Raw genomic sequence first — 115343 nt, 5'->3', positions numbered from 1 at the left:
TAACGAAGGAGTCGCAGGCGTATCTTGGTACAACAAGATTATGCCGGTGAAGGTGCTTGACGGCAGCGGTGCGGGCTCTGCATATTCCGTCGCGCAAGGCATTATATGGGCAGTCGATCACGGCGCCAAGGTGATCAATATGAGCCTTGGCAATTATGCGCAAGCGGACTTCCTTCACGACGCCGTCAAATACGCGTACGAGCACGACGTTGTGCTGATCGCGGCCAGCGGCAACGACAATACGGAGCGGCCCGGCTATCCTGCTGCTTATCCCGAAGTATTCGCCGTAGCAGCGACAACTTCCAGCAAGCAGAAGGCTTCCTTCTCCAACTTCGGCGATTATATCGATGTGGCGGCGCCCGGCGACCAGATTGCCAGCACGTATCCAGGCAAGCAATATGCCGCCCTGTCAGGCACGTCGATGGCCAGCCCTCACGTCGCTGCGCTCGCCGGCTTGATCCGTTCGCTTAATCCGCAGTTGACCAATACGGAGGTTATGGAGATTATGCGAGCTTCCACGATCGATCTCGGCAACACAGGCAAGGACAAATATTTCGGTTATGGCGAGATCGATGTGAACAATGCGCTTCATGCCGCCACAAGCTATACAAGCGCGCTTCAAACTTATCCTCAGCAGGTCAAGCGTCGCCTGGAGCGCATCAAGGCACATACCCCGTAAGTAGTGCCGACAAGCGAATGTCGCAAAAAAGCCTTGTGTTCTGCTCGCAGCAATGCGAAGAGATCACAAGGCTTATTGTTCGTTGCCGTTGCGGAAAGTTTGCCGTAAGCCGGGTTCTGTACTTCTGGTGGTATAACGGGAACGACCCTCCCACTAATGAAGCGACAATCATCTATCTAGGCCGGCTATTGCTAACCGGCTCAAGCAACCAACCCGGACGCGCCTCGGGCTAAGGCTGCAGCCTTGCGGCTGCCGCATCCTCTCGGTCTTGCTCCAGATGGGGTTTACCAGGAACATAGTCACCTATGCTCCTCGTGGTCTCTTACACCACGGTTCCACCCTTGCCTGTGCCGGCGTAGCCGGCCATCGGCGGTCCATTTCTGTGGCACTATCCTTCAGCTCGCGCTGACTGGACGTTATCCAGCATCCTGCCCTGTGGAGCCCGGACTTTCCTCTCGCAGCGACTAGGCTGCCAGCGATTGTCTGTCAAACTTTCCGGTGCAGAATTCAGTATACTAGGATTTCTACAAAAGCTCAAGACTGAATCCGTTCCATTCATTCAAAACATTGCTAACTCATGATTTAGAGGAAGACGAACGGCTCCGTTGATAATTCAGAAGCGACAACTTCCGTCTTATAGTTGTCGTCAGACAGCTTGCCTCGCAAATATTCTGCAACCTTGCGCTTCATAATCTTCTCGATATTGTGTCCCGCATCGATAATGGTCATGCCTGCAGCAAGTGCGTCATGGGCCGTATGGTAATCGATATCGCCCGTAATGAGCACATCGGCGCCCGCGAACATGGCCTGCCGCACATATCGGCTTCCCGAGCCTCCCAGCACGGCAGCCTTGCGAATCGGCTTGTCCAGCGGACCGACCACCCGCAGACTCGGCACATCATAGGCTTGCTTAAGCCGCTGTGCCAGCTCGCTGAGCGTTGCCGGCTGCTCCAATTTGCCTGAACGGCCCAATCCGAAGGATCTCCCCTTCAGGTCGACAGGATACAGATCGTAAGCGACCTCTTCGTACGGATGCGCCTTCAGCATGGCGGCAACCGCCCCCCGATGTACGCTGTACGGCACAATCGTCTCCACACGAACCTCTTCTACCTGCTCCAGCTTCCCTTCTGAGCCGATGTACGGCTGGCTCCCGTCCCCAGGACGGAATGTGCCGGTTCCTCTTATATTGAAGCTGCAGCTGCCGTAATTGCCAATCTCCCCGGCACCTGCGCGCCATAACGCTTCGAGGACGGCTTCATGATGGCTCTCCGGGACGAATACGACTAGCTTGTACAGCTTGTCGGTATGCACCTCGTCCAGCGGGATGCGGCCTTCCTGCGCGATGCCTGCCGCATCGGCCAACCAATCGTTTATGCCCCCGTCGGCGGTGTCCAGATTTGTGTGGGATATATATACGGCGATATCGTGCTTGATCAGCCGTTCGTACAGCCTGCCTGCCGGAGTGCTCGTATCCAGCTTGACCAACGGACGGTATATGATCGCATGATGCGCCACGATCAGATTCGCGCCTGCTGCAATCGCCTCATCCACCACTTCGTCCGTTACATCGAGAGCGACCATGACTTTGGCCACTTCTTTGTTCAAGGTGCCCAGTTGAAGCCCTATTTTGTCGTTCTCCACCGCATAATGCTTTGGCGCCAGCTGCTCCATATACTGCATTAATCGTTGGCCGTTTGCAAACACTGTAGCACCTCTCCAATCATTTTGATCTCTTCTTGCAATTGCCTCCACTTCGCTGTCGCTTGAGGAAGCTCGGACTCCGCCAGTTGACCGCATATCCGATTCAGCTTCTGCAGCTCGGATTGCCATTTCATGATAAGGATCGGCCCTCCCGACCTTAACAGATGGGGACCCATATGCACCAAGAGAGACGTTGTTATCTCCTTCTGCCAGGCCAAGCCCAGGAACGAACCGTCATAGAGCTCCTTGTTCAGCCGCTCCGCATCAGAGCTTCTTTGCGCATGCAACACTTCATATATTTTGCCGTCTTCCTCCAGAATGCTCTCCGCCTTCAAATACCAGCCTTTCTCCAGCAGCCAGCTTCGCACGATATCTTCTCCCACATTCGGCTGCAGCACAAGCTCTTGCACTTGCGCAAGCATGCCGCGCTCATGCCCTTCCTCCAATATTTCCTTCATTAGACCGCCACCCATGCCGGCGATCGTTACGGTATCCGCTTCATCCCCTTGCAAGACAGCCAGCCCGTTGCCCTGACGGACCTGCAGCTTGCCGGTAAGCCCCGCATCGGCCGCTTGCTTCTTCGCCGCAGCCAGCGGCCCGGCATTCAGTTCACCTGCTATCGCGGATGCCGCGATACCGTTCTGAAGCAGATAGACCGGCAGCAGCGCATGATCCGAGCCAATGTCGGCAACACGGCTGCCTGGCGTTATGTATTCCGCAATTTTCAGAAGTCTGTTTGATAATTTGATCATTAAGCCACCCACACCATCCATTGTTTGCGCAAGAAGTAGAGCAGTGTCCCTCCCAGCGCGAATTTCATTAGCAATTGCAGTTGAATCCACTCCGTCTCCTTCAGAAAAGCCAGACTGTACACTTCCGGCATAAACCAGGTTAAGGCGCAGACTGCGAATAAAATCAATGGAACCGCCTTCGTCCATCGATGAAGGAACCAACTGCTCCAGCCGAACAAAACGGACAGCGGAAGCCAATACAGCTGCACTTCGAACCACTTGGGCTCCGGCGCGAATCGGGACAGCAGCCAGCTGTAAGTAAGCAGCATCGCCAGCCAGCCGCATAGATGAAGCACTTGCATCCGCATCCTTATGCCATAGACAATCCAGAACAGCGCACAGACGCTAATGAACGCCGCCTGCCAGCCCCAAGCATTCAGCTCATGTTGATTAAGCAAGTACAGTCCGCCGCCGAGCAGAAGCAGCATCCCTGTGCTGGACAATGACAAGCCAGCCGCTTCGCTGCGCATTCTCCATCGCTTGCCGCCCCAGAGCAGGACAAGCGTGCCTCCCAAAATAATTGCGATTTGCAATAGCGGATGAAAAAAGCTAAAATAAAGCACAACGAAGGAAATTAAGGTAAAAGTTCCAAATGTAAGGAACCATTGCTTTCCCGTTGCCCGTCTCATAGCCATGACCGCTTTCCCGATAGTATGGCCAGGCGCATCCTGATCGGAGTTCGATCCCGGGTCCGCATCGGGGTCACGATACAGATTAAGAAGGAAATCGCAATACTGGTCAGGCAGCACTTTGCTCCTGCGCCAATGCCGAATTTCCTTCACGATAATATCACGGTTATGCTCCATAGCAGCAGATATCCTCTCTGTTGAAATAGGAGAAAAAAGACCTTGCTGCTCATGCAGAAGGTCATTATATCCGGGTTATTCAAGGAAATCTTTAAGCCTCTTGCTGCGGCTTGGATGACGCAATTTGCGAAGCGCCTTCGCTTCGATCTGTCTGATCCGCTCTCTCGTTACGCCGAATACCTTGCCGACTTCCTCCAGCGTACGGGTACGGCCATCGTCCAATCCGAAGCGGAGCCTGAGCACGTTCTCTTCCCGTTCGGTCAAGGTGTCCAGCACATCCTCCAGCTGTTCCTTGAGAAGCTCATATGCAGCAGCATCGGCAGGAGCGAGCGCTTCTTGATCTTCGATAAAGTCACCCAGATGCGAGTCGTCTTCCTCGCCAATCGGCGTTTCCAAGGAGACGGGCTCTTGGGCAATCTTCATAATCTCACGTACCTTCTCCGTGCTAAGCTCCATTTCCTCCGCAATCTCCTCAGGAGTCGGTTCACGCCCCAGCTCTTGCAGCAGCTGTCTGGATACGCGGACGAGCTTGTTTATCGTTTCCACCATGTGCACAGGAATACGTATCGTCCGAGCCTGGTCGGCTATTGCGCGAGTAATAGCTTGACGAATCCACCAAGTGGCATAGGTACTGAATTTGAATCCCTTCTGGTGATCGAACTTCTCGACCGCCTTAATAAGACCCATATTTCCTTCCTGAATCAAGTCAAGGAACAACATCCCACGCCCCACATAGCGCTTGGCAATGCTGACGACGAGACGGAGATTCGCTTCCGCCAGCCTGCGCTTCGCTTCCTCGTCTCCATTCTCGATCCGAATGGCAAGATCGATTTCGTCATCGGCAGAGAGTAGCGGAACACGTCCGATCTCCTTCAAATACATTCTGACAGGATCGTTAATTTTTATGCCAGGCGGCAAGGCAAGATCATCGTCGAAATTGAAATCGTCCGAATCCCTCTCCTGATCGTCTCCTGTCTGCACAAGCGGATCTTCATCGCTTTCGTTCAAGACCTCAATTCCCAAATCGTCAAGCTGCTCGAAAAACTCATCAATTTGCTCAGGATCTTGATCGAACGGAGACAATTTCTCCATGATTTCCTTGTAGGTTAAGGAGGAGCGCTTCTTGCCATGCTCAATGAGTTGATCCTTAACTTGATCAAGTTTCTGTTCAGTATCTAGTTCTGTATGTTGATCATTCGCCATATTCCGACTCCCTCCTCCCTAGAAACGTCATCTGGTCAATTCTTCAGCTGTCTCTCTAGGGCGATAATCTCAAGACCTAACTGCGCTGCCGTTATAGCATCGCCGGCACGCTCGGCACGTACCATTTCTTCCCGTTTCCTTTCGATCTCCCTCTGCTTGGGAACTTTCTTAATATCATGGATAAATGCTTCCATTACAGCCTCGTCGAAAGGAAATCCGCCATCCATCATTAATATTGCCGTAGCCGTTTGTTCCAATCGTTCATCATGTAAAGTTTCAATGAATCGGGCGGGGTCCGGTTCATGGCCTCCGGCATAATAAGCGTATAAATAAGCAGCAAGCGCTGCATGATCCTCTACATGAAAGGATTCCCCGAGCCTTGCGTGCACATCCTCCGCCACCTCACGATTTTGCATCATCACATGAAGCAATCTGCGTTCCGCGGTGGCATAAGCAGGCAGAAGAGTCGAAGCCCGTGATACACGGCGCTTTTCATTCCTACCATTATTCCACGAATTGTCGTTATTATCCCTTTGCGGTTTCTTTTTTTGCAGCTCCATGCGATATTCATGACAGTCCTGCTTCAGCGCATCCAAGGATACATCGAATTCGCGCGACAGCTCCTTCAAGTGCAGCTCGCGTTCAGTAGAGGAGTCCAGTTCGGCTACAATTCCGACCGCTTCCATCAGATAATTTTTTCGCCCTTCTTCTTTTAGCAGTATATGGTTTTTCCGAGAATATATAAGTCTGAATTTCGTAGTTGACACAGGATCATCCAGAAGCCTGGAGAATGCTTCCGGTCCGTATTCCTCAATATATTCGTCGGGGTCCTTGCCCTTCGGAAGAATGGCGATAAGCACCTTCAGGCCGGCAGCCTGAAGCAGTGGAATCGATTTGTGCGCAGCTGCTTGTCCCGCATCGTCGCCGTCATAGCATAATACGACTTCCTCCGCTTGTCGTCTGAGCGAGACGCAATGTTCCTCTGTCAAGGCCGTTCCCATCGTTGCAACACCGTTCTTGACACCGGCGTTCCATGCTTTAATCACGTCCATGAACCCTTCGAACAGTACCGCAGACTTGCTCTTGCGAACGAATGGCTTCGCATGATGCATGTTATACAGCATTCTGCTCTTCGTGAACACCATGCTTTCGGGGGAATTCAAATACTTGGGCTGACCCTCGTCGATAATCCGCCCGGCGAATGCGACAGCCTGTCCTTCACGGTCCCATAGCGGAAACATGATGCGTCCGCGGAACCGGTCCACATAGCCGCTTCCGTCCGATTTCGGCGACAGCAGGCCTCCGCTTTCCATTAGCTCCAGCGAATATCCCCTGCCGCTCAGGAAGCGGGACAGCACATCCCACTCGTCAGGAGCATAACCGATCATGAACTGATCGATTAACCGGTCGGTCATTCCTCGTTCGCGCAAATAATGTTTGGCCCGTTCCCCTTGCTTCGTGTTGCTTAGCAAGTAATGATAAAATTTGGCGGCCAGTTCATGCGCTTCGATAACTTTCAACCGATTGGGATCTTGTCCGGCGGAATTCCCTTGGCCGGAAGATGTCCATGTTACCGGAATACCCGCACTCTCCGCAAGCACTCGCACGGCCTCCGGGAAGGAATAGCCCTCCATCTCCTGGACAAACCTGATGACATTCCCGCCTTTGCCGCAGCCATAGCAGTGATAAATCTGCATCTCAGGCGTCACGGTAAACGAAGGTGTCTTCTCGGAATGGAAAGGACAAAGTCCTACCATGTATTTGCCGCGCTTCGTCAGATGAACGTATTTCCCGACAGTCTCCGCAATATCATGCCGCTTGCGTACCGCATCAATGACATCATCAGGAATTTTTCCACTTGTCATCATGTATCACCTGCATTCAGATGAGAAAAGTCACAGACAAATCCAGATTGTAAACTATATTCGCTATACGTCATAGTTCTCCTGCACGTTCTGCAAAACTTTTGTCAACTTTTGTTGAAAGCAATCAGCATCCTCGCCGCTCATCGCCTTCGGCCCCTTCGTTCGCATGCCGGCACGGCGGCGTCTGGCGCCTTCATGTCTCCGCTCCATTAAATAGTCGATGTTCCCTTCCGTATACATCTCCCCCCGCGGCGACAGAGCGATTGCCCTTTTGCCCATCACCATGCAAGCCAGACCAAAGTCGGCCGTTACGACGATATCGCCGGCAGCCGCATGGTTCGCGATGTAAAGATCCACGGACTGACTGCTCCGGTCCACCTGCACAATTTCCACGCCTTCGGCTGGCTGCAGCCGGTGATCGTAAGAAGCGATCATGCGAACGGGCACTTGGAATCGGCTGGCGGTCTGGACAATTTCCGACTTGACCGGACAGGCATCGGCATCTACATAGATAATCGGCTTGTAACTGTTAATCTTGCATCACCGCTCATTCTACAATCTATACCGTACTATTATATACGGCGCCGGATCAAAAAATCCTGCTAGATCCCATCAAATGAACGCATATTAAATATTTGCAAAGAGGGAAGCTTCATTTGCACCGCATATATTCCATAATCAGGCTGGCAGTCTCTTCGACAGCTTTATGGGATACGTCTATGACAACGCAGCCCAGCCGCTTCATAATGGCATCCGCATACAGCAGCTCTTGTTCGATCCGTCCCGTTGTCGCATAAGAAGCCGTATCCGGCAACCCCAACGCTTTGAGCCGTTCTTTTCGAATGACATTCAAATAACCGACATCAATCGTCAAGCCGACAATTTTCCCTTTGTCGAGCTTGAACAACTCATCGGGAGGCTTCAGCTCCGGCACGAGCGGAACGTTGGCTACTTTGAATTTCTGATGTGCCAAGTACATCGACAACGGAGTTTTGGATGTGCGGGATACGCCGACCAGCACGATATCCGCCTTCTGAATACCGGACGTATCGCGCGCGTCATCATACTTCACAGCGAATTCCACCGCTTCCACCTTTCGGAAGTAATCCGCGTCGAGCACATGATTCAGTCCCGGCTCCTTGCGCGAAGATCGTCCCGTTGCCGCCTCCAGCGTCTCGATGAACGGACCAAGCAAGTCAATGGCCGATACGCTGTATTGCCCGGCCAGTCTTCGCATAGCATCTCTAAGGCCAGGGATGACAAGCGTGTACAGCACAATGGCTCCTTGCTCGCTCGCCAGCTCCGCAATGCGCTGCAACGACGCCTCGTCCGTTACGAAAGGAGCTCTGCGAATATCTGCATGAATGGGATGAAACTGTGCAATTGCCGCGCGAACGACCAGTTCTCCCGTATCCCCTGCCGCATCCGACACGACATATACGACGACTTCCGTTTTATGATCTGACAAGTGTATTCTCACTCCTTTCGTATCGTTATGAGTTACCAGACTACTTTGGAGAAGTCGGCGACAAGGCTTATATCATCGGCAATATTCGCCAAGGTAGCCAGCCGGTTGTTCCGGATGTGGTCATCTTCGGCCATCACCATGACAGACTCGAAGTACTGATGAATAGGCGGCTTCAATGCAGACAAGGATTGCAGAGCTGCAGCAGCATTCTTATCTGCCAATGCCGTCCGGAACGTCTCCTCTTGCGCCAGCCATGCATCGTACAGCTCCTGCTCGACATTTTCCTGGAACAATTGCCGATCCACTGATCTCGTCGTCGCTTTACCAGCCAGATTGCTTACCCGGTTGAACGCTTCGACCGTCAGTTTGAACGCCGCCTTGTCTTTCCCGTTCACACCTGCCGCCACGGCTGCGGCACGGCTGGCCGTCAGCTGCAGATCGGAGATGCCGGAAGCCATTACCGCATCGATGACATCGTAACGGTATCCTTGCTCAGACAGCCAGTTCTTCACTCGGAGCGAGAAGAATTCATTCAAGTCCTTCTCAATCTCGTCCGCCGGACGCTTCAGCCCTCGTGAAGCATGAACGGATAGCGCCGTACGGTAGAGATCGGTCAGCTCCAGCTTGAAGCCGAAGGCCAGCATAATCTGCACGATGCCTGCAGCGCTTCTGCGCAGCGCGTAAGGATCTTGCGAGCCGGTAGGAACGATGCCGATCGAGAAGCAGCCTACTATCGTATCGATCTTGTCCGCCAGACTGACGATCGCTCCCGTCACACCAGAAGGCACTTGGTCACCTGCGAATCTTGGCTGGTAATGCTCATTAATCGCTTTCGCCACATCTTCGGATTCGCCAGCGCGCTTGGCGTAATCTTCGCCCATGATGCCTTGAAGCTCAGGGAACTCGTACACCATCTGAGAGACAAGATCGAATTTGCAGATGGATGCGGCGCGCTGAATATTGGCAGATGCCTGGGCGTCCAGCTTAAGCTGCTCCGCCAGTCCTTTGGCTACGGCTGCTATCCGGTCCACTTTGTCCGAGACCGTACCCAGCTCCTCGTGATAGACGACATTGCGCAGCTTCGACATCGCATAATCGATCGTCAGCTTGTGGTCTTCCTCGTAGAAGAACTTCGCATCGGACAATCTGGCGCGCAGCACCTTCTCATTGCCTCTGGCCACAAGCTCGATGGAACGGCTGTCCCCATTGCGCACCGTTACGAAGTGCGGCAGCAGCTTGCCCGCTTCATCCATAACCGGGAAGTAGCGCTGATGCTCCCGCATCGAGGTAATGAGCACTTCCTGCGGAATTTGCAGAAATTGCGGATCGAATGAGCCGTGCAACGCCGTAGGATACTCCACAAGGAACAATACTTCTTCCAGCAAGTCTTCCTTCATGGCCACATGCCAGCCCTTGTCCGCCATCAACGCCTGAATGCCGCTCACAATCATCGCTTGACGTTCTTCCACGTCCACGATGACATGCTGCTCGCGCAGCTTCTCGACATATTCGGCCGGCTCGCCGATCGCGGCATCCGCCCCCAGCGTACGATGGCCTCTCGATATGCGCCCCGCTGTCACGCCCGCAATCTCAAGCTCGATAACATCTTGTCCCAGCAGTGCTATTAGCCAGCGAATCGGTCGAACGAAGCGAAATTCCTGGCTTCCCCAGCGCATATTTTTCGGGAAGGACATCGATGAGACGAGACCGTTCAAGCCTTGCGGCAGAAGGCTGCTTGACTCTACACCGATGCTGCTCTTGGTAGCGTAGACGTATTCCACGCCGGACAATTCCTTGAAGTACAATTGATCCGGTTCCACGCCTTGACTTCTGGCGAAGCCAAGCGCAGCCTTGCTCCAGTTGCCTTCCGCGTCTTGAGCAATTTTGCGGGACGGCCCTTTCGCTTCTTCTTGCATGTCCGTCTGCTTCTCCGCCATATCCTTCACAATGACGGCAATTCGCCTTGGCGTCGCATACGCTTGTACGACTCCATGATGAATCCGGGCTTCTGCCAGCCACTTCTCCAGCTTTTCCTTAAGCTGTTCCATTGCTCCGCGCACGAATCTGGCGGGCACTTCCTCAAGCCCTATCTCCAACAGCAGGTCTCTAGTCATGTTCAGCCGCCTCCTTCTTCAACAATGGGAATCCCAGCTTCTCGCGCTCTTCCAGGAATGCCGCTGCTACTCCGCGCGCCAGGTTCCGGACTCGGGTAATATAACCGGTTCGCTCCGTCACGCTAATCGCACCCCTTGCATCCAGCAAGTTGAACGTGTGCGAGCATTTGAGCACGTAGTCGTACGCCGGGAAGACAAGTGCATTGTCCATCGTTTTCTTCGCTTCTTCCTCGTACATGGAGAAGAGAGAGAACAGCATGGCCGTATCCGAAGTCTCGAAGGTATACTTGGAATGCTCATACTCGGGCTGCAGGAATACGTCTCCATACGTTACGCCGTCCACCCATTCCAGTTCGAATACATTCTCCTTATCCTGAATATAGGAAGCAAGGCGCTCCAGACCGTACGTGATTTCAACTGCGACGGGATTCGCATCTATCCCGCCTACTTGCTGGAAGTATGTGAATTGAGTAATTTCCATGCCGTCCAGCCATACTTCCCAGCCCAGCCCCCATGCTCCGAGCGTTGGCGCTTCCCAGTTGTCTTCAACGAAGCGAATATCATGGTCCTTCGCATCTATGCCAAGTCGCTTCAGACTTTCCAGATAGAGCTCCTGAATATTGTCCGGCGATGGCTTCAGAATGACCTGGAATTGATGATGCTGATACAGCCGGTTCGGATTCTCGCCATATCTGCCGTCAGCCGGGCGGCGGGAAGGCTCCACATAAGCGACATTCCATGGCTCGGGACCGATTGAGCGCAGGAACGTCATCGGATTCATCGTACCGGCCCCCTTCTCTACATCGTACGGCTGCACGAGTATGCAATTCTGCTCGGCCCAGAACTGCTGCAGCGTCAATATCATCGTTTGAAAATTCAATGACCCCACTCCTTCATTTCTTCAAAATGAGAATACTTCTATCGAAGACATTCATAGAGCAGCGGCCGCACTACGGCAAAAAACTCCCGTCGCTATGCCTGCCGCCAGACATAGGGACGAGAGTTGTTATTCCCGCGGTTCCACCCTACTTGGCCATCCTTGTCGGCGCTTGCCGCCTCTTTAGATGACCCGCTTTCGCTTTCATCGCTCCGGAGTGCCCTTCATTGCAGTGTCCTCCCGGGCTTTCACCGTCCCCGGTTCGCTATTATCGGCTCAGTCCGCAACTAATTTCTCCATCACAGCTCTATATTCATAATTTACTATTGTAGGCGTTCCGCTTATAAAAGTCAATTTAATTTGCCCAGTTGATCCAGGAAATTTTTCGACTTCAGCCTTAGTCCCAGCTGGGCATCCATCAAGCCGGACATGCATGCATGTATTTCCGCTTTCGTATGATCGGATACGTTAATATTGCCAAGCCTTCGCATATCGAGCTTGCTGAACAGTCTGAGCAGCTTCAGAGCCTTTTCGCTTACGGGTACAGCATGCGCCGCACCGCTGGTACAGCGGGAGCAGATCACCCCCCCCGCATGCGGCAGCAATTTGAACGGCCCGACCCGATTGCCGCAATGCACGCACTCCTCCAGCACGGGAGCATAACCCGACATGTCCAGAATACGCATTTCATAGACATGCAAGACGATGCCGGGGTCCTTCCCCTCCTGCAGCGCTGTCAGACATGCTTTCAGCTGCTCGAAATGATAGGTTCCCGCTTCGTCGTCCTGCAGCGACCGGTCTGTCAGTTCAGCTGCATATGACGCATAAGCTGCGAGATCCAAATCCATACGCAAATCATGGTGAGATTGGATAATCTCACCATGATTCAATGTGCCTAATCCGCTATTGCCTCGGAAAAACAGGAATTCGCCGTACGTAAACGGCTGGGACAGCGAAGCATGCTTGCTCCTGACCTTCTTCGCTCCTCGAATGAGCACGCCCGCCTTGCCGTTATCATTCGTCAACAGCGTAACGATTTTGTGATTCTCGCCATAATCCATGCTGCGAATGACTATACCTTCCACACGAACCAGCATACCGCTTTCTCCCCCATGACAACCGACTCTAATCCAGATATGGCATTAGTGCTTAATTCCCCAAGCCGGAGTGATCTCCCGCGATCATCTCCTCGTCATCGCTATCCCACGCTGCATCCGGATGCGTCTCGACCCCCACCTGATCCATTTCCTTGTACAGCATGTATGATTCGACATCCCCGGTCAACGTAAAATACTTCCACGAAAAGTCTCGCATTCGTATTCATCCCTTTCCGCCTCGGAAATGCTGCTCCAGACAGTTATTAGGATGCGTCGAAAAGACCCGTGGTATCCTTAGCAAAAAATATCAGCTATCTTGGCGGAATCCCATATCTCTAAGCACTCTCTCCTGATTGCGCCAGTCCTTCTTCACCTTCACCCACAGCTCCAGGAATACCCGCGAGCCCAGCAGCGCTTCGATGTCCTTCCGGGCGCCTTTCCCTACTTCCTTCAGCAGCTCGCCGCGCTTGCCGATAATAATTCCCTTCTGGGAGTCGCGCTCCACGAATATAACTGCGCCGATATAGACGACGCCGTTGTCCTGCACCCGCATATCTTCAATCGTAACCGCAATGGAATGGGGAATCTCCTCCCGGGTCAGATGCAGTATTTTCTCCCTCACAAGCTCGGCGCATACGAACTGCTCAGGATGGTCCGTCACTTGATCCGCAGGATAATACTGCGGCCCCTCCGGCAAATAACGAGACAGCTGCTCCAGCAGCGTATTCACGTTATTGCCTTGCAGAGCGGATATCGGCACGATCTCGGCAAAGGGATACAGGTCCTTATATTGCGTAATGAGCGGAAGCAGCTCTTCCGGCTGAATTTTATCTATCTTGTTCATGACGAGAAAGACGGGCGTGTGAACACTCTTCAGTTGCTCCATAATGTAGCGATCGCCTCCGCCGAGCCCTTCGGATGCATCGATCAGGAACATGACCGCATCCACTTCCTTAAGCGCGCTCTCCGCCGATTGATTCATATAATTGCCCAGCTTGGATTGCGGCTTGTGGATGCCCGGCGTGTCCAGAAAGACGATTTGCAGCTCATCGGTCGTGTAGACGCCATGAATTTTGTTCCGTGTCGTCTGCGGCTTATCCGACATAATGGCGATCTTCTGCCCGATCACATGATTCATCAGCGTAGACTTGCCCACATTCGGTCGTCCCACGATGGCAACGAATCCGGATCGGAAACCGTCGTTGTTGTTCATAGATGTGTTCATATCGATTATTGCTCCTCCTTATGCAGAGACAGCGGCGTGAACGCTCCAGGCAGCAGTTCCGCAACTGTCTTCACTTCCCATTCTCCATGCAAATTGCCCATAATGACCGGCATGTCCGGCGGACACAGCTCCACCAGCACTTGCCGGCATACGCCGCACGGCGTAATCGGCTCATCCGTATCGCCCACGACGGCGATAGCCTTGAATTGTCCCGCCAGCCTTCCGTCTGCGATCGCCCGGAATAACGCTGTACGCTCCGCGCAGTTGGTCGGTCCGTAGGCGGCATTCTCGACGTTGCAGCCCCGGTGTACGTTATTGTCGCAATCCAGCAGCGCAGCCCCTACCTGGAATTGCGAATAGGGAGTGTACGCTCTCTCTCTGGCTTCCGCCGCTTCCTCAAGCAACGCTTGGTAATCGTCGCTCAACCCTATATAATTGTTCTTCATCTTACAGTCACTCTCCTTCAACTGCCAGTCAGTAATTGCCATAGCGGGGGGCCCATCACCAATAATCCGATGATGACGGCCGCTATTGCACAGATGAGCACCGCCCCGGCCGCACAGTCCTTGGCGATCTTCGCCAGAGGGTGACGCTCGGGACAAGCAAGATCGACCGCATTCTCAACTGCCGTGTTCATCACTTCTGCAGAGATGACCATCCCTACCGCCATGGCAATCAGCGCCCATTCCAATGCATTCAGAGACAGCATCATTCCCGCTATAAAGACAAGGAAAGCGGCTATGCAATGAATTTGCATATGCCGCTGAGTCGCAATGGAATGGCGGATGCCCGACAATGCCAGTCCCACACTGCGTATTAACGCCTTCATTATCTTGTCAAGCCGGCTTGCCGCAGCACTTCTTCTTGCTTGGCGGTCATGACGGCTTCCGCTTGCTCGTCCTCATGATCGTAGCCCAACAAATGCAGGAATCCGTGAACGAACAGGAAGCCAAGCTCCCGCTCCAGGGAATGTCCGTATTCCTCACTCTGGGCAACGGCGCGCTCCACCGATATGATAATGTCCCCGAGCATGCCGCTGATGGGGTCCGCTTCGTCTTCGCTCTCCACTTCGAACACGATGTCCAGCTCTTCCACGCCATCGTCCTGCATAGCGAAGGACAACACATCGGTAGGCCTGTCAATGCCGCGATATTCACGATTAAGCGAATGAATGCCATCGTCATCCGTGAAGGTCAACGCCACATCGCCGTCCGTGAGACCTTCCGCAGCACCTGCAAGCGTCAGCAGCTGCTCAAGCTTGTCCACCATATTTTCCGGTATTTCAATTTTATCCTGTTCGTTGCTCCAATCCAGTCTCAAGCTCAATTCATTCACTCCTTCGTCTTCACATCTTCCGGATATTCGATGCGGGAATGGAAGATACCAATTATGCTTTCCTTGAGCGACTGGGCGATCTTGTCCAGTTCCTTCAGCGTAAGGTCGCATTCGTTGTATTGATTGTCATCCAGCCTGCTCTTGATAATTTTGTTGATCATCGCTTCCACCTGATCCACAGTCGGGCTGCGCAAGGAACGTACGGCAGCTTCCACACAGTCCGCGATGCCGACCACTGCCGCCTCCTTGGATTGCGCCTTGGGACCCGGATATCTGAAGTCGTCCTCTGTAAAGTCCGGCTCTACGCCCGCTTCCTCGGCTTGCTTAAGCGCCTTGTGGTAGAAGAATTTCAGCGATGTCGTACCATGATGCTGCTCCGCAATATCGCGAATCGGCTTAGGGATATTATACCCCTTCAGCATGTCTACTCCATCCCGCGCATGGGCAACGATAATCGACTTGCTCAGCTTGGGGTCGATCGTGTCATGCGGATTCTCGATATTGGACTGATTCTCGATGAAGTAATTCGGACGCTTCGTCTTGCCGATATCGTGGTAGAAGGAGCCTACCCGGCACAGAAGCCCGTCCGCTCCGATCGACTCCGCAGCAGCTTCCGACAGGTTGCCTACCATGACGCTGTGATGATACGTTCCAGGCGTCTCGGTAAGCAGCTTGCGCAGCAGCGGGTGATTGGGATTGGACAGCTCCACCAGCTTCAGAGCCGACAGAATGCCGAATGTGATCTCGAAGAATGGCATCAGTCCGATGACCAGCACCGCTGTCAGCAAGCCTCCTGCGAAGGCGAACGTAATGGAATAGATGAACGGAATCCGGTCCATCTGCTCCGACATCATGAGCGTGACCATAACCGCCAGCGAACCGAACAGACTCACCATAATGCCAGCCTTCAATATGGCCGATCGCTGGCTCGCCCGATGAATAGAGAATACGGCTGCAAGCGATATGACGATAATGAAGAAGCCGTATTTGAAATCGAAAATGTGGCCTTGGCCGGTATTCAAAATCATGCTCCCCATCACGGCAAAAATAAAGGAGCCGATAACGGCCAAATGCATATCCAACAGCAGCGTAATCAGCATCGCTCCCAATGCCGCAGGTGCCAGATAACCGGCATAATGGGCGGAATCCGTCTGCGTAAGTGCAATGATCTGAATCGTAATGATATTGATCAGGAATATGAGCCATAGCATCAGCAGCTGGGCGTTGCTGTACTTCGGCTTCAAGCCGCTGATGCCGCCGGATTGATGCAAGTAAGCGTACAGCACCAGCACGAACATCAGCGACAGAATAAGCAATCCTGCTTGCGGCCAGTAATGGCGCTTGTCCTGAAGCAGATTGGCGTCGGACAGCAGCTTGTACAGCTCCGGGGTAATCGTCTCTCCGTGCTTGACGATGATATCTCCTTCTTTAATGACGACCGGAGGCGTATTCTGCTTCGCTTGCACCCTGGCTTCGTCCGTCGCTTCCTTATCCAGGAATTTATTCGGCATAATGGAGAAACGCGCCAGTTCCTGCACGATTTCCCTGGCGGTGCGTTGCGAGATCGAGCTGCCGTTGACCAGCTCGGCCACTTGCATTCTGGCCGTCTCCGCATCCCTCAACGGCTCGATTGTCAGCTTGCGCACGATCTCTTTCGCGACATCCCGCATCTCGCCTAGCTGCTCCGAAGTAAGCTGAGGCATCTTGTAGAATGTCTCTTCCGGGATCGTGTACTGCTGCTCCTTGGTCACATACGACATTTCCTCCAGCAAGGAATCGCTGTATGTACCTTTGCCGCGGTTATTCTTCACGAACAAATCGATATGATCGCCGTACTTTCTCGGTATTTCGGAACGGTAAATATCAATTTTGTTCTCGGTCGTCACTTGATCGTCGGCGTTCAGCTGTTCGATCCGGTACAATATTTGCTCCACCAACTGCTCGTTCCGAAGCGAGACGTTGGAATAACTGTCTTCAATTCTCCCCGCCGCTTCCTCTTCCGCTTGCCTGGTCGCTTTCTCGTCTTTAATCTGGAATGGCGCCTTGATGTCCTTCTCGCTAACGGAGCCTTCCGAGATGTCATAGGTTTCCGGAATGACGTGAGGCGACAGGCTGAAATAAAACAGTAGCACAAACAGCCCCATAAGCAGCCATCTGACAGCCGGACTTTGTCTCCAGCCGGAAGTTTTGGCAGGCCGGACATTCCCGGACTTTGTTGTCCCTTTCTCGTTCATGCCGCTTCCAACCCTCCTCTAGGCTTTCATCTCTGCATCCCGGTCGTAAGCTGTTATAATCTTCTGCACGAGGGAATGACGGACGACATCCTGCTCCGAGAAGTAGATCAAGCCTATTTCGTCTATGGACTTCAGTATGCGCTGCGCCTCCACCAAGCCGGAGTTTTTGCCGCGCGGCAAGTCAATTTGGGTTACATCGCCGGTAATGACCATTTTGGAGCCGAATCCAAGGCGCGTCAGGAACATTTTCATCTGCTCGGGCGTCGTATTCTGAGCTTCGTCCAATATAATAAAAGAGTCATCCAGCGTCCGTCCCCGCATATAAGCGAGCGGCGCGACTTCAATCATGCCTCGCTCCATCGCTTTCACCGTCTGATCGGGTCCAAGCACATCATGCAGCGCATCGTACAAAGGCCGCAAGTAGGGGTCTACCTTCTCCTGCAGATCGCCCGGCAGGAAGCCCAGATTCTCCCCTGCTTCTACCGCAGGACGCGTCAGGACAATTCGCTTGACGGCTCCCTCCTTCAAGGCGACCACGGCCAGCACGACAGCCAGATAAGTCTTGCCCGTGCCGGCCGGTCCGATTCCGAATACGATATCCCGCTTGCGTATCGTCTTCACATAATGACGCTGACCGATCGTCTTGGCAAGAATCTTCTTGCCGCGGAACGTCGTGGCCACTTCCTTCTTGAACAGATCCAGCAGTTCTTCCGCCTGCATATTGCGAGCCAGGTCAAGCGCATATACAATATCCCGCTCCGAAGGCGTGTAGCCGTTGCGCACAAGCTGAAGCAATACGGTGAACAGCTGCTCCAGCGAGTCGACTTCCGGTTCCGGACCGGAGATGGCGATTTCCGCTTCGCGCGAGGCGATGGATGAGGCTTGCATACTTTCTTCAATCAATCTGAGATGCTTGTCTTGCGGACCGAATACGGCCAAGCCTTCTGCTGCGTTGCCTAGTGGAATTTTTACGGTTTTAATCGTTTCAATTTGCAACAATTCTCAATCTCCCTGCATGTGAACTAAAGGCATCTCCTGCACAATGGATTGCTCCACTTCAAAAAGAACTTTCATATAAACTTTACCATTGTCCGACTCTTCATGCAAAACAATTTCATCGCGGATGACAGCATCCGTCCCCGCCTTCTCGATAACTTCCGCTCTCGCTCGCATCAAACCGACATTCTTCGCCTCGTCCGCCGACAATTCCCGCTCCAGCAGCTCCGATTCCATCACCGTTTCCTTCATTCTTCCGATAGGCAGAGACCAGTTGCGCCATGACACACGCTCCTGATGAGTAATTACTTCGGACTGCGCGAAGCTGTCGTCGCCGAATCCGCTCAGCTGAAGCGCTCTCGATCCAAGGACGGCGTACCACTTCGTCTTTTTCTCGCCCGTATAGACCTTCATCTGCTGCACAAGAGGGGACTCCACCGTGAACTCGTACCAGACCAAGCCTTTTACCGTTCCCTTGGCCACAACAATTTGCGAATGGGATTCTGAGCCGATCGCTCCCGATATTAAGGTTTGTCCTTTTCTCACCCGTGTATTCTTCTTCACGACCGGCCGGCCGGCTTCAGCGATAATCTCGGTTACCACTGCATCGGCAGACGACACGAGATGTCTGGGATTGTGCAGCGGAAACTGCTCGGGAAGCGTCATCTCCACCACTTGTATCCGCACCTTCGTTCCCTTCTTCTCCACACCGATCCAGGTTGTGCCCGGCAGATCGCTGACAAGCCGTTTCGACAGCACATCCATATCCTTCAGACGGAATGACCATTGAAAATGATACAATCCTTCGTGCTTGGCAGCCTGAAGAATTTCGTCCTCCGTCAGCTTGACGTTGCCCTCCACTTCTATGCTCCATACGAGCGATGATAAAACAAAGATCATGGCGAAGAACAGTACAAGCCCGCCGGAGAACCAGATGCGGCGTTCAGCCTTTACAAGCCAGAACGGCAAGCCGCGGCGCTCCACGACATGGATGCGGCAGCCTGTCTCCTTTAAATACGGCCGCAGCCGGAAAAAGTCGCTAACCGATGTTTGAAAATGCAGCTTCTTATCATCGCCGCGGCTTGTCCATCGTATCTCGGACAGCGACAACCCTCCTGCAAGAGCCTTGTTCAGCAGCTTCTCCGCCTCGCCGCCCCTTGCTTGTACAACGACAACTCCTCTTAACCACTCCAGTCCGTCTCTTCTCACTGCAATCCCCTCCCGTTCTCGTTAAGGCAGCAATTGAATGCTTGTAATGACCCCTTCGATGAATACTTCCTCCGTCCAGATCGTACGTATGACGAGATCGCTGCCCGATACTTCAAGCTGTCCTTTGCTCAGTGCAAGCATGAGCTTCTCGCTTGAAAAATGAACAACGCCCCGATGATTTTCGATATATAATTGTCGGTCGCCTATTAAAGTTAGCCTTGGCAAGTCATACACGACATCTTGCGGCATATCCAGCATCTCGGCCGTCAGCTTGTGAAACTTCTTCTTCAAATGTCGCATGTATGCTTATTGCCCCCCTTATTTCGCAGATGCGTACTATAACAAAATATGCTGCTCATTTCTTAATTATGAGGAACGCCGAGCGCTCATTTTTCACACAACCAAACAACCCCCTTAACGACCGGCTGCCGGCGGTTAAGGGGGTTGTTGCTGCGTTTCTGCTGTATTAAGTTCTTCTGTTCACGTTCCTCGTGCTGGATCTGGGCGGACCGAGCACTTCGGACCAAATGACGGCACGTCTCAGCTCTTGCCTGCTCAGCTTCGGCATTCCAGTCTCCTGTTCGCCGGTTACGCTCCGAACGGCGGAGGAGAATGGGGAAGCACCGCGAGAAGACGCTGCTCCTGTCAAGGATCGGCCGGATAGTGTTCGACGGGACGGGGCGCCCTTCCGTTCTGTCAAGACTTCCGGCTCTTCTTGCCGCAACAAGTCTCCGAGCTCCGGACGCTCCGTTCGCTTCATAGTCTCCAGTGTTGATCGGTATACCGTATCGTCACCGCCAGTCTCGGAAGCGGGCTCGTTACGAGTACGCTCTTCATGGCGAGGACTTGACGAAGTGCGCTGTGGCGGTCTGCCTGCTTCCGTTGCGGATTGCCCGCTTCGCTGAGCTTGCTTCCACAACCGGTAGACGATGAACAGAAGCGGCACGACTACATAGATGTTGTCAAGCAGCATATCCAATAAAGACAACTTCGCTCACCTCCCTTTCGAATAGCGAAAGCCGTCGTCTCCCCGCAGATTATTTCTCCTCTTCATCCTGCAGGGGATTCGTCTCTCCGATCGCGCTTCGCATCTTCGTGTCCGACTCGATATTTTTCATATTGAGATAATCCATGACGCCAAGCTTGCCGCTGCGCAGCGCCTCCGCCATGGCGAGCGGCACCTGGGATTCCGATTCCACGACTCGCGCTTCCATCTCGACCACCTTCGCTTTGTTCTCCTGCTCTTGCGCTACAGCCATCGCCCGCCGCTCTTCCGCTTTCGCCTGAGCGATCTTCTTGTCCGCTTCAGCCTGCTCCGTCTGCAAGTAGGCGCCGATGTTCTTGCCTACATCCACATCCGCGATATCGATGGATAATATCTCGAATGCCGTACCGGCATCGAGACCCTTGCCCAACACCGTCCGGGAGATCAAGTCCGGATTCTCCAGTACATCCTTATGCGATCTCGACGAGCCTACAGTTGTAACAATACCTTCTCCGACGCGAGCAATGATCGTCTCCTCGCCTGCGCCGCCTACTAACCGGTCGATATTGGCCCGAACCGTCACCCGCGCCTTTACTTTCACTTCGATGCCGTCGCTGGCGACCGCGGCGACGACCGGAGTCTCGATGACGCGAGGGTTGACGCTCATCTGAACGGCTTGCAGCACGTCGCGGCCCGCCAGATCGATAGCAGCAGCCCGCTCGAACAACAGCGGGATGTTCGCTCTCTGCGCCGCGATGAGCGAGTTGACGACTCTGTCGACATTGCCTCCCGCCAGGAAGTGGCTCTCCAGCTGATTGATTGTCAAGCCGAGTCCCGCTTTCGTCGCCTTGATCATAGGATTGACGATCCGGCTTGGCACTACGCGGCGCAGCCTCATAGCCACGAGCGTGATAATGCCGATCCGCACGCCTGACGCAAGTGCAGATATCCATAGCATAATGGGGAAGAAGCTTAGAAACACAGAAAGCAATATAACGATCAATATACCGACGACTACAATCATGATAATGGGATCCAAATCCATTTCAAGAGCCTCCATTTCTGTTCCATTCTTTTCGGCAGGACATATCGGACAACATTAGTCCGTTCTTGCCTCTACCGCTTTTACTACAACCCAGGTACCTTCCACCTTCACGACCTGCACCGGCGTATTGGCTTCAATGAATTGTCCGGAAGTGATCACATCGACCCGTTGATCGGCCAGCAAGGCGGTACCTGCCGGCCTCAGCGGCGTTACGGCTATCCCTTCTTGACCGACCAAGAGCTCTTTCGAAGCCGCAGACAGGTAGCCTTCTTCCGTCGTAAGCTTGTCGCGCAATATGAATTTGTTCCATACGCCGCGCCCGCGATGGGTTCTGGCGAACAGGACGACAATCACGAGTGCCGCCACGAAGGCAATGGCCAACGACAGGATGCCCGATCGCGGATCGGGGGCGGCAATGACAACGCCGGCAACGAGCGACGCGCTTCCGAGCAGACCTAATATGCCAAAGCTCGGTACGAATATTTCAATAAACAGCAGCACAACGCCCAATACGAACAGGACGACCGACTCCATGCCGGCAAATCCGGACAGGTAGGAGCCGAAGAAGAACAGTCCCATCGCCAGCATCCCCATAATGCCGGGAACTCCAAACCCTGGCACGAGCAGTTCAATCGCAATGCCTGCTATGCCGATGATCAGAAGCACAGTAGACACGGCGGGATGGATGAGGAATCGGGCCACTTCCTCAGCGATGGAAGGCTGGACTTCGATAAGTGTTCGCTGGCCCAGCCCTAGCCACTCCGCTACTTCTTGCACGCTCGAAGCCGTATAATCGGAGTAGCCGACCTTGTTCGCTTCGGAATGCGACAGCGATAATATTTCACCCGCTTGCTTGTCGCGTCCGATTTTGTCCTTGAGTGCCACAGTTGCCTGTACGTCTACCATCGCCGCAGCGATGGCGGGATCTCGGCCATTCAGCTTGGCGGCTTCCGTCATCTGGGACACCCAGAACGATACGACCTTAGGGTTCTGAATCATCTCTCCCGTGCTGCCGTTAACAACGGCAGCTGAGCCTATTGTGCTTCCCGGCTGCATGGCGATATGATCCGCATTCAAGGCGATGTATGTACCCGCCGATACCGCTTTCCCTTCTACATAAGCTGTAGTGGGAATACTGCTGCTCCGGATTAATTCGCCGATATCGCTGGCGCTGACCACTTCGCCGCCCAATGTATTGACGACCAATATGACATGCGCAGCGCGGCCCTCCTCTGCTTCCTTGAAGGCCCTCTTGAGAAAGGCGTAGAGCCCTTGCTCTACCGTATGCTTCACCGGGATGACGAATACAGCCGAACCGGCCTCCTCACTTCCTTGCCCCGTCTTTGCAAGGGCAGGTACAGCTCCCAGCAAGCTCCCTGCCGTCCATAATGCGCCAGCGGCAAGCCAGAGGACCAGCATAACGGAAATGGCACGCTTCCACTTTATCCAATGCACACCACCACTCCTTTGCACCGTTTGACATTCCGCTACTTAGAGTTTAACCCTATTCCGATTCGGCATTCCTCCCCGTTCCAATCGTCATTACTCCTATTTATTCAATCGTTCGGACATATTATTACTTTAACACAAAACACCGTGACATAATGCACAATACCCCCAAAGTGGAGCAACAAAAAAACACCCCGAATAGGGGTGTTTTGCGAGTCCGCACGTTGATGCTATTGCAGAAATTGCTGTACAGCTTGATTTACTAGTTTGCCGTCCGCGCGTCCCTTTACTTTGGGCATAAGCGCACTCATCACTTTCCCCATATCGGCTTTGGAAGAAGCACCGAGTTCATGGATGGTCTGCCTAACTATCTCTTGTATATCTTCTTCAGTCAGCTGTTCGGGAAGGTATCCACTAATAATTTCAATTTCTGACTCAAGATCTGCAATCAGATCATCGCGACCAGCTTTTTTAAATTCTTGGAGGGAATCTTTACGCTGTTTGATCTCACGACTCAGAATGTCAAGCACTTCATTATCGTCCAGAGGACGCTTGAGATCAATTTCCAAGTTCTTCATCGACGCGCGAACCATGCGGATCGTAGTCAGTCTGAACTTGTCCTTGCTCTTCATCGCTTGCTTCATATCATCGCTCAATCGTTCGCTCAGGTTCATTATGGAAGGATCCTCCTAAAACTTTCTCTTACGCGCAGCCTCGGACTTTTTCTTGCGCTTTACACTTGGTTTTTCGTAATGCTTGCGTTTCTTCACCTCAGCCAGAACGCCATCTTTAGCGATTGTACGTTTAAAACGGCGAAGCGCAGCATCGATAGTTTCGTTTTTGCGAACTTTAGTTTCAGACACCAGTTTTCCCTCCCTCCGAAACAGACCGTCCAGAGCTATAACACGGTTTATCAAACTTCATTATAAAGTAAAATGAAAGCCAGTGTCAACTTCACGATTATGCTAATAGTGAACCGAGCTTCTTGCCGCCCAGCAAGTGGACATGCAGATGATAGACAACCTGTCCGCCATCGCTGTTCACATTGTTAATGAGCCTGTAGCCGTCCTCCGCAATGCCCAGCTCCTTGGCGATATGGCGTGCGGCGGCAAAAATGTCGCCGATCAGCTCATTATCCTCCGGAGCCGCGTCATTCATGGTTGGAATATGTTTTTTCGGAATAATGAGTATATGTACCGGAGCTGCGGGCTGAATGTCGTGAAATGCCACTACGCTGTCGTTTTCATACACCTTGTTGGATGGGATGCTGCCCTCGACAATTTTACAGAATATGCAATCCATCGTGCTTGTCCTCCATTTCCATTGATTCGAATCATGCTTCTATCTATCATAACGAAAACAAAATAAAAAATCCAATAACGCTGCAGGCTGACGCTGTTCATTCACAGCATGCGTCAGCCGGCCGTTATCGGTTGCAAAGTTAGAAAAAGGGCAGCAAGGATAATGCCAGCAAGGCGCCTAGTGGAAATCTTCGGCGGAAAAATCTGCGCCGCGGATAGTATGGATAAGGATATATAGGCCCTCCATAGGGGTAAAGCACGCGTTCGTCCATCCCGTCCGAACCGCAAGGCACTGCCAGATAGACCATATCGTCATCTACATGCTCCACAAATCCGTCGCACCATCCCTCCGCCGTCTGCACCAACACATAGCGGTGCATATGCTGCTGGCATATTTTCTTCTTGTCCGCGTTGCTCATGATCGTATTCACATTCGTCATTCCCTCAGCCTCCTGTCACCATCATTGTATGCGGAGATGGGCAGTTGGCTACAAGAGATTGCCTTGCCGTTCAAGCGATCAATCCATGATCGTTCGAAGCATATTGGCGCATGACGGCCTGGACCGAACCAGCCACTTCGTGCCATCCGTGTCCGGCAGACAAGCGGATCATAAAGGACTTGTTGCCTTCGCCCGCAAAGCTGAACGCCGATAAGGCTCCCGCAAGTTCTGAGAAAGATTGCTGCAATTGCTCGATCGTCTTCCGCTCGCTGTCATCCAGCGCCCCGGCTCCGTTGCCGATGCCGGTTAACCGCTCATAGGCGAAACTGTCGACATACGCTTCTGCTGCAGCGCCTGCGCCTTCCAGCGCGCCTGCGGCTTGAAGTTCTGCGGTTGCCATCAGCTCCTTCAAGCTGCTGCCGCCGCGCTGCAGGCTGGAAGCGGCATAACGGGCGGCCAGACGCTCGGCCGTTCCGTCGGAAGTGGATAGCTCCCTTACCTCCATCATCTGTCCTTCCATGTACTGTGCAAGCTCAAGACTCCTCTTCGCGCGGTCGAGTATGACCCCGCCTTCTTCTACTGCATTCGTCTGGTTAATGTTAATGTTTTTGGTCAGCAGCAGAACGTTTCCCATCAAGCTCATGACCAACAAGATTAGCGTGACAGGCAGGGCGATGGAACGCTTGCCTTTCTCTTGCTGCTTCACTGTGATCCCTCCCCGTCGTATCCGCCCGCGGACTGTTCATCGTTCAGCCTTACCGTGCGGGAACCGTCAAAGAAATAAACATAGATCTCGTCCACCTTCCGCTTCATCACGGACTGAATTGCTTCCGCATACAGCTCCAGCTGGAAACGATGGCGCTGAGCGGCGCGGTCCCATTGCTTCATGTAGATGCTGTCCGTCTTGTAATCCAGCAGCACCAATCCGCGATCATCCTGGAACAGACAGTCGATAACCCCCTGTATGAGTATCGGCTCTCCCGTCGCGCGATCCGCTTCAGCTGCAGGATATACTCGCCCGGAAGGGAATACGCAGCTGAACGGCACTTCTCTCTTCACCCAATCCGCCGCAAGCAGCCGCTTCCCGATGTCTTCGCGGAAGAAATCGGCAACGGCGCCACCATCGATGCTTCGAGCTTGCTGCCCGCTCAGCAATCGCTTCTCCGCCATAAGCTCAAGCGTACTCTCAACTACTTGCCTGTCCACGTCTGCATGAAGCGGCAGATGCTGCATGAGCAGATGGCTGGCGGAGCCCCTCTCGGCAGCCGTCAAGGACTGCTCTTCCATGAAGGAAGGCCGTCTCAGCCGGAAGGAATAGCTGCCGGAAGAGGAACTGGCCGCCCGGCCCGCTCCTTCCTCCCAGCTGAATACATCCTCTGCGGCTTGTTCATGCATGCGCTTCATCTCCGTCACGGACGTCTTGGCGGCAATGCGTTCCGCCATCCGGTGAGGATAATGCCACTGGAGCCTGCGATCCAGTTCCTCGTCCGCCTCTTCGCCTTCAATCAAGGCAAGCGATACGAGTGCTTGCAGCCGTTCCGCCGCGGCTTCCGCATGCTCTGCATCTGCCTCATGGGAAGCCGCCGCTTCCGCGCCAAGCCATTCCGCCGGCACTGTATGCGCCGTCCATTGCGACAGGCCGCTCCCACCGGACTCGTCTGCATCCTCTTGCGTGAATTGATCGGACGCGAGAGGTCCCAGCCAATCCAGATAGGTGCGGGCTCCCGCTATGGCGTAGTCGGGCATTGTCCCTTCCGCATCGCGCAGCGCCTGCCAGCGATCGCGTGCCTTCTCCATGCTGGCAACCGTGCCCAGCAAGAACAGCTTTTCCTTCGGACGGGTCAAGGCGACATACAGGATGCGCATCTCCTCCGCCAGCATCTCCATGCGCATCCGCTTGCGAATGGCCAGATAAGGCAGAGTAGGATAGCTCATCCGCTGCTCCGAATCCACGTATCTGGGGCCGAAGCCAAGCTCCCTATGCATCAGGAAGCTGCTGCGAAGATCTTGCTGATTGAACAGCTTGCCCAGACCCGCTGCGAATACGACCGGGAACTCCAGACCCTTGCTTTTATGAATCGACATGATTCGCACTACATCTTCGCCCTCGCCAAGCGCCCTTGCCGCTCCAAGGTCCCCGCCGCTGTCCCGCATTCGTTCGATGAATCGCAGGAAGCGGAACAGCCCGCGGAAGGAAGTGGATTCATATTGCCGGGCCCGGTCATGCAAGGCGCGCAAGTTGGCTTGCCTCTGGACGCCTCCGGGCAATCCGCCTGCGAAATCATAGTAGCCCGTCTCCCGATAGATGCCCCACAACAGGTCCGCAAGCGCTCCGCCCCGCGCTTCCTCCCGCCAGCGGTCGAGGGAATTCAGGAAGCGCGACAGCTTATGGCGCAGCTCCTCTTCAAGCTCGTCAGCCCCTGCCGCATGGCAGACAGCTTCGTAATATGACGTTCCCCGCGACAAGATGCGGATTCGCGCAAGCTCTTCTCCCGTCAGCGAGAACAATGGCGAGCGCAAGGTGCCCGCCAGCGGGATATCCTGATAAGGATTGTCGATGACACGCAACAGCGACAGCATCGTCTCCACTTCCACCGCTTCGAAGTATCCGCTGCTAAGCTCCGCATAGGCGGGAATGCCGAAGCTCTGCAGCTCTTCGATCAGTACGGGCGCCCATGATTGCGTAGCGCGCAGCAGGATGACGACGTCGCGCCACTGCAGCGCCCTATATGCCTTCAGCTTGACGTCATAGACTTGGAAGCCTTGCTTCATCAGATCTTGCAGCTGACGCGCGATCCAGCGCGCCTCCAGCTCGGCAACCGTCGCTTCTTCCGACGGGTCCGCATCGCTCCCGTATTCTTCGTCATGCCCCTGGCTATCGTCGCCCGGTTCCTGTGCCTGCGCCATGCCGCCGCGATCCAGCACCGTCAGCTGGATCGTGCAGCTGTCCGGCGGAGACGGCGGCGGATACCCGGCGCCGCATACAAGCTCGGCCCGGCTGTCGTAGTCCATCTCTGCCACGCTTTCTCTCATGATGGAACGGAACACAGCATTCACGCCGTCGACTACCTCGCTTCTGCTGCGGAAGTTACGGGCCAGATCGATTCTTACCCCCGGAGCCGTTTCCTCATCCTCATGCTTAAGCATTCCGGAATCGCTGCTGCTTCTGTACGATTTGTATTTTTGCAGGAACAGATTGGGCTCTGCCAGTCGGAAGCGGTAGATGCTCTGCTTGACATCGCCAACCATGAACAGGTTGCCGCTGCTCTGACGGGCAATAAGCGTTACGATGGATTCCTGCACCAGATTCGTATCTTGATATTCGTCCAGCAATACCTCATCGAACTGTTCCCTGTAAGACAGGGCAGCCTCAGAGGGAACAAGTCGATCCGGCTGGGATGACGGGTCCCGCAATATACGCAGACAGTAATGCTCCAGATCGCCGAAGTCCAGCAGCCCTTTGCTCCGCTTCGCTTCCTCGTACCGCTCGCCGAATGCGATGACCAGCTCCGATAACGCTCCCATTAATGTGCCGAGCTCCTGCAGCTCATGCAGGAACTCCTCCGCGCCGCGGCCGAACAGCTCCGACAAAGTGGAGGAAAGCAAGTCCTTCGCCTTGTCGCGCAGCTCCTTCGCCGCTTCTTGCAGTGACTTGTCATATTGCTCACCCCGCATCGGCTTCAACCTGCCGAACGCGGCGCTGTTGAAATAAGGCTCCCACTTGCTCCACGGCTCACGTGCGACGACCTCCTGCAGATGCAACACCACCTGCAGATCCTCTACCAGTGTCGCTGCATACGGATCAGGCCCACCAGGACGCGCCGCAATGGCGAGCGCCTGACGCAGCAGCGATTCCGCCCCCTCAAGTGTCAATCGGACATCCCGTTTTACACTCAGGGTCCATTCGCTCGCTTCCAACTGCTCCAGACTGTCAAGCTTATAAGCGGCCGCTGTCTCCCGCAGCCAATGCTCCGGCCACGGATGGCTCTGGGCGAAGTCGTACAGGCTTTGCACCAGCTCGTACAGCGGCTCGTCGCCTCGCTCACCGCCATAGCAGTCCGCCAGACGAAGGAACGCTCCGCCGTCGCCGGCTTGCTCGTACTTCTGCTCGAACAGCTCATCCAGCACTTCCAGCCGAATCAACTCGCTCTCTGTCTCATTGGCGATTCGAAAACCGGGATCAAGTCCGATAATCGGATAATAGCGGCGGATGACATCCAGGCAGAAGGAATGAAGCGTCGTGACGGAAGCCCGTCCCATCAGCGCAAGCTGACGACGCAAATGCTCATTGTCCGGCTGCTGCTCCAGTCCCTTCTCCAGCGCTACCGTAATACGCTCCTTCATCTCCGCAGCGGCAGCCTTCGTGAAGGTAGCTACGAGCAGTCTGTCTACGTCGGTATGGGACGATATTTTTCGAATGATACGTTCGACAAGAACGGCTGTCTTGCCGGAACCCGCCGCAGCGGCAACCAGCACATTGGCCCCTTCCGTCACAATCGCTTTCCACTGGTCATCCGTCCATATGCTGTTCGCCGGCTTCCGCACGGTCATGACGCTCCACCTCCTCTTGGCAGTCTCTCGCCAACTGCTCCCATATGTCCGCCCGCTTGCCGAGCACGTTGTATGCATTGCCCTGGAATAGCGGATCGAATTGGCATAACGGCTTGTAATCGCAGAACTGACACGGAGACTTGCCGCCCATCCGATAAGGCGTAATCGCTATCTCGCCCTGCTGGATGGTCTGTCCGATGCGTCTGATTCTGCTTCTGACCGAACCGCGCAATATATCCCATTGCTCGGCGGTCACGACGGAGGAGCTGCTGTAGAAGCTGCCGTCCCGCTTCAGTGCAACCGGGAGAAGCTCGGAATACCCCGTATCCAGACCTCCATCCATCATACGCGCAATATCCGGCTCGGCGGTCAGCAGCCCACGCATTTTGTAACGCTTCAGCAGTTGATTGTCCGCCTCGTCGGCAGGCAGCCGATTATTCATCGTCATCATAGGATTGTGTACATGGAAATACAGTACGCCCGCCGGCTTCGCTTCCCGGCCAAGCCAGCTTCCCGCATGGGTAACGAGCACATCCAGATAAGCCAGCATCTGCAGGGAGAGGCCGTGTACGACCTCCTCCAGCTTCAGCCCCATTGCGCTGGACTTGTAATCAAGCACACGAAGCAGCAGGCTTCCATCCGACTCAGCTGCATCCACACGGTCAATTCGGCCAATCACTTCCAACTCCTTGCCTTCGGACAGAGGAATAACAAGCGACGGCAGTGTCCCGTTCGGACCGAAGTCCACCTCGGTGCCTACCGTATGGAATTCCGCTCGGCGCGCATGCTCGCCAAGCACAACGGCCGCCTGTGCGACGATATCCTTCAATTTCCGTGCGACGAACTGGAATCTGCTGCTGCTGAGCAGTATTTCCGATTGCAGCTTGGGTACCAGCTCGCCGACCGTTCTGTCGGCCTCCGCCTTGATTTCTTGACGGCTCAGCTTGCCCCAGCGCGGCCCGAGCTCCTTCGCCAGTCCGCTTAGCGCAGCATGGAACAGCTGGCCCATATCCGGCGCTCCCAGCCGATACAGCCTGCGCTCCTTCAGCTTCAGTCCGTGGATGGCGAAGTGCTGGAACGAACACGAGACGAAGCGCTCCATCCGCGAGACACTCACCTGCATGCGCTCGCCGAACAACTGGCTTGCTGTCGCGATCGACAAATTGTTCTCCCTGTTGTGATGCACAAGCGAAGATACCAGCACGCCAAGCTTCTGCTGCCATTGGGGTCTGACGGCGTACCAATTGTACAGTCCCCACCATAGAGGAGCGATATCCCCGCCTTGATGCCACTCCCGCAGCTTGACGATGAGATGGGATATAGAGCGCTCGGGATGCTGCAGGAATGCCGTCTGCTCTTCAGGCGGCATATCCGCTTCGGGAGCAAGCACTTCCGTATGAATGGGAATGCCGGGGAACATCGCTTTCATCTGCCGCACGATCTCAGAGGGGAGCAATCCCTTCCCCTCCTCATCCGCGCCTGCCCAGCTCAGCCAGAGATGCTTGCTTGGCGTCGTCAATGCATTGTAGATCATAAATCGTTCATCCAGAAGCCTTCTGCGCGCTCCCGGCGCCATCTGCAGCCCGGTCTCCGCCAGTTGCTCCCGCTCAGGCTCTGTCAATATGCCGTCTTCCTTCACGCGCATAGGCAATGTGCCGTCATTGGCGCCCAGCAGATAGCATACCTGCACTCCGGCGGAGCGGGTGCGGTCCATGCTGCCCACCAGCACCTGATCCAGTGCGGGAGGGACCGACGCCAGCTTCAGGCTGTCCAGCCCGGCCTCGATCATCCCAGCGAATAACTCAGGCGCTACGCGCTCCTCGCCAGCCAGTTCAACCAGCTGGTCCAGCAGTGCCATGACGCCGTCCCACAGCTGGCGATGACTTCGCGCGGATTGCGCGTCGCCCCTCTCCATGTCTTGCCGGCTCCATCGCTCCAGGCGGTCAGCCGCATCGGAATGATCCAGCAGCCTGTAGAGCGCTTCGCACATCTCTTGTACCGTTGTCGCCTTCCGAAGCCCTTGCTCGAACCTGCGAAGCAAGGGAACGACAGCTTCGCGGGCAGCCAGCGCAATATCCAGCTCGCGCTTGGCAGCGGCAGATATGCCGTCAACGCCTTCATCCTCCAGGGAATGGGACATCATCGGCCTCCAGCGGCTGGCATCCAGCCACTTCCAACCATCGATCCCTGCAGCCAGCACATAATTCTCCAGAAGATCGAACCATTCACGAGGGAGGCTGTTGTCCAGCGGGAGGACCATCTCCGTCTTGATGCAGCGGAACATCGCATCGTACCTCCAGCCGTACAGCACTGTCTCCAGAGCGGATCGTATATATTCCACCAGCGGGTGGTGCAGCGCCTTCTTCTTCTGGTCCAGGAAGAAGGGAATCTCGTAATCTTTGAAAATGAGCGAGATATAATCGGCATATTCCTCCGCATTACGTGTCATGACCGCCATGTCGCGCCATCGGTAGCCGTCCTCCCGCACTCTGCGGACCAGATCACGGGCGACTGCCTCCACCTCCGCCCGCTTGCTTGCGGCCGCATGCAACGATACGCCGCATGCGGGATGATGACAATGGTAGCTTTCCGCACTACTCTGAAGCATAGCCACCTTGCTGCCGTAGTGCCGCTCCAGATGGGCCAGCATTCTATTGTCCCGGAATCTTCCTTGCTCAGGGGCAGGCATGCTTATCGGAGGGAGCACCTCTATACCGGCGCTCTCAGCCAACTCCATCAGCTTCAGGCAAGTTTCCGCTGTAGGATGGAAGAGCTCCAGTTCATGCGGTGAGACTCCGTCGAGATAAGGACGGTTAAGGGTGAGCGTAACGGTCATATGCGCCGCTCCCGCCATCAATGCGCCAAGCGCTTCAAATTCCGTAGGAGTAAAGCCATGGAACCCGTCCACCCATATGCGTGCGCCTTGCATGGAAGGCGACTCGGCGAAGCCTTCCCGCAAGTAATGCAAGTAGTCTTCCGAGTCAATGTACTTGCCGCCGAGCTCCCGCTCCATCTCACGATAGATGAGCATCAGATCGTGAAGCTTGCGACGAAGCAGATTGGAGGACGAGCCATCTATCAATTCCCGGCTGTCCAACAGTTGCTCTTCCTGCAGGCCGTATCGCTTCCACTCCGTCAGAAGTTCCGTCAGCCGCTCGATGAAGCCGGGCTGCTCCGCCCCGCCGGCGAACAGTTGCAACTCGGGCGCCATTCGGTGCACCAACTTGTACAGCAGCATGTGCTTGCCGGTATCGTTGATCGGGACGAGTGAGGTGCCGCCTGTCTCCTGCATGACTCGGAACGCAAGCCTGCGGAAGCTGAGCGCCTGGGCACGAATCGTCCCGCTCAACCCTCCGAGGCGAAGCATGGCATATTCGCTTTGGAACGTCGCCTGCTCCGGCACGAGCAGAATAAGCGGCGGTCCTTCCGGTGCGATGCGAAGCTCTTCTCTAATTTCCTCCAGACACCGCTCCGTCTTGCCGGCTCCGGAACGGCCGATGACCAATTGCAGCGGCATATCCAGCACTCCTCTCTTAGTAGCCTATATAACGTCCTTGCTTCTCACCTCGAATATGGCGAATTTCAGGTAATGTCCCTCCGGAACGCCCAGCAGCTGCGGATGATCCTTGCCCGCTGCACGCCACTCTACGAGTCTCAGCAGCTTGCCTGCATCACGGGCCGCTTCTTGTATCGTCTCGAGGAACAGCTCCGGCTTCATATGATAGGAGCAGCTCGCTGTGACCAGATATCCCCCTTCATTAACCAGCTTCAGCCCTTGCAGGTTTATATCTTTATAGCCTCGGCATGCTCCGGTGACAGCGTTCTTGGTCTTGGCGAATGCGGGCGGGTCCAATATGACCACGTCCCAGCTTCTCGCTTCCTGCTCCAGCTTCTTCGACGTATCCGTCTCACCGCTGGCCCTTAGCTTCCGCTCTTCATGTCCCTTCGCCTGGGATCGCAAGTAGTCGAACGCATCGGCGACAACGAATTCGACGCGGTCCGTGAAGCCGTTACGCTCCACATTTCGTCTCGCTGTCTCAATCGCGTGCTGAGATACGTCCAGACAGGTGACCCGTTTGGCGCCGTATTGGCAAGCATGCAGCGTGAAGCTGCCAGTATGGGCGAAGCACTCCAGCACCGTTGCACCGTCCCAATACGGGAAGGTGACGACTTTACCGTTTCTGTTCACCGGAACAAAGCTGCCGCCTTCCTCACCCGGCTGTGCTTGGAGCGTAATGCCGCTTCGCTCCCCCCAGCCTGTCATCAATGGTGCAATTGCCGCACGGTTTTCTCGCTGATCGAAGAAGTAGCCCGTTTTCTGCCCGTTCACAATATCCACTTCCATCTTCAGCCCGTTCTCTTCAATCTCGACAATGGCCGGGCAATCGCCGTACAGCACGCCTGTGCGCTCCTCCAGTCCCTCTAGCTTCCTGACGCCGACATCGCTGCGTTCATATATTCCTTGCGGTCTGAATACTTCCACCAATGCACTGACAATGTCGTCTCTTCGCACGTCCATGCCGAGCGTGAGCAGTTGAACGACGAGCACCTCTCCGAAGCGATCAACCGTCAGTCCCGGCAGGAAGTCGGCTTCCCCGTATACAAGACGGCAATCTGCACTCTTCACGAACCGATTGCGGTAAGCGAGACAATGCCAGAATCGATTCATGAAGAATGCGCGCCCCATCTCCTCCAGCGGTTCGTAGGAAACGATGCGCACAGCGATTTGAGAGGCCGGATTCCAATATCCGGTTGCCATATAGCGTCCCTGATGCGACACCACCTGCACCAGATCTCCCGGAGCGAGATTTCCTTCAACGGCTCCGATTTCGGATGCGAATACCCAAGGATGGCCGTTCTCTATTCTTTTTTTGCGAGATTTGTTCAATAAGACCCTGTTATCCATTCTGCTCAATGGCTCTTCTCCCTCTCTGTTGCATATAATTAAGCCTTGGCTTGTCATGCGTGTCCCGGCAGCGGCATACAAATAGCATAGCTGCAGGTCTAATCCTTCCACTCATTCGTTAAAGCAGGTGATTGCGATCATGATCCATGCCATTATTATTCCGATTCTGATGGGTTTTTCCATATTCCTGTGCGGCATGAAGCTAATGGAGCTTGCGTTGCACCGACTTACCGGCCCGCGCTTGCTGGATGCGCTGCACAGTTCGACGGCCACTCCGCTGCATGGTCTTGCGATGGGTACCGTCTCTACTGCGCTTCTGCAAAGCAGCACGGCCGTCACAGTCATTACAATCGGTCTCGTGAATGCGCGCTTGCTATCGTTCCCACGGACGCTCGGCATCGTGCTTGGAACGAATATCGGCACTTGTCTGACGACCGAGCTGATTGGCTTGAATATACACGCCCTTGCCGTCCCGCTGCTGATCGGCTCTTTCGGAACATGGCTATTGACGGCATTGTTCAAGGAGATGCGCTTGCTGCCGCGAATTGGCCAATCAGCGTGGCTGGAGACGTCCCGTTCGGCCTCCGTCGCCGTATGCGGCTTCGGCATGCTGCTGGCAGGACTCACCATTATGCAATCGATCGGCCCTGCCGTCGAGCAGAGCGCCTTGTTCGACTGGTTCATGGCACGTTCCGCGAACAGTCTGCTGTGGGGAGTAGCCGCCGGCACCGCGCTTACGGCCGCCGTGCATAGCAGCTCGGCAGTGATTGGCCTTGTCATGGGCTTCGCCACAATTGGCGCCATGCCGCTGGATGTTGGCATATCGATTATTCTCGGCGCCAATATCGGCACTTGCGTGACGGCAATGCTGGCTTCCATCGGCGGCAGCAGGGGCGGCAAGCTAGTCGCACTGACCCACTTCGTATTGAACGTTGGCGGTGCGATCCTGTTCCTTCCGTTTGCCGGAGAGCTCGCTGCAGCAGCAGAATGGCTGTCCCATTCTCCCGCCTCCTCCATCGCGCATGCTCAGACGATCTACAATGTCGCCTGTTCTCTGCTGGCGCTGCCCGTCTGCTACCTCCCGTTCTGGCGGAAGTTGCAGAATACCGTCTAATCCATAGCTATGTCGATTCCATAGCTATGTCAAGCAGCTTTAACGCTCCGGACAATATGCGATCGTTGTTCTCATAGCCGGACTGCTTCTGCCTGCGCCATGCGTCTAGAGGCTCGAACCAGTCGACGCCCCTGATTTCCTCCACTTGAGCCTGATGCTTGCCGCCGATCGCCTTCACTAAATAATAATGAACCTCTTTGTTGACCGTTCCCAACGCAGAATGATCATACTGATATTTGATTTGATCAATAGGAGCAACGATTTCACCTTGCAGTCCGGTCTCTTCTGCAATTTCACGCAGCGCTGTCTCCTCCACAGTCTCCCCCGGCTCCATCTTCCCTTTCGGCAGCGAAACCTTGCCGTAGCGATCCTGTATAAGCTGGATTTGCAGTTGTCCCTGATCGTTGTGGCGAAACACGACACCGCCGGCTGAGATTTCCTTCATGCTCCTTCCCCCTTGCAGTCTTTACCTTATACTACCCATTATCAATATTCGCTTACAAGCAGAAACGGCTATCGCCATCCGATGGTGGCAATAGCTCGTTCCTTGCACTGCTCTTATTTCCGTTCCAGCCCGAACGCTAAGCTTCCAGCGCTTCTCGGCGCAGCAGAGCGAAGTCTTCCCCATCCGCAAATACAGCGTCCTTCGCCGGGATTGCTGCATCAAGCACGCGAAGCAGCTTGCCGCGGCATTCATTCACGCCGGCTTCCGTCACCTTCACGCGGCACAGCTGGCCAATCATATCCGGAGAACCTTCGAATACGATGTTCAAGTAATTGTCGGAATAGCCCATCATAAGCCCTCTGCCTTCCGCTCCCTTATATTCACGCTCTGGGATCACATCCAGCACTTCACCCACATAACGCTTCGCATACTGGAGCTGCATGCGTTCCGACAGATCGATAAGCTGGTGAACACGCTCGTTTTTCAATTCTTCATCGATCTGATCGTCCATTCTCGCGGCTGGCGTTCCTGTTCGCTTGGAGTACGGGAATACATGCATCTCCGCAAAACCAAGCTCCTCCATAAACTTGTAGCCGTTCTCGAACATCTCTTCCGTCTCGCCTGGAAAACCGACGATGACATCCGTCGTAATCGCTACGCCGGGCATCGCAGCCTGAAGAAGCTTGATCTTGGCGGCAAATTCCTCTGTTGTATATTTGCGTCGCATCCGCTTCAGCACACGATTGTCGCCGGCCTGCAGCGGAATGTGCAGATGGCGACACATCTTGCTGGATCGATTGAGCACTTCGATCATTGCTTCGTCGATTTGGCTCGCTTCAATGGAACTGATGCGAATGCGCTCCAGCCCTTCCACCTTGTCCAGATCCCATAGCAAGCTGGTCAGATTGTAATTTTCCATTTCGTCTCCATAACCGCCGGTATGAATCCCGGTAAGGACAATTTCCTTATAGCCCGATGCGACGAGCTCCTTCGCCTGCTGGATGACACTCTTCGGATCGCGACTGCGAGACAGGCCCCGTGACCATGGAATGATGCAGAACGTACAGAAGTTGTTGCAGCCTTCTTGAATTTTCAGGAAGGCACGGGTCCGTTCGGAGAAGTCAGGCACATCCAATTCCTCGAAGCTGCGCGTCTTCATAATATTGCGCACAGCATTGACCGGTTGACGATCACGTTGTATTTGTCCGATGAAGCCCATAATCTTATCCCGGTCTTGCGTTCCGATCACTAGATCGACGCCTTCTATCGCCATGATCTCAGCCGGAGATGTCTGGGCATAACAGCCCGTCACAGCAATGATGGCATCCGGATTGCGGCGTATGGCCCGCCGAATAATTTGGCGACTCTTCTTGTCACCCGTATTGGTTACCGTGCAAGTATTGATCAGATAGACGTCGGCTGTCGACTCGAAGTCGACCTGCTCATAGCCTTCATTTTTGAACAGCTGCCAGATGGCCTCAGTATCATAAAAGTTAACCTTGCATCCCAGTGTATAAAATGCGACCGTTGGCATAGCAGTCACACTCCTCCCATTTCTCCAGATTCGTACATTAAACAGGTCAATCCGACAATGCCCGCCGTCTCTGCGCGCAGAATTCGTCTTCCAAGTCCGACCAGTCTGGCGCCGGCCTGCTCTGCTTCAGCGGCTTCCCGCCCCGTGAAGCCGCCTTCGGGACCTGCAATAAGCAATATGGACGGCTTGTCCCCTTGCCGCACACCGGCTGTCAACCAATGCTGCACTGCTGCACGCAAGCCGAGCCCTTCGTGCTCTTTTCCTTCCTCCTCATAACAAAACAAAGCCAGATCGAAGCTGCCGATCAACTGGAGCAGCTCCTTCCAGCTTCGCACCCCTTCAATGGCGGGTATGCGGTCGCGATGACATTGCTCAGCGGCTTCCTTCGCGATTTTCCCCCATCGCTCCAGCCGCTTCGCTTCCTTGCGGGCGTCGTATTGCACGATCATCCGCTCCGATTGGAACGGAGCGAAAGCGCAGGCTCCGATCTCCGTCCCCTTCTGTATGACCAGCTCCATCTTGTCGCCTTTGGGCAGACTCTGCGCGATCGTAACCGACCAAGCCGGCTCGCTGCTGCTTTCCAGCAGCTTCTCCAGCTCGACCAGCACAGTATCAGCAGTTATCTCTCTAATTACGGCTATGCCAGAATTCGACTGCCCGTCGCTTACGTATATTTTATCGTCAGGCTTCATCCTCATCACTTTAACGATATGCCGGGCATCGTCGCCCGTTATGGCGAATGTGCCCCCCTGAAGCTGCGGCGGTGTTACAAAATATCTCTGCACCGATAGTCAACCACCCTTGCGTCTCAATTCCATTGTTCATCATAGCATGGTTCATGCATAGAAATCCATGATAAAGTCCCGCCAATTCAGCGGTCCGAAAACGCCGTTAAACAAATCAATCAAAGCAAAGAAGATGTCCGTACTGAGTCCCAGTATCGGCGTTAACGTATATTGACGAAGCGGAGGGATAAAGACCATTAGCAAAAAGATGATCATGCCCCAATGAATGTGCTGCTCCATCTTGTAACGTATCCGCAACGGAAGCAAATCCGATATAATCCGATAGCCGTCCAATGGCGGCAGGGGAATAAGATTGAAAATGAACAGCAGCAAATTAATGGTTATTAAATAGTAAAAGAAATGAACAAGAGCCATATACACGCCTTGCGAGCCTGCATGGAGCAAGCCTGTCGCATCCAGCAAATAGAGAATAAACATTCCGACTACAGCGATCAACAGATTGCTCAAAGGTCCGACCGCCGAGACGATTACGCCCATCAGCTTCCGGTTCTTGAACCGGGATGGATTGACGGGAACCGGCTTCGCCCAGCCAAATCCGGCAATAAGCAGCAACGCGGTTCCCAGCACATCCAGATGCACGGCTGGATTCAGCGTTACTCGGCCTTCCTTATAAGCCGTATCGTCTCCGAATTTATACGCACTGTAGGCATGCGCGAATTCATGCACGGTGAACGCGATAATCAAAACCAGCACAATAAAGGGCAAATCCTCCAGCGGGTACCACAAAAATCTTTCCAACGCTTCCATACATTCACCTACGGCTTTCTCGCGACGATTGCAAGCCAATCTTCATCGCGTTGTTTCTCCACGATATGGAAGCCGGCTTTCTTAAGGCCCTTCTCCACATCCTCTTCCTTATTCTTATAAATGCCGGAAGCGATATATGTACCTCCCGACTTCAACGCTTCATACACATCCTCCACGAACAACAAAATAATCTCGGCCAAAATGTTCGCCACAACCAGATCGACCGGCGGTTGTATCTTCGCAGCAGAGGCCGCGCCTTCCTGATCTCCTTCACGCAATACACCCAGCAGATCGCTAAGCCGTACCTCGACTTGATCGGACAACCCGTTCAGGCTCACATTCTCAGTAGCACTGGATACGGCTACAGGATCAAGATCCAGTGCAAGCACCTTGCCTGCGCCTAGCTTGCATGCACCAATGGCCAATATACCCGAGCCTGTTCCTACGTCGATCATTACTTCTCCGCCCTTTACAACGGACTCCAGTGTACGAAGACAGAGGGAGGTAGTGGGATGAGTGCCTGTGCCGAATGCCATTCCGGGATCAAGCTCGATAATACGCTCATGATCAGCCGCCTCATAATCCTCCCAGGTCGGTTTAATCGTAAGCCTATCCGTAATTTTTACCGGCTTGAAATATTGCTTCCACGCATTCGCCCAATCTTCATCGTCGACAAGAAGGGTCTCATAAGTAACGTTCCCCGTATCGATATCGAACTCGCGCAGTTGATCAACCCGCGGCTTTAGCCGGAGCAGCAGATCATCCATATCCGTTCCTTCGGCGAAATACCCTTTAATAACCGCATGTCCTTCCGGAATATCGTTAAGCGGGAGCTCGTACCATTGTCCAAGAGAAGTATCCCTCGGTTTGTTGAGCGTCCCGGATTCCTCTATTGCAACGCCACCGGCGCCAACCTCATGCAAGAAATTCGAAATCATTTCCACTGCTTCTTCAGTCGTCGCGATTGTAAGTTCATGCCATTTCATCCATCGTGCCCCCCATAATCATTGAAACCTAACCTCTATTGTACACCAGAGACACCTCAAATTACAAAATAAGGAGCATGCCCGGTCTTCCGAGCACGCTCCTTGCATTAATACACTTCATTTGTTCCTATCCTGAGCCTGCTATTCCATCGATTGAATATTGCCGCCGATTTGCTGAATCAAATGCATGGCCCGTTCGGCAACCGAATCGTCCACCATTGCGGTCAACATGCCGTCCTTCTGAAGCTCGCCAACTTCAAGCGCCCTTAATGCCTGCAGCTTTCTGGCTGCTTCATGTGCTGTGGAATCGTTGACGAACGCTGCTGTGATTTGAATACCGCTCACCTACTGTTCCCCCTGTGCTCTCCGATCTGCCGCTTCCGCACGCTGCTGAGCGATACGGTCCGCGTTGTCAGCCGCCTCTTCGGAAAACTCCACATCTTCATTTTTTGCAATCGGCAGTTGCGCGAAGTTGATATTCTCCATGTCGGTTGCATTCGCCTTAATGTTGTTTTTGCCTTCCACCATTTTGACTACCCGCTTTCTTTGATTTTCTTTCTGTAACCTGGAGCTAAATAAAAGCTTTTGCGATGCTTTTTGTCGATTTATATTTTTTTAAATAAAGCACTTGCGTCAACTGCATCAACTGCATCAACTGCATCAACTGCATCAACTGCATCAACTGCATCAACTGCATCAACTGCATCAACTGCATCAATCGTATTGTGCACAAATTCACTAGCTGCGATTCATTTTTAGCTCCTTTTTTATTCAAAAAGATGGCCAAATCACGCATAATCTTCCCGTCTCGAGCGGCCTCACTATCCCCCTACTATAAGGAACCTCACGTTCCTCTCGAACAGGCTTCACTATCCCCTCTTATCAGGAACCTCGCATTCTTCTCGAGCGGGCCTCACTATATTCTCTTTTTATCAGAAAAGTTATGTGGTAAATGCTAATCGGTTTTCACTTACTGAAATTATCTCTCGATCTCCAATTATTAATGCAACTATTCAGGTTTACATTCATATTCACATCATTTTTGGTGTAAGCACTATTACTTCGTTTATGATTGTTCCTGAGCAAAGGGGAGAGTGAGCACTAATCCTAAATCAACATTTACATCCCTTGCAAGTCAGATAGAGCAACTGCATTAGAATGGATGGGATTAGTTTGGACTTCCATGCTATTATGACATGGAACTGGTAAAAATAACTAGTGCTAATACAAAAATACGATAAGAGAAGTGTCAAACACGGGATCGCGAACAGTTTCAAAGATGATCGGCCTCATAATTCGACCTCATATTATAGCATTGTTAATAGCTCTGCATTTTCAGGATACAGTTTGAGGATATAGTTATAATACAGCTATCCTGATACTGATACACATGCGGATAGATGCAACAGATACATTGTTACTGATACTTGTGCACAAGCTTATACTTATACCGTTCCGTTGCATATTCTGGTTTACATAACTTATACGTATATCATTACAGATTCAGCGTCAGTACCATCTAACTTTTACTCAAAAAAAGAAAGCGCTCCGGGTTATTCACCGCGGAACGCTTTCTTCATACGATCAAATATAGATTCATGATGTTCATCTTGCGGGCTGGTCGATTCACCGGTCAAGCCGCCGAACTGGCGAAGCAAATCCTTCTGGTCATCAGTCAGCTTCGTTGGAGTTACGACTGTCACTTTCACATGCTGGTCGCCCGTTCCGTAACCGCGAAGCTTTGGTACGCCTTTGCCCTTCAACCTGAAATAAGTGCCTGTCTGTGTGCCCGAAGGAATCTTCAGCTTCACCTTCTCCGTCAAGGTCGGTATCTCGATCTCATCGCCAAGCGCCGCCTGAACGAACGATAACGGAACCTCACAATAAATATCGTCGCCTTCACGGTCGAAGAAATCATGCGATTTCACGCGCAGCACGATATAAAGGTCTCCCGCAGGTCCGCCGCGCAATCCGCCCTCGCCTTCGCCAGACATTCTGATTTGCGCGCCGTCGTCTACTCCGGCCGGGATGTTGATCTTGATTTTGCGCTGCTTCTTCACTTTGCCCGCTCCATGGCACGTACCGCACTTGTCGGCTATTACGCGACCACTTCCACCGCACGTAGAACACGATCTGCGATTCACCATGCGGCCGAACGGTGTATTCTGAACGACCTCTTGCTGACCAGAGCCGTTACAAGTACCGCATGTTTTCGGCTTCGTGCCCGGCTTCGCGCCTGAACCGTGACAAGTGTCGCAGGACTCTGTGCGCGGAATTGTAATCTCCGTCTCCTTGCCGAATACCGCTTCCTTGAACTCAATCGTCATCGTATACTGCAGGTCGTTGCCCCGCTGCGGCGCATTAGGATCGCGACGCCCGCCTCCGCCGCCGAAGAACATATCGAAAATATCTCCGAAACCGCCAAAGTCAGCTCCATCAGCTCCGCCCATCCCCTGATTGGGATCTACATGACCGAAGCGGTCATATGTTGAGCGCTTGCTGTCATCGCTGAGCACGTCGTAGGCTTCCTTCACTTCCTTGAATTTCTCTTCCGCGTCTGTCGCCTTGTTCACATCTGGATGATATTGCCGGGCCAGCTTTCGGTAAGCTTTCTTTATCTCATCGTCGGAAGCTTCCTTGCCTACACCCAACACTTCATAATAATCGCGTTTGTTCGCCATCTAGTCTGTCTCACCTCGCCATAAGCTATAATTGCATATCATGCCGGCATGAAAGGAGGTCAAAGCCAGGAAACGCCTGTCTTTGACCTCTCGCCGGTAACAGCATCTATTACTTGTCGTCAACGACCTCGTAGTCAGCGTCTACGACGTTATCTTTTCCTTTTTTCCCATCGGAGCCGTCTTGTGCACCTTCACCGGCAGCCCCTGCATCTGCAGCCGCGCCTTCATACAGCTTCACAGACAGCTGCTGTACGATTGCTGTCAGCTCTTCTGTAGCTGTCTTAATTTGCTCCAGATCATCGGTCGCAATAGCAGCTGTCACTTTCTCTTTCGCTGCGTTTGCTTTTTCGATTTCAGATGCATCTACTTTATCGCCCAGGTCCTTCAACGTCTTTTCGGTGGTGTAGACCAGTTGGTCAGCCGTATTCTTCGCTTCGACCAAATCGCGACGATTGCTGTCTTCATCAGCATGCAGCTCGGCATCCTTCATCATTTTTTCGATCTCATCGTCGCTCAGGCCGCTGGAAGAAGTAATCGTAATCTTCTGGCTCTTGCCTGTGCCTTTGTCCAATGCGGACACATTCACAATACCGTTGGCATCGATGTCGAATGTGACCTCGATTTGCGGTACGCCGCGCGGCGCCGGCGGAATGTCGCTCAGCGTGAATCGGCCAAGCGTCTTATTGCCCGCAGCCATGGAGCGCTCGCCTTGCAGAACGTGAATCTCAACGCCCGGCTGGTTGTCTGCATAAGTGGAGAACACTTGCGACTTGCTTGTCGGGATCGTCGTGTTGCGATCGATCATCTTCGTGAACACGCCGCCTGCCGTCTCGATGCCCAGTGACAGTGGTGTGACGTCCAGCAAGACGACATCCTTAACGTCGCCGGTCAGTACGCCCGCCTGTACGGCAGCGCCAAGCGCTACAACCTCATCCGGATTAACGCCTTTATGCGGCTCTTTGCCAGTCAGCTTCTTGACAGCTTCCTGTACGGCAGGAATACGAGTGGAGCCCCCGACCAGAACGATCTTGTCGATGTCGCTCGCCGTCAAGCCCGCATCGCTAAGCGCTTGTCTTGCCGGTCCAAGCGTACGCTCCACCAGATCCGCGGACAGCTCTTCGAACTTCGCGCGAGTCAAGTTCATCTCCAAGTGCTGAGGCACTCCGTCAGCCATCGTGATGAACGGCAGGGAGATGGAAGTCGATACGACGCCCGACAGTTCTTTCTTCGCTTTCTCTGCAGCATCCTTCAGACGCTGTACCGCCGCTTTGTCTTTCGACAGGTCGACGCCTTGCTCTTTTTTGAACTCGGCAACCATATGGTCGATAATCACTTGGTCGAAGTCGTCGCCGCCCAGCATATTGTCGCCGCTAGTCGCTTTAACTTCGAAGAATCCGTCGCCCAGCTCGAGGATGGATACGTCGAATGTTCCGCCGCCAAGGTCATATACGAGAATTGTTTGGTCCTCGGCTTTTTCCAGACCGTATGCAAGCGCGGCTGCTGTCGGCTCGTTTACGATCCGCAGCACTTCGAGGCCTGCGATTTTGCCCGCATCTTTCGTCGCCTGACGCTGGCTGTCGTTGAAGTACGCTGGAACGGTAATTACCGCCTGAGTAACGGGTTGGCCAAGATAAGCTTCGGCATCCGATTTGAGCTTCTGCAGAATCATCGCCGAAATTTCCTGTGGCGTATATTCCTTATCGTCGATTTTTTCTTTATGATTCGTACCCATGTGACGCTTAATGGAGATAATGGTACGGTCCGGGTTGGTAATGGCTTGGCGCTTGGCAGTCTCGCCGACGACGCGCTCGCCGTCCTTTTTGAAGCCTACTACGGATGGGGTCGTACGATTGCCCTCCGGGTTAGGCACAACTACAGCTTCTCCGCCTTCCATTACCGCGACGCAAGAGTTTGTTGTTCCTAAGTCAATGCCAATAACTTTGCTCATTGCTCGTGCTCCTCCTTCAATCATACAATTTGATGTCAGTGTATATACAATAGCGAAATTAACCGCTAACTTTTACCATAGCCGGACGCAGAACTTTATCTTTCAGCATATAGCCCTTCTGCACTTCCTCGACAACGATACCTTCCTCATGCTCATCGGATTCCACCTGCATAATCGCTTGATGGAATTCAGGATTGAAAGGCTCGCCTATCGCATTCATCACCTGCAACCCTTCCTGCTCCAGCGTTTGCATCAGTTGGCGGAAGATCATATCGACGCCTTTCGCCAATGATTCGTAATCGCCGTTATCGGAAGTGGCGGCCATCGCCCGGTCGAAATTATCAACCGTCGGCAACAGCTCGGTGATCAGCTTCATGGAAGCGTACTTGCCCAGCTCTTCCTTCTCCCGCATCGTCCGACGTCGGAAATTGTCGAAGTCCGCCTGCGCTCTTAAGTATTTTTGATGATTGTCATCCGCCTGCTTCTGAAGCTCAGCATAACGGGTGTCCGCTTCATTCGGGGCTGCGGCATTCTCTTGCTCATGCTCCTGTTGCACAGCTTCCTCAGACGCTTCCTGGGCTGCAGTCACTTCAACTTCATCTGCCGCCGTCTCAGCGCTTTCTTGATGTTGCTCCTTCGTACTCACCTTATCACCTCCTTAACATGACTTATTTATACCATCTGCTCATTAACAAACCCATATCCTTCGACAGATAGTTCAACACGCTGATGACCTTCCCGTATTCCATCCGTGTCGGTCCCAGTATGCCTAGTGTGCCCAGCACCTGTCCGTCGATGGCATAAGTTGCCGTGATCAGACTGCAGTCGCTAATCGCCTTATGATCATTTTCTGTTCCGATTCGAACTTGTATGCCTTCCGGCAATGTCGAGAACAGCTTCATAATCGTCGGAGTCTCATCCAGCAAGTCCAGAATCGTCTTCACCTTGTCGACATCCTTGAATTCGGGCTGAGTCAGCATGTTCGTAGCGCCGCTCAAGTAAATGCGGTGCTCGTCGCCTCTCTTCAAGGCGTTGTCCAGCACGAATAGCAGCTCCTCGAAGTGATCAACATGCCGCTCCAGCTCGACCGCAACCTCGCTGTGCAATTTGGACTTCAGCCGAATTAGCGGCACACCGACCAGCTTAGCGTTCAAAATGTTAACGACCTTCTCCATGTCATCCATATTCACGCCATCCGGAATGGTAATGGTTCGGTTCTCCACGTGGCCCGTATTGGTGACCATAATGATGACAGCGGACCTGGCATCGAGCGGTACGAGGCTGAAATGACGAAGTGCATTGCTGAATAGCTCCGGTCCGAGCAATATCGACGTGTAGTTTGTCAAGCTGGACAAGACCAACGCGGTATGCTGAATAACTTGCTCCATCTGACTCAGCTTGTCGGTGACATGGGAACGCATCAGCTTTAATTCCTGATCATTCAATTCATTGACTCTCAACAAATGGTCAACATAATAGCGATATCCTTTTGTCGACGGTACGCGCCCGGCTGACGTATGAGGCTGTTCCAAGTAGCCCAGTTCCTCAAGGTCGGCCATTTCATTGCGTATGGTGGCGGGGCTGTATGCCACATCCCCACGCTTGGAGATGCTCCGTGAACCAACTGGCTCGGCAGAACGTATATAGTCATCCACAATAGCGCTCAAAATCATTCGTTGTCGATCAGTAAGCATCGTGATCCCCTCCATACATGATGTAGTGCGTACCGACAATGTTAGCACTCAACTCTTAAGAGTGCTAATCGCTATAACAAAAATACCAAACCGGCTTGACGATTGTCAAGTCGGTTCGGCATTTTTCAGCCAACATTTTCATCTTATATGTTCTTCAATACAGCGATTTCGTCGCATGCATGCCGCTTGGGACAATGAATGCAATCCGTCCATACTTTCTCAGGGAAGATTTCCTTGTCCACCACCTGAAAACCGTTCCGTTCGAAAAACGGCACTGCATATGTCAGCGCCATAATTTTCGGAATGCTCTGCTCCTGCGCTTCCTTGATTAAGGAATCGACCAGCATGCTTCCGATACCGAGAGACTTGTAGCTCTCCGATATGCCGAGCGATCTGATCTCTACCAGCTCTTCACCGAGCCGCGTTAACGAGCCGCAACCAACGACCGTCCTATCCAGCTCCGCCACATAGAACGTATCGATGCTTCTATGCAAAGCCTCGCGGGAGCGAGGCAGCATAACCCCCTGTTCAGCGTAGCTTTGAATTAATTGAAATAGGTTTTCCACATCGTCCGCCGTTGCCTTCCGGCATACGACCTGCATCGTTTGCATAGCTGCCTCACCTCCGCGCAAGCATTCATATTAAGTAATATGAATAAATATACACCAACACGAATTTTTTCTCAAGATGATTTTGCGGTCATGCCTCCAAAAAGGCGCCGAATACTTCATTGCCCAGCAAGACGCCTCGCTCTGTCAGACGATACCCGGTATGGTCGCCATCCACGAACTGCTCCAGCAAGCCGTCTCCGATCAGCTTGCTTAACACCGGACCAAATTTCTCCTCCAGCGAAGCTTCGGGAAACTGCTCCTTGAAGCGGACGCACCTTACGCCATCCAGCAGACGAAGCCCTACCATCATGAAATCCTCCATCGCTTCCGCCTCACTCACCTGATGGCGCTCCAGATACGGCAGTCCGGCAATAGCCTTGTCGATATAGGGCTGAACTCCCTTCACATTGACATGCCTCCAGCCGTGGGCGTAGCCATGCGCGCCTGCACCCAGTCCGTAATATGGCTCATTGCGCCAGTACGTGCAATTATGCCGGCTCTCATGGCCTTCCTTCGCAAAGTTGCTAATCTCGTAATGGCGGTAGCCGCCTCGCTTCAGCTTCTCCATTAGCAACAGGAACATGTTGAACTCCTCTTCCTCCGGAGGAAGAGGAAGCTCATTGCGCTCATACAGCTTGTGGAACAGCGTATTCTCCTCCACCTTCAAGCTGTAGAGCGAATAATGCGGCAGGTCCAGAGCCATAGCCCGCTCTACGCTATCCGACAGCTGCTCCAGCGTCTGGTCCGGCAGGCCGAACATCAAATCGATGGACAAATTGCGGAAGCCGACCGCTCTCGCATTCTCAATGCTTCGATAAACGTCGTCGACATTGTGTATACGGCCGATTCGTTCCAGCAAGCCGTTGTCGAAAGACTGAACGCCGAAGCTAATCCGGTTGACGCCGCCGTCCCGCATTGCGGCCAGCTTATCTTTATCCGTCGTTCCGGGATTGGCCTCCATCGAGAATTCGACGCCTTCCGCCAGCGGGAAGTGCTCCCTCACAGATCGGAGGAACCTTTCCATCTGCGGCGGAGTCAGAACGGTCGGAGTTCCTCCGCCGACGAATACCGTATCGATCTCTTCAGGCGGAAGCTGCCGCACGGTATGCTTCATTTCCTCCTCTAGCGCATCAAGGTATTGATCAACGGGCTGCCCCCGCAAGACGTACGACGTAAAATCGCAGTAATGGCATTTGTTCGTACAAAAAGGGATGTGTATATACAGCGCACGCGGCGTAGTATTATGAATCATAGACAACCTCCAAAAGCGGCATATCTTGCCTTGTCATGCAAATTTTTTTGAAAAAAAAGAGAGCAAAATGCTCTCCCTTGTTTTCATGCTTAGTCTTCGTCAATTTTGAGTACGGCCATAAACGCTTCCTGCGGAACTTCCACGCTTCCGACCTGCTTCATCCGCTTCTTGCCTTCCTTCTGCTTCTCCAGCAGCTTGCGCTTACGGCTAATGTCGCCGCCATAGCACTTGGCAAGTACGTTCTTGCGCATCGCCTTCACCGTCTCCCGCGCGATAACCTTCGTGCCGATGGAAGCCTGAACCGGCACCTCGAACATCTGCCGCGGAATAAGGCCGCGGAGCTTCTCGCATATGGCGCGTCCGCGATGGTAGGCGCGGTCGCGGTGCACGATGACGGACAAGGCGTCCACTTGCTCACCGTTCAGCATGATGTCCATCTTCACCAGGTTGGACTTGCGGTAGCCGGAAAGCTCGTAGTCGAAGGAAGCATAGCCCTTCGTATTGGACTTCAATTGATCGAAGAAGTCGTATACGATCTCCGACAACGGAATGTGATACGTAAGCGTAACCCGGTTCGTATCCAGATACTCCATATTGACGAACTCGCCGCGCTTGTTCTGGCACAGCTCCATAATCGCACCGACATAGTCGTTCGGAACGATGATGCTGGCCTTCACATAAGGCTCCTCCACGGATTCAAGCTTGCCCGCTTCCGGATAATTCGACGGATTGTCGATCTGAATCGTCTCTCCGCTGGTCAAAGTGACCTTATAGATAACGCTAGGCGCCGTCGTAATGAGCGGAATATTGAACTCGCGCTCGATACGCTCTTGAATAATCTCCATATGGAGCAGACCTAAGAAGCCGCAGCGGAAGCCGAAGCCTAGAGCCGTAGAGGATTCAGGCTCGTACGTGAGCGACGCGTCGTTAAGCTCCAGCTTCTCCAACGCATCGCGCAGATCGTTATAATCCTGCGAATCGATCGGGTACAGACCGCAGAATACCATCGGATTAATGCGACGATAGCCCGGCAGCGCTTCCGACGCTTGCCGCTTCGCTTCCGTAATCGTATCGCCTACGCGTGTATCCTTCACGTTCTTGATGCCGGCGATAACGAATCCGACGTCGCCGACTGCAAGCTCGTCCACGATAGTCATTCTAGGCTTGAATGCCCCGACTTCAATAACCTCGAACTCCGCGCCTGTCGCCATGAAGCGTATCTTCTTGCCTGCCGAGATGCTTCCGTCCATTACGCGGACATAGACGATAACGCCCTTGTACGCATCGTAATGGGAATCGAAGATCAGCGCCTTAAGCGGTTGATCCGGATCGCCGGTAGGCGCAGGAACCTTCTGCACGACTTGCTCCAGAATCTCCTTAATGCCGATGCCCGCCTTCGCGGACGCAAGCACAGCTTCGCTGGCATCCAGTCCGATCACATCTTCGATCTCGCCCTTGACTCGTTCAGGCTCGGCGCTTGGCAAGTCGATCTTGTTAATGACGGGAAGGATCTCCAGGTTGTTGTCCAGCGCCAGATATACATTGGCGAGCGTCTGGGCTTCGATGCCTTGCGCCGCATCGACGACAAGCAGCGCTCCTTCGCATGCCGCCAAGCTGCGGGATACCTCGTACGTGAAGTCGACATGCCCGGGCGTATCGATGAGATTAAGCAAATACTCTTCTCCGTCGTCCGCTTTATAGGAAAGTCTAACGGCTTGCAGCTTGATTGTAATGCCGCGTTCACGTTCCAAATCCATCTGATCCAATACTTGAGCTTGCATTTCACGGGACGTCAGTGCGCCCGTATACTCCAATATCCGGTCAGCCAACGTCGACTTTCCGTGATCAATATGCGCAATAATGGAAAAATTTCTTATTTTCTTTTGCCGGTCACGAACATCTGACATGCCTATCCCCCACACATTCCAAGTATTCAATCATTCTTCCTATTATAGCAATAAGGCGGAAGGACAGCAATGGACGTCAGTCAAATAATCCGTTGAAGAACGATGCGATGAAGCGAATGCCGGAGCTTGAAGCATTCTCGAGCAGCTCGGAGGTGGAATCCGCCAGCTTGTTGACGACCGGCTCATCCGGCTCATACAGACCTGGCCAGCGGGAATCCGCGTCGACCGGATAGCGATTGCCGCGCTTCAAATCATCAAGCTCTCGCTCCAGCTCTGCGATTCGATCCTCAAGCTTGCGGTCGCGGGAAGATTGCGGCGGCTCTTCCTCATACTGCACATATTGCCCGTTCCCTTCCGCAAGGGGACCATGAATCCGCTCAATGCCGGTCGTTGACAATTCGATTCCGTAGATGACAAGGAATGCGAGCGCTACCCCGAAGCCGATCCACTTCCACCTATTTCGCCTCATCGCGGCTACCCTCCCCTCCGGATACCTTCGCATCTTCCCAATAGATGTCCGCTACGACCTTCGCGAGCGCATCCGCCGTCCGATACGATTCCTCAAGCGTATTGTCCACGCCGCCGATCTCGATCAGCACGCTTTCAGACGCAAGCGACTGATTGTACTCCCCGTTGCCCGTCGCTGCCGTCTTGCCCCATATACCGCGCGATATGCCGGGATATTTGGCCTCCAAGGCTTCATGAATCTTCGTAGCAAAGGCTTCATTTTTTTCCCATTCGGGATTTTTGTGCCCGATGACGAAGTACACCTGGGCATAGCTTGTGCCATCAATATCAACCGTTGTATACTTTCTCTTCTGCGAGTCGCGGTGGAGGTCGAACAGAAATTGCAAGTCGTCGTTGCTGGCCAGCGCTTCCTTCACCGTCTTCTTGGAATACTTATAGCTCAGCTCCCAGCGGTAATCATCGATCGCCGTAGGATAGTCCACATCCGACACCATCGTACCGATTCCATTCTCTTCCAGCTTGTCTGCCAGACGCTTGCCCACGAGCGTAATGTTCTTCGTTCTGGAGCTGGGGTCCTTGGCTTCGCCGTCAAGCTCCGGATACCAGGATTCACGGTTATGCGAATGATAGATGAAAGCAATCTGCCTGCCGGTAGTCGGCTTGCCGGAAGGCTCAGCGACAGCATCCTCGGCATCGTTGCCTGTTGTCGATTGATCGTCGACAACTCCGTCTTCACCCACCACCAATTCCGTCCCGTTCTCTTCCTCCAGCCCCTCAAGCGGATTGTAAGCAATCGGCGCCCGATCTTGCGGACCGACCGTCGTATCCGTACCGCTCCCCTTGCGAATCAGGAAAGCATCGTTGCCCTTCATGCCTGGAAGCTCTCCGGCAAGCATGCTTCGCGGTTCGGCCGGATTAACATCCGTCAGGGAGCGCATCAGGAATATGCCGACATCCTTGCCCGAGAATGCCTCCGAGGGCAGATCGCTTCGAAACGAGGGCACCTCCATTTCCAGCATGTCCCCCAACAAGCCGCTTGATACAGAAGCCGCCAAGCCTTTCATAGAATGCATAGCAGATTGGGATGACTTCTCATAGATCATGCCGACCACACCCAGCAATATAAAAAACAGCATGGAACAAAGGGAAAGCACCGCAAATGCCTTCCCCGTCATTAGCAATTCCTTCAGCTTCCTCCCGCCATTCCACTCCAAGCCCTTAATCTGCACTGCGCTTTGCTTCCACATGAAGTTTAACGCTCCTTTCCGCTACCTCATAATCTAGTTACTATCAATCTATGAGGAACGTAGAGCTGGTAGAACCGAATTTTCAATAGACTAATTTGAAAAACCCGTATGCCTCGAACGGGCAAACGGGTCATATTAGAATGTCATTTGATACTTAATGCGTATAAGCAGCCACGTTATCTGTATCGACAGCATCATGCAAGGCCGCGTTCAAGCCGCTCGCAATAATGTTGGCGATGTCCTCGATAAACTGATCTACTTCCTTCGGCGTAACGAGCAGATCGTGCCCCATCGGATTCAGCACTTCTTTTACCAGCATGAGCCGTTCATTGTCGCCCATCTGGTTCATCAAGCCGAAGATTTTATCCGTATCGCCGTTCTGCTGCTCCAGATGATTCTGCATCATTTGAAATGCATTGTTCACGATGGTGGAAGCATACACAACTGTAGGAACGCCAATCGCGATGACGGGCACGCCAAGGATATCCTCAGTCAGACCTTTGCGCTTATTGCCGATGCCGGAACCGGGATGAATGCCGGTGTCGGCGATCTGTATCGTCGTGTTGACGCGTTCCAGCGCCTTGGATGCAAGCGCATCGATCGCAATGACCAGATCAGGCTTCGACTGCTCTACGATACCGTGTACGATCTCGCTGGACTCGATGCCGGTAATACCCAGCACGCCCGGTGCAACAGCACTGACAGAACGGTAACCCGGTGCGACTTGATCCGGCATCAGCTCGAAGAAATGTCGGGTAACCATTACATTTTCTACGACTAGAGGTCCAAGCGCATCCGGTGTGACGTTCCAATTGCCGAGACCGACGATCAACACACGCGATTGCTTGCCGATGGACAGCCTATCCAGGAAGGCCTCGAACTCCTTCGCCATATGCGTAGCCACCCGATCCTGCAAGCCGGTGTCGCCGCTCCGCAATCCGGGCACCTCCAGTGTCACGTATTGGCCGATAATTTTGCCAATCGCCTGCGATCCCTGTTCATTCTGCACATGAAGTCTCGTAATGGAGATGCCGTCATCTTCCGTCATATCCGACAATATACCCGGAATGGGGGCTCCGCTCCCCCCCTCCGCCATCTCCTTCGCTTCAAGCGCAAGGTCTGTCCTTACATCATATTGCTGCAGGTCCAGCTCATGTTCATTCATCGCCATAACTCCCCTTCGCATTGGATCATACCCTTATTGTTTACAGAGCAGCCCTTTTCATGCGAAGGTGGTTGAACATGGCTATCTTCTATACGATTGCTGGATGACGATATCGGAGTTAAGCGTTGCTATGCTCTCCAATTCAGCCAAAGTCAAATGTGAAAGCGATTTCAGATCAAATTACACACATCGTAGCTACTCTTGAGGTTTGAGCTATCCTCTTGCTTTTTGGCCTTGCGCATGATAATATATTTTAAGTTGTGTTGACTAGGTTTTTCGCTTGCGAGAAATCGACATTTACAGTGAAGCGAATGCTTTAAGAGATACGTTTTACTTGCACAGTATTCTGTAGGAGGTGAATTCCATGCCAAACATCAAATCCGCTATTAAACGCGTTAAAACGAGCGAGAAGCGTCGCGCTCTGAATGCATCTCAAAGATCTTCGCTTCGTTCAGCCGTAAAAACTGCTGACCAAGCGATCGTTGGCGCTGACGTCGAAGCAGCTAAAGCTGCTCTGATCGTAGCGACTAAGAAGCTGGACAAAGCAGTAACAAAAGGCCTGATCCATAAAAATGCGGCTGCCCGCAAAAAATCGCGCCTTGCGAAAAAAGTAAACGCTCTGTCTGTTCAAGCTTAATTTCGCAGCATGAAAAAGCCCCCCGCCCACAATATTGTGGGCGGGGGGCTTTTTTCTTGCCGATTACGCGCCGTACGTCATCTCTTTCTCCGTTCCGAGCGACAGCAGATACAATTCCATGCCCAGCGATTTGTCGATTCGTCCCGTCTTCATCGCATAATCCAGATCCGCAATGGAACCAAGCAGCTTACCCAGACGGTTGACATTATACTTTCGGGCTTTCTCCGCTGCAAGCTTGACCGCATAGGGATGCAGCCCTAGCTGACCGGCCATCTGCTGCGGCGAATACTGCCCTTCAAGCTCCTTGATGCCCAGCATAATTCGCAGCTGTCTTGCAATAAGAGCGGCAATCTTGATCGGCTCCTCGCGCCTGATAAGCAAATTGCGGTATAGCGGAAGCGCCCGCTGAATGGACATGTCGGCGATCGCATCGACGAGTGCGAACACATCCTCCTCGACGGTGGACGAGGTAAGGTCTCTCACCAACTCTTCTGTAATCATACCGCCTATTCCGACATGCAGACAGAGCTTGTCCACTTCTTGCGACAGCTGCTGCATATGATGGCCTATCCGGGACAAGAGCAGCTCTGCCGCCTCGGCCGACATCGTCCGTTCCTGCTGCGAAGCGCGCTTCGCCATCCACTGTACAAGCTGGGGGCCGTCCAGCTCCGGGAAGGCAATCAAGCTTCCGCGTTCCTTCAACGCCTTGACAAGCTTGCGACGTTCGTCAAGCTTATCTGCGTATACGGCGAAGACGATGACCGACGTTTCCATCGGATGCTCCATATATTGCAAGACGGTCTCGGGACGATGCTCCAGCTTGGACTGATCCTTTCCTCCGGCCGCCATAACCGACACATCCCTTACAACAATCAGCTTTCTTGCGGCGAAGAACGGTAGCGTCTCTGCCTCCAGCACCATCTCCTCAACCGGCGTCTCGGACGTATCGTAACGGGCTATGCCCATTTCCTTCTCGTCCGCAGTGAACATCGTATCAGCCAGCATCTCGATGAACTGCTCCATCCGGTAGCGATCCTTGCCGAAGAGCACATATACCGGTCTGAACTTCCCGCTCTTCACTTCCTTGAGAGCTTCCTTGATTTCCATCCGGCTCCCCCTTCTCACTGTGTTCCCCGTTTAGAATCAAAGTGTATCAGATTGATCACATCCCTGCAACGACGGATGCATGACACAAAGGGATGAATCCCCCCCTTGCAGAAGGCTCCATCCCTTTGTCTTCTATATAAACATTCGCAGATCAGATCCATGGCTCTGCCTGACGAATGGTCATACGACGCAAGGAATACGCCGCAGACTGATTAATTGCTATATCATACTCAATTCGCACGGATAATGTGCATCCTTAGCCCAGTTAATGTGTCCCTTTTTGCTCCGTGCGGGTAGAAATCGTAATAATATACTTCTCGATCGCTCCCTGATCCAGAGTTACTTCATACGCAAGCTGCGTGCTGTCCTCCGACCACACCAGCTTGCCATGGTGTCCGTTCTTGCGGGATGTCTCCATTACGATCTCACCGCTGTCCAGCGATACAACGACCACCTTGTGCTGATCGACCCGGGCTGTGTATTGGCCGTCCGGAGACGGAATGCCATCCACAGGATTCGGAGCGAATGTATTCGGTTCATCGAAGTTCCCTCCGGCAATGCCCATCTCTACTCCTCCGGAATCTTCCACTGCCGCTTCATCCCGCTCGTTCGGGACGATGGATTCCACACGTTTGTCACTGCTGCCATCGTTAGAAGGTGCGGCTATAGAATCTCCATATTGATCGGCTGCTTCCAATAAAGAGCTATGTTGCTCGTCCGTTTTGCCGGTTATCGCAACCTGCCCATCAGCATTATTTTCAATAACGCGATGCTCCACTGAACCCGATCCGCCCGATCCTGAACCATCGGCGCCGTTCTCTCTGTTCATTTGAATCATTTCGCCAGCGGTCAAGGACTCCGATTCCTTTACTTTCATACTCTCGGTAGATACGTCACCGCCAGGGTCCAAGCCGCTGCCGGACATCTCGTAGGCATACTGCTTCGCATCGCTCCGCGCCATACTATTGTCCGCGGAGAATCCCCCGTTCTTATTCGCTGCGTCATCCCGGCCGTCCGGAGCATAGGTGACGATGAATAAGCCAACAACGACGCTTGCAGCGACTACTCCGGCAATCGATCGCAGGAACGTCCAGCGGATAGGCGAAGAAGAAGGCTTCATCGTCTGCTTCGAGCTGCGGGGTCCGACGCTAGGCAACTCGCGCTCAGCGGATTCCGATGTCGCCGAACCGCCGGCTCCATTCTGCATGTCTATACGCTCCAATTCAGGAAGTATGGCATCAACAAGGCTATAGCTTGGGGTCACCTTGGGCAAGCTTGTCAATTCGGCAGATAACATCCGCAGCCGCTCGTACATGGCCTCGCAGTCCGGACAATGATGCATATGTGTCATCAATTGTTCATTCTCGGTGTCGTTCAAATCATCATCTAATTGCCTCTGCATGAGCTCCATCACCTCTTGGCAATTCATCCCCGGACACCACCTTTCTGATATTCATGGAGTAGCGCTTGCAGCTGCTGCCTTGCTCTGAACAGATAGGACTTAACCGTATTCAAGGGCAAATCAAGCGAATCTGCAATTTCATTGTAGGAGAAATCCTGTAAATATCGAAGCACGACAACCGTGCGATGGTGCTCCGGCAGTTGATCGATCGCATGTCGTATATCCTGAAACGTATAGGAAGCCATCACTTGATCTTCCACATCCTGCTTCTCCCGGAATACCAGCTCGTGCTCATCGATGGATACTGTCGGTTTCGTTCTTCGAAACTTGTCAATACAAATATTTGTGACGATACGCTGGACCCATGTTTTGAACTGCGCCTTTTCTTCGTAGGAGTTGATTTTCGAATAAATTCTTATGAGCGCTTCTTGAGCGGCGTCCATCGCATCCTGTTCGTTGTTCAATATATAATAGGCTGTCCGATATACATGAGTTTCAATCTCTCGCAACAGAGTAATTAGTGCTTCCCGATCTCCCGATTGAGCGGCTTTTATCGTGCCAGGCTCTACCACGAAGGATCCTCCCCTCTTGCAACCATTATGACGAACCGGTCGCGTAAAATGTTGCAATCATTTATAGAAATTACGGATTTATATGAATAAGTACGGAAAATCATTATGAATATGTACGATTGAGAAACATCCCACATTACAGCATACCAAATTATTGGTGAGCCGTATAGAGAATCAAGGACGACGATTGACCAAAATTCCTTCGCGGGTTAAGGCAAAAGAGACCTCTCCCCCATCATCCGTCCGCCACAGCTCCGCGCCTGACGCCTTCACGCGATCCAGCACATGGGGGTGGGGATGCCCGTAAGTATTATATGCGCCTACGGAGACAACGACGGCATTCGGCCGCCAGTACGCGAGCCACTCATCGCTCGTGGAATACCGGCTGCCATGATGCGCAAGCTTCAACACATCGATGCCGATGCGGCTCGGTTCATTCCCCTTCCTTCCCGATAACTCTATGGCATTACGTATGATGAGCCCTTCGGTTGCAGAGTTGATGTCGCCGGCAAAAAGAAACGTCCTGCCGTAAAGCGAGACGGCGACAACCAGGCTCGCTTCGTTCTGGTCCTGCACGAGCGGGATCGTGTCATTCCGTTCCTCCCCTTGACCCAGCACAAGCAGCTCCGTATGCGCGTCCAACTGCAGAGTGTCGCCAAGCGCAGGAGCTTGCAGCGGAACGTCGTTGTCCAGCAGGTCTTGCAGCAGCTCCATGGCGTCGGAAGCTTGCTTGACCGTTCCATTCCACCATGCCCGCTTGATCGGAATGACGTCCGCTACCGCCCTTAGCCCGCCAATATGATCGCTGTCGAGATGAGAGATGACGAGCAGGTCAATCTGCTTTACGCCACGCTTCATTAATAACGGCACAACGACTTTGGCTCCGACCTCGAACGGGTCTCTGCGTTCCCTCCATTCCTCGCCAGGCTTGCGGAACGAGACTGTTCCCCCGCCATCGATCAGGATATGCTTTCCCGAAGGCGTTCGTATGAGCGCAGCATCGCCTTGACCGACATCCAAAAAGCTGATTTTAGCCTGTGTGTCCAGCTTGTCCGGCATATAGGCATAACCCAGCAGCATGACGGCAGCCGCCAACACCGTCCCGACTGCGAATCGATACGTTCTGGCACGGCGCACCGACCCGCTCTCCCATTCGTAAGCTTGCATACTCCCATTGTCAAGCGGAGCGGTTTGCTGCAGAGTGAGCTGCCGCGCCGCCGCATGCGAGTTCCGGGAATGGCGCAAGCTTGTCATCAGACGGAAGCCCGTCCCCGCTAGAAGCAGCCAGGCGGCAATCCACCAGGCAGGCGGAGAGCCCCAGATCAAGCGCAGCCCAGATTGCTCTGCCAGCTGCTCCACGATCCAATACGTGCATTCATTAACCAGCCGGCACAGCTGAGCGATCCAGCCTGCTCCCGTCCCCCATATCGGCATGACGATCATGGAGGCTGTTCCAAGCGGGAGCACGATCATGCTTACGATCGGTACGACTACCACATTCGCCGGCAAGGACAACAGGTGGAATTGATTGAAGTAATAGATCGTTAGCGGGAAGGACACGATCTGGGCAACGATGGAGACGGACAGCAGATCGAATAGCGGTCCGCCGCGGCGCCTTGCCGGCATCATTCCCCGTACCGCAGGCACGCCAGCTATTAATCCCAGCGTAACGATGAACGACATCTGAAAGCTGACGCTGTCCAAATAGTAGGGGTCCAACAGAAGAAGGCCAACCGCTGCGGCGGACAGCAGATGAAGTCCGTCCTTCAGCTTGCCCATCCGCGCGGCCGCAAGCCCGAGCACTGCCATGACCCCTGCGCGCATGACGGACGGCGCTGCGCCCGCCATCAGAACATAGAGAGGCACAGAGGCCATCAGCACCGTCATTATTCGCTCCCGGCGCAGACGAAGCAGCTTCAGCAGGCTGCCCAGCACATACATGAACACGCCGACGTGCAGTCCGGATATCGCCAGTATGTGCGTCAGTCCCAGCTGGGCATATTGCTGGAAGCGGCCGGGGTCAATATCCTCGCGCAGACCGAGGAGCAGCCCCTTCATGTACCCCGCCTGCGGCCCGGGGTACAGCTCCTCCACGCGCGCGCCGAGCCAAGCGCGCGCGGCGTCTACGCGGCCAAGCAGCGCGGCCGCGGCTGTAGGGCTCGCCGCCGGCCGGACCGTGACGGCGGCGGCGCCCTTCGCCTGCAGCAGCCAGTGGATGCGCTGGCTGCGAAGATAGCGGCGGTAGTCGAACCCGCCGCTATTGCTTGCCGTGGCCGGCTGCGCCAGCTCGCCGGCTACGGCAATGCGGTCGCCGCGCTGCCAGGCCGCGGCGATCGCCTGCTCCGGCTGCGCAGCGAGCCGGAGCTGCACCATAAGCCGCTCGGCGCTGTCCGCGAGCGGCTTATGGCCTTCCACATGGATGGCATCCGCCTCCATGTGGAAGGTGACGCGGTCGCCATCGACGTCGACCGCGCTAACGATCGTGCCGAGAGCTTCCGCCGGATACTTCGCTCTCGGTCCATCCGTCTCTGCGGCGGCTTGCAGCGCCGGCAGCGAAGTGACATTGGCGGCGTCCGCCCACATCCGTTGTCCCGCCGCCAGCAGCAGCGCGAGCAGGCAGACGGCTGCCAGCCGCCAGCTTGCTCCCTTGCCCGCCACAGCCGCGACGGCCAGCAGCGTTGCCGCAGCTGCTATGAGCAGCACACCGCGAAACGGCAGGGCCGCCGCCACTGCACTACCGCTTACCCAGCATGCGGCAAACAATACAATCGGTCGGTTGTTCATATTCATGGACTCCCCTCTGATATCAACTCTCCATTTCACTGCTAACGCAAAAAAAGACCTCCAGCCGCATCTCGCGATGCTGCTGGAGGTCCTTCCCCACAGTGCTTTTAATGTTATATCCGACTTATCACTGCGTCACTTCCATCCCCGCCTGAGGCGGCGGCTCATAATGATTCAATTGGCGAAAAACGATGCCTTTCCCTGCCATCAGATTATGGACCTTGTCGCTATCCTTCGGATAGCCTCGATGATAGACAATTTCAATGATGCCGCTGTTCGCCAGCATATTGGCGCACGTCCAGCAGGGCTGGTCCGTCACATACACCGTAGACCCTTCGCGATCCGTCCGGTCCGTGAACAGCAGCAGATTCTGCTCCGCATGAATCGTGCGGATGCAACGCTGCTTCTTCACCATCTGCTCCTCGCCGTCGATCAGCTGCACTTCGTACTGTTCCGCAATCATACAGCCGGCTTCCTCGCAATCCTGTACGCCCATCGGCGCACCGTTGTATGCCGTGCCAAGCAGCTTCTTCCCCTGCACAAGCACGGTGCCGACATGCCTTCGCGGACATCTGGAGCGAGTCGATACCATGTAAGCAATGTCCATAAAATACGTATCCCAATCTTTTCGGAGGGCATCATTTCTCATTGCCATTCCTGCTTCTTCCTTTCTCTTGCTGTTGCTGCATTCTTCGCTGCTGCTGTTCTGTAATTCTCTACTATTATAATGCACAAGTGAGAGAACCTCTATAATGGCCCTTCAATCTTATCTGAACTTCCTCTTTGCCTCCGACTTGCACCTCAAGACTGCTGGCTGGCTGCAATCGCAGCTTCCAGATCGGCAATGATATCGCCAATGCCTTCCGTACCGATGGACAATCGAATCATGCCAGGCGATACCCCTGCGGCAACCTGCTCCGCTTCCGACAGCTGCTGATGCGTCGTGCTGGCGGGATGAATAATAAGCGACTTGGAATCGCCGACATTGGCAAGATGAGAGAACAGCTGGACATTGTGAATCAGCTTCTTGCCTGCTTCAAGTCCGCCTTTAATGCCGAATGTCATTATTGCTCCTGCACCGTTCGGCAGATACTTCTGCGCCAGATCGTAGGAAGCGTGGCTTGGCAAGCCAGGATAGCTTACCCACTCAACCGCGTCATGCCCTTCCAAAAATTCGGCGACAGCTTGCGCATTCGAGCTATGGCGCTCCATACGCAGATGCAACGTCTCCAGCCCTTGCAGCAGCATGAACGAGTTGAACGGAGACAAGGCGGCTCCCATGTCTCTGAGCAGTTGAACACGGGCTTTGATGATATAAGCGATAGGACCTACAGCATCCGTATAGACAACGCCGTGGTAGCTCGGATCAGGTTCCGTCAAGCCGGAGAACTTGCCGCTTGCTTTCCAATCGAATTTGCCGCCGTCCACGATAATGCCTCCGATAGAAGTGCCGTGGCCGCCGATGAACTTGGTTGCGGAGTGGACAACAATATCCGCTCCGTGCTCAATGGGACGGCACAGGTAGGGACTTGGGAACGTATTGTCTACAATGAACGGTACACCGTGCTCGTGAGCGATCGATGCCACAGCTTCCAGATCGATGACATCGCCTTTCGGGTTGCCGATCGTTTCTGCAAACACCGCTTTTGTTTTGTCCGTAATGGCGGCACGGAAGTTAGCCGGATCGGATGGATCGACGAACTTCACATTAATGCCCAGCTTGGGCAATGTGGTGGAGAACAGATTGTACGTTCCGCCGTACAGACTGGTAGCCGATACAATCTCGTCGCCGGCACCTGCAATATTCAGAATGGAATATGTAATGGCAGCTTGTCCGGATGCAACGGCAAGAGCGGCAGCACCGCCTTCCAGTTCCGCCACGCGCTTCTCGAATACATCCGATGTCGGATTCATAATACGGGTATAAATATTGCCGAATTCCGACAGCGCGAACAGATTCGCTGCATGATCGGTATCTTTGAAGCCGTAAGATGTTGTTTGGTAGATGGGTACTGCACGGGACATGGTAGTGGGATCAATTTCTTGTCCTGCGTGTACGGATAACGTTTCCAACGAGTATTTTCTCTCTGACATCTTCTTACTCCTCCTAAAATTGGCGATTAGCTCTCCCTGTAGTTGGACGCTTGCTTCCATTCTCTCATATTCACGGTAAAGCGACAACGCTTTCTTTCACTCCAGCATACAATCTCTCACCAATCCCCTTCACTCTCATCAAGTCCTCCGTCGATTGAAACGGTCCGTTTAGCTCTCTATCTTCGACAATTGCTTTCGCCTTTGAAGGTCCGATTCCTTTCAGCTGCTGTAGCTCAAGCTCTGAAGCCGTGTTGATATTCAACCGTTCATCCTGAGTCTGCCCTGTGTCCTTACTCCCCTCGCCTGCAAGATCATAATTTTTTTTATCGTTCTCTCGACCATCTCCACTCCTCTCAGTGAACTCGCCTATTTGCTGCACTTTTATGCTCTGCTCTGACTCCGCTTCCTCTACACTTCTCGGCCTGTCAGTCATCCCTTCATCTTGATTAACCGTCTCGTCCGGCATTTCGCTCGCTGTCCCTCCACTATTTTGCATCGCATAACCTTCCATCTCCTTTTGCTTTCCTTTCTCCATCTCGTTCTTGGCTGTATCCTGCGGCTGCAATTGCTCCAGTGCTTCGGCTACCGCATCGTTCAAGGGGAACCATTCTTCAGTCGCCGGTTTACGTTCCATGACTGCAGCCGCAATGAGGAGGAGAGCTCCCATCACACATGCCGCAATTAGCAATAATGCGCTTGATCCGTTTTTAGCTTGGCGCAATAATCATACCTCCTTGTTCTATTATGTGATACAGTCGGTTTTTGACATATGGAACAAGTCGTGCAGAATAGGATAAAAAAGCACTACAAATGGAATTGCCGGTATAGGAGGGCTTAGCATGAATGTTGGTTTTATCGGAACGGGCAGCATGGGTAGCTTGTTAATCGAAGCCTTTATTTCTTCGGGTGCACTCTCACCTTCCGAGATGACAATCAGCAACCGAACGATCGCCAAGGCAGAGGCATTAGCCGACCGATATCCCGGCATGAACGTAGCCTACAGCAACGCTGAAGCCGCTTTGAACAGGGATTATATATTTCTGTGCATCAAGCCGCATGAATTTAAGCAGGTCGTGCAGGATATTCAGAGCAGCGTTCGATCGGATAGCGTCGTCGTATCCATTACAAGCCCCGTGCTTCTGTCTCATCTTGAAGGTGAGCTTGATTGTAAAGTTGCAAAAATCATTCCCAGCATAACCAATATGGTTCAAAGCGGAGCTGCATTGTGCATGTATGGTGACAGCATGAACGAACAAGACAAATCAAGCTTGGAAGAGCTTTTCTCCTCCATCAGCGAGCCTATCCGAATTGAAGAGAACTTTACGCGCATCGTATCTGATCTGTCCAGCTGCGGTCCCGCGTTCTTCGCCTTTCTGCTTCAGCAATTCGTGGATGCTGCAGTCGAGGAGACGGGAATTCCGCGCGACGGCGCGCTGCAAGTGGCAAGCAATATGCTTCACGGCACCGGTATCCTGCTGACGGAGGGCGGTATGACGCCCGAGCAGATCCAGCAGAGGGTGGCCGTTCCGGGAGGCATTACGGCCAAAGCTTTGAACATGCTTCGTCAAGAGACGGGAGGCATATTTAATCATCTCATCCGTACGACGCATACCAAGTATAAGGATGACCTTGTCAAAGTTTCCAACGCTTTTTGCGGCGAAGAGGTGAACGGACAATAGCTGTTCTTCAGCTAAAGCCGCCCACCTCTTCGGGTTGCTTTTATTTAGTTGGCTACGATATTGACCAGCTTGCCTTTTACGGCGATGACTTTGCGCACCGTTTTTCCGCTGATCAACTCCTGAACCTTATCCAGACCTTTAGCCATTGCTTCCATATCTGCTTGATTCATATCGGCAGGGATAGATGCACGCTCAACGATTTTCCCATTCACTTGAACGACGATCTCCACCTCTTGATCGATTGTCCAAGCTTCGTCGTGAGCAGGCCACTCCGCATACGTAACCGATTCGTTGTGTCCCAGCTTTTCCCACAGCTCTTCAGCGATATGCGGGGCGATTGGGGAAAGCATCTGTACGAAGTGTTCCATCGCTTGCTTCGGCAGCTTCTCTGCTTTATAGGCATCGTTCATGAAAATCATCAACTGGCTGATGGCTGTGTTGAAGCGAAGATGATCGTAATCGTCCGTAATCTTCTTAATGGAACGATGCCACGTACGCTTGAAGGCATCGCTGGCTTCATCGCCGCCAATTATCTCGTTCAGGCTGCCATCCTCATTGATGAACAAGCGCCATACGCGGGCCAAGAAGCGGTATGTTCCCTCTACCCCATTCTCATTCCACGGCTTCGTCGCCTCCAAAGGTCCCATGAACATTTCATACATTCGCAGTGTATCTGCTCCGAATTCGTTCACAATGTCATCCGGATTAATGACATTACCGCGCGATTTGGACATTTTCTCATTGTTCGTACCCAGAATCATGCCCTGGTTCACGAGCTTGTGGAACGGTTCCTTCGTATCTACGACACCGATATCATACAGAACTTTATGCCAGAATCTCGCATACAGCAAATGCAATACAGCGTGCTCGGCGCCTCCGATGTACAGATCTACAGGAAGCCACTCTTTCTGCTTCTCTGGCGAGCATATCTCACTGTCGTTCTTTGGATCAATGAAGCGCAAGTAATACCAGCAGCTGCCGGCCCACTGAGGCATCGTATTCGTCTCGCGACGTGCCTTCATTCCTGTCTCGGGATCGATCGTGTTCACCCAATCCGTCACATTCGCAAGCGGCGATTCCCCCGTTCCGGAAGGCTTAATGGCATCTACATCAGGAAGAATAAGCGGAAGCTGGTCTTCAGGCACTGTCTTCATCGAGCCATCTTCCAGATGCAGCACCGGAATAGGCTCACCCCAGTAACGCTGTCGGCTGAATAGCCAATCACGCAAGCGGTAAGTGACCTTCGCTTTGCCTTTATCCGTCTCCTCCAAATGTTGAATCATGCGAGCGATCGCATCCTCATTATTCAATCCGTTCAGGAAGTCGGAATTGACATGGGCACCATCTCCCGTATAAGCTTCCTTCTCAATATCCCCGCCCTGCACAACCTCAACGATAGGCAGGTCGAATTGCTTGGCGAACTCCCAGTCCCGTGTGTCATGCCCCGGAACGGACATAATCGCACCCGTTCCGTAACCGGCCAGTACATAATCCGCGATCCATATCGGCGTTTTGGCTCCGCTAACAGGGTTAATGGCATACGCACCTGTGAATACTCCTGTTTTTTCCTTCGCAAGATCGGTACGCTCCAGATCGCTCTTGCGTGCAGCAGCTTCCTGATATGCATCCACAGCATCCTTCTGCCCAGCTGTCGTAATGCTCGCTACCAGCTCGTGCTCAGGTGCCAACACACAGTACGTTGCACCGAACAGTGTGTCCGGACGGGTCGTGAATACGACTAGCGAAGCATCATGGCCATCAATCGGGAACGTAACTTCCGCTCCGGTCGATTTCCCGATCCAGTTGCGCTGCATATCCTTAATGCTCTCAGACCAGTCCAGCTCCTCCAAATCTTCCAGCAATCTTTCCGCATACTCCGTAATCTTCAGCATCCACTGCCGCATCGGCTTACGGACGACGGGATGTCCGCCGCGCTCGCTCTTGCCGTCAATCACTTCTTCATTCGCCAGAACGGTTCCGAGAGCAGGGCACCAGTTGACGGGAACTTCAGCGACATAGGCGAGCCCGCGCTTATAGAGTTGAATGAATATCCACTGTGTCCACTTATAGTAATCGGGGTCCGTCGTGCTGAATTCACGATCCCAATCATATGAGAAACCCAACGATTTGATTTGTCTTCTGAAATTATCGATGTTCTTGAATGTGATGTCGCGCGGATGCTGCCCAGTATCCAGTGCATGCTGCTCTGCGGGCAATCCGAACGCATCCCATCCCATCGGATGAAGAACGTTATAGCCTCTCATTCGCTTATAGCGTGATACGATATCCGTAGCCGTATAGCCTTCCGGGTGACCGACATGCAATCCGGCTCCGGAGGGATACGGGAACATATCAAGCGCGTAGAATTTTGGCTTGCCGGAACCCTCCGACGTTTTGAACGATTTGTTTTCATCCCAATATTTTTGCCACTTCGGTTCAATCGTTAACGGATTGTAACCATGACGCTGATCCTCTTGACCCATATCTGCATCCTCCTCATTGTGCATACAAAACAAAAAATCTCCCGTCCCCAGCGGTTCAACGCTAGGGACGAGAGATTATTCTCCCGTGGTACCACCCTAGTTAGCGTCGGACATGCTTTGCCCTTCGCTCACTTCATGCCTATATCGCAGGCGATTCGGCGTGCTTCCCCCGTCAAATGTTGACGGCTTCACTCGCTGCTCCGAGGTGAGCTTCCCCGTCATCAAGGTCCGACTTCCACCAACCGTCGGCTCTCTAAAACCTTGAACATACGCGTACTATTCCTCATCAACGCATCCCATATGAAAAACAATTACTAATGATTATATAAGCTCTTAATTGTAAGTGTCAAGTATTGAGTGTGTTATTGTAGTTTGTATTGAGTAGTTTGTATTGAGTAGTTTGTATTGAGTAGTATGTATCGAGTGTGGATCTACTTTTAAGCGGCTGAAGCATTGTATCTGCTCAAATTACCCCGTACAGAACGTTGACTGTCCGCTTCATCTACCTTATTGTTGCCATCAGTTAATGCCAATTGCGATAATCTAAGCAAAGGAGACGATCCCTGACCCCAGCCATAGTTCATTCGGAAGCAGTATTCGTCTATGTAGCTTTGCGCATATTTCATGCCGATACCGAAAAAAGTCTCATTTATCCAGCGGAACCCCTCGGCAGCTATGATGGACAAAGGATATAGAAAGGGACATTCCTTAATTCGTGCATTGACGGCAGCAGCATTCCAGCCATACGGACTATACTTCTCGCATGTATTTCCAGAATGATAACCATCCACCCAATATTCCTTTACTTCTTCGTATGGAAACTTGCGATTGGGGGAGGACTTTGCATTGAATTGGAAAGAACACAACTGTCTTTGGCAGTGCAGTTCGACAAATATTTGCCGTTCTTCATCAGACAGCGGCTTTCTTGCTTCGCTCTCACGCCCCACCAGCTTTAATTTATAATAAGGGCGGTCGGATGCCTCATGCTCTACAGACACTTCATCCGCATGACCACTCCCTCTCGCCACAATGATCGATTTCTCCTGTTTCATGCGTTCTTCAGTAACAATAATCTGCTTCATATATATTTCATGCTTAGCCTCCACATCGCCGGATAACAGGTGTCCTGCATCCCACCGGGAGATAAGCCGTCGTATCTTATGCAGCATACTCCAAGCTGTCTTATAGGTGACTTGCAACAAATTAGCTAATCGAACGGCATTGACGCTCCCTTCAGAGGAAGAGACTAGAAATAGCGTCAACAACCACTTTCTAATCGGCGTACGACTCCTGTGCATAATCGTATTGGCGGTTAATGATGTTTGAATATTGCAGCCCTTGCATTCAAATAACGGCAATACCCGTGTAGTTATCCTGTACGCATCGGAGCAACTGCAGCTGGGACACTTGAAACCATTCGGCCATCTTGTCTCTTCCATAAAAGCAATACAATCTGCTTCAGTCTTGAATTGAGACTGGAAACGTTCCAAAGCATCCTTCAGCATCATTACGTCCTCCCGCCATACAATGAAATCATTTGTTCGTATTTCAATCTTAACACAACTTCATTCGAATTGCAAACATATGTTCTGTTTTTTTCTTCTCACATACACCTTTCTTCCCCTTTCCTACAGCATATTACGTCTTCTCCCAGACTACTCACTCTCCCTTCAACTCAGGATGCAACTGATTGTGAAGGAGCAAACAGCTTGCATGAACAGTTAAAAAATTGGAGTGGTAGATTGATCTGCAACTCATTTGACCTTTACATGATCATCATCAGATCCATCCTGCCTGAGTAAAGGGGAGAGTGCTGCCCTGGGAAAATTAGCAATATACCGGTACCGACCATAAAGTATAGCTACATGCAATCTCCGTTCCTCCCCCAAGAATAAAAACGTTCAATTGATCAAGGATTACATGATATTTGTATTCATAATTTTCTCCCAGTTCGACTTAGACTTCGACATGCTTGTGTACTGCTCCATTCCTGAGTAAAGGGGAGAGTGCTGCCTTGCAAAAATATGCGATGTATCACCAACTACGGCAGAGAAAAATTTCAAGAAGTTAGTCTGACTATAGGCTGACTGGGAAAGCAGGAAAGCAGAGCTTACTGAGAGGAATACTGCGGTGATGCTGAAATGAATCGCAATCTGCGAAGTTTCAAACCAGCAAGGACAAATAAAGGGCATTTCAATGTCAATGGAACGGCGGAGAATGCTGCTCCAACAATCAAAGATTATTGAATATAAACTAGGGCGTGTCTGAGAACTCTGAGGACAGCAAATTTTGCCGAATTTTCGTTCCATGCAAGGCGCGTTTGTGAAGGCGTACCCGGGGGTACGTCAAGCAAACGGAACGAAGCAGGGGGCGGATAGGCGGTGAAAGGTGCCACTGAGCGGGTTTTCAGACACGCCCTAAATAACAGGAATGTAATGGGTAGTTGGAAAACGATAAGAAAAACGAAACCGAAATAAGTCATTAAAACTGGACAGTCAACTCTACTCCCGCTTCGTTCTGTCCAGTTTTAAATATAACTTTCGCTCGGTCTGCAGCGGCAGTCAAGCGGTCTACAGTTTTCTATCCGCGCCAGCCCATAGGCCGACGATTCCATAAGCGATCGAAACGAATATGATTACGATAAGCGGCAATGTCCAACTGCCAGTCCGGTCGTGCAAGTAACCGAATAAAAAAGGACCTGTTGCCGCAAGTAAATAACCGACGGATTGCGCCATACCAGACAATTTGGCGGATATCTCACTTGAGCTTGCCCGCAGAGCAAAAAACATAACGGCAAGTCCAAATCCGCCGCCGACTCCCAATCCAAGCAAGATCATCACCGGAATGACTAACCCCGAACTTCCAACCAACAAGCCAACATAGCCCGCTACGAACATCGCTGCCATCAGTAGAGCAAGTCCTCGTTGGCTCTTCTGCCTTCCGGCAACTATAGGTACTACGAATGTCGATCCCATACTTATAACCTGCATAAGGGACAGCATCCACCCCGCACTTGTGTGGCTAAGCCCTTTGTCCGCCAGAATCGTCGGTATCCACGTTACATTTACATAAAAACAAAAGGACTGCAGTGCCAAGAATAAGGATACCATCCAAGCCAGTGTTGAATCCCATACACGTCCTCTTCCATTGGTTCGCGATACTGCAATAGAGATTGTACCCGCAGTTCGCCTCCCGGATCGTTTCGCCAACGGTACCCATACGATAGTTGCCGCAAGAGCGATAACTGCGCAAAAGGCAAGCGTTCCTGCCCAGCTAATGCCTAATCCGGCCGTCATCGGGTAGCTTATCCCTGAACCGACTGCCGCTCCTAAATTCATGGCTACTGTATATATCCCAGTCATCAAACCTATACGCTCCGGGAAATCGCGCTTTACGAGACTAGGTAGGAGCACATTCGCTATGGCAATAGCCGCTCCGATTGATACAGTGCCGATAAACAATGCTGTCGATCCCGACAATGAACGAATAAGGATGGCCAGCGTCAATACCATCGAAGCGAATAACAGGGTCCGTTCCAAGCCGAATTTCTCAGCAGCAACAGGTGCGAAGGGAGAAAACAAGCCAAATGCAAGCAAAGGCAAAGTCGTTAGCAAGCCCATAGCAGCGCCGGACAACCCCAAGTCATTTTGAATTTGCCCCACAATAGGCCCAACTATTGTGATTGGCGCTCTCAATACAATGGACAGCAAAACAATGCCGCCAATCAAAAGCCAGACTCCCTTTAAACCGACGTCTGACGATCGATAATCTATTTGTCTATTCGATATGTCGGACTGATCCCTGATGCTCATAGTTGTAGATAATCCACCTTCCGATTCATGTGTGAAAATGTATGACCCTTGAGTAAAACATCCCTCCATATCCCAATTGTTATCGAAGGATATCGGCTAATAGCATATCATACTGAACTCGAAGATGCACTCCTCGCCCTTAACTGTTATACTAAGCTTCATATGATGAGATGAAATGAGGAGTACGATAACATGTCAAAGGCATTCAACGCTCTTGGCGTCAAGCCCGAGCTTACGGAATTATTGATACAGCAAGGAATTAGCGCACCAACTCCCGTTCAGCGAGAGACCATCCCCCTCTTGCTTAAAGAACAGGACGTTATCGCGCAAGCCCAGACCGGTACCGGGAAGACACTCGCATTCGCGCTTCCGATGCTGCAGCGTATCCAAACGAACAAGGAGCAGGTTCAAGCGCTAATTTTAACACCCACCCGCGAATTGGCCCTGCAAATTACATCAGAATTGAAAAAGCTGGCTTCTGCTTACGAAGTGAGGGTATTGGCCGCATACGGCGGACAAGATGTAGAAGCGCAAATCCGAAAGCTTAAACACACTCCCCACATCGTCGTCGCAACACCAGGCAGACTGATTGATCACCTTACACGCGGTACGGTTAATCTGGGCAAGCTATCCATGCTTGTGCTGGATGAAGCGGATCAAATGCTTCACATGGGCTTTCTTCCGGAAGTCGAAAGCATTATTGCCAGCACTCCACGCGCAAGGCAAACGATGCTGTTCTCGGCCACCATGCCCGAAGCGATCCGGAGATTGGCCAGTGAATATATGAACAATCCCATCGATGTGCAAATAAAAAGCACGAATGTTACGCTGGACAACATTAAACAAATTATCGTGGAAACGACTGACCGCGGCAAGCAGCGAGCGCTTGTGGAACTACTGGAGACGCACCGGCCTTACCTTGCGGTAATTTTCTGCAGAACTAAAATACGGGCCAAAAAACTTAACGAAGCCTTGCAGGAGCATGGGTTCGAATGCGACGAGCTGCATGGCGATCTAACGCAAGCCAAACGCGAGCAAGTTATGAAGCGATTCCGTGAAGCCAAGCTGCAAATGCTGGTAGCAACTGATGTCGCAGCACGCGGACTGGATGTAGAAGGCGTCACGCATGTATACAATTATGACGTACCGCAAGATGCAGAAATATATATTCACAGAATTGGAAGAACAGGACGGGCCGGGCATTCCGGCATGGCCGTCACGCTGGCAACGCCGTACGACAATTCCAAGCTTGCTTCAATCGAGAAAGGCATTAAATCCGGAATCGACCGCAGAAAACTGGAGCGGGACGGCTCCTTGCGTACAGGAGGCCAATCAAGAAGCGCCTCCGACCATCCATCCTCAGAGAGAGCAGCCAGTCGGAACCGCTCGCGCGGCGGGAAGGAAAGTGGGAAAGTCAGAAGAACTGGCAGCAGTCAATCCACTCGTTCCGGCAGGAATAACACGAACCGTTCGCTGAGCGATGGGACAAGCCGTAATCCCTGGGAATCATCCGATCTGCCTATCGGCGATCGATCAAATGACAAATCCGGCGGCCGTTCCGGAGGGCGTTCCGACAACCGTTCCGGAGGGCGTTCCGACAACCGTTCCGGAGGGCGTTCCGACAACCGTTCCGGAGGGCGTTCCGACAACCGTTCCGGAGGGCGTTCCGACAGCCGTTCCGGAGGGCGTTCTGACGGCCGATCCAGCATCCAGTCCAACAACCGCTCTGGAGGAAGGTCCAATGGCAGAAGCGGGAAAGGAAACGGCCGAGGTAATCGTAGTTAGTCATTCCTTGACCTGATGGAGAATACGTCGCCCAAACCCAAATACACCGTGATAGCTGTCCAGTCCAAACAGAAAGTTGTTCATATACTATATTATGCCGTAAGTAGGAGCAGCTTCTGGTTCCCGGCAAGCATAACTCCCGCTTGCGGAAATCTTACGCTTTAGGAGGAATGGGCATGTCCGGTGTACATGGAGGCTACACGACGACAGGTGTTATCCTGGTTTTGTTTATACTGTTAGTCATCGTAACGAGGACTTTTCTGTATTACTAACCATACACCAAAATCGCCAGAGCGCTAGCTCTGGCGATTTCCTTTCAAAAGCGACACCTCTTCCGGGGTCAACTCTCGGTATTGTCCTTCTTCCAAAGCGTCGTCAAGCCTCAGCGGCCCCATACTTATCCGCTTCAGCGTAAGCACGCGCTTCCCCACCGCCTCAAACATCCGCTTGACTTGATGGAATTTCCCCTCTCTGATAGTCAGCCGTATGAACGAGCACGGTTCCCCTTGCCGATCGGAATGTTCCTCGATCACAAGCTTCCCCGGCATAGTCATATAACCGTCATCTAACGTAACGCCCATCGCAAATGCTTCAATATCGCTTTCGCCTACTTTTCCGAGTACCAGCGCTTCATAGGTTTTGTCAACATGCTTCTTCGGCGACAACAGTTCATGGGCCAACGCCCCATCGTTTGTAAGCAACAGCAGACCTACCGTATCCTTGTCCAGCCGCCCTACCGGGAAAGGCTTCAGCAAGCTATCCTCAGGCTTCAGGAGATCAACGACGGTCTTATCGCGAGTGTCTTCCGTAGCCGATATCACACCAGACGGCTTATTCATCATCATGTATATCACATCGCGATATACGACCGACTCACCCTCATATTGGACGACATGCCTCTCAGGTTCAATAATCTGCCCGCTTTCCCTCGCCACATTGCCGTCGACCGTTACCTTGCCAAGCTTTACCGCCCTCTTGATCTCACTGCGAGTCCCAAAGCCCATATTAGCCAGCAGCTTGTCAAGCCGCAATCGATTCGCCATGCTATATCCGCCTCCAGCCTGCCGCTAATTCATTTTTCAACATACCTCCGACATATTTGCCCCAGCCAAGCGGATAGCCGTCTAAACATACAAGGACATATCCCTTGCTTGACGTCTCAGACTTCATCTGGATCTTCTCTTCGTCTACGAACAAGGTTTCACCTTTCAAATAGCGAATGACTTCTTCGGACTCGGCACTCCAGAGAATACATCTTGCAGCTTGTGTGCAACTGAGCCCCATGGCCAAAGCTTGCGAAGGATGGAAGCGGTCGCGCTTCACTTCTCCGATCAGCCATCCGGCGCGAACGACGCGAAGTCCGCCAAGATCGGGAATGCCTTCAGGCTGCAAATAGACGATCGAGCCGAATATTACCAGCTTACCCTCCAGCTCGTCAGCCGATTGCAAATGCTCCTGGGCAAATTGCTGCCAAATTGCAAAAGGACTTTGTTCGACCTCCGTCGCTTGCTGTTCCCTGTCTTCGCGTCTTCGCTTTCGTCCCGCTTTCCGATCGATCTTTACAGGCCTTTGCGGCTCTGATGCCGCTGTCGGTTGTTCCGCTTCAGCGTAATGGTCTCCTGCATCGGTATTGCTTGTCCGCTTCAACAATGCCAAGTAATGGCCCTCACCATTCACATGATGCGGCCATAGCCTAGCCGTTCCTTTCATGCTCTGCAAGCTTTCCTCCGACAATTGCGCTGCCAGATCGGCGTCTACCCAATCCGGCCGACCATCTCTCCATCCCCATTGCTTCGGAATCGGTTGAACTTCGAAGTCTGGACGCTTGGCAAGAAATACCGCCAGCTGGCTTTCGTTCTCTTCCGGCGAGAACGTGCACGTGGAGTATAGAAGCATGCCTCCCGGAGCAAGCATATTCGCCGCATGCTCCAGAATATCTCGTTGCATAAGCGAGCATTTTTCTACCGAGTGCTTCTCCCACTGATCGCTCATCGCAGGATTTTTACGGAACATGCCTTCTCCCGAGCAAGGCGCATCCACTAAAATACGGTCGAACCACCCCTTGAATGCTCGCACCATGTTGCCCGGCTCTTCATTCAAAATAACCGCATTGCGAACGCCGGAGAGTTCGATGTTTTTGGCCAACGCCTTGGTGCGCTCCAAGGCATTGTCGTTCGCGACCAACACCCCTTGCCCTTGCAGCTTGCCCGCCAGCTGCGTCGTCTTGCCGCCCGGCGCTGCGCACAGATCAAGCACGCGATGTCCCGGCTGAACGTCTAGCAATTCGGCCGGCGCCATTGCGCTGGGCTCCTGTATGTAATACAAGCCGGCATGGTAATGTGGATGCTTGCCTGGGCGCTCCTCTTCCTCGTAGTAGAAGCCTGTGCTCGTCCAAGGTATCGGCGTCACCTCGCCTTGCATGGAGGTTAATCGCTGCCATTCATCCGGCTTTAGCTTCAACGGATTGATACGCAGACCGTATACGCGCGAATCATAATAGGAAGCGATAAAATCGGCATACTCTTCCTTTAGCAGTGTTTTCATCTTGTCAAGAAATGGTTCCGGCAAGCCTTCAATCATTTTGTATCCCCCTAAGCTTGAGAAAAATAACCTCGGAACTGTACGCACTGCGCACCCATTCAGAGGTTATCTGTTCGGTAAAGGGGCTATCCCCCTTTTTTCGCTTTCGCAATGGATTGTTGAATGCTCGCATACAATCCGTTCAGGCCATGATAATCCTCCACTTCGAATAGCTCATTAAATTTCATCTGATATTGGGCGGCCTCTCGGACCCGATGGTAAAAATACAGGTCCTGTATACCTCCCAGCACTCGCGAGACGATGTTGGATCTCTCCTCGAAGTCGGTCTGGGCGTCCAATATCTCCTGACGGATGAGCGTCATTTCGTTGTCCAGCAGAAATGCGGCTTCCGCAGCCTTCTTCAGCCGGTCCCTTACATCCTCTGGCAATCGTTCCTTGTACTTGTAATTCAAGGAATGCTCGATCGTCGCCCAAAAGTTCATCGCAAGTGTCCTGATTTGAATTTCAGCAAGCACTATTTTATACCCGAGAGCCGTCTGCACGGGATATTCTACGATGATATGGTAGCTGCGATAGCCGCTGTCCTTGTAGTTGGTAATGTAGTCTTTCTCGTAGACAAGCTTCAAGTCCTGCCTGCTTCGGATTAATTCCGCCACTCTATGAATATCGTCAACGAATTGACACATGATGCGGATACCGGCAATATCCTCAATGCCCGTCTCCAACTGGTCAGAAGCAACGCCCAGCCGCTTCGCCTTGTCCAAAATGCTGGATACACGCTTCACGCGCCCGGTAACGAATTCGATCGGCGCATATGCTTCCCGCAGCTTGAGCTCAACCCGCATCGTTTTAAATTTGACTTTTAATTCCTCAACCGCCTGTTCGTAAGGCTGTAAAAATAAACTCCAGTCTCTTCCGTCCATCCGGCCGCCTCCTGTATCTATCTGTGATCAGCACCCACTGCTTCCGCAATATGGCTGTAGCCGTCCCTTCTTAAGCAGTCCGATAACCCGCTTGTCAACTCGCGAAGCAGGCCGGGCCCTCTATAGATTAATGCCGTATATATTTCTACGAGCGAAGCACCCGCGCGAATTTTATCGTATGCATCCTGCGCGGTAAAGATGCCTCCGGAACCAATAATCGGCAGCTTGCCTCCTGTCTGTTCGTATACGGCGCGTATCACTTCCGTAGAACGAGTCTTCAACGGAATGCCGGACAATCCGCCGGTCTCTGACTTGTTGGCATGAACCAGCCCGTCCCGTGACAACGTTGTATTCGTGGCAATAATGCCGGATACACCGCTGACCATAATCGTTGCAACCGTCTGCTGCAGTTCCTCGTCAGACATGTCCGGAGCAATCTTCACCAATACCGGCTTCGGCTTGGCGTTACGCATCGCTGCCTGCTGCCTGATCTCTTCCGTTACCGTGTCCAGCAGTCTGCGGAGCTCCTCGCCATGCTGCAAGTCGCGCAATCCCTGCGTATTGGGCGAGCTGATATTAACCACGAAGAAATCTCCGGACTCATAAAGTGACTGAATGCACGACTGGTAGTCCTTATGCGCTTCTTCATTGGGAGTCACCTTATTTTTACCTATATTGACGGCAATGGGAATGCGATGCACTTTCCGACTCTTGAGTGAATTCTCCATCGCCGCGGCACCTTCATTGTTGAAGCCCATCCGGTTGATCAGCGCCTGATCGGGCGGGAGCCTGAACAATCTGGGCAATTCATTGCCGGGCTGTCCCTTTGGCGTCACCGTTCCGACTTCCATGAACCCGAATCCTATGCTGGAGAAGCCGTCAGTCGCTTTCCCGTTCTTATCAAGCCCCGCTGCCAGTCCGACAGGATGGGGGAAAGAAATGCCGAACAGCTCCGTAGACAATTGGGGAATTGGATTAACGCCGTACATGGCATTCATGACGCCTAGCGCCCCCGGCACCTTGCCAGCTGCAGCCAGACCATCTATGACGAGATGATGCGCTTTCTCGGGGTCCATCTTAAAGAAATAAGGTTTAAGCAGCTTTTCGTATAACAACGACTTCACTCCGTTCTGACTATTATGCTCTATCGATCAGTTTATCCCTTTTGCCGCAAAAAGAAAAGGGCTATCCCTTCCAAAATGGAGCGGTCATGTCAGCTTCCATGACAAACAACCCTTGCGAGAGCCGATCAATACATAAACCTCTCACAAGGGCATTTGGTTGCGACTATGGATTAAAACGATTACAATATAGGCATATATGCATGTCTACATTATTTCAAAGAAAGGTTGATACCATTGAGCGCTCCGAAACGCAAACCAGCAACAATAAAACCGAAAGAGAAAGAAGAAGTAAACAAGAAGGCGCTAATATGGATCTGTTCCATCGCCGGCGTCATTGTTGTTGCCATCTCTCTTCTCCTTATACTCACATCCTAGCTGTCCATATCCGGCAATCAGGTCAGCCATTGGTACACCTTGGAGGGATTGCTTTCGTCTTGCTTCGGTACGAGCGAGAAATTGTTCTCGGGCTTCTTCGGCCCGAACGGAAGCTTCCCTCCCTTGATGGTCACACTTGTACCCAGCGGAACCAGATCGTATAGCTCCTCCACATCGGAGTCCCTCATCCGGATACAGCCGAGCGATTCATCCTTGCCGATGCTATCCGGTTCATTAGTCCCATGAATGGCGTACAGCGTCCCCGACAACGTCATGCCTCTCGTCCCGAACATCCCTTCTTGGCTTCCCTTCGGATCCCTTACTTTCTCACTAATATAGAAGCTGCCTTCCGGCGTCTTGTCTCCGCCCAGCCCAACTGTGTAGCTGCGAATGACCATGTTGTTCTGTACAACGGCCAACTGATAGCTGTCGGTATCGATGATGATCTCGAGCGGTTTATCCCAATCCTCGTCATACAGCCCGTTAGAGCCGACCATACGCAGCGTATCTGCAGCTGCGGCCTTGGCATTCCCTTCTCCGCTGTCTTGCGAATCCTTCTCCGTTAATGCCGCTTTCTTCTTGATGGCTTCCAGCAGGCCGGCAAAGCTCTCCTTCATGCCTTCCCCTTCCCCCGATAGTACATTGTTCGGATACGGGCGGATGAGATCGTTCAGACTTTGCGGCCAATTGCCATATATTCGCTTATATTGCAAGATGCCGCTGCCAAGTACCCAGTGCGTCTCCTGCCGCTTCTTCCAGTCCTTGAATACGCCTTCCGCCCGGCTGGCATCCCAAGGCTCGCACAGGCACGCTTCACGATCAAGGAGCTTCAGCTCTAGCGGATTGCCGCCTTGCGACCTGTCTGCCGTCATATAGAGCCGCGCCCGGCTAATCCACTGCATCTTGCCCCCTTCCTCGCCAAGGGATGCCGCCAGCGTATATCGCGGAGCTCCGCCGCCCGCTTCCATCAACTTCTCCATCGCATAGCCGACTGGCTGGAAGTTAGCTTGCGGAACGAACACAACGCCAACTGCCAATCTCGCGGCCGTTGTCGTTGTCGTCGCTGCGGGCTGCTGATCGACCGGCTGCTCGTCCTTCCTTACGAACTGATTGTAAGGAATAAGCAGCGTAACGATCAACAGAAGCGCTGCGGCTACCGCGGTACGGCGCAGCAGCTTCCTCTTCTTCTGCCTGCGGTCCCATTGCTTCAGCTCTTCAAGCTGCTGCTCGGGATGTGCCAGCGGATGACTTTCCTGCTCGTATGCGTCGTATATATCGCCTGCCTGGATAAAGCAGTAATTGGCCTTCCCATCTTTCCCCGCTTCCCTGTAATGCTTCCCGAGCAAGTACCACCCCATCCGATTATCGGGATGCTGCTTGACGAATTGCTTCAAATACAGGATGTCCTCCGGCTTCTTCATCCGGTCTTCCCCTCCACTTCCTCTGCTTTAAGAGGTTGTTCAAAAAGTCCGCTTTTGATCACGAAGTATGCCGAGAAGAGTATTCGACATCGAATATTGAACTCAACCGGAACAAAGCGTATGCTTTCGAAGAATGTTTCCTCCGGAAACATTTCAGGTGCTCACGTAGCCTACACTACGCTCCGCTCCTCATTTCCTAGTTTCATTCAATCTTCTCGGTGCTGAAAACCGGGCTTTTTGAACACGCACTTTAAGGAATATATCGGAAAGAAAACCTTCACTTCAATGAGACTTAGGGCCTATAACGCATAAATACAGCAAAATAACCCCGCAAAGCTATAAATAAAAAAAGCTCTTCCCCGTCTGCCTGGAGAAGAGCTTGATAATAGGTCGTGTTGCTTGTTAGCCCGCTGCGTTAAACGGCTCGTCGGCAATCTTGATGGAATCCGTCGGGCATCCGTCGCATGCATCCTGCATATCGTCGTACATATCTTCCGGAATCTCCGTATTGCCATGATTCTCGTCGCCATCATAGATGACTTCCGCAATTCCTTCGTCATCGTAATCGTAAATATCTGGCGCAGTTGCTCCGCAAGCGCCGCAAGCGATACAAGTGTCCTTCTCCACCCATGTATATTTAGCCATTCATTTCCCCTCCTTATTGTCACGGAATCAACCACTTTATCTTCCAGCTGATCCCAATTATGCTTTAAACCTTCACTCATCAATATATAACAAAGTATCGTCTCTTTGCAAGGATGTCCCGCGAATTCGCTTGTTCCTGATTAAGGCAGAGGGATCATCCCCCAGCATTCCCGCCGTCAAGACGGCATCCTCGCCGAAGCGGTCGCGCAGTGCATCCATCGTCCGAGTCAGGGCATCCTTGCGCGGCTGCTCCTCGTAATGGAACAAATCAAGCTGCAGCGCCGTCTCCTCTGCGGATGACAAATTCTGAAGCGCTACTCCCAGCAAACGAATAGGCTCCCCTTGCCTCCAATGCCGATCGTATAGACGCTTGGACTCATCGTAAATGACGCCGGTATCGTCGGTAGGCACGCGCAGCGTATGAGACCTGGTGATCGTCGACATGTCCGGCCTGCGAATCGTAATCTGCACGGTGGCCGCAACAAGCTTCTGCCGACGCAACCTGCGAGCCGTCTGGTCCGAGAGGTTGAGCAGCACCCGGCAGATGTCCTCCCTCTCCGTCAAGTCCTGCGGCAGCGTCGTCGTATGGCCGATGGACTTATTCTTCTCGCGGTTCGGGTTGACCGGCGAATGGTCGATGCCGTGCGCCGCCGACTTCATCCACGAGCCCAATACTCCGAAATGCTTGTTCAGGAACGCTTCATCCGTATCCGCCAGCTCTCCGATCGTTCGGATGTTCAGGCTAAGCAGCTTCTTCTCTGTCTTGCCGCCTATTCCGAACAAGTAGCCGCATGGCTTATCCCACAGAAGTGAGGGCACATCCCGCAAGCGCAGGATGGTCAGCCCGTTCGGCTTCTTCATGTCCGAAGCCATCTTCGCCAGCAGCTTGTTGGGCGCAAGCCCGATCGAACAAGGAAGGGACCACTCCGAAGCAATGCGGTACTGCAGCTTCTTCGCGATGTCCAGCGGAGTGCCGAACAGCTTCGAGCCGGTAATGTCCAGGTAGCATTCGTCAATGGATACCTGCTCGACCATGGGAGTGAACTGCCGGGCAATGGACATAAATCCTCTAGAATACTTGCGATATAGCTCGAAGTCCGGCTTGATCAGCACAAGCTCGGGGCAGATGCGCATCGCTTGCGCCACATTCATGCCCGTCTTGATGCTGCGGGCTCTGGCCGCATACGAGCAAGTCACGATAATCCCTTTGCGCATCTCTACGCTGCCGGATACGGCTGTCGGTTTCTCTCTATAATATTCCGGCTGCTCCGCTTCGTGTACGGAACAATAGAAAGCGTTCATATCCAGATGGATGATCACTCTGCCGCGCGCCGGGTAATGCGCATCCACATCAGACATTGACAGCCCTCCTTCAAGCCCGCTGCCCATGCAGCTTGTTTACAATATATTCAGCATAGTATGAGCACCATGCCAAGTCAATGTACCGCTATCCGATAATTGATAAAATTTGAACTTGCCTCTCTACTTTACACGAATAAAGTGTTATAATCGTTAATTATGATTTGTTAAGGTCTTTACTGAAGGAGGCGTCTACAGGAATGTCATCAATTATCAGCATATTTGATACGACGCTGCGCGACGGTACGCAAGGGGAAGGCATCAGCTTGTCCGCAGACGACAAATTGAAAATTGCCCAAAAGCTGGATGCGCTGGGCGTGCACTATATCGAGGGCGGCAATCCCGGCAGCAACGGCAAGGATATCGAATTCTTCCAGCGGGTAAAAGCGTTGAAGCTGGGCGCCAAGCTGACTGCATTCGGCAGTACGCGCCGCAAGAACAGCATCGCCGAGCAGGATGCCAGCCTGCTGCGCATCGTGGAATCCGGCGTACCCGCCGCCACGCTTGTCGGCAAAGCGTGGGACTTTCATGTACACACCGCTCTGCAGACGACGCTGGAGGAGAATCTGGCGATGATCTACGACTCGTTCGCCTTTCTTAAAATGAAAGGGATGGAAGCGATGTACGATGCCGAGCACTTCTTCGACGGATACAAACACAATCCGGAATACGCGCTCGCCGCATTGCGGAAGGCGGCGGAAGCGGGAGCCGACTGGCTCGTGCTGTGCGATACGAACGGCGGTACGCTGCCCGGCGAGATTCGCGAGATCGTAGGCAGAATCAGAGCCGAGCTGGACACCCCGATCGGCATCCATACCCACAATGACTGCGAGCTCGCCGTCGCCAATACACTTGCCGCGGTAGAAGCCGGTGCAAGGCAAGTGCAAGGAACGATCAACGGCTACGGCGAACGCTGCGGCAATGCCAATCTATGCTCCATCATCCCCAACCTCCAGCTGAAAATGAACTACATCTGTCTTCCGGAGGAACAGCTTCGCACCTTGACGACGACAGCGCGGTACGTCAGCGAGATCGCCAACGTGCATATGCCGGTAGGCCAAGCGTATGTCGGCAACGCCGCATTCGCGCACAAGGGCGGTATCCACGTATCGGCAATTATGAAGGATGCCAAGACATACGAGCATGTGCAGCCGGAGCTGGTGGGCAATAAGCAGCGTATTCTCGTCTCCGAGCTCGCGGGACAGAGCAATATTATCTCCAAAGCGGCGGAGCTCGGTCTTGATATCAACAACAATAATGAGAAGACGAAAGAAATTATGAACAGAATCAAGGAGCTGGAGCATCAAGGCTACCAGTTCGAGGGCGCGGACGCCTCCATGGAGCTGCTGCTGCGGGAAGCATTCGGTGAATTCACGTCCGTATTCCAAGTGGAGTCGTTCAAAATTCATGTCGAGCGCAATCACGCCGGCATGATCTCGGAGGCGATCGTCAAGCTTAACGTGGACGGGCAGCAGGTGCATACCGCTGCGGAAGGGAACGGCCCCGTCAACGCACTGGACAACGCTCTGCGCAAATCTCTCGTGCAGTTCTTCCCGGAGATCGACAGCATCCATCTGTCCGACTACAAGGTCAGGGTCATCGACGAGAAGGACGCAACCGCAGCGAAAGTACGCGTGCTGGTGGAATCGACGGGACTGGACAACTCCTGGAGCACAGTCGGCGTATCCGGCAACGTTATCGAAGCGAGCTGGGAAGCGCTGATCGACAGCTTCCGGTATGCACTGATGAACATGGTCAAGCTTGAGGTTAGCGGCAACGAGAAGCCGGAACGGATCGGATTAAGCAACCATTAGAAGAGTTTGTTGCCATCGAAAAAGGAAGGCTTCCGAAAAACGGAGCCTTCCTTTCTGATGTCGCTTGTCTGCTATGACCACTTCTCAATTAACCTCTCCCATTCCTCGTAAGGAATGACTCCATTGATCCGCTCACGGATAACGCCCTCGCTATCGATCAGGAATGTCGTCGGATAAACCTTCACTTTGTATTGATTCGTGATCGTGCCTTCCCGGTCCATCAGCACAGGGAAAGTGAACTGATACGTGTCCACGAACTTCCTGGCGTCGCGCTCCTTATCGTAATAGGTGGAATTGACCCCGTACAGCGCAACGGATTCTCCATACTGTTCATGCAGCTTCTGCAGATCAGGCGCCTCCAGCTCGCAAGGGCCGCACCATGACGCCCAGAAATTAACCAGCTGCAACTTATCTCCCGCTTCGCCTGCGGAGACAATCCTGTCGTCGAGATCGGGAAGACCGAACGGTTGCGCCATATATCCAGCCTTCGGTTTGAACTCCTCATCCACAGCCCCAGAGCCCGCCGCTTCCGCTTCCCTCGTCATATATTGATAGGTCCCAAGACCTGCGAACAGAATTGCAACGATAAACAAAGTGACGATATTCCTCATTCTGTCCCTTCCCTTATATATAATTTGCTCTGACCTCATCGTAACACGCAAGGTATGGAAGCTCAAGCCGGAGGGCAGATTAGCCATGAAACCTTCAACAAAGCCATTCACTTACTTCACGGAGGAGGAACACTTGAAAATGGCGCAGTCCAAATGGCTTCAACCTGCCGCATTCGCCTCAGTCCCGCTCGTGCTCGTACTCGGCAACTCCATGCTTGTACCCATCCTGCCGGACATGGCCCAGCATATGGGACTGACCTCGCTGCAGTCCAGCCTTGTCATCTCTTTATTCTCGGTATCCGCAGCTCTGTTCATACCTTTCATCGGCTATTGCGCCGATCGGACCAGACGGAAAGCTATCATCGTGCCCGCGCTAGCGGTCTATGGCGCTGCAGGCTTGCTAGCGGGATTCGCCGCCGTCTGGCACTCCTATCCCTTACTGATCGGCTCTCGCGCCATTCAAGGCATAGCGGCTGCCGGGACAGCTCCGATCGCCATGGCCCTGGTCGGCGATCTGTACAAGGACGGCGCGGAGAGCGAATTGCTGGGGCTGATTGAAGCCTCCAACGGCGCGGGCAAGGTCATCAGCCCTATCCTCGGCTCATTGCTCGGCTTGTGGATCTGGTATGCCCCGTTCTTCGCCTTCCCGATATTATGCGGCGCCGCCTTGCTGGCCGTCATCTTGTTCATCCAGGAGCCGGAGCATCGTCAGAGCGCCATGCCGCTTAAGCAGTATTTATCCGGCATGCGGGACATCTACAGCAAGAACGGCAAGTGGCTGTTCACCGCCTACTTCGCAGGGTCCTTAGGATTATTTATTTTATTCGGCTTGCTCGTCTACTTGTCCGATATGCTGGAGAAGCCGCCGATGTCCCTCCAAGGCGTGGCGAAAGGAGGCGTGCTGGCTATTCCTCTGCTGGGACTCGTCATCACGGCATATATTACTGGCAAGGTGATCAAAAAAAGCGGCAAGCGGATACGGGGCATCATTATAGCAGGGCTGATTATGATGTCGGCGTCCCTCATTGCCGCCTCGATCTGGCACGCATCCATGATCGTCCTGATGATATTCATCTCCGTCAGCAGCATAGGTACGGGATTCATTCTCCCCTGTCTGAATACGCTCATTACGGGGGCTGTGGATCGCTCTCACCGCGGCATGGTCACTTCGTTGTATAACAGTTTGCGCTTCTTCGGCGTCGCGGCCGGTCCGCCATTGTTCACCTGGTTGGCCGCTCGTTCGGCTACCTGGCTGTTCGTTATGCTGACCGTGCTCAGCCTTGCATCTCTATGGAGCGTCATTGCCCTGCTCCATCCGCCCAAGCAGCAAAGCAAGGCCTAACACAGTATGTGCCGCTTCCTGTATAATGACAATGGGAAGGAAGTGCGATCATGGACAAAGAAGCCTCCATTACGGCCAACGCATACGACAAACTTATCCTGCTCTGCGAAGCCGCATTGCCCTTGGAAGCATGCGGCTTGCTCGTCTGCGCCGACAATACGGGAATAGCCGATACGATCATCCCGATACATAACGTGCATGAGCAGCCGCGGCAAACGTTCACATTCGACCCGCAGCAATGGATAGAAGCATACTTCTACATACGAAAAAACCGACAAAAGCTTGTCGGCATCTATCATTCCCACCCCGCCGAGCCGGCAGAGCCTTCATCAAGCGATTATGAAGGCTACTTGCCGGCTGAGGATGTCGCTTATTGGATTGTGGCCTTCCCCCGACAGGCGAAGCCCGTAGTGAAGCGCTACCGCAGCGATGGCGGAATGTTCATTCCGATTCCGTTAGTGCTGGCTTAAATAGGCATACAGATCGCCAAGCGTCGTCACTTGCCGCTCCAGCATTCGCTTCAAATAAATTTCCCATAGCTTGCCTGTCATCAAAGCATCATCCAGGGCATGATGACGCCGGCGAAGATGTATGCCGTTGCTTGACAGCAAACCATCCAGTCCGTAATCTTCACGCCCCGGCTCCAACCACTTCGCTACCATCATCGTATCCAGCACCCGATGGTTCAGATTCACTCTTGATGTCCGCCATAATGCGGCATCCAGAAATTTCTTGTCGTGACCGGAAGCGTGGGCGATCAGCAATCGCTTGCCGACAAAAGCCATGAACTGGCGCAGCACTTCCACAAGAGGCGGAGCCTCCTTCACCATATCGTCGGTGATGCCGGTCAACTGCTGGATATGCTCCGGTATCGCGCGGCCCGGATTGACAAGCGAATAGAAGCTCCCCCCTTCTTCAATGGCCTTCTCGCCTCGCATTAATACAGCTCCGAACGAAATAATCTCATCGCCGCTGCCGGGATGAAATCCGGTCGTCTCCAGATCGAAGACAGCCGCCTCAAGCTCAGCCAATGGCATGTCTAACATAGAAGGATTGCGCAGATGCCGATTCGCGTGGCGAATATATGCCATATGCTGCGCCTTCTGTGAACCCAGCATGGAAGCGATTGCCGGGGTAACTCCGCCCAGCTTGTACAAGTGCCACATTCTCCCTATCCCTTTATACTCCTTCACACCTGACACCGCCTTGATGTGCCGCTAACGATCCTTAAGCCTGTTCACGAATCGCTGCAGTCGTCTCCCTTGCTTCAAGAAGCTTCTTAGCTCGCTTACCTGTTCCTTGTCCAGTATGCTGCGCGGCAGCTTGCCGCTGCTGCTGTAATAACCGTCTGCGAACTGAGTCTTCGCCATCAGCCGCATTCGCATGAAGAATCGGAAAGCGTCGAGGTACCCTTTCCCTTCCGACTCGGATAATTCGCCGCATTCGATTAATTGCAATATTCTCCCCAATGTAGACGTCTCAACGATTCCGGCCCGTATGGCCAGCAACCGGACGGCATTAACCATAGGAATGTATGCCCCATACTTCATGTCGAGACTGCCGGCATCCTCCCCGTATCGATCTGTCAGCAGCTGGCCGAATATTCCTGTCAGCACCTTGTGCCGCATCGTATTCTCCAACATTCTGGTCGGCACCTTCGCATAGCTCAGCACAGCGTTTAAGTATCGCTCTTTCAACTGGCTCCATAACCGTTCTTCACCATATACACTTCTGCCATCCGCTACAATGAGCAAGTAACGGATAGCCTCCCATGTAGGGTCGACGCACCATAGCGAGATGGTGGAGTGCCATTGCTGGACGGACTTGCACCATAACGCATTGCTGCTTAGCACATTCCCTTCACAAGGCGGGTATCCCGTCTGGGAGAGGGTATCCACAATCTCTTCGCCCAGCGCCAGAAAGTATGCCTGCGTCGCATCCATATCATAGTCATGATGCTCATAGATGATGCCGCTGTCCTGATCGCTGGACCAAGTCTGCTCCTTGCGCCCTCCGCTGCCGAACAGCACATATGCGTAAGGCACGGGGGGAGTGCCTCTCCCCTTCCGTGCCAACTCCTTCTCCGCTAGCACAATCGCTCTGCCAATCAGCCGATCGTGCATCGCATTCATTTGTTCGTTCAGCATATCAATCGATAGATAAGAGTGCCGTTCCATCTCATTGTGCATTAATCTGCGAAGCTCCAGCAGTTCGCCCGCATCTCTCGCTCGCGCCATACGCTGCTGCAGCAGCGCATTCACAGAATCCAACATGCGCAGGTCACTCCCCTGTTCCGTTACAGCCATTATACGCTTATATCCCCACCCGGCTTCTTCAATTGCTCAGGATAACCGTACGCGCCATGCTCGCTAAGGTCAAGCCCGATTATTTCCTGCTCCTCCGTTACGCGGAATCCGATAAATTTCTTCATGATGCCTAGTACTATAAAGGAAACGACAAGCACGAAAGCCCCTGCTACGACAACGGACTGGAATTGCACCCACAGCTGCTTCCAATTGCCGGTATCGATCAACCCGCCTTGCCCTACGCCAACCTTGTCTGCCAAAGCCTGCGTGGCGAATATCCCGTTCGCAAGCGTTCCCCATATGCCTGCCATACCATGAACGGAAAGGGCATAAATGGGATCGTCCACCTTCAGCTTCTCGAACAATTTCACACTGTAGAATACCAGCACGCCTGCTACCAGACCGATGACGACCGCAGCCCACGGCTCCACAAATGCACAAGATGCCGTAATAGCCACCAGACCGGCAAGCGTACCGTTCAACATCGTCGTAATATCCGCCTTACCTTGCACCGCCCACGAAATGAGCAGTGCCGCTACGCCGCCTGCACCTGCTCCAAGCATCGTCGTAAACGCGACGTAAGTGAAGAAGCCGTCACCGATCGCAACTGTCGAACCCGCATTGAAACCGAACCAGCCGACCCAGAGCAGCAGCACAGACAACGCTGTAAACACCTGATTATGGCCCAATATCTCATTGGCTGAGCCGTCCTTGTTAAACTTGCCGATTCTCGGCTTCAGAAGCACAGTAGCGGCAAATGCGGCAACCGCACCTGTCAAATGCACTACTGTAGATCCGGCAAAATCTTGCGCACCATGGTCGGCCAACCATCCGCCGCCCCAAATCCAGTGCGCTACTACAGGATAAATGAAAGCGATAAATACGATTGTAAATACGACGTAAGCCGATAGCTTTGCCCGTTCGGCAAATCCCCCCCATGCGATTGAAAGGGAAATGGCGGCAAATGCGAGCTGGAACAGGAAGAATACTGCCGTCGTAAAAGATTCGCCATCTGCCATCTCCGTTGCGGGACTAAAGAAAAATTCGCCCCAGCCCATAAATTTGTTAAGCATGCTGTCGCCCAAATCGCCGCCGAATGCGATACCGTAACCTACAGCCCAATAGATAAGAGCGGCAAATCCTACTGTGAAGATGGTTTTTCCGGCAACGTGACCTGCATTCTTCATCCTTGTCGAGCCGGCTTCCAGCAGAATAAAGCCGCCTTGCATAAGCAGTACCAGTATAAAGGATAAAATAATCCACAATGAATTCAATCCCGTGTCAAGCACAGCCGCTTCAGGCCCTGCAGCCAATGCCATCACCGGAAACAAAATCGTCATGCAGCTTAACGCCAATATTACTTTCTTCACCAAAGCGTCCACTCTCCCCTTGTATGTTATTTTTTCTGACACTTACTGAAATCCATATTGCCATTATAGTATCAGGCCATTGATTTGGCAACAAAAAATGTTAAAATAGTCGAAACACCGCTCATTGTTATATGAAATCACGTGAATATGTAAGGTATGGTTACGCAAATCTTTCGTCCCTTCCGCTATCCCCAATAACATCCACTAGAGGAACAACGCAAACGTTTGACTGTATGATCTCATTCCTATTAATATTAGAAATAGAAGATGAATAAGGGCGGTGAAAGAATGGTAATCGCAGAGCTATATCGGATCGGAGAATTGTCGAGAATATCGAATATAAGCGCCAGAACAATCGATTATTATACGAAGCTCGGATTGATCGAGCCGGCAAAGCGGACAGAAAAAAATTATCGCCTGTATGCACATGAAACTTTACAGCGGCTTGAACGTATTGAGGAGATGAAAAAAGCCAAGTATACGTTAGATGAGATTAAATCCGCGTTAAGCACTTGGAGCGAAGTGACGCCGGACGAACAGGTGACATTGAAATTATCGGAGATACAGCAGCATCTTGCCAAGCTGGAGCAGGAAGTGAAGGAGCTCGAGCCCGTCATCAAGAAGATGAAGCCGCGGCAAGTCAACCGCTTGTACACCCGAATGATGCCCCAAGCCGCCGCCTGTATCGAAGCGTTGATGCTCCTGACGAACAAGAGCTCTCTCATGTAACGAAGACAACCATGTAACGGAGGAATCAACCATGATGATGTACATTCCAGTATTGTTGGCTTTCGCCCTGACAATCTGGGCGCAATTCCGTGTGAAGGGCACATTCAAGAAATGGACTCAGGTGCAAGCAAGCAGCGGATTGACAGGGTATCAGGCCGCAAGAAGAATGCTGGACAGCAACGGCTTGCATGACGTACCGATCGAACCGGTCCGTGGAGCTCTGACCGACCATTACGACCCCATCAATCGGGTAGTGAGACTGTCGGAACCGGTATATTACGAGAGCTCCATATCGGCCATTTCCGTCGCCTGCCACGAGGTGGGACATGCGATCCAGCACAAGGTCCATTATCCATTCCTCGTCGCGCGGCACCGCATATTCCCGATAGTGAACTTCGCATCCGGCATTGCGCCGTTCCTGCTGATCGCCGGCTTCCTGTTCAATGCGTTAGGCTTGATCGGACTCGGCATTATCTTCTTCTCTATCGCAGTCGCTTTCCAGCTGATCACACTGCCCGTCGAGTTCAACGCCAGCAACCGGGCACGTGAGCTAATGGTCGCCGAGGGCTTCATTACGAACAATGAGGAGCGGGGCGTCGCCAAAGTATTGAACGCCGCAGCACTTACCTATGTGGCCGCAGCTCTCTTGTCCTTGATGGAACTGCTGCGCTATATTCTTATCTTTACGCAGAACAGAGACTAGAATAAATATATAGGCCGTTCCCTTGGTCAGCATTGACCCGAGGGAACGGCCTTATTTTTTCCACCTAATCTATATAAAAACTGGGTGCCCTGTCATCTATCTTGACGGTCTTGGAAATAACGAACGAGGAAGCCGTGAAACACCTTCGCCACTAACGGCAGCTTCTCATTGGACCGGCGGATCAATCCGATCGTTCTCGTGACAGACGGATTGCATATCTTCACCTTCTCGGGCTGGAGAGGGCCGCGATAATCCAGCGCCATCTCCGGCAGCAGGCTGACCCCCATACCGGCAGCTACAAGCCCTCTGATCGTATCCGTCTCCTCCCCTTCGAAGCCGATCTTCGGTACGAATCCCGCACGCTCGCAAGCATCCCATACGATAGGACGAAGCGAGTAGCCCTCGCTGAACAGAACGAACGTCTCCTGCTCCAGCTGCTTCAGCTCAATCTCCTTCTCTGCCGACAGCGAATGTCCGGGGGGCAGTATCGCATATAACTCTTCCGTCAGAAGCACTTCCCCGCATACGTGCTCATGCTCCTTCGGGAATGGCGAGATGAAGGCAAGATCGATCTCCCCTTTCGTCAGGTCACGAATAAGCGTCGGATACATCCCTTGCTTGAAGCGGAACTTCACGTTGGGATGCAGCTTCCGGAACGCCGCCACAACTTGCGGAATAAGTGATATTCCCAGACTATGGGGGAAGCCGAGCCGGATCTCCCCCTTCTCGGGGTCCAGAAATTCGTGAATCTCAATTACCGCACGCTCCAGATCGGCCAATATCACTTCCGCGCGCTTCAAGAAGAGCGCACCTACCGGAGTGAGCTGCAGGTTGCGCCCTTTCTGCACGAACAACTTAACCCCCAACTCCTCTTCCAGCTGGTGGATTTGCCGACTGACGGCCGATTGCGCGACATGAAGCTCCTCCGCAGCCTGCGTTACATGCTCCTTCTTCGCTACCTTTACGAAATAATACAATTGTCGTAGTTCCATACCGTCCGCACTCTCTCCATTTTCAACATTTAAGACGGACGCTGCCGTCTCCATAAATGTGCCGATTCAAATAGTTTGTAAAGCAAAAATCCCGTCAGCAGGCCTCCCACATGACCCCACAAGCTAACTTTCACCATCATAATGGAGTACAAGATGCCAAACCCCAATAAAATATAGATCGTCTGTCGCGAACCGCTGTCCAACATCGATTTCCTGAAAAGCGCGATGAACAGGTACGCTCCGTAAGCGCCGTAGATCGCCCCGGAGGCTCCTACACCTATATTGGGATCGCCATCTCCGAACATCAAATCCATAATCGCCGACAACAGATTGCCGCCGATGCCGCAGAGCAAGTAAAACGGAATAAATCTAACCGTCTTCAGTAAATATTCAAGCGGCGGAACGAATACGATCAAGGCGAACATATTAAAAAACAAATGACTGAAGTCAGCATGCATAAACTGGGATACGATATATCGCCACGGCTGCTCCAGACCAAACGGATCGTTCACGGGATCCCATACGAAGGCACCCATCCGGAAAGCATGCAAAACGTTGTTCGGGTCACCCTTCGCTGCGATCACAATAAAGTAAACGATATTGAGCAATACAAGCACAGACGTGCCGGGATAGCTGCGCAAGTATCCCCGAAAACTTTCATAGCGCAGAAATATCATTCCATTACCCCCTTTCACCCGCCAATAATTGGACAACTCTCTTCTTAAACGATTATAATGAATGTCGTATCGATCAAACCCCATTGGAGGAGGAATTTCATTATGGCACAAGAACGTACGGGCGTAGCAACGTTGAAAGGCAACCCCATCACATTAATCGGTCCAGCGCTGCAGGCAGGGGATCAAGCGCCTGACTTCGCCCTGAACAAATCGTTGACGGAGACGGCCGCTCTGAACGATTACAGCGGCAAGATCAAACTGATCAGCGTGGTCCCGTCCATTGATACTGGCGTATGCGACATGCAGACGCGCCGCTTCAACGAAGAAGCTGCAGGCCTGGGTGACAACGTCGTTGTTCTCACAGTAAGCGTAGATACGCCATTCGCGCAGGCGCGCTGGTGCGGCGCTGCAGGCGTAGACAAAGTCGTTATGCTGTCCGATTATAAAACCAACAGCTTCGGCGAAGCGTACGGCGTGCTTATTAAAGAGTTTGCCCTGGATATGCGCGCAATCTTCGTCATCGACCAAAATAACACGATTAAGTACGTTGAATACTTATCCGAAATGGCTGAGCATCCAGATTACGACAAGGCACTTGCAGCTGTAAAGGAATTGCTGTAGAGCTTAATTTAGCCTCAAAGCTGCTACATACCGCAAACAAAGCGAGTGAAGGGCTTCCCTTCCTCGCTTTGCTTATGGATCAACTATTTACTTTGAATGCGGCTAACCGCTTGTCTAACGTTCGGTATATTTCAAGTATAACGCGATAATTCGAACCCAAATCCCCTAAAGAGCCGCGCGAGGCGGAATAGATGTCTACCGCCGACCTAAGCGGGTCAACGCCGATGACAGAAACGGTAATGTCCATTGTTCTGCCCGTGACCGTGCGCTTCTCCATCACAATCTCGCCAACCGATTCCACTTCATGAAGCACTTTATACCCCTGCATCTTCTTAACAGTGGATACTACTTCCTCCCAAGCCTTGTCCTTGGTCAACTTGTAAAAGTGCGATTTCAGCAATGGATCCTTTGCCCTGTCGCCCGTCGCTTCATGACTGCGCAGCAGCCCGATCAAGGTCCGCTTCAACAACAACGATCTCCCCCTCTGGCATCTATCTACATAAACTCTATGATACCATGTTTTCAGGCATGAAAAAAGAGCTTTCGCCGGAATAAAGACGAAAGCTCTTCCCTGGTAAGTAAAAACCCGCTTATGCCGTCAGACTCACATGTTTCTGAACCCGCTCTCGCAGGTGGGTGTCCGCAGCAGCGCTTTTGAAGTCCCCTCAACAGGGGCATGACAGCCACGCTGATATGTTGAACTCCCAAGAAACAGCCATTGGTTCAAAACAACGAAGAGTCGAAACGAACATCGCAGGATGTATAGTTATTATAGACTGTTCCCAACCAAAAGTAAACTCCGCCCGGGATGTTATTTCAAGGAATCCTTGGAATCGTCCTTCACCAGATCCTCGCGGTCCATCTCGGCCGCCTCCTCCGCCTCTTCCTCTTCAGACTGCTTCATCTTCTCCGCCTGCTCCTGCAGCTTCAAATAAATAATATTGAAGTTCCAGAAAGACAGATAAGCGATAATGCTTCCCATGAAGAACGGAATCAGGAATGTGAACTGCGTGCTGATATACGCAACTACACCTGCCATAATCGCCGTGGAGAGGGAGCGGAACGGCTTGCCGATCGTAATGAGCAGCGCATTTTTCAGAAGTTGAAACGTTTTCATATGATAATGAGCCAGCATCGAGAAGAAATTGAACATCGACACGCCAAGCAAGATAAGAAAGGCGATGAATATATATGAAAGGATATTCAACTGCTCGCGATAGACGATAAAGTCCACTACCATAATGGTGAACAAGAGCGTATATAGAATGCCGCCCAGCATACTCTGCTTATAGTTCTCCTTGTAGCCGCGGAAGAAGGTCTTGAATAGCGGCACGTCAACTTCGCCCATTACCCACTTGCGGGCAACCGTGAACATCGCCGCCGTCGCCGGAAATAATGTGAACGGCGCTACTACGGCCATTAATATAAGCGTCATATACATATTGCCCAATAGCTGCTCATCTGTGAGCTGCTCTCCCGTACCTACGAACAGTGTCAGGAGGAAAAAGAAAAACGGAATCGAACACGCGATCCATAGCAAATTGATGACGGAAAACCTCATAATCCATTCAGATATGCGGTAAAATCCTCCCATTAGCCCTCTAGGTTCCATCAGCTTCGCCCCCAAATAATATGTAGTCAACCATAAGCCAAGCACAGAAAACGGGGAAGTCCGATGCCCGTAAGGCGTCACGGACTTCCCCGGATGGTCATGCGCTATTCGTTATTGGAGTAACCTCCGGAGGAACCGGAGCTTCTTGGTCTGCGATCGCCGCGACCCTCTTCACTACGCTTATAGCCGTAGCCGCTGCCGCCGCTGCCGCCGCTGCGTCCGCCGCCGCGATAACCGCCGCCGCTGCGATTGTTGTCATTGCCGCCGCGGTAGCCTCCTCCGCCGCTGCGTCCGCCTCCGCGATAGCCGCCACCGCCGCTGCGGTTGAACGGCCGTCCATTGGAGCGGATGTCCGGTCTGCGCTTCTTGGCGCGGATCGGCTCCTCAGGCGTCAGCTCGATCGTGACATCCTTCTTCTCGCCTGTCAGCAGCTTCATGCATGCAGCCAGCAGCTGGACGGAATCATATTGCTCCAGCAATTGAATGGACAGCGCTTTGTATTCCGAGAACTCTTCGTTCTGCACGATCTCGATAATCCGCTCTGCCGTAACGCGCTGCTTGCCTTCGATCGCTTCCGCAATGCTCGGCAGCGGCTTGCGCGTCATGCGCTGACGCGTAATGCGCTCGATGAAGTGCAGATGATCGATCTCGCGAGGCGATACGAATGTCCATGCCTTGCCTTCCTTGCCGGCGCGGCCTGTACGGCCGATACGGTGCACATAGCTCTCCGGATCTTGAGGCAAGTCGAAGTTGATAACGTGCGTTACGCCCGATACATCCAGTCCGCGAGCCGCAACGTCTGTTGCAACCAGCACATCGATGCTGCCGTCACGGAACTTGCGCATGACGTTGTCGCGCTGATTCTGCGACAGATCGCCATGAAGCCCGTCCGCGGAGTATCCGCGCTTCTGCAGCGCTTCGCTCAGTTCGTCGACACGGCGCTTCGTGCGTCCGAAGATGATGGCAAGCTCCGGTGATTCCATATCCAGCAAGCGGCCGAGCGCTTCGAACTTCTGACGCTCATGCACTTCAATGTAAGCTTGTTCGATCGATGGCGCCGTTACCTGCTTAGGAATGACCGATACATGCTCGGGCTCCTTCAGGAACTGCTGAGCCAGCTTCTGAATGTTCGCCGGCATCGTTGCCGAGAACAATAGCGTCTGACGCTCGTCCGGCACCAGCTTCAGAATAGACTGAATGTCTTCCATGAAGCCCATATCCAGCATTTCGTCCGCTTCGTCCAGTACGACCGTCTTAACATCTTCAAGCTTGATCGTTTTGCGGTTAATATGGTCCAGTAGACGCCCCGGTGTACCAATAATGATCTGAGGACGTTTCTTCAATGCGCGGATTTGCCGGCCGATCTCTTGACCGCCGTAAATCGGCAACGAGCGCAGTCCTTTAAAGCGTGTCAACTTTCCGATCTCATCAGCTACCTGAATGGCGAGCTCGCGCGTCGGTGTCATGATGAGTGCAACGATGCGATCTTCAGTAATCGGAATTTTGTTAATGAGCGGAATTCCGAATGCCGCTGTCTTTCCTGTCCCTGTCTGCGCCTGGCCGATCATATCCTTGCCAGACATCGCTACCGGAATCGCTTTATCCTGAATTGGAGTCGATTCCTCAAATCCAAGCTCCGTAATTGCTTGCAGTACCTTTGGTTCCAAGCCGAATTCAGCAAATGTTTTCAAACTTTTCTCATACTCCTTCTATCTTCAGCCTACTTAAAAATATCCAAATCATTATAGCACAAAACCTTACGTGAATACCAGCAAAGCATAAAAAGGCATACTAAAGAAATAACCATTTGGCTGAATGGCATAGGAGAGATTGCTTTGAATGTCCATAAATCACGCTACGGAATAACGATTCTCATGATGACGCTGGGAGCGTTTTTGGTTGCGGCAGGCTTCAACCTGTTCCTCATTCCCCATCAGCTGCTTAGCGGCGGCATGTCCGGCATATCGATGATGATAGGCTACATAACGGGCGGGAATATAGGCTGGCTGTTCTTGTTCCTGAACCTTCCCGTCCTCATATGGGGCTGGTATGCGCTGGGACGCCGCTTCGTCATGTGGAGCATTTACTCCGTTGTGGCATCAAGCCTTCTGCTGCAGATCATTCCCGTGATGTCGATCGCCGACGACATTCTGCTGGGAGCCGTATTCGGCGGCATCATAATTGGCTTCGGAAGCGGACTCGCCCTCCGATACGGAGGTTCTTCGGGCGGTTTTGACGTTGTGGCTTCCATAGTGACACGCAAGCGAGACTTGCCGGTAGGGATGCTCATCTTTTTGCTTAATGGTAGCGTAATAGCCGTTCTGATCTTATTTTCGGGCAATTGGGACTTGGCGCTATATTCGCTGGTCGCTATTTTCACGGCTGGAAAAATAGTAGATCTCGTGCATGTGAGGCATATTAAAGTAACGGCATTCATCATTACGACGAAGACGGAGGACATTCTGGCGAGACTGCTGACCCATCCCAGAGGCATTACAATTGTCAAAACAAGAGGCGCTTATTCATCCGCAGAAAGAGATATGCTGATGACTGTCCGTACCAAATACGAGCTTAACGAGCTGTGCAAAACGATCATTTCAATCGACCCCCATGCGTTCATTAACATTGTGGAGACCGTGGGTGTCGTCGGCGATTTCCGGAAAAGCAACGACGAGTAAGCTGCATCATATGTACATACATGGATTTCGCTTCCATTCGCTATGTTTTTAAATAGGTTCCTGTTATAATATGTGTATCCCGCAACCCAAGTTTCTTGCCATAGGATGTACCCGGCTTTCTAATGACGAAGATTAGGATGAAAGGGTGATGCCAGATGGATATGGAAACAGTCAAATTGTCTGAAATCGTTGAACGGCTAGTTCCTGAACTGAGTCCTTTCCTCACATCCAAGGAGCTTGACACTAGCATCGTTCTCCGTGATGGCCTTGCTCTGCTGGAGCCTGCCGACGCTGTGGAAATCGTGCAAGTCAGCATTTGCAACGGGCAGAAGGAAGCTTGGCTTCATTAGGTCCGGGAGATAGGAACAATGTACGCGCCAGTCGACCGCTACTGCTCGGCTGGCGTTTTTCGTTTCCCGCCTCCTTCAAAAAAAGAGTGACCCGCGACTGGTTGTGCTTTATAATTTGTTTCAGAATAGCTAACGGGGAGAGAGCATAATGGATATCATTATTTCTACTTTTCTGCTGTTGTACAGCTTGCTGACCGGCACCGGTGAGGAGCATGCGGCAGCCAAGCAGCTTGCAATCGCCTACATAAACGCGGCAGCCGGAGACACCATTTTGCAGCCCGATGTGCAGACGCTGGCCGAAGTAGACAGGCAAGCTGCGGATCGGAATGCCGCGGCAGCAGCCAAGAAGGACCCGCAACCGGATGCCCCCGTCGTGAAAGGCATATACGTCACCGCCCACACAACCGGACATCCGCGCATGGCGAGCTTGCTGGAGCTGGTTGACAATACCGAGCTGAACAGCATGGTCATCGACATTAAAGACGATAACGGGTACATTACTTACCAGACAACCACACCGGAGCTGCTGGAGCTGGGAACGCCGAAGAAATTCATACCGGACATCGAGAGTCTGATGAAGACACTCAACGAGCACGAAATATACCCTATCGCCAGGATCGTCGTGTTCAAGGACACAGTGCTTGCCGTCAAGCGGCCGGAGCTGTCCTTCCTGCATGAAGACGGGACGATCTGGAAGAACGGCCGGGGCGAGAGCTTCGTCAATCCTTACAACAAGGAAGTATGGGATTACAATATTGCAGTGGCCAAGGAAGCGGCTCGGCTGGGATTCAAGGAAATTCAGTTCGATTATGTCCGATTCCCGGAAGGCTTCGAGAACCGCGCTGATTCCTTGACCTTCACCAAGACAGAGGAAATGTCCCGGGTAGATGCCGTTGCCGGCTTCGTGAAGTACGCCAGGGAGCAGCTGGAGCCGCTGGGAGTCAGAGTATCAGTCGATATATTCGGCTATGCCGCATCGGTGCCTGCCGCCGAAGGAATCGGTCAGGACTTCGTCAAGATATCCAACGATGTGCATATCATATCGCCGATGATCTATCCCAGCCATTACAGCACGGGCTGGTTCAACCAGAAGGCGCCGGACAGAAGCCCCTACGAGACGATTAAAGGGGCGATCGAAGACACGCATGAGAAGCTGGCGGATACCGGTGAGCTTAAGCCCATCGTCCGGCCCTGGATTCAGGACTTTACAGCGAGCTGGCTGGGCAAGGGCAACTATATCAAATACGGTAAAGCGGAAGTGGAAGCACAGATCAAGGCGTTGAAGGATACCGGGGTTGACGAATACTTGCTCTGGAACGCCGGGAACAAGTATTCCGCGGGTGTGGATTACAAATGAAAACAGGGCTGGAGAAGCTTGCCGCTTCTTCAGCCCTGTTCCTATTCCTCACTATTGCGACAGCCGCAATGCCAGCTCGTACATGTTCATGTCGAACGGCTTCTTGGTCGTCGTCACAGTCTCGATGTCCGTCGTCTTCAGCTCGCCCTGCACAACGCCGCATGCCTTGCCGGAATCGCCCGCAATAAGCTGACGCACCGCGAAATCGCCCAAGCGGCTGGCCAGAATGCGATCTTGAGCCGTCGGCGTGCCGCCCCTCTGAATATGTCCCAGCACAGTCACTCTCGCCTCGATGCCGCTGATCGAAGTAATCTGCTGTGCCACGTCTTCGCCTTTCGCCGCGCCTTCGGCAACGACGATAATGCTGTGCCGCTTGCCGTTGGCGAAGTTGGTCTTCATGCGCGTCGCCACTTCCTGCAGATCGAATGGCACCTCCGGTACGAGGATCGTCTCGGCGCCGCTGGCCAGACCGGCATACAGGGCGATGTCGCCGCAATGGCGTCCCATGACTTCCACTACGGAAGAACGCTCGTGAGAGGACATCGTGTCGCGAATTTTGTTAATCGCGTCCACTACGATGCTTACCGCCGTATCGAATCCGATCGTCACGTCCGTGAATGGAATGTCATTGTCTATCGTTCCCGGCAAGCCCATCGTCTTGATGCCCAGCTTGCTCAGCTTGTTCGCACCTTGATACGATCCGTCTCCGCCGATGACTACGAGACCGTCGATGCCTCTCGTGCGAAGAATATCCGCGCCGCGCTGCTGTCCTTCCGGCGTTGTGAATTCCTTGCAGCGGGCAGTCTGCAACACTGTTCCGCCGCGCTGAATAATATCCCCCACGCTGCGCAAGTCCATCGGGCGAAGATCGTCGTTCAAGAGTCCTTGATAACCGCGCTGAACGCCATATACCTCCAGCCCGTAGAACAAGGCGCTGCGAACGACGGCCCTTACCGCTGCATTCATCCCTTGAGAATCTCCACCACTTGTCAGTACTGCAATTGATTTCACTGCAGACATAATCATTCCTCCACTCTGATGTGCATGATTGCATAAATAATATGTTGAACCGAACGCGCCGGCTGCGGCCGTTAAGTCTGCTGCCTGCGAATCCAGTTGCTATTGACCAAGAAGAACAAGCGCGTAATGGGACTGTTCTTCATCAGCTTCCGCGACACCTGCTTCACTTCCGTCTGATGGCTCACCTTCGGATCGGACAGGTAAAGCGCAAGAAGCCCTTCGATAATAAGCCGGTGAAAGCGGGATGCCGGGAGCCGCTTGACATCTTCCCTCGCGCGTTCCACAATCGTTCCGATTCGCTCAACCAGCAATTGCTGACTTTCGTAATAATTGCAGAAATTCAGATCTCCGCCCAATTGGTCCTCTTCCTGATCGATTAAATAGTCCAGCAATATATGCAATCCGCATACATGCGGAAAGTATATGGATCGAATGCCTGCAGCGTCCTCCTGCGACAGTCCATCCTCAGCAGCGGCCAGGAACAGCATGAACATGCCCAGCGTAGATCCCGTTGCCGCAGCGAATTCATTCCACTGCAGATGAGGATAATAGCCGCGATGCTTCTCCCACCACGCCAGCAGACGTTCTTCTCGCAAATCCTTGCGTATATGCTTGTACACCTGCAGATCGCCATATAAAGCGACCAGTTCCCTCACATGCGCCTGCACGCTGCTGTAGGATGGCAGCTGTGCCACTCGGCTCTGGCAAGTGCGGACAAGATGATGCAAGTAACCGCCGTCGTCCCGCTCGCTGCGCAGCTCATAATAATCGCGAAGCTCCGCTTCGGGATTCACCGCGTCCAGCATGGACTGGTGGAGCAGCCGGAAGTCGTCGGCATCCAATGAAGTGCTACGGTCGCACAGATTGTCCAGATAATCGCTGATCGTCTGAAGAGCAACGATTAACGGTATGAGCACGTGCCGGTATTCCAGATTGGCTGCCGCATACACGCCTCCGCCCTGGCAATGAAATTTCTTGTCGCTCATGCTGCTGAGCGCTTGTCCCCGCAATTCCGCATCCGGTATAGCTTCCGCGCGAAGGCGAAGCTTCCTCAGCTCTTCTTCTACTTCTGGCAGCACATACTTGTATACACGATGCATCAGCTTGATCGGCCCCTTAGGCGCACTCGCCCCTGATAAGGTCGTCAATCTCACGAACGCACCTCCTCTGCTGTAAATCTCCTTAGGAGTGCCTGCGAGGCTCCAATTGTTGATCCATTCTACTAAACCTCCACTCAATAATGTACCATTTCAACAGACAATAATCCAGCCATTCATCGGTATGCCATTCATGGTATACTGGATAACATGCCATTCTACTAGAGAGACGGAGTGAGAAAGACATGATGAAGGGCATGCAACCCGCAGCCGCTCATGAGCGCGCAGCCGGTCTGTCTGCAACCGCCAAGCGAGAGACGACCGCGCTTCGCACATTCAGCTTTATTTCATTTGCCACGCAAGCGCTCGTCGTATCGTTTATCCCATTATACTTTCTGGACATGGGCTTCACGGAAGGACAGATTGGCATCATCTATTCCACTGGCCCGTTCATCTCCATATTCGCCAACATCCTGATGGGCTTTGTCAGCGATAAATTCCGCACGATCCGCAAGCTGCTACTGCTGCTGCTGCTTGGGCAGCTAGTCATGATCGGGCTCTTGTTCCCGGTATCCCAGTTCGCGATCATTTGCGTCATTATGACCGCTTTTTACTTTTTCCAGACCCCGATATTGCCGCTGTCCGACAGTCTGATTCTGTTGTCCAGCAAGCATACGGGAACGCCTTACGCGCTCGTTCGCATCTTCGGCTCGCTCGGCTTCGCCTTCTGCGCCTACGCATTCGGATTATTGCTGAAGCAGATCGGCACGGAATGGACTCTTGCATTAACGGCAGGGACAATCAGCTTATCCTTCATTGCGGCATTACTGTTGAGGGATTATCAAGAGAGCGCGACGCGCTTCCAGTTCTCAGGTTTTTTCAAGCTGCTTCGTGAGCGGCGCGTCTTGTTCTTCTTCTCGCTCATCCTGCTAGTGTCCATCTCGCATCGCATGTATGAGAGCTTTCTGGCCGTCTCGATGCGCCAGCTTGGCGCGAGCGATTCGCTGGTCGGGCTGGCGTGGCTCGTATCCGCCGTCAGTGAAATCCCAATCCTGTTCTTGCTGGGCAAGTATGGACACAAGCTGCGAGAGCTGCCGCTGCTCGTATTCGCCTCGCTCATGTACGCTCTTCGCTTGTGGCTGATCGGAGAAATTGAAGACCCTGCCTGGATTATCGCTACGCAAGCCATGCACAGCATAACGTTCGGCGTCTACTTCTCTTCCGCGCTCAGGTATATCTCGCAGCTCATTCCCGATGAGTACCGCTCTTCGGGACAAGCCGTATACGCCGTCGTCTGGATCGGCTTGGCGGGACTCGCAAGCGGCGTGCTGGGAGGCTTCCTTTATGAGCAATTCGGCCGCGTCGTCTTCTATCAGACAGGTACGGCTATCGGTGTTGCAGCCGCTGTCGGCTTCCTGATCTACCACCTAAGACACCGAAGCGCTTAACACGTCCCGCACGACAGAAGGGCCCCTTCCGCATCCTATGGATGCGGAAGGGGCCCTGGGTGATTCCCTTCATGCAACGTGCCACTTCCGATTATAGTTTATGGACGTTTGCCGCTTGAGAGCCGCGGTTTCCTTCCGTAATGTCGAATTCCACCTCTTGACCTTCCTCCAACGATTTGAAGCCGTCACCTTGGATCGCGGAGTAATGGACGAACACGTCTTCTCCGTTCTCCACTTGAATAAAGCCGTAGCCTTTCTCTGCGTTGAACCATTTAACAGTACCTTTCAACTTGCATAACCTCCTAAAGTTAATCGCTGATTGATCAGCGAATGCATTCATTATAGCGTTCCACGAAAGGAAATGCAATTTCAGGAGGCATGACTCAACAAAAGGCGATATATCAATTTATTTTCATTATTATCAAATAATGGGTAGACGCCTGTATGAACGGCAGCTTCGTCTCCTGCAGCACCGCTTCGCACCCCAAGCTGCGAATATGAGCAATGAGTCGTTCCAAATGAAGATACGGCTTCCAGTGCAGCGAGATAAGCGGATAGATGCGAATCTGACCGCCCGGCTTGCATACTCTGATCAACTCCGCTACCGCTTGCTCGTGGAATTCATACCCGAACTGCTCAGCATACAAGAACAGAAAATGACTGCAAAATATAAGGTTGTATGAATCGTCCCCAAGCGGAAGGCTCGGCAGCGAGGCTGCTACGTAACAGCCTTGCCCTTCCTTCGACCTGACATGGTTGGAAAAACGGACCAGCGAAAGTTCCCGGCCCTCGCGATGACTCTCCAAAGAGCCGTAATAGCTCCAATCGAACTGCTCCATCAAGCCCGCAAGCTTCGCAGTTGAAGTGGCAATCTCCTCTGCAGCTTCGTAAATCCAGGCCTTCATATCGCCTTCGTAACGCGGATCAACCGCATATGCCTCGTAACCCTGCGCTCTGGCCTCCGCCGTAAACGAGGACCCGCCGCCGGCAACGTCGAGAATGGCCCCTCCCTCCAGGTCGGAAGCCTGCAAATCGAACATGCGGCAGTATTCCTCGAAGCTTCTGCAGGTCATGGCTACGCCAATCTGCTCGTAGATCTCATTCGTCATCGTTACCCTCTCCTCTTCTCGTCTCGTCCATCTCATCTCGTCTCTTCCTGCCCAGCTTGCGCTTGCATAATCAGGAAACAACAGCTATTCTTATTGCTTACCCTGTCCAGAATAGCTATTATGGTAATATTACCATAAACATCGAGCAAGAGGTGATAAAATATGTTTAAAAAACATCAAATTTACAAACGCGATAAATACAACATGCTGACTGTCGAAGTACAGGGCAAAACGTTAATCGTACGCGAAATATCCGATGAATGGGGAGAAGACTGCCATACGTTCCTCAGCCGCCCCGAAATGATGAACTGGGCCGAAAAGCGATTCCGTCCAGAGGATTTCACAGGGAACGAAGAGGAGCTTGCAAGCATCATGAGCGCATTCAAACAAGTGTAGCCTGCATAAGAAGCATATTCATGAGAGGAGGTACATACATCTGACATGGATGCTACATCAGCGATCATTTTCATCATTGCGGCCTTTTCGCTCGGCGCCGTACTCATCATGAAGCGGGATTCCATTCCGCCGCGCCTGCGCAGAGCGATGGCCATCTTCTCGATTTTGTTGATCGGCTTTGCATTTTTTCTTATCGTATACGCTTTGTTCAATATGGGAACGGGGCGGCAGTGACTGTCTTTCGCATAATCCGATAGCCGATAGGGCATAGTGAGAGAACCTATATTCCTGCTGCGGAAGGGACTTTAACCCGACTGCCGGGATTACGATAACTATTTCTCTTGAGGTGAGATCATGAAGAAGTGGCTGCCCTTGCTGCTAGCTGTGACGCTGTCTCAATGCGCGGCAGCAATGCCAACCGTTTCATTCGGCGCGAAGCTGCCCCATCACAAAGTCGACCAATCTCATTTTAGGAGGAATTCGATGAGTCAATTACCGAAACGTTCAGAGACGGATGCAGCCTATCGCTGGAAGCTGGAGGACATCTTCCACTCTCAGAAGAAGTGGGACGAGGAGTATGACAAAGTAAAGTCGCTTATGGGCAAAATGGCGGACTACCAAGGCAAGCTGTCCGACCCGATGCAGCTGAAAGCCTGCTTCGAGCTGGAGGATGAGTTGTCCTTGCATGTAGAACGGCTATATGTATTCGCCAACATGAGGCATCATGAAGACATGGCGGAGCCGGGCAATCAATCGTTGTCGGAGAAGGCGCGCAAGCTGAGTGTTGAGCTGGGAGAAGCGCTGTCGTTCGTCACGCCGGAGGTGCTTAGCCTGACCGATGATGCTCTTGACGCAATGATCAAGGGCAAGCAGTTGGCGAAGTACCGGCATACGCTGGAGGAAATGCGCCGTCAGAAGGCTCATGTCCTGTCCAAGAGCGAAGAAGCGCTGCTGGCGCAGGTCGGCAATGTCAGCTCCGCGCCGGGCAATATTTTCGGCATGCTGAACAACGCCGATATGAAATTCCCGAAAGTGAAAAATGAGAATGGCGAGGAAGTGGAATTGACGCACGGCCGTTACATTCAATTTCTGGAGAGCAAAAATCGCGAGGTTCGCAAGGAAGCCTTCCACACCATGTACGATACATATGGCAAGCTGAAAAACACTTTGGCCGCCACGTTAAACGCAAACGTTACGAAAAACATTTTTTATGCCAAGGCTCGCAAGTATGATTCTGTGCTGGGCATGTCGTTGTACGGGGATAACATTCCGAAGGAAGTGTACACCAACCTGATCGATACGATCCACAAGCATCTGCCGCTTATGCACCGCTACATGGAGCTTCGCAAGAAGCTGCTCGGGGTAGATGAGCTTCACATGTACGATCTGTTCGCCCCGCTGGTGGAGGAATTCGATATGCCGATCAGCTATGACGAGGCGAAAGGAATCGTCAAGGAAAGCTTGAAGCCGCTTGGCGAAGACTATCTGGCAGCGCTGCAGGATGGCTACGACAACGGCTGGATCGATGTATATGAGAACGAAGGCAAGCGCAGCGGCGCATACAGCTGGGGCTCGTACGGCACCCATCCCTACGTGCTGCTGAACCATAAGGACAACCTGAACAGCATGTTCACGCTGACGCACGAGATGGGTCATGCCTTGCATTCCTATTATTCCGACGGCAATCAGGATTACCGCGATGCGCAATATACGATCTTCCTGGCGGAGGTCGCTTCGACATTGAACGAAGCGCTGCTCATGGACTACTTGCTGGGCAAATCGACGGATGACAAGGAGAAAATGTACCTGCTTACCTACTATGCGGATCAATTCCGCACAACGGTATTCCGTCAGACGATGTTCGCGGAGTTCGAGAAAATTGTGCATGAGCGTACGGAAAGCGGCGAGTCGCTTACGCCGCAGGAGCTCAGCAAAATCTACTACGACCTGAACGTGAACTATTATGGCAAGGATATGGTCGTCGACAAGGACATTGAGATGGAATGGGCTCGCATTCCGCATTTCTATAACAGCTTCTATGTGTACAAATATGCGACGGGCTTCTCGGCGGCGACGAGCTTCTGCAAGCAGATTCTGGAGGAAGGCCAGCCGGCGGTGGACCGCTATCTCGGCTTCCTGAGAAGCGGCGGCAGCGACTTCTCCATCAACATCCTGAAGAAAGCCGGCGTCGACATGTCTTCTCCGGAGCCGATCGAGCAGGCAATGAGCGTGTTCGAGGATTTGATCAAGCAGATGGAGCAGCTTACATCCGGCAAATAGTGCGGAACGGACTCTCGCCGCATACCGAATCAGAACACAGCAATGATAAAAGCCCTTGCCGGCTATGCGCTTCTGCGCAGCTCTGGCAAGGGCTTTTTGCTTTTTGCGTTTTGATTGCTCGCGACCTGCTGACGCAATCAAGCCAGCAGATGGCCGATGGCGGCAGCCAGCAGGCCGGCGAGCAACGACGACAGCAGGTTCACCCTGTCGTTGTTCAGCGCGGCGAAGCCGCGCTCATGCCGCGCCGGACGGCCGCAATGCTCGGCGCGCTCCGTCTCGCTGCCGCATACCCGGCAGCGGAACATGGCCTGGCCGGTGGCGCCGAGCAGCGAATCGGCGAAGGCCCCGGCCAGGCCCGCTGCGGCAGCCGCGGCGATATACGCCGCCGCGGTTGCCGCGGGCGCATCGGCAGCCGCGGATGCCGGCTGCGCGAGCGCCTGCAGCAGCGCGGCAGCGGCGCCGATGAAGACGGCGCCCGCCAGCGCTGCTGCGCTTCCGAGCGGCGTGACGCCGCCGCTCGTGCCGGGGGCGACCGGCTTGCCGCTCCGGATGGAGCGCGGCGCCGTTCGGCTGAGGGCCCCGATCTCGGTCGCCCAGGTGTCCGCATTCACGGCGGCCATGACGCCGATGAACGCATACACCAGACCCTCATGGGGCCATATGGCATGCGCGGCGCAGAGCAGCAGTCCGACGCCGCCGTTCGCCCACACCTGACCGGCGTCGCGGCGGCCGGTCTTCTCGTATTTGCGCTCCGCTTCGGCCTTCCGGCGATGGTTCCTCTTCCACTTCGACCACGCCGTAGAGGAGATGAAGAAGGCGATAAGCAGCCCGAACCATAGCGGCTCCCCGAGCGTCACGAAGCCTGTCCCCATCACAAGGGCCGACAAGGCCCCTGATGCCGTCAACGCCCGTTCGCGGTAAGCGAGCGCGGCGGCGGCGCCGCTGCCCAGGAAGCCAACCAACAGCCTTAGCCACCATTCGTCCCATATTCCGACCATTGCCCGCTCACCATCCTTTCAATAACGACATCGTTCCGCTCACTCTCTCCTGTCCTACCACTTCTTTCCAACGGTCCGGGTAATTCGTGCATATAAGAAGCTCCGGCCCGAGCAGCGTCAGCTTTCGAATAAGCCGCTTGTCGTTCACGGTCCACGCCATCGGCTGTATACCGGCTTCCTTCAACTGCTCCATGCGCTCCCCGTTCAGCTTGGAATAGCCGATCGACAGGAAATCCGCTCCAAGCCCTTCCAGCTCCTCGATGAGCGTCGATCTCCATCCGTCCACGATGAGGCCGGTCCGCACGACGGAAGTCAGCCCTCTCAGCTTGTGAAGCGCCCCGGCATGGAAGGACGTTATGACCACATCCGCTTCCGCATGATGCTCCCGTATCAGCTGAAGCACCTTCTCCTCCAGCGAGGGGTAGCGGACTCCGTCCGTCTTCAATTCAATATTCAGCTTGCAGCGGCCGGCAGCTGCGATCAACAGCTCTTCTAGCGTCGGAATGGATTCTCCCTTGAACTGCGGAGAGAACCAGCCGCCCGCATCCAGCGAGGCCAGCTCCGCCGCCGTCCAGCTCCTCACATCGCCCCGTCCGTTCGTCGTGCGGCGCAGATTGTAATCGTGTATAACGACCGGCACGCCGTCCCTCGACAGCTGCACGTCGCATTCGATCCACTCCACATCCTTCGCTTCGATCGCCAGTTGGAATGCGGCCATCGTATTTTCGGGCGCCCTGCCCGACCAGCCTCGATGCGCCACGCAAGGATTTCTCATCCCGTCAGTCCCCTCTCATGCTGTTCACCTTGATGTCAATTCCTTACTTCTCCGCTGTCAGCCTGCCGTCGGCACTTACCCGTACTCCATATGATATGGAAGACAGCCTGTCCAGCAGTACTGCGGCTTCCTCTTCTTCCATCGGTACTGGCTGGGCGTCGACGACCCGCATCGGATGGAAGGTCAGCTCGCATTCCCCTAGCTTGTTGCAGTGCGCATCCAGCACTCCGGTCTCGCCGAATTTCCCTTCCGGATTTTTCGAGAATATGAAGTTGCCCAAGCTGTAAGCGATCCATCGGTTTTTGTACTTCTCGAACCCCTGCAGCACATGCGGATGGCTGCCTATGACGAGATCCGCCCCTGCATCGATATATTCCTTCGCGAAGCGGCTTTGGTACGGCTCCAGCTCTTCTTCATTATTTTTGCCCCAATGCACCATAACCACCACGATATCCGCTTCTTCCTCCGCCTTCTGAATCGCCTTGACCGCTCTAGTCGTGTCGTAGGTCTCCGCGATGCCGGGCACGTTCCTGTCCGCCTTCAGCTCAGCGAATGGAATGACCCGGCTAACGCCGATATAAGCGACCTTCATTCCCCTTACTTCCTTCACAAGCGGAGCGAATGCTTCGACGTCGTTGCTGCCCGTGCCAAAGTTCCCGATTCCCGCCTCGTCCAGATACGCCTTCGTATCCAGCATCCCCTCCACACCCTGATCCATGGCGTGGTTGTTAGCCAGGCTGAATACATCGAACCCCGCGCTTGCCATGGCCGGCAGCACATCGGGTGAGCCCCTGTACACATATTCCAAATTCTCATGCTCCATCGGCGTCCCGCGAAGTGTAATCGGCGTCTCCAGATTGCCCGCCAACACGTCAGGTTCGCTCAAATAAAGGAGAATATCGCGATATGGATAGTCGTATCCTTGCGTCTTGAGCAGATCGCCAATATACTCGTCAGGAAGCAAGTCTCCCGTGAAAGACAGGGCTACAAGGTCTTCATCCGTTAATGGCGTGCCTGCAGTCCCCTCCTGATCATTGCCTGTTCCTTCATTCGCGCCTGCCTCCTGCTCCTGCGCTTCCTCCGTCTCATTACCAGCATCGGTCTGCTCTTCGGTCGCATTCCGCTCCTCCCGATCTCCGGCAATGCCGTTCTTCTCTTCTTGCCCGCTATTGCCCGGATTCTCGGAAGCAAGCCCGGTTGCAGACTTCGCGTCTCTATGGAAAAGAGATAAAATATCAGAATGGCCGATAGACAGGTAGACGCCAGCGCCAACGAGAACAACCCCCGCAATGACCAAGCTTGTGGCGAAGCGGCGGCGGTTTTTAGTGCTGCGACTGCTCTTGCGGCGCTGGTACGTTTGCATACGGGATAGTGACATGGAATATCTCCTTTTCGGCGTTGATTCATAAAATGGATCAAATTTCCGCAATATGCGGACTCCTATCATTATACCTTCATTTTCGCATCGTGCCTATTCGGGATTCGCTAGATTGGCAGACTCGCATTGACTCACGCTGACTTTTGCTGACTCGCATGGACTGGCGCAGAAACGCCACTGCCTGCAAGCTCAGCTTCCGCTTCGCGAGAGGCAGTGGCGTATAACATCCGACCATATTCCAAACGCTACATCAAATCTGCTTTCAAATGGCTTAGTTCTGCTCGTCGAGCACGATAGCAGCAGCTTCCTTGCCCTGCCTGATACAGTCGGGAAGTCCGACGCCGTCGAACGCGGCTCCTGTCACCCATACGCCCGGCAGTTGCTCCTTAAGCCTGCCACGCAGCTCCCGCATCCGCTCCACATGGCCCAGCGGATATTGCGGCATGGAACGATTGAGTCTCGTAATCTCGGTGAACAGCGGCTCCGCAGTTACCCCCAGCACAGAGCGTATATCCGCTCTGACGGCCGCGATCAGCTCCTTATCGGGCAGCTTGACGCTCTCCTGGTCTTCGGAATGGCCCACATAGCAGCGCAGCAGCACCTTGTCCGAAGGGCTGGTATGCAGCCACTTCGTCGACGTCCATGTACAAGCCGTAATATGAAGCCCTTCCGAGCGGGGGACGACAAATCCGGTGCCGTCGAAGGACAGCCCGAATTGCTCCTTGTCGTATGCCAGCACCACATTGGCGACCGACACATAGCGGATCGTACGCAGCTCCTCGCAATCCGACAGCGGCTCCAGCAGCTCTGCTGCGGCATAGGCGGGGGCGGTAACGATGATCCGATCGGCTGCGAGACGCTCTCCGTCCGCCAACTCGACCTCGTAACCGCCGCTCTCCATACGATGGATTCCCGCGGCTTTGACGCCCAGACGCCGCTCCACATCCGGGAGCGCATCATCCAGCGCTCGCACCATAGTAGATAGTCCAGAGCGGAAGGTGAGGAACGTGCTTCCACCGGACTTCGATGCCGCTGCGGCTGCGGCTTTCCGGTTGTGCAGCATTCCTTTGATCAGACTGCCGTGCTTCCGCTCCGACTCCAGGAATTGCGGGAAAGTCGCGCGAAGGCTCAGCTTCTTCAAGTCGCCGGCATAGATGCCTGCGAGAAGCGGCTCCGCTATGCGCCGCATCACTTCCTTGCCGACGCGGCGCTCCAGGAATCCGCCCAGCGTCTCGTCATCCGCCGACTTGCGCACCGGCAGGAAGAGATCCATCAGAGCTCTTAGCTTGCCGCTCCAGGAGATGAGTCCGGACTTGACGAACGGACCGATCTCCGTCGGTATGCCCAGCATCATTCCCGTCGGCATGGGATGCAGCTTGCGACGGTGCAAAATATAGGTTTTCTTCGCCGACGGATTGGTCGCTGTCAGCTCCCCTTCCAGCCCAAGCTCCTTGGCCAGATCGATTATGGGCAGCTTGCGTGACAGGAAGGAATCCGGCCCCTTCTCAATGACAAAGCCGTCACGCTCCAGCGTATGAATCTTGCCGCCCAGCTTCTGCGCTTCGTCGACGATCGTCACCTGCAGCTCCATGCCGCGGCGCTTCGCTTCCCGCCGCAAATAAAAAGCGGAGCTCAGTCCGCTTATTCCCCCGCCAATAATGACAATACGTTGGATGGCTTCCCTTCTCCGCATGCTATTCAATCCTTTCCGAGTTCCGATGCGGCGCTGGCTACCGAATCCGCCAGCGTCTCCATGTACAGCGGGTCCCGGTTCAGCATGGCGATTCTCTCCAGTGTTATCCCAAGCTTCTCCGCTTCCGCCTTCGCTTCGATGTCGATATCGTACAGCACTTCCAGATGATCGGACACGAAGCCGATCGGCGCGGACAATACCGCCTTCACGCCTTCGTTCGCAAGGGAATCCAGCGTCTCCATGATGTCCGGGCCAAGCCATGGCTCGCGGGTGCGTCCCGCACTCTGCCATGTGAACTGCCAATTGCCGACGCCCGCCGCTTCCGCGACAGCCTTCGACGTCTCCAGAAGCTGCTGCTCATAAGGGTCTCCCAGCTCCCGAATCCGCTCAGGCAAGCTGTGGGCGCTGAACAGCACCAGCGGCTCATGCTCGCCGCAGGCTGCCTTCAGCCGATTCAGACCGTCCTTCACTCGCGCTGTCAGCGCTTGAAGCAGCTTCGGATGAAGATGATAGGACTCCACGAACGTCATGGCCACTCCCAGCTCGTCCGCCTTCTCCTGCGCCCGCTTCACGTAGCTGCCCACGCTCATCGTGGAGTAATGGGGAGCAAGCACAATGCCGACTGCTTCCGTAATGCCGTCTTGCGCCATCGCGGACACGCCGTCCTCAATATACGGTCTCGCGTGCTTCAGCCCTTGATAGCAGCTATAGCTATTGGGAGCCAGCCTGTCCAGCTGCTCCTGCAGCCCGGACACTTGCAGATTGGTATTCTCTCTCAGCGGGAACACACCGCCGACGATCGCTTCATACCGTTCCTTCAGTTCCGCGAGCTGCTCCGGCTCAGGCGGACGGCCCCGTCGTATGTGCGTATAGTAAGCTTCTACGTCATCCATGGATTCCGGCGTGCCGTAAGACATCACCAGCACCCCGACGCGCTTGTTCAGTTCAGCCATTGTGCACTTCCTCCTTCTTGCCGGCAGCTGCGGCAATTGCTTTCCCGGAATAGTCGTGGATGAATGCGGTCAGCTCGGCCAGCTTCTCCAGGGACGCCTCCGGGAAAAGCCCGTGGCCAAGATTGAAGATGAATCCGGGCTCCGAGATGCCCTGATCAATAATCTCCGCTGCATACTTCTGGATAACGTCCATCGGAGCCGTCAGCAGGGTTGGGTCGAGATTGCCCTGCACGGCGTAACCGTGATCCAGCCTCCGTCTGCCCTCTTCAATCGTAACGCGCCAGTCCAGCCCGATGACGTCGGCCTGCAGTCCCTTCAGCTCCGGCAGCAGCTCGCCCGAGCTTACGCCAGGGAAGTAGATTTTCGGCTGCGGCAGATCCGACAGCTCCGCGAAGATGCGCTGGATCGTCGGAAGCACGAATTGCTTGAAATCGGCGGGAGACAACGCGCCCACCCAGCTGTCGAACAACTGGAACGCTTTGCCCCCGGCCGCAATATGCGCGCGCAAATAAGCAATGACCATATCGCCCAGCTTGCGCATAAGCTCATGCCATACTTTTGGCTCGCTGTACATAAGCGCTTTCGTCCGCAAGTAGTTTTTCGACGGGCGGCCTTCGATCAGATAGCTCGCGATCGTGAACGGCGCACCTGCGAATGTAATGAGAGGAACCTTCAGCTCCTTGTCCAGAATGCGGATCGTCTCCAGCACATGGCCGAGATCGCCCTCCACATCGATCGGCTTCAGCCTCTCCACATCCTCTGCCGATTGGATCGGATTATGAATGACGGGGCCGACATTGGCCACGATGTCGAAATCAATGCCGATCGATGCGACCGGATTCATAATGTCGGAATACAGAATAGCCGCATCCACGCCCAGCTTGCGAACGGGCATCATCGTCACCTCGGCGGCCAGCTCAGGCTGCTTGCAAATTTCCAGCAAGGAGTATTTTTCCTTGATTTTACGATAGTCGGGATCGTACCGTCCCGCTTGCCTCATATACCATACCGGAACCTGATCACTCTGTTCCTTTCGGCATGCCCGAATGAAACGGTCATTATAAGACATTCCCGTTCCCCATTTCTATGTAGTTTAGTCTGCTACCATTATGCCCTTTTTACCGGAACCTAACAACTGCCGATATTCTCTTTCCTATGACAATAGTATGACAATCGCCGCAATCTGTACGGATTGGAACACGGTCGCGCGTGCTCCTTCGCAGCTGCCAACGATGACGTCCACCCGCATATATCGACAGTTGTGACATGTCGAACGTTGTCGACAGGCCAAGGACAACACCTAAGCATTGTGCTATAATCGGATATTATGGAACAGTGGAAAAAGAATCTTATCGTATTGTGGTGCGGACAGTTTCTCGTCATGGCCGGTATGACGATGATCATCCCCTTCCTCACGCTATATCTGCAATTCGAGCTTGGCTTGAGCGATCCCCATGAGATCGGCATATGGGCGGGCGTCATCTTCGCCGGCAACTTCGTCACCGCCTTCATCTTCCAGCCGATATGGGGCAAGCTTGCGGACCGCTACGGACGCAAGCTGATGCTGCTTCGCTCTGGCTTCGGCATGGCCGTCGTCATGGTGCTGATGGGCTTCGCCGAGAGCCCGTGGCACCTGCTGCTGCTGCGCATGCTGAACGGAACGATCTCCGGCTTCAATCCGGCCTCCATCGCTCTTATATCGGCTACCACGCCGAAGGATCGCATGGGCTTCGCGATGGGCTCCGTTCAGTCGGGGGCGATCGCCGGCACGATACTGGGTCCCTTCATCGGCGGCTTGCTTGCGGATGCCGTCGGCTTCCGCCCGATCTTCTATATTACAGGATCGCTTCTGTTCATGGCATCCCTGCTGGCTCTGTTCGTCGTGAAGGAGACGTTCGACCGCTCCAAGGCTGCCGCACGCGTGCAAGTGTCCGTCATGGAAGGCTTCCGCCAATTGAGCCGCATTCCGCAGCTGCTCTCCTTATTCGGCGTTACGCTGCTTATCCAGTTCGCCCATATGAGCCCGATGACGCTGATCCCGCTCTACGTGCAGGAGCTGCAGGGCTCCGCGGAGAATATCGCCTTCCTGGCGGGCTTCGTCGGTTCCGTCACGGGCTTGTCCAACATGATCGCCTCGCCGCTGCTGGGCAAGCTGAGCGACCGGATCGGCGCCCAGCGTGTCCTGATGGCTTCCCTGCTGGGCGCCGCCATCGCCTTCATCCCGCAAGCGATGGCCGACTCCGTCTGGCAGCTCGTCGTCTCGCGCTTCATCTTCGGCCTGTTCCTCGGCGGACTCATTCCCGCGGTGAACGCGCTCATCCGGAAGTATACGCCCGACGGAATGGAGAGCCGGGCCTACAGCTTCAATACGAGCACGCTCAGCCTGGGCAATATGATCGGACCGATCGCGGGCGGCGCGTTGTCCGGTTGGATCGGCATCAACGGCTTGTTCCTCGTCTCCGCCGTGCTGATGCTGTTGAACGGCGCTTGGGTGTGGCACACCCTCATTCGAAGAGGATGACAGAGAGGACCATAGACTTCCGCTTATCTCGCAGAAGCTTATGGTCCTTCCTTGTTACGGCCGTCCTACCCCTTCACAATTGCAATCGCCAAGCCGTCGTAGCCTGGCAAGACGGTGCTCTTCAGGCGCTTGTCGGTTGCGATGCGCGCATTGAACGCGCGAACCGCCTGCACGGCCGGCCCCTGCTTCGTCTCGTCCGTCGTGCGGCCGCGCAGCAGAATGTTGTCGGCTACAATGACGGCGCCCGGAACCGCAAGCTGCAGCGCATAGTCCAAGTATGCCAGATAACCTTCCTTGTCCGCATCGATGAAGAAAAAGTCGAATTGGCATCCTTCATGCACCAAGGCGGCAAGACTTTCCTTCGCATCTCCGACACGGTAATCCACCCGCTCTCCCAGCCCCGCATCCGTCATATGCCGCTTGGCTACATCCGCATACGGCTTCAGAAGCTCCAACGACAGCAGCGACCCGCCGTTCTGCAGGCCGCGCGCCAAGCAGATGCCGCTATAACCGCCAAGCGCTCCGATCTCAAGCAGACGGCTTGCTCCCGACATGCGAACCAGCATCGTCAGCAGACGGCCATAGCCTTCCGATACCGATATTTGCGGCATGCCGTGCGCGTCCAGCCCCGCCTTTACCCGCTCCAGATCGGCATCGCTTCCATACAGCGAATCCACATATTCCTCATTCAACGACATCGTCATGTCTCCTCCCTGTTCCTCTGTTCATCCAAATCGGCAGCAAAAATACTAATAATTTATCTATTGTACCATGATGCGTCGTTATTGCATCCATTGACGACTTTTGGCATCATTTTGTTCATCGGCATTTGAATATCGGCTATGAATTGACCTATACTGAAATGTATGCTTTGTTTAGTAGAGAAACGGAATTCTATCCTTTATTATTTAGCGAAATGAGTGTGTGAAATGGGAGAAGCAATCAAATTGATCGCAACGGCGCCTATGGGACTGGAAGCGATTGTCGCACGGGAATTGAAAGATCTTGGCTATGCCGACCTTCAGACGGAGAACGGACGGGTCAACTTCACCGGCACGTTGCGCGACATCGCGCGCACCAATCTGTGGCTTCGGACGGCAGGCCGTATTCTCGTCAATATGGGCAGATTCCGGGCGACGACGTTCGAGGAACTGTTCGAAGGTGTGAAGGCGATGAATTGGCCGGACTGGATTCCGGAGCAGGGAACTTTCCCCGTCAACGGACGTTCCCACAAGTCGCAATTGTCCAGCGTACCGGCATGCCAGAGTGTCGTGAAGAAGGCGATCGTGGAAAAAATGAAGGAGCATTACGGCACGGAATGGTTCCAAGAGGAGGGCGAGCCTTATGTCATCGAGGTTACGCTGCTGAATGACGAGGCGCTGCTTACACTGGACACGTCCGGTGCCGGACTGCACAAGCGGGGCTACCGCAGAGCCGCGACGGAAGCGCCGCTCCGGGAGACGATGGCTGCTGCGCTCGTGCATCTGAGCCGCTGGACGCCGGAACGCCCGCTATACGATCCGTTCTGTGGATCAGGCACCGTATTGATCGAAGCGGCGCTCCAAGCCTGGAACATTGCGCCGGGGCTGCGCCGCCGTTTCGATGCGGAGAGCTGGGGCATCATGCCTGCGGAACTCTGGGAGGAAGTGCGCGAAGAAGCGTATGACTCCGTCAAAGACGACATTCCGCTTCAAATTGCTGGAAGCGACATCGACCCCAACGCCATCGAAATTGCGGAAGCGGCCGTACGCAAAGCAGGCTTCGGCAAAGAGATTAAATTGAGCGTCCAGCCCGTAGCGAAAGTAAAGCTGCAGGACGATTACGGCGTCATGATTACCAACCCTCCATACGGAGAAAGGCTGGGCGATGACAGAGCTGCCGAGCTGGCATTGCGGGACTGGGGCCGGATGGCACTGTATTATCCGACATGGTCGTATTTCGCCTTCAGCCCTTCCGAAAAAGTGGAGCATTATATGGGCCGACCGGCCGACAAGAAGCGCAAGCTGTACAACGGGCGCATTCAGTGCAACCTGTTCTCCTTCTTCGGCCCGCTGCCGCCTCGCGTAAGGTAGGTCCGTGGAGAAAGGAAGATTAGTAGAACGATGAAGCAAGAACGAACCGGCTTCGGCCCTGTACGCAGATGCCTCTGCTGGAGCCTTCACCAGCTTGACCGGCTTATCGTGCTGGATACCTTACTGTTCGCGACGATTATGGTGTGGAAGCTCTATCACTTCTCCAGACTGCTGTCCGTTCCTTACATGGATATGACAAGGACGGACGCTTTCATCGAGACGGGGGCTGTACTGCTTATTGCCTCCTGGACGCTGCTGCTGCCGACCAGAGGCAGGCTGCTCTCGCTGATCGGCCTGAATGCTCTGTTATCGGCGCTTCTGTATGCCGATGTTATCTATTACCGCTACTTTCAGGACTTGATCACCGTACCGGTGCTCGCTCAGCTGAGCCAGGTGGATTCGCTCGGAGACAGCATCAAGACCTTGCTGGGATGGAACGACTTTCTGCTGCTGGCCGATATTCCTCTGCTGTTGCTGTTCGGAGCTTATGTACTCTTCAGAGGCGGAGCGGACCTTCGGCAACAGCGCAGCGGCGTCGGATCAATCGGCGTCGGGACGCCAGGCACAGAGCCGTCCATCGCCGGTTCAATCGGAGGCGCCGCCCCTGCGAACGCAGTCAGATGGCGCACCATCCTCTTCCGCATCGGCGCCGGCGCAGCCGTCTTCGCGCTGGGCTTCTCCTTATTCTTCGGCCATGTGAACCGCGCTGCGGAGACGTGGGCGAAGGATCTGTTCAAGAAGGATTGGTGGAATCTGTCTCTCTACAATGTCGTTGGCGGACTCGGCTTCCATGGCTACGACCTGTACCGCTACGCC

108 protein-coding genes, 2 other RNA genes and 1 other annotated feature (2 of these 111 cut by a window edge) are annotated in these 115343 nt (G+C 53.4%); of the genes, 22 read left to right on the top strand and 88 right to left on the bottom strand.

Annotated features, from left to right (window positions below; all coding sequences use genetic code 11):
* Window positions 1–679 carry the final stretch of a S8 family peptidase gene (locus tag M6D81_RS03130; protein ID WP_262675334.1) on the top strand. Its footprint begins 1190 nt before the window's first position, so the window shows 679 of its 1869 coding nt (coding positions 1191–1869); its start codon lies off the left edge, out of view; the stop codon is at window positions 677–679.
* Between the two features lie 90 nt (window positions 680–769).
* Here M6D81_RS03130 and rnpB read toward each other — a convergent pair.
* The 31 genes from rnpB to M6D81_RS02975 all read right to left on the bottom strand — a co-directional run bounded on the left by rnpB (window position 770) and on the right by M6D81_RS02975 (window position 34277).
* An RNA gene (gene rnpB, locus M6D81_RS03125) (RNase P RNA component class A) lies at window positions 770–1174 on the bottom strand.
* 87 nt (window positions 1175–1261) lie between these two features.
* Window positions 1262–2383 carry a Nif3-like dinuclear metal center hexameric protein gene (locus tag M6D81_RS03120; protein ID WP_262675333.1) on the bottom strand — a complete coding sequence of 374 codons (1122 nt, stop codon included), beginning with the start codon at window positions 2381–2383 and terminating at the stop codon, window positions 1262–1264.
* Window positions 2359–3132, bottom strand: a complete 774-nt coding sequence (locus M6D81_RS03115) for a tRNA (adenine(22)-N(1))-methyltransferase (RefSeq protein ID WP_262675332.1) — start codon at window positions 3130–3132, stop codon at window positions 2359–2361. The genes M6D81_RS03120 and M6D81_RS03115 overlap by 25 nt, the downstream gene beginning before the upstream one ends.
* Window positions 3132–3977 (bottom strand): hypothetical protein, encoded by an 846-nt coding sequence (locus M6D81_RS03110; RefSeq protein ID WP_262675331.1) that lies wholly within the window; start codon window positions 3975–3977, stop codon window positions 3132–3134. The genes M6D81_RS03115 and M6D81_RS03110 overlap by 1 nt, the downstream gene beginning before the upstream one ends.
* Window positions 3978–4052: 75 nt before the next feature.
* Entirely contained in the window at window positions 4053–5180 is a 1128-nt protein-coding gene (gene rpoD / locus M6D81_RS03105) for an RNA polymerase sigma factor RpoD (RefSeq protein ID WP_262675330.1), read from the bottom strand.
* Between the two features lie 35 nt (window positions 5181–5215).
* Window positions 5216–7045: a DNA primase gene (dnaG, locus tag M6D81_RS03100; RefSeq protein ID WP_262675384.1), complete on the bottom strand. Its 1830-nt coding sequence runs from the start codon at window positions 7043–7045 to the stop codon at window positions 5216–5218.
* A gap of 63 nt (window positions 7046–7108) precedes the next feature.
* Window positions 7109–7579, bottom strand: coding sequence for a YaiI/YqxD family protein (locus M6D81_RS03095; RefSeq protein WP_262675383.1), 471 nt, complete (start codon window positions 7577–7579; stop codon window positions 7109–7111).
* A 118-nt stretch (window positions 7580–7697) separates the two neighbouring features.
* The gene (locus M6D81_RS03090; protein ID WP_262675329.1) at window positions 7698–8513 is read right to left on the bottom strand and encodes a pyruvate, water dikinase regulatory protein; all 816 of its coding nucleotides are present in this window, start codon (window positions 8511–8513) and stop codon (window positions 7698–7700) included.
* A gap of 32 nt (window positions 8514–8545) precedes the next feature.
* Entirely contained in the window at window positions 8546–10627 is a 2082-nt protein-coding gene (gene glyS / locus M6D81_RS03085; RefSeq protein WP_262675328.1) for a glycine--tRNA ligase subunit beta, read from the bottom strand.
* Window positions 10620–11507 carry a glycine--tRNA ligase subunit alpha gene (gene glyQ, locus M6D81_RS03080; protein WP_262675327.1) on the bottom strand — a complete coding sequence of 296 codons (888 nt, stop codon included), beginning with the start codon at window positions 11505–11507 and terminating at the stop codon, window positions 10620–10622. The genes glyS and glyQ overlap by 8 nt, the downstream gene beginning before the upstream one ends.
* 347 nt (window positions 11508–11854) lie before the next feature.
* Window positions 11855–12601, bottom strand: a complete 747-nt coding sequence (gene recO / locus M6D81_RS03075) for a DNA repair protein RecO (RefSeq protein WP_262675326.1) — start codon at window positions 12599–12601, stop codon at window positions 11855–11857.
* Between the two features lie 52 nt (window positions 12602–12653).
* On the bottom strand, window positions 12654–12818 hold the full coding sequence (locus M6D81_RS03070; protein ID WP_262675325.1) for a YqzL family protein: 165 nt from the start codon (window positions 12816–12818) through the stop codon (window positions 12654–12656).
* Window positions 12819–12908: 90 nt separating this feature from the next.
* On the bottom strand, window positions 12909–13826 hold the full coding sequence (gene era / locus M6D81_RS03065; RefSeq protein WP_262675324.1) for a GTPase Era: 918 nt from the start codon (window positions 13824–13826) through the stop codon (window positions 12909–12911).
* A gap of 5 nt (window positions 13827–13831) precedes the next feature.
* Window positions 13832–14272: a cytidine deaminase gene (locus tag M6D81_RS03060; protein WP_262675323.1), complete on the bottom strand. Its 441-nt coding sequence runs from the start codon at window positions 14270–14272 to the stop codon at window positions 13832–13834.
* A gap of 17 nt (window positions 14273–14289) precedes the next feature.
* Complete coding sequence (locus tag M6D81_RS03055) at window positions 14290–14655, bottom strand: diacylglycerol kinase family protein (RefSeq protein ID WP_262675322.1); 366 nt, start codon at window positions 14653–14655, stop codon at window positions 14290–14292.
* Window positions 14655–15152: an rRNA maturation RNase YbeY gene (gene ybeY, locus M6D81_RS03050; RefSeq protein WP_262675321.1), complete on the bottom strand. Its 498-nt coding sequence runs from the start codon at window positions 15150–15152 to the stop codon at window positions 14655–14657. The genes M6D81_RS03055 and ybeY overlap by 1 nt, the downstream gene beginning before the upstream one ends.
* 5 nt (window positions 15153–15157) lie before the next feature.
* The gene (locus M6D81_RS03045) at window positions 15158–17395 is read right to left on the bottom strand and encodes an HD family phosphohydrolase (RefSeq protein WP_262675320.1); all 2238 of its coding nucleotides are present in this window, start codon (window positions 17393–17395) and stop codon (window positions 15158–15160) included.
* Window positions 17396–17413: 18 nt separating this feature from the next.
* Complete coding sequence (locus M6D81_RS03040) at window positions 17414–18394, bottom strand: PhoH family protein (protein WP_410795682.1); 981 nt, start codon at window positions 18392–18394, stop codon at window positions 17414–17416.
* 3 nt (window positions 18395–18397) lie between these two features.
* The gene (gene yqfD / locus M6D81_RS03035) at window positions 18398–19600 is read right to left on the bottom strand and encodes a sporulation protein YqfD (protein ID WP_262675319.1); all 1203 of its coding nucleotides are present in this window, start codon (window positions 19598–19600) and stop codon (window positions 18398–18400) included.
* 21 nt (window positions 19601–19621) lie between these two features.
* Window positions 19622–19900, bottom strand: a complete 279-nt coding sequence (gene yqfC / locus M6D81_RS03030; RefSeq protein WP_262675318.1) for a sporulation protein YqfC — start codon at window positions 19898–19900, stop codon at window positions 19622–19624.
* 166 nt (window positions 19901–20066) lie between these two features.
* On the bottom strand, window positions 20067–20588 hold the full coding sequence (locus tag M6D81_RS03025) for a hypothetical protein (protein ID WP_262675317.1): 522 nt from the start codon (window positions 20586–20588) through the stop codon (window positions 20067–20069).
* A gap of 49 nt (window positions 20589–20637) precedes the next feature.
* Complete coding sequence (gene floA, locus M6D81_RS03020) at window positions 20638–21630, bottom strand: flotillin-like protein FloA (protein WP_317259087.1); 993 nt, start codon at window positions 21628–21630, stop codon at window positions 20638–20640.
* A 54-nt stretch (window positions 21631–21684) separates the two neighbouring features.
* Complete coding sequence (locus M6D81_RS03015; RefSeq protein ID WP_262675316.1) at window positions 21685–23085, bottom strand: NfeD family protein; 1401 nt, start codon at window positions 23083–23085, stop codon at window positions 21685–21687.
* A 224-nt stretch (window positions 23086–23309) separates the two neighbouring features.
* On the bottom strand, window positions 23310–23753 hold the full coding sequence (locus M6D81_RS03010; RefSeq protein WP_262675315.1) for a GatB/YqeY domain-containing protein: 444 nt from the start codon (window positions 23751–23753) through the stop codon (window positions 23310–23312).
* A 15-nt stretch (window positions 23754–23768) separates the two neighbouring features.
* A complete protein-coding gene (gene rpsU / locus M6D81_RS03005; protein WP_028597065.1) occupies window positions 23769–23942 on the bottom strand; it encodes a 30S ribosomal protein S21 in 174 nt (57 codons plus the stop codon).
* Window positions 23943–24039: 97 nt separating this feature from the next.
* Window positions 24040–24381, bottom strand: a complete 342-nt coding sequence (locus M6D81_RS03000; RefSeq protein WP_262675314.1) for a histidine triad nucleotide-binding protein — start codon at window positions 24379–24381, stop codon at window positions 24040–24042.
* A gap of 139 nt (window positions 24382–24520) precedes the next feature.
* Window positions 24521–24820, bottom strand: coding sequence for a hypothetical protein (locus tag M6D81_RS02995; RefSeq protein WP_262675313.1), 300 nt, complete (start codon window positions 24818–24820; stop codon window positions 24521–24523).
* A 70-nt stretch (window positions 24821–24890) separates the two neighbouring features.
* Window positions 24891–25526, bottom strand: coding sequence for a hypothetical protein (locus M6D81_RS02990; protein WP_262675312.1), 636 nt, complete (start codon window positions 25524–25526; stop codon window positions 24891–24893).
* On the bottom strand, window positions 25523–29371 hold the full coding sequence (addA, locus tag M6D81_RS02985) for a helicase-exonuclease AddAB subunit AddA (protein WP_262675311.1): 3849 nt from the start codon (window positions 29369–29371) through the stop codon (window positions 25523–25525). Before addA ends, M6D81_RS02990 begins: the two co-directional genes overlap by 4 nt.
* A complete protein-coding gene (addB, locus tag M6D81_RS02980; RefSeq protein WP_262675310.1) occupies window positions 29331–32888 on the bottom strand; it encodes a helicase-exonuclease AddAB subunit AddB in 3558 nt (1185 codons plus the stop codon). The genes addA and addB overlap by 41 nt, the downstream gene beginning before the upstream one ends.
* A 24-nt stretch (window positions 32889–32912) precedes the next feature.
* On the bottom strand, window positions 32913–34277 hold the full coding sequence (locus M6D81_RS02975; RefSeq protein WP_262675380.1) for a class I SAM-dependent rRNA methyltransferase: 1365 nt from the start codon (window positions 34275–34277) through the stop codon (window positions 32913–32915).
* Window positions 34278–34416: 139 nt separating this feature from the next.
* On the opposite strand from M6D81_RS02975, the gene M6D81_RS02970 reads away from it, so the two are divergent.
* Window positions 34417–35391 (top strand): Na/Pi cotransporter family protein, encoded by a 975-nt coding sequence (locus tag M6D81_RS02970; protein WP_262675309.1) that lies wholly within the window; start codon window positions 34417–34419, stop codon window positions 35389–35391.
* A gap of 7 nt (window positions 35392–35398) precedes the next feature.
* On the opposite strand, the gene M6D81_RS02965 is transcribed toward M6D81_RS02970, so the two are convergent.
* The 18 genes from M6D81_RS02965 to gpr all read right to left on the bottom strand — a co-directional run bounded on the left by M6D81_RS02965 (window position 35399) and on the right by gpr (window position 52882).
* Window positions 35399–35836 carry an NUDIX hydrolase gene (locus tag M6D81_RS02965; protein ID WP_262675308.1) on the bottom strand — a complete coding sequence of 146 codons (438 nt, stop codon included), beginning with the start codon at window positions 35834–35836 and terminating at the stop codon, window positions 35399–35401.
* Between the two features lie 136 nt (window positions 35837–35972).
* Window positions 35973–37370 (bottom strand): tRNA (N(6)-L-threonylcarbamoyladenosine(37)-C(2))-methylthiotransferase MtaB, encoded by a 1398-nt coding sequence (gene mtaB / locus M6D81_RS02960; protein WP_262675307.1) that lies wholly within the window; start codon window positions 37368–37370, stop codon window positions 35973–35975.
* A 5-nt stretch (window positions 37371–37375) separates the two neighbouring features.
* Window positions 37376–38155, bottom strand: coding sequence for an RsmE family RNA methyltransferase (locus M6D81_RS02955; RefSeq protein WP_262675306.1), 780 nt, complete (start codon window positions 38153–38155; stop codon window positions 37376–37378).
* Window positions 38156–38206: 51 nt separating this feature from the next.
* On the bottom strand, window positions 38207–38914 hold the full coding sequence (locus M6D81_RS02950; RefSeq protein ID WP_262675305.1) for a site-2 protease family protein: 708 nt from the start codon (window positions 38912–38914) through the stop codon (window positions 38207–38209).
* A gap of 17 nt (window positions 38915–38931) precedes the next feature.
* Window positions 38932–39909: a 50S ribosomal protein L11 methyltransferase gene (gene prmA / locus M6D81_RS02945; RefSeq protein ID WP_262675304.1), complete on the bottom strand. Its 978-nt coding sequence runs from the start codon at window positions 39907–39909 to the stop codon at window positions 38932–38934.
* Window positions 39910–40050: 141 nt separating this feature from the next.
* Complete coding sequence (locus tag M6D81_RS02940) at window positions 40051–40254, bottom strand: hypothetical protein (protein WP_262675303.1); 204 nt, start codon at window positions 40252–40254, stop codon at window positions 40051–40053.
* Complete coding sequence (locus M6D81_RS02935) at window positions 40255–40437, bottom strand: YfhD family protein (protein WP_262675302.1); 183 nt, start codon at window positions 40435–40437, stop codon at window positions 40255–40257.
* A 77-nt stretch (window positions 40438–40514) separates the two neighbouring features.
* Window positions 40515–40640: a hypothetical protein gene (locus tag M6D81_RS02930; protein ID WP_262675301.1), complete on the bottom strand. Its 126-nt coding sequence runs from the start codon at window positions 40638–40640 to the stop codon at window positions 40515–40517.
* An 822-nt stretch (window positions 40641–41462) separates the two neighbouring features.
* Window positions 41463–42590, bottom strand: a complete 1128-nt coding sequence (dnaJ, locus tag M6D81_RS02925; protein WP_262675300.1) for a molecular chaperone DnaJ — start codon at window positions 42588–42590, stop codon at window positions 41463–41465.
* A 109-nt stretch (window positions 42591–42699) separates the two neighbouring features.
* Entirely contained in the window at window positions 42700–44538 is a 1839-nt protein-coding gene (dnaK, locus tag M6D81_RS02920; RefSeq protein ID WP_262675299.1) for a molecular chaperone DnaK, read from the bottom strand.
* 58 nt (window positions 44539–44596) lie between these two features.
* Window positions 44597–45184 carry a nucleotide exchange factor GrpE gene (gene grpE, locus M6D81_RS02915; RefSeq protein ID WP_262675298.1) on the bottom strand — a complete coding sequence of 196 codons (588 nt, stop codon included), beginning with the start codon at window positions 45182–45184 and terminating at the stop codon, window positions 44597–44599.
* A 22-nt stretch (window positions 45185–45206) separates the two neighbouring features.
* A complete protein-coding gene (gene hrcA, locus M6D81_RS02910; RefSeq protein WP_262675297.1) occupies window positions 45207–46232 on the bottom strand; it encodes a heat-inducible transcriptional repressor HrcA in 1026 nt (341 codons plus the stop codon).
* A 143-nt stretch (window positions 46233–46375) separates the two neighbouring features.
* Window positions 46376–46834: an N-acetyltransferase gene (locus tag M6D81_RS02905; RefSeq protein WP_262675379.1), complete on the bottom strand. Its 459-nt coding sequence runs from the start codon at window positions 46832–46834 to the stop codon at window positions 46376–46378.
* A 97-nt stretch (window positions 46835–46931) separates the two neighbouring features.
* A complete protein-coding gene (gene hemW / locus M6D81_RS02900; protein ID WP_262675296.1) occupies window positions 46932–48095 on the bottom strand; it encodes a radical SAM family heme chaperone HemW in 1164 nt (387 codons plus the stop codon).
* Window positions 48096–48184: 89 nt separating this feature from the next.
* Window positions 48185–50002, bottom strand: coding sequence for a translation elongation factor 4 (gene lepA / locus M6D81_RS02895; RefSeq protein WP_262675295.1), 1818 nt, complete (start codon window positions 50000–50002; stop codon window positions 48185–48187).
* 76 nt (window positions 50003–50078) lie between these two features.
* Window positions 50079–50471: a hypothetical protein gene (locus M6D81_RS02890; protein WP_262675294.1), complete on the bottom strand. Its 393-nt coding sequence runs from the start codon at window positions 50469–50471 to the stop codon at window positions 50079–50081.
* On the bottom strand, window positions 50458–51717 hold the full coding sequence (gene spoIIP, locus M6D81_RS02885; RefSeq protein WP_262675293.1) for a stage II sporulation protein P: 1260 nt from the start codon (window positions 51715–51717) through the stop codon (window positions 50458–50460). Before spoIIP ends, M6D81_RS02890 begins: the two co-directional genes overlap by 14 nt.
* Window positions 51718–51871: 154 nt before the next feature.
* Entirely contained in the window at window positions 51872–52882 is a 1011-nt protein-coding gene (gene gpr / locus M6D81_RS02880) for a GPR endopeptidase (protein WP_262675292.1), read from the bottom strand.
* A 364-nt stretch (window positions 52883–53246) separates the two neighbouring features.
* Between gpr and rpsT the strand changes: the two genes are divergently transcribed.
* Window positions 53247–53519: a 30S ribosomal protein S20 gene (rpsT, locus tag M6D81_RS02875; RefSeq protein WP_262675291.1), complete on the top strand. Its 273-nt coding sequence runs from the start codon at window positions 53247–53249 to the stop codon at window positions 53517–53519.
* A gap of 63 nt (window positions 53520–53582) precedes the next feature.
* On the opposite strand, the gene holA is transcribed toward rpsT, so the two are convergent.
* The 7 genes from holA to M6D81_RS02840 all read right to left on the bottom strand — a co-directional run bounded on the left by holA (window position 53583) and on the right by M6D81_RS02840 (window position 62199).
* The gene (gene holA / locus M6D81_RS02870; protein WP_262675290.1) at window positions 53583–54626 is read right to left on the bottom strand and encodes a DNA polymerase III subunit delta; all 1044 of its coding nucleotides are present in this window, start codon (window positions 54624–54626) and stop codon (window positions 53583–53585) included.
* A 265-nt stretch (window positions 54627–54891) separates the two neighbouring features.
* The gene (locus M6D81_RS02865) at window positions 54892–56055 is read right to left on the bottom strand and encodes an anti-sigma factor family protein (protein WP_262675289.1); all 1164 of its coding nucleotides are present in this window, start codon (window positions 56053–56055) and stop codon (window positions 54892–54894) included.
* Window positions 56052–56600 carry an RNA polymerase sigma factor gene (locus tag M6D81_RS02860; protein WP_262675288.1) on the bottom strand — a complete coding sequence of 183 codons (549 nt, stop codon included), beginning with the start codon at window positions 56598–56600 and terminating at the stop codon, window positions 56052–56054. The genes M6D81_RS02865 and M6D81_RS02860 overlap by 4 nt, the downstream gene beginning before the upstream one ends.
* 174 nt (window positions 56601–56774) lie before the next feature.
* Window positions 56775–59384, bottom strand: a complete 2610-nt coding sequence (locus tag M6D81_RS02855) for a DNA internalization-related competence protein ComEC/Rec2 (RefSeq protein ID WP_262675287.1) — start codon at window positions 59382–59384, stop codon at window positions 56775–56777.
* 127 nt (window positions 59385–59511) lie between these two features.
* Window positions 59512–60039, bottom strand: coding sequence for a deoxycytidylate deaminase (locus M6D81_RS02850; RefSeq protein ID WP_262675286.1), 528 nt, complete (start codon window positions 60037–60039; stop codon window positions 59512–59514).
* A gap of 146 nt (window positions 60040–60185) precedes the next feature.
* On the bottom strand, window positions 60186–61478 hold the full coding sequence (locus tag M6D81_RS02845) for a homocysteine synthase (protein ID WP_262675285.1): 1293 nt from the start codon (window positions 61476–61478) through the stop codon (window positions 60186–60188).
* A gap of 70 nt (window positions 61479–61548) precedes the next feature.
* On the bottom strand, window positions 61549–62199 hold the full coding sequence (locus M6D81_RS02840) for a ComEA family DNA-binding protein (RefSeq protein WP_262675284.1): 651 nt from the start codon (window positions 62197–62199) through the stop codon (window positions 61549–61551).
* A 118-nt stretch (window positions 62200–62317) separates the two neighbouring features.
* On the opposite strand from M6D81_RS02840, the gene comER reads away from it, so the two are divergent.
* The gene (comER, locus tag M6D81_RS02835; RefSeq protein ID WP_262675283.1) at window positions 62318–63157 is read left to right on the top strand and encodes a late competence protein ComER; all 840 of its coding nucleotides are present in this window, start codon (window positions 62318–62320) and stop codon (window positions 63155–63157) included.
* A gap of 44 nt (window positions 63158–63201) precedes the next feature.
* Here comER and leuS read toward each other — a convergent pair whose 3' ends face one another.
* The 3 genes from leuS to M6D81_RS02820 form a co-directional block, all read right to left on the bottom strand.
* On the bottom strand, window positions 63202–65640 hold the full coding sequence (leuS, locus tag M6D81_RS02830; protein WP_262675282.1) for a leucine--tRNA ligase: 2439 nt from the start codon (window positions 65638–65640) through the stop codon (window positions 63202–63204).
* 60 nt (window positions 65641–65700) lie between these two features.
* Window positions 65701–65939, bottom strand: a binding site (T-box leader).
* Window positions 65940–66077: 138 nt separating this feature from the next.
* The gene (locus M6D81_RS02825; protein ID WP_262675281.1) at window positions 66078–67148 is read right to left on the bottom strand and encodes a transposase; all 1071 of its coding nucleotides are present in this window, start codon (window positions 67146–67148) and stop codon (window positions 66078–66080) included.
* A gap of 1062 nt (window positions 67149–68210) precedes the next feature.
* Window positions 68211–69452, bottom strand: coding sequence for a CynX/NimT family MFS transporter (locus M6D81_RS02820; RefSeq protein WP_262675280.1), 1242 nt, complete (start codon window positions 69450–69452; stop codon window positions 68211–68213).
* A gap of 192 nt (window positions 69453–69644) precedes the next feature.
* On the opposite strand from M6D81_RS02820, the gene M6D81_RS02815 reads away from it, so the two are divergent.
* Both M6D81_RS02815 and yjcZ read left to right on the top strand, forming a co-directional pair.
* Complete coding sequence (locus tag M6D81_RS02815) at window positions 69645–71237, top strand: DEAD/DEAH box helicase (RefSeq protein WP_262675279.1); 1593 nt, start codon at window positions 69645–69647, stop codon at window positions 71235–71237.
* Between the two features lie 176 nt (window positions 71238–71413).
* Window positions 71414–71509 (top strand): sporulation protein YjcZ, encoded by a 96-nt coding sequence (yjcZ, locus tag M6D81_RS02810; protein WP_262675278.1) that lies wholly within the window; start codon window positions 71414–71416, stop codon window positions 71507–71509.
* Between the two features lie 24 nt (window positions 71510–71533).
* Here the strand turns inward: yjcZ and M6D81_RS02805 are convergent, their stop codons facing one another.
* From M6D81_RS02805 to M6D81_RS02770, 8 genes are all read right to left on the bottom strand, one after another.
* Window positions 71534–72280, bottom strand: a complete 747-nt coding sequence (locus M6D81_RS02805; RefSeq protein ID WP_262675277.1) for a pseudouridine synthase — start codon at window positions 72278–72280, stop codon at window positions 71534–71536.
* A gap of 1 nt (window position 72281) precedes the next feature.
* Window positions 72282–73817: an RsmF rRNA methyltransferase first C-terminal domain-containing protein gene (locus M6D81_RS02800; RefSeq protein WP_262675276.1), complete on the bottom strand. Its 1536-nt coding sequence runs from the start codon at window positions 73815–73817 to the stop codon at window positions 72282–72284.
* 86 nt (window positions 73818–73903) lie between these two features.
* Window positions 73904–74701: a GTP diphosphokinase gene (gene yjbM / locus M6D81_RS02795; protein WP_262675275.1), complete on the bottom strand. Its 798-nt coding sequence runs from the start codon at window positions 74699–74701 to the stop codon at window positions 73904–73906.
* Between the two features lie 17 nt (window positions 74702–74718).
* Entirely contained in the window at window positions 74719–75816 is a 1098-nt protein-coding gene (locus M6D81_RS02790; RefSeq protein WP_262675274.1) for a quinone-dependent dihydroorotate dehydrogenase, read from the bottom strand.
* A gap of 218 nt (window positions 75817–76034) precedes the next feature.
* The gene (locus M6D81_RS02785) at window positions 76035–76172 is read right to left on the bottom strand and encodes a hypothetical protein (RefSeq protein WP_262675273.1); all 138 of its coding nucleotides are present in this window, start codon (window positions 76170–76172) and stop codon (window positions 76035–76037) included.
* Window positions 76173–76217: 45 nt separating this feature from the next.
* Window positions 76218–77621, bottom strand: coding sequence for a L,D-transpeptidase (locus M6D81_RS02780; RefSeq protein WP_262675272.1), 1404 nt, complete (start codon window positions 77619–77621; stop codon window positions 76218–76220).
* 402 nt (window positions 77622–78023) lie between these two features.
* Window positions 78024–78266 carry a ferredoxin gene (locus M6D81_RS02775; protein ID WP_262675271.1) on the bottom strand — a complete coding sequence of 81 codons (243 nt, stop codon included), beginning with the start codon at window positions 78264–78266 and terminating at the stop codon, window positions 78024–78026.
* A 72-nt stretch (window positions 78267–78338) separates the two neighbouring features.
* Window positions 78339–79625 (bottom strand): DNA polymerase IV, encoded by a 1287-nt coding sequence (locus tag M6D81_RS02770; RefSeq protein WP_262675270.1) that lies wholly within the window; start codon window positions 79623–79625, stop codon window positions 78339–78341.
* Between the two features lie 200 nt (window positions 79626–79825).
* Here M6D81_RS02770 and cimA point away from each other — a divergent pair, with 200 nt between their 5' ends.
* Complete coding sequence (gene cimA, locus M6D81_RS02765) at window positions 79826–81439, top strand: citramalate synthase (RefSeq protein ID WP_262675269.1); 1614 nt, start codon at window positions 79826–79828, stop codon at window positions 81437–81439.
* Window positions 81440–81510: 71 nt separating this feature from the next.
* On the opposite strand, the gene M6D81_RS02760 is transcribed toward cimA, so the two are convergent.
* Window positions 81511–82050 (bottom strand): TlpA family protein disulfide reductase, encoded by a 540-nt coding sequence (locus tag M6D81_RS02760; protein WP_262675268.1) that lies wholly within the window; start codon window positions 82048–82050, stop codon window positions 81511–81513.
* Window positions 82051–82135: 85 nt separating this feature from the next.
* Between M6D81_RS02760 and M6D81_RS02755 the strand changes: the two genes are divergently transcribed.
* Both M6D81_RS02755 and M6D81_RS02750 read left to right on the top strand, forming a co-directional pair.
* Entirely contained in the window at window positions 82136–83392 is a 1257-nt protein-coding gene (locus M6D81_RS02755; RefSeq protein ID WP_262675267.1) for an MFS transporter, read from the top strand.
* A gap of 50 nt (window positions 83393–83442) precedes the next feature.
* Window positions 83443–83862 carry a M67 family metallopeptidase gene (locus tag M6D81_RS02750; RefSeq protein ID WP_262675266.1) on the top strand — a complete coding sequence of 140 codons (420 nt, stop codon included), beginning with the start codon at window positions 83443–83445 and terminating at the stop codon, window positions 83860–83862.
* Here the strand turns inward: M6D81_RS02750 and M6D81_RS02745 are convergent.
* From M6D81_RS02745 to M6D81_RS02735, 3 genes are read right to left on the bottom strand one after another with little or no spacing between them, the layout of a single operon-like run.
* A complete protein-coding gene (locus tag M6D81_RS02745; RefSeq protein ID WP_262675265.1) occupies window positions 83848–84585 on the bottom strand; it encodes an exonuclease domain-containing protein in 738 nt (245 codons plus the stop codon). The two genes, M6D81_RS02750 and M6D81_RS02745, sit on opposite strands and share 15 nt — an antisense overlap.
* Before the next feature lie 24 nt (window positions 84586–84609).
* Window positions 84610–85665 carry a DUF294 nucleotidyltransferase-like domain-containing protein gene (locus tag M6D81_RS02740; protein WP_262675264.1) on the bottom strand — a complete coding sequence of 352 codons (1056 nt, stop codon included), beginning with the start codon at window positions 85663–85665 and terminating at the stop codon, window positions 84610–84612.
* A 32-nt stretch (window positions 85666–85697) separates the two neighbouring features.
* Window positions 85698–87071 carry an ammonium transporter gene (locus M6D81_RS02735; protein ID WP_262675263.1) on the bottom strand — a complete coding sequence of 458 codons (1374 nt, stop codon included), beginning with the start codon at window positions 87069–87071 and terminating at the stop codon, window positions 85698–85700.
* Between the two features lie 285 nt (window positions 87072–87356).
* On the opposite strand from M6D81_RS02735, the gene M6D81_RS02730 reads away from it, so the two are divergent.
* The gene (locus tag M6D81_RS02730) at window positions 87357–87797 is read left to right on the top strand and encodes a MerR family transcriptional regulator (RefSeq protein ID WP_262675262.1); all 441 of its coding nucleotides are present in this window, start codon (window positions 87357–87359) and stop codon (window positions 87795–87797) included.
* Between the two features lie 31 nt (window positions 87798–87828).
* Entirely contained in the window at window positions 87829–88500 is a 672-nt protein-coding gene (locus M6D81_RS02725; protein ID WP_262675261.1) for a zinc metallopeptidase, read from the top strand.
* Window positions 88501–88592: 92 nt separating this feature from the next.
* On the opposite strand, the gene gltC is transcribed toward M6D81_RS02725, so the two are convergent.
* Together gltC and M6D81_RS02715 are read right to left on the bottom strand one after the other, a co-directional pair.
* Window positions 88593–89492, bottom strand: coding sequence for a glutamate biosynthesis transcriptional regulator GltC (gene gltC, locus M6D81_RS02720; protein ID WP_262675260.1), 900 nt, complete (start codon window positions 89490–89492; stop codon window positions 88593–88595).
* 29 nt (window positions 89493–89521) lie between these two features.
* On the bottom strand, window positions 89522–90169 hold the full coding sequence (locus M6D81_RS02715) for a rhomboid family intramembrane serine protease (RefSeq protein ID WP_262675259.1): 648 nt from the start codon (window positions 90167–90169) through the stop codon (window positions 89522–89524).
* A gap of 102 nt (window positions 90170–90271) precedes the next feature.
* Here M6D81_RS02715 and tpx point away from each other — a divergent pair, with 102 nt between their 5' ends.
* A complete protein-coding gene (tpx, locus tag M6D81_RS02710) occupies window positions 90272–90790 on the top strand; it encodes a thiol peroxidase (protein WP_262675258.1) in 519 nt (172 codons plus the stop codon).
* A gap of 79 nt (window positions 90791–90869) precedes the next feature.
* Here the strand turns inward: tpx and M6D81_RS02705 are convergent, their stop codons facing one another.
* The 4 genes from M6D81_RS02705 to cshA all read right to left on the bottom strand — a co-directional run bounded on the left by M6D81_RS02705 (window position 90870) and on the right by cshA (window position 94093).
* Complete coding sequence (locus tag M6D81_RS02705; RefSeq protein WP_262675257.1) at window positions 90870–91259, bottom strand: DUF1499 domain-containing protein; 390 nt, start codon at window positions 91257–91259, stop codon at window positions 90870–90872.
* 110 nt (window positions 91260–91369) lie between these two features.
* Window positions 91370–91553, bottom strand: a non-coding RNA gene (gene ssrS / locus M6D81_RS02700) — 6S RNA.
* 48 nt (window positions 91554–91601) lie between these two features.
* Entirely contained in the window at window positions 91602–92402 is an 801-nt protein-coding gene (locus M6D81_RS02695) for a YesL family protein (protein WP_262675256.1), read from the bottom strand.
* 104 nt (window positions 92403–92506) lie between these two features.
* On the bottom strand, window positions 92507–94093 hold the full coding sequence (gene cshA, locus M6D81_RS02690) for a degradosome RNA helicase CshA (protein ID WP_262675255.1): 1587 nt from the start codon (window positions 94091–94093) through the stop codon (window positions 92507–92509).
* 183 nt (window positions 94094–94276) lie between these two features.
* Here cshA and M6D81_RS02685 point away from each other — a divergent pair, with 183 nt between their 5' ends.
* The 3 genes from M6D81_RS02685 (at window position 94277) to M6D81_RS02675 (ending at window position 96787) form a co-directional block, all read left to right on the top strand.
* A complete protein-coding gene (locus tag M6D81_RS02685; RefSeq protein ID WP_262675378.1) occupies window positions 94277–95080 on the top strand; it encodes a YitT family protein in 804 nt (267 codons plus the stop codon).
* Between the two features lie 155 nt (window positions 95081–95235).
* Window positions 95236–95430, top strand: coding sequence for a hypothetical protein (locus M6D81_RS02680; RefSeq protein ID WP_262675254.1), 195 nt, complete (start codon window positions 95236–95238; stop codon window positions 95428–95430).
* Window positions 95431–95578: 148 nt separating this feature from the next.
* Window positions 95579–96787: a putative glycoside hydrolase gene (locus tag M6D81_RS02675; RefSeq protein ID WP_262675253.1), complete on the top strand. Its 1209-nt coding sequence runs from the start codon at window positions 95579–95581 to the stop codon at window positions 96785–96787.
* A 51-nt stretch (window positions 96788–96838) separates the two neighbouring features.
* Here M6D81_RS02675 and pfkA read toward each other — a convergent pair whose 3' ends face one another.
* Together pfkA and M6D81_RS02665 are read right to left on the bottom strand one after the other, a co-directional pair.
* Window positions 96839–97807, bottom strand: coding sequence for a 6-phosphofructokinase (gene pfkA / locus M6D81_RS02670; RefSeq protein WP_262675252.1), 969 nt, complete (start codon window positions 97805–97807; stop codon window positions 96839–96841).
* Window positions 97808–97878: 71 nt separating this feature from the next.
* The gene (locus M6D81_RS02665) at window positions 97879–98907 is read right to left on the bottom strand and encodes a tetraprenyl-beta-curcumene synthase family protein (RefSeq protein ID WP_262675377.1); all 1029 of its coding nucleotides are present in this window, start codon (window positions 98905–98907) and stop codon (window positions 97879–97881) included.
* Between the two features lie 242 nt (window positions 98908–99149).
* On the opposite strand from M6D81_RS02665, the gene M6D81_RS02660 reads away from it, so the two are divergent.
* Window positions 99150–100352: an MFS transporter gene (locus tag M6D81_RS02660; RefSeq protein ID WP_262675251.1), complete on the top strand. Its 1203-nt coding sequence runs from the start codon at window positions 99150–99152 to the stop codon at window positions 100350–100352.
* 91 nt (window positions 100353–100443) lie between these two features.
* Here M6D81_RS02660 and M6D81_RS02655 read toward each other — a convergent pair whose 3' ends face one another.
* Together M6D81_RS02655 and M6D81_RS02650 are read right to left on the bottom strand one after the other, a co-directional pair.
* Complete coding sequence (locus M6D81_RS02655) at window positions 100444–100641, bottom strand: cold shock domain-containing protein (RefSeq protein ID WP_262675250.1); 198 nt, start codon at window positions 100639–100641, stop codon at window positions 100444–100446.
* 112 nt (window positions 100642–100753) lie between these two features.
* The gene (locus tag M6D81_RS02650) at window positions 100754–101497 is read right to left on the bottom strand and encodes a class I SAM-dependent methyltransferase (protein WP_262675249.1); all 744 of its coding nucleotides are present in this window, start codon (window positions 101495–101497) and stop codon (window positions 100754–100756) included.
* Window positions 101498–101623: 126 nt separating this feature from the next.
* Between M6D81_RS02650 and M6D81_RS02645 the strand changes: the two genes are divergently transcribed.
* The 3 genes from M6D81_RS02645 (at window position 101624) to pepF (ending at window position 104137) form a co-directional block, all read left to right on the top strand.
* A complete protein-coding gene (locus M6D81_RS02645) occupies window positions 101624–101857 on the top strand; it encodes a hypothetical protein (RefSeq protein ID WP_262675248.1) in 234 nt (77 codons plus the stop codon).
* 45 nt (window positions 101858–101902) lie between these two features.
* Complete coding sequence (locus M6D81_RS02640; protein ID WP_262675247.1) at window positions 101903–102091, top strand: hypothetical protein; 189 nt, start codon at window positions 101903–101905, stop codon at window positions 102089–102091.
* Window positions 102092–102340: 249 nt separating this feature from the next.
* Window positions 102341–104137: an oligoendopeptidase F gene (gene pepF / locus M6D81_RS02635; protein ID WP_262675246.1), complete on the top strand. Its 1797-nt coding sequence runs from the start codon at window positions 102341–102343 to the stop codon at window positions 104135–104137.
* Window positions 104138–104274: 137 nt separating this feature from the next.
* Here the strand turns inward: pepF and M6D81_RS02630 are convergent, their stop codons facing one another.
* From M6D81_RS02630 to hemE, 6 genes are all read right to left on the bottom strand, one after another.
* Entirely contained in the window at window positions 104275–105135 is an 861-nt protein-coding gene (locus tag M6D81_RS02630) for a DUF92 domain-containing protein (protein ID WP_262675245.1), read from the bottom strand.
* 7 nt (window positions 105136–105142) lie between these two features.
* The gene (locus tag M6D81_RS02625; RefSeq protein WP_262675244.1) at window positions 105143–105910 is read right to left on the bottom strand and encodes a glycerophosphodiester phosphodiesterase; all 768 of its coding nucleotides are present in this window, start codon (window positions 105908–105910) and stop codon (window positions 105143–105145) included.
* 43 nt (window positions 105911–105953) lie between these two features.
* On the bottom strand, window positions 105954–107288 hold the full coding sequence (locus tag M6D81_RS02620; protein ID WP_262675243.1) for a CapA family protein: 1335 nt from the start codon (window positions 107286–107288) through the stop codon (window positions 105954–105956).
* Between the two features lie 271 nt (window positions 107289–107559).
* Window positions 107560–108981, bottom strand: a complete 1422-nt coding sequence (gene hemG / locus M6D81_RS02615) for a protoporphyrinogen oxidase (protein WP_262675242.1) — start codon at window positions 108979–108981, stop codon at window positions 107560–107562.
* 5 nt (window positions 108982–108986) lie between these two features.
* A complete protein-coding gene (hemH, locus tag M6D81_RS02610) occupies window positions 108987–109925 on the bottom strand; it encodes a ferrochelatase (protein ID WP_262675376.1) in 939 nt (312 codons plus the stop codon).
* 1 nt (window position 109926) lies between these two features.
* Window positions 109927–111003, bottom strand: a complete 1077-nt coding sequence (gene hemE, locus M6D81_RS02605; protein WP_262675241.1) for a uroporphyrinogen decarboxylase — start codon at window positions 111001–111003, stop codon at window positions 109927–109929.
* Between the two features lie 258 nt (window positions 111004–111261).
* On the opposite strand from hemE, the gene M6D81_RS02600 reads away from it, so the two are divergent.
* Window positions 111262–112455, top strand: a complete 1194-nt coding sequence (locus M6D81_RS02600; protein ID WP_262675240.1) for an MFS transporter — start codon at window positions 111262–111264, stop codon at window positions 112453–112455.
* A 65-nt stretch (window positions 112456–112520) separates the two neighbouring features.
* On the opposite strand, the gene M6D81_RS02595 is transcribed toward M6D81_RS02600, so the two are convergent.
* Window positions 112521–113159: an O-methyltransferase gene (locus tag M6D81_RS02595; RefSeq protein WP_262675239.1), complete on the bottom strand. Its 639-nt coding sequence runs from the start codon at window positions 113157–113159 to the stop codon at window positions 112521–112523.
* Between the two features lie 225 nt (window positions 113160–113384).
* Here M6D81_RS02595 and M6D81_RS02590 point away from each other — a divergent pair, with 225 nt between their 5' ends.
* Both M6D81_RS02590 and M6D81_RS02585 read left to right on the top strand, forming a co-directional pair.
* Window positions 113385–114527 (top strand): THUMP domain-containing class I SAM-dependent RNA methyltransferase, encoded by a 1143-nt coding sequence (locus M6D81_RS02590; RefSeq protein ID WP_262675238.1) that lies wholly within the window; start codon window positions 113385–113387, stop codon window positions 114525–114527.
* A 30-nt stretch (window positions 114528–114557) separates the two neighbouring features.
* A protein-coding gene (locus M6D81_RS02585; protein ID WP_262675237.1) for an LTA synthase family protein crosses the window boundary here: on the top strand, window positions 114558–115343 show its 5' end (the start). 1299 nt of this gene lie beyond the right edge of the window; the window shows 786 of its 2085 coding nt (coding positions 1–786); the start codon lies at window positions 114558–114560; its stop codon lies off the right edge, out of view.

The organism is Paenibacillus sp. J5C2022, assembly GCF_025567625.1.
Lineage (GTDB): Bacteria > Bacillota > Bacilli > Paenibacillales > Paenibacillaceae > Pristimantibacillus.
The sequence above is the reverse complement of the archived record's forward strand: the minus strand, read 5'-3'. Positions and strand labels throughout refer to the sequence as shown.

Coding starts and splice junctions, on each gene's coding strand:
- M6D81_RS03115 (WP_262675332.1), bottom strand. CDS start 3,132: ATGATCAAATTATCAAACAGACTTCTGAAAATTGCGGAATACATAACG.
- M6D81_RS03110 (WP_262675331.1), bottom strand. CDS start 3,977: ATGGAGCATAACCGTGATATTATCGTGAAGGAAATTCGGCATTGGCGC.
- rpoD (WP_262675330.1), bottom strand. CDS start 5,180: ATGGCGAATGATCAACATACAGAACTAGATACTGAACAGAAACTTGAT.
- dnaG (WP_262675384.1), bottom strand. CDS start 7,045: ATGACAAGTGGAAAAATTCCTGATGATGTCATTGATGCGGTACGCAAG.
- glyS (WP_262675328.1), bottom strand. CDS start 10,627: ATGACTAGAGACCTGCTGTTGGAGATAGGGCTTGAGGAAGTGCCCGCC.
- recO (WP_262675326.1), bottom strand. CDS start 12,601: ATGCTGGTTCGTGTGGAAGGTATAGTCATTCGCAGCATGGATTATGGC.
- M6D81_RS03070 (WP_262675325.1), bottom strand. CDS start 12,818: ATGCGAGACTTTTCGTGGAAGTATTTTACGTTGACCGGGGATGTCGAA.
- era (WP_262675324.1), bottom strand. CDS start 13,826: ATGAACACATCTATGAACAACAACGACGGTTTCCGATCCGGATTCGTT.
- M6D81_RS03060 (WP_262675323.1), bottom strand. CDS start 14,272: ATGAAGAACAATTATATAGGGTTGAGCGACGATTACCAAGCGTTGCTT.
- M6D81_RS03055 (WP_262675322.1), bottom strand. CDS start 14,655: ATGAAGGCGTTAATACGCAGTGTGGGACTGGCATTGTCGGGCATCCGC.
- M6D81_RS03045 (WP_262675320.1), bottom strand. CDS start 17,395: ATGAACGAGAAAGGGACAACAAAGTCCGGGAATGTCCGGCCTGCCAAA.
- yqfC (WP_262675318.1), bottom strand. CDS start 19,900: ATGCGACATTTGAAGAAGAAGTTTCACAAGCTGACGGCCGAGATGCTG.
- floA (WP_317259087.1), bottom strand. CDS start 21,630: ATGGATTTGGATCCCATTATCATGATTGTAGTCGTCGGTATATTGATC.
- M6D81_RS03010 (WP_262675315.1), bottom strand. CDS start 23,753: ATGAACCTGAGCGAACGATTGAGCGATGATATGAAGCAAGCGATGAAG.
- M6D81_RS03000 (WP_262675314.1), bottom strand. CDS start 24,381: ATGGATTGCATATTCTGTAAAATTGTCGAGGGCAGCATCCCATCCAAC.
- M6D81_RS02995 (WP_262675313.1), bottom strand. CDS start 24,820: ATGACGAATGTGAATACGATCATGAGCAACGCGGACAAGAAGAAAATA.
- addA (WP_262675311.1), bottom strand. CDS start 29,371: ATGACCGTGCGGAAGCCGGCGAACAGCATATGGACGGATGACCAGTGG.
- addB (WP_262675310.1), bottom strand. CDS start 32,888: ATGCCGCTGCAATTGGTCATCGGCCGTTCCGGAGCCGGCAAGACGGAG.
- M6D81_RS02975 (WP_262675380.1), bottom strand. CDS start 34,277: ATGGATAACAGGGTCTTATTGAACAAATCTCGCAAAAAAAGAATAGAG.
- M6D81_RS02970 (WP_262675309.1), top strand. CDS start 34,417: ATGATCCATGCCATTATTATTCCGATTCTGATGGGTTTTTCCATATTC.
- M6D81_RS02965 (WP_262675308.1), bottom strand. CDS start 35,836: ATGAAGGAAATCTCAGCCGGCGGTGTCGTGTTTCGCCACAACGATCAG.
- mtaB (WP_262675307.1), bottom strand. CDS start 37,370: ATGCCAACGGTCGCATTTTATACACTGGGATGCAAGGTTAACTTTTAT.
- prmA (WP_262675304.1), bottom strand. CDS start 39,909: ATGAAATGGCATGAACTTACAATCGCGACGACTGAAGAAGCAGTGGAA.
- M6D81_RS02935 (WP_262675302.1), bottom strand. CDS start 40,437: ATGGTGGAAGGCAAAAACAACATTAAGGCGAATGCAACCGACATGGAG.
- dnaJ (WP_262675300.1), bottom strand. CDS start 42,590: ATGGCGAACAAACGCGATTATTATGAAGTGTTGGGTGTAGGCAAGGAA.
- dnaK (WP_262675299.1), bottom strand. CDS start 44,538: ATGAGCAAAGTTATTGGCATTGACTTAGGAACAACAAACTCTTGCGTC.
- hrcA (WP_262675297.1), bottom strand. CDS start 46,232: ATGCTTACTGATCGACAACGAATGATTTTGAGCGCTATTGTGGATGAC.
- M6D81_RS02905 (WP_262675379.1), bottom strand. CDS start 46,834: ATGCAGGTCGTATGCCGGAAGGCAACGGCGGACGATGTGGAAAACCTA.
- hemW (WP_262675296.1), bottom strand. CDS start 48,095: ATGATTCATAATACTACGCCGCGTGCGCTGTATATACACATCCCTTTT.
- lepA (WP_262675295.1), bottom strand. CDS start 50,002: ATGTCAGATGTTCGTGACCGGCAAAAGAAAATAAGAAATTTTTCCATT.
- M6D81_RS02890 (WP_262675294.1), bottom strand. CDS start 50,471: ATGAGGCGAAATAGGTGGAAGTGGATCGGCTTCGGGGTAGCGCTCGCA.
- spoIIP (WP_262675293.1), bottom strand. CDS start 51,717: ATGTGGAAGCAAAGCGCAGTGCAGATTAAGGGCTTGGAGTGGAATGGC.
- gpr (WP_262675292.1), bottom strand. CDS start 52,882: ATGAATGAACATGAGCTGGACCTGCAGCAATATGATGTAAGGACAGAC.
- rpsT (WP_262675291.1), top strand. CDS start 53,247: ATGCCAAACATCAAATCCGCTATTAAACGCGTTAAAACGAGCGAGAAG.
- holA (WP_262675290.1), bottom strand. CDS start 54,626: ATGGAAATCAAGGAAGCTCTCAAGGAAGTGAAGAGCGGGAAGTTCAGA.
- M6D81_RS02865 (WP_262675289.1), bottom strand. CDS start 56,055: ATGAATTGCCAAGAGGTGATGGAGCTCATGCAGAGGCAATTAGATGAT.
- M6D81_RS02855 (WP_262675287.1), bottom strand. CDS start 59,384: ATGAACAACCGACCGATTGTATTGTTTGCCGCATGCTGGGTAAGCGGT.
- M6D81_RS02850 (WP_262675286.1), bottom strand. CDS start 60,039: ATGGCAATGAGAAATGATGCCCTCCGAAAAGATTGGGATACGTATTTT.
- M6D81_RS02845 (WP_262675285.1), bottom strand. CDS start 61,478: ATGTCAGAGAGAAAATACTCGTTGGAAACGTTATCCGTACACGCAGGA.
- comER (WP_262675283.1), top strand. CDS start 62,318: ATGAATGTTGGTTTTATCGGAACGGGCAGCATGGGTAGCTTGTTAATC.
- leuS (WP_262675282.1), bottom strand. CDS start 65,640: ATGGGTCAAGAGGATCAGCGTCATGGTTACAATCCGTTAACGATTGAA.
- M6D81_RS02825 (WP_262675281.1), bottom strand. CDS start 67,148: ATGATGCTGAAGGATGCTTTGGAACGTTTCCAGTCTCAATTCAAGACT.
- M6D81_RS02820 (WP_262675280.1), bottom strand. CDS start 69,452: ATGAGCATCAGGGATCAGTCCGACATATCGAATAGACAAATAGATTAT.
- M6D81_RS02815 (WP_262675279.1), top strand. CDS start 69,645: ATGTCAAAGGCATTCAACGCTCTTGGCGTCAAGCCCGAGCTTACGGAA.
- yjcZ (WP_262675278.1), top strand. CDS start 71,414: ATGTCCGGTGTACATGGAGGCTACACGACGACAGGTGTTATCCTGGTT.
- M6D81_RS02805 (WP_262675277.1), bottom strand. CDS start 72,280: ATGGCGAATCGATTGCGGCTTGACAAGCTGCTGGCTAATATGGGCTTT.
- M6D81_RS02800 (WP_262675276.1), bottom strand. CDS start 73,817: ATGATTGAAGGCTTGCCGGAACCATTTCTTGACAAGATGAAAACACTG.
- yjbM (WP_262675275.1), bottom strand. CDS start 74,701: ATGGACGGAAGAGACTGGAGTTTATTTTTACAGCCTTACGAACAGGCG.
- M6D81_RS02785 (WP_262675273.1), bottom strand. CDS start 76,172: ATGGCAACAACAATGACGCCGGCGATGGAACAGATCCATATTAGCGCC.
- M6D81_RS02780 (WP_262675272.1), bottom strand. CDS start 77,621: ATGAAGAAGCCGGAGGACATCCTGTATTTGAAGCAATTCGTCAAGCAG.
- M6D81_RS02775 (WP_262675271.1), bottom strand. CDS start 78,266: ATGGCTAAATATACATGGGTGGAGAAGGACACTTGTATCGCTTGCGGC.
- M6D81_RS02770 (WP_262675270.1), bottom strand. CDS start 79,625: ATGTCTGATGTGGATGCGCATTACCCGGCGCGCGGCAGAGTGATCATC.
- cimA (WP_262675269.1), top strand. CDS start 79,826: ATGTCATCAATTATCAGCATATTTGATACGACGCTGCGCGACGGTACG.
- M6D81_RS02760 (WP_262675268.1), bottom strand. CDS start 82,050: ATGAGGAATATCGTCACTTTGTTTATCGTTGCAATTCTGTTCGCAGGT.
- M6D81_RS02755 (WP_262675267.1), top strand. CDS start 82,136: ATGAAACCTTCAACAAAGCCATTCACTTACTTCACGGAGGAGGAACAC.
- M6D81_RS02750 (WP_262675266.1), top strand. CDS start 83,443: ATGGACAAAGAAGCCTCCATTACGGCCAACGCATACGACAAACTTATC.
- M6D81_RS02740 (WP_262675264.1), bottom strand. CDS start 85,665: ATGTTGGATTCTGTGAATGCGCTGCTGCAGCAGCGTATGGCGCGAGCG.
- M6D81_RS02730 (WP_262675262.1), top strand. CDS start 87,357: ATGGTAATCGCAGAGCTATATCGGATCGGAGAATTGTCGAGAATATCG.
- M6D81_RS02725 (WP_262675261.1), top strand. CDS start 87,829: ATGATGATGTACATTCCAGTATTGTTGGCTTTCGCCCTGACAATCTGG.
- gltC (WP_262675260.1), bottom strand. CDS start 89,492: ATGGAACTACGACAATTGTATTATTTCGTAAAGGTAGCGAAGAAGGAG.
- M6D81_RS02715 (WP_262675259.1), bottom strand. CDS start 90,169: ATGATATTTCTGCGCTATGAAAGTTTTCGGGGATACTTGCGCAGCTAT.
- tpx (WP_262675258.1), top strand. CDS start 90,272: ATGGCACAAGAACGTACGGGCGTAGCAACGTTGAAAGGCAACCCCATC.
- M6D81_RS02695 (WP_262675256.1), bottom strand. CDS start 92,402: ATGGAACCTAGAGGGCTAATGGGAGGATTTTACCGCATATCTGAATGG.
- M6D81_RS02685 (WP_262675378.1), top strand. CDS start 94,277: ATGATGACGCTGGGAGCGTTTTTGGTTGCGGCAGGCTTCAACCTGTTC.
- M6D81_RS02680 (WP_262675254.1), top strand. CDS start 95,236: ATGGATATGGAAACAGTCAAATTGTCTGAAATCGTTGAACGGCTAGTT.
- M6D81_RS02675 (WP_262675253.1), top strand. CDS start 95,579: ATGGATATCATTATTTCTACTTTTCTGCTGTTGTACAGCTTGCTGACC.
- pfkA (WP_262675252.1), bottom strand. CDS start 97,807: ATGTCTGCAGTGAAATCAATTGCAGTACTGACAAGTGGTGGAGATTCT.
- M6D81_RS02665 (WP_262675377.1), bottom strand. CDS start 98,907: ATGCATCGTGTATACAAGTATGTGCTGCCAGAAGTAGAAGAAGAGCTG.
- M6D81_RS02660 (WP_262675251.1), top strand. CDS start 99,150: ATGATGAAGGGCATGCAACCCGCAGCCGCTCATGAGCGCGCAGCCGGT.
- M6D81_RS02650 (WP_262675249.1), bottom strand. CDS start 101,497: ATGAGATGGACGAGACGAGAAGAGGAGAGGGTAACGATGACGAATGAG.
- M6D81_RS02645 (WP_262675248.1), top strand. CDS start 101,624: ATGTTTAAAAAACATCAAATTTACAAACGCGATAAATACAACATGCTG.
- M6D81_RS02640 (WP_262675247.1), top strand. CDS start 101,903: ATGGATGCTACATCAGCGATCATTTTCATCATTGCGGCCTTTTCGCTC.
- pepF (WP_262675246.1), top strand. CDS start 102,341: ATGAGTCAATTACCGAAACGTTCAGAGACGGATGCAGCCTATCGCTGG.
- M6D81_RS02630 (WP_262675245.1), bottom strand. CDS start 105,135: ATGGTCGGAATATGGGACGAATGGTGGCTAAGGCTGTTGGTTGGCTTC.
- M6D81_RS02625 (WP_262675244.1), bottom strand. CDS start 105,910: ATGAGAAATCCTTGCGTGGCGCATCGAGGCTGGTCGGGCAGGGCGCCC.
- M6D81_RS02620 (WP_262675243.1), bottom strand. CDS start 107,288: ATGTCACTATCCCGTATGCAAACGTACCAGCGCCGCAAGAGCAGTCGC.
- hemG (WP_262675242.1), bottom strand. CDS start 108,981: ATGCGGAGAAGGGAAGCCATCCAACGTATTGTCATTATTGGCGGGGGA.
- hemE (WP_262675241.1), bottom strand. CDS start 111,003: ATGTCTTATAATGACCGTTTCATTCGGGCATGCCGAAAGGAACAGAGT.
- M6D81_RS02600 (WP_262675240.1), top strand. CDS start 111,262: ATGGAACAGTGGAAAAAGAATCTTATCGTATTGTGGTGCGGACAGTTT.
- M6D81_RS02595 (WP_262675239.1), bottom strand. CDS start 113,159: ATGACGATGTCGTTGAATGAGGAATATGTGGATTCGCTGTATGGAAGC.
- M6D81_RS02590 (WP_262675238.1), top strand. CDS start 113,385: ATGGGAGAAGCAATCAAATTGATCGCAACGGCGCCTATGGGACTGGAA.